The following is a 115,343-nucleotide window of genomic DNA, read 5'->3' as shown; positions in this document are numbered from 1 at the left end:
ATTCCAGTGGCCGGGCCGCCGCGGGCTTCCTGTTGCGCGCGCAGCTTTTCTTTCTTTTTGCGGAAGCGCGCCTTCATAGCCTCGTCAGCTTCTTTGCTACCGTCGTGCCAAGTGCCTAAAAGCTTATCGAGAGGGACCAGACCGTCACCGCCGTAGTTCACCTCGAAATACTTGTGGTGCAGGTAGTGGACGTAGGAATGGCTATCGAGCTTGATCTTGTCGGTGAGTTCGAAGGTCTCAAACCCAAGATGGCCATTCACCGCTCCGAAGCCGGCCCCATGCAGCGTGAAGTACGCGCAGACCGGGTTGGATGGGATCAGCAGGTGCAGCCAGGCTTCGGCATGGTAGAGGAACCCTTCCACCGGATGCATGGACAGCGACGACCACGGACTGGGGTTGATCGAGTTGTGGTGAACCGAGTGCACCCATTTGTAGAGCGGCGGCCAATGGATGGCGCGGTGCAGGAAGAAGAAATAGATCTCATGCACGGCCGGCGCGATGATGACGAGGAACGATAGGTAAAGCCAATTCGTCGTCCAGGGCAGCCAGACCGCCCAGCTATTAGCGTAGGCCCACAGCATCACGATTTCGACCACGGTCCACAGCGGTATAGTGATGAAAAACGACCGGCTGAAATTGTCGATATTCTGGCTCTGAAACCAGAAGACGTCGGACGGCGCGTCGGAGGGGAATTTTGGATTATACTTGAAGCGCGTCTCTTGCTTGCGCTGGATGTAATAGCGCAGCTCAAAGAACCCGTAGAAGAGAAAAATGCCCCCTGCGTTCAGGCCGTACAGCCAAAGGTAGTTGAGCAGCGAAAAGGTTGCCAGGCTGTCCCAGTTCGGAATGAGCAAGTTGACCCAGATGATTGCCGTGGCCATGTGGAAGGCGTTCCAAGGCCACAGAAACTCGGGAAACCAAGCCAGTACCTTCTTGGCGTTGAACGGGCGATGCCAGATCGGCACCGGCTCGGCGCGGCGGTGCGGGACCCAGTTTCCGCGTTTGTCGCGCGTTCCATACTGAACGTCATCCATCCTAATAGCCTCCTGACCGACCATCCAACCGGCCTTGGACCAGTTCGGGCTTCAATGCGGAGGCGATTCATATCGGAGGCTTGATATCGTCGGAACACAAAAATAGTATTTAGGTCGCATTCGTATCATTTAGTGTCAATCATGATGATACAGCAGCGGAGGATCAATGAGGCGGCCTACCATTCGCGACCTCGCTCAAGCCGCTGGCGTATCAGTGGCGACTGTGAACAGAATCCTCAGCGGGACGGTTTCCGTTCGCCCAAAGACCGTGCAACGAGTACAAAGCGCAGCCGAAGAAATCGGATTCTATGGGATCGGGGCGATCGACGACCGGGCCAAGAAACTGTCGCCGCATCACCGATTTGGTTTCCTGCTGCAGCAATCGACCCGTGAGCTCTACAAACTGTTCGGGAAGAAAATCATCGCAGCTTGTCGCGATCGTCGCGACGAAATTGTTGAGGCCATCGTCGAGTTTGTGGATCTCCTGACGCCGGAGACTATCTCCAGCCGACTCGTGGCGCTCGGCGACACCTGCGATGTAGTCGCGGTGATCGCACCAGATCACCCTATAATAGGACAGGCAATCCGTTCACTGAAGGAAATGGGGAAGCCCGTTGTTGCTTACATTACGGACCAATCCGCGCCGGAACGAGCGGCCTATGTGGGAACGGACAACTGGAAGCTGGGGCGTACGGCGGCATTCTTGATTGCGCAAACCACCCAAGGTCCGGGTCGCATTGCGGTTTTCATAGGAAATCACCGATATCAATGCCAAGATGTTTCAGATGCCAGCTTCCGTTCGTATTTGCGCGAACACGCTCCGCGGCTCACAGTGGAAGAAAGTCGCCCTACTCATGAGGAATCGAGCGAGGCTTACCGTATGGTGGCCGAACTCCTGAAGACGACTGATGATCTCGTAGGAATTCTGATCGTGGGCGGCGGAATAACTGGAGTGCTCCGTGCGCTGCGAGAGATCCCTGCCGAAAGGCGGGCGGGCATCAAGCTGGTTTGCCGTGACATTGGCCCCGATACGCGAAAAGGCTTGTCCGAGGGAATGATCACTGCAGCTCTTTGTCATCCACTCGAGGCGACCTCGGCCCTCCTTGTGCAGACGATGATTGACGTGATTGGACCGCAAGCACCGGTCGCGACCCTTCAGCGGTCTATACCTTTTGAAATAGTCACGCCGGAAAACATCTGACGCATTTATCTCGGCTCCAGCGGTGCTTTGCGGATCGGGCTAGTCCGGCCAAGGCTGCCGATCGCTGGTTCCGAACCTCGTCGAGACTGCATGAACAATCTAAAGGCACCATTCATCATTGGTAGGACGGTCACTGTCGCGCACCGTTGGAGGACGTCCTCGAACTATTGATTTTATTGGCTTTTTCGTGGGCCTAAATCAGAGAGTTTCCCGTATTGTCTCGCATCGTTCCGCCCCCACCGGACGCTTTGAAATTGGCCACACCAAATGCCTGCTTCGCATCATCCACGAAGAGCTGCGCGCCATCTCCGGCGCCCGAGCAATCCCGGCTGCAGCGCTTTGAACAACCAACGCTGTGGCCATCGATACAGCCCTTTGCGTGAGCCCTTCAGGAGTTGGCCAACCGCCAGCCGTCGGTGGTTCCTGGCCGACCTCAATGAATTGTACTCCTTTCGTATAGATCAGAAATCTTCCCGCATCGTTCCGTATGGTTCCGCGACCCCGGCGCCCCTATTCCGCAGGTGCCGTCTGGCTTGGTTTCCCGAAAATACGCTTTTAGGAAAGTCCTGGAGCCGGATGACCGATCTTGCGACGCAGTTCCGAACCGATCCCTCGATGACGGGCTACCGGACATGGCCCGTCAAAGGTCTGTCGCTTACCAAGGAGCATCGGGACGGCAGCGACCGGTCTTGACCGGTCGCCGAGGATGACGAGCGTCCTTGTCGGCGAAAGATCCGCCCGCCTTTTCACGCCCTTAGCCACGTGATTGGATACGACGTATCTGTATATCAATTTCGTTGCTAGGGTCCTTCATGAACGAGCAAGATCGACGTTTTACACGCGAGCGCATGACAATCCTCGGCGATGTCAAAGCGGCATCCTTTCTTCCATGGATCGAGCGTCATGCCGCCAAGCTCGGCCTCGCGCCGGCAATATTCGTTGCCGGTGCCGACCGGATCGAACTCGACGTTGCCGGTCGTGCGGAACTGGTCGATATGATGGAGATGGGGTGCTCTCTTGGACCAATCGATGTCTGGGTCGAGGCCATTCGTCGGACGCCGATAGAAAACGAATCAGGCTAGGTTTGGGACCAGGGTCTCTGCCTCTTTTTTGGGCATTGTTGCCAGTGCGAAAATATTGTGCAAACGTGATCGGACTGATCGTCATGTCTTGACCGCGAATCTGCATTTGGGAAGATGGGTCGATGTCGTTCGAAGGTTGATGCATGCTGCCCTATCCGTCCGGCTCATGGATGCCAGTTGCCCTCTCCGTGGACTTGCCAGCGGGAACCGTAATGCCGGCGCAAACCCCGGTCGGACCGATTGCCCTTTGGCGAAGCCGGTCCGGCCGCGCGGCGGCCTTCGCGGACAGATGCCCTCATCGCGGCATGCGCCTTTCCCGTGGTTTCGTGCGCGGTGAGGCCCTGTCCTGCATTTATCACGGTTGGAGCTATGCCCAGGCCGGAAACTGCTTGCGCATTCCGGCCCATCCGGGCCTGACGCCGCCGGAAACGATTGGTGTCGCAACACAGCCCGTCGAGGACAGCGGCGGAATCATATGGATTTCCGTAGGCGAACCCACCGCTCGGCCGCCGCGGTTCGACGGCCTAGCCCCTCTTCGCTCCATGATAGTAGAGGCGGGCATTGCCGCGCTGGAGGCGGCCGCCGGTACGAAGGCCGACGGAGGCCTGCTCGACTACGCGCAAAATGCCCAGACCCTACGGCTGCTGCTCACCCCCCAGGGGAAAGCGCGGACGCTGATGCATGTTCTGGTCGACGAAGGCACTGGTCCGGCCAAGCGTATCGCTGCGTCGAGGGCAGCCGAGACGCTACGGCGGACCGCCGAGGATATTCTGCGCAGTGGCGTCGCCCAATGACCCGCAACGCGATGATCGACGAATGGTATCCGGTCGGCCTTGCCGGCCGGCTTGACACGCATGAGCGCCAGACGGCGCTCATGGGCGAGCCGATCGGGGTGAGGCTCGGCGCAGACGGAAACGCGAAGGTCACGGGCAGCAACGGACGTGCCCTGCCGGTCTGCATCCGCTACGGCCATGTCTGGTCGTCGCTCGGCGACCCGCAAAAGGCGCTCTTTGCCATCCCCGAGGCTGATCAGCCCGGCCGCCGGCTCGTCGATGTCGGGGTTGTGCGCGTGCGCTGCTCGCCGCTGCGCGCGGTGGAGAACTTCCTGGACATTGCGCATTTCCCCTTCGTGCATACGGACATATTGGGGGCCGAGCCGCACACGGAAGTCCCAAACTACAAGGTCGAGATACGGGAGGACGAAGACGAGGTTTGGGCGACCCAGGTGAAGTTCTACCAGCCGCAGGCCGCCAAGTCGGCGGAAGGCGGCATAACCACCGAATACATGTATCGCGTGCCTGCGCCGACCTGCTCGATCCTCTACAAGACCTGCCCGCCGCGCCCGGATGAATGGGACGTCATCACGCTTTTCGTGCAGCCGCTTGCCGAAGACCTGTGCGACGTCTGGCCGTGGATGGCGTTGTTCGACGACGAAACATCGATGGCAGACCTGATCCATTTCCAGCAGACGATCTTCCTTCAGGACCGGTCGATTCTCGAAAACCAGATCCCGAGGCTGCTGCCGCTCGATCCGGGCATGGAGATCCCCACAAGGGCGGACCTGACATCGGTTGCCTACCGGCGCTGGCTGAAACGCCACGGCTACACCTACGGCGCGCAACTGGTGGCGCAATGAAGCTCTACGACTACGTGCTGTCCCCGAGTTGCTACAAGGCGCGCCTGATGGCGGCGCTGACCGGGGTGAAGCTTGACATCCGCCCCGTCGATTTCCATCCCGGCGCCGAGCATCGCGGTCCCGAACTCATGGCGCTCAATCCGGCGGGTTCGATCCCGATCCTGGAGGATGGCGACCTCGTCCTGACCGAATCCTCGGCCATGCTGGTCTATCTTGCCGCGAAGGCCGCACCGCAATGGCTGGGCAACGATACTGCTCTGCAGGCGGCACGCGTCCAGCAATGGCTTTCCTTCTCGCATCGGCTGACCGGCAGCCTGGGGGCGGCGCGCTTGCACGAGATGCTGCTGCGTCCGGGCGATATCGCCACCCTTCATGGGCAGGGGATAGCGGCCCTGCGGGAGCTGGAAGCCGGCCTCGTCGAACAGCATATCCGCGGCCAGCGCTTCCTCGCGTCGGACAGGCCGACGATCGCGGACGTCGCCTGCTTTCCTTATGTGGCGCTGGCGCCGGACGGCGGCGTTTCGCTCGACCCCTATCCCGCGATCCGGCTCTGGTCGCGGGCGATCCGCAGTCTCGAGGGCTTCATCGAGATGCCCGGTATCCACCGGCTGCACGAACTGAAGCCCGAGCCCGTCCTCGAAGCCGGCGAGGCGTGACTTGGCGGGCCACTTGCTGAAGAACTGCGCAGCGGTCATCGTGGACGAGGGCAACGGTCCGGACATCCGGCGCAATGTCGATCTCTTGACCGACGGCCCGGCGATACGGGCCATCGGCGAAGGCCTCGACAAGGGAGAGTTGCCCGTCGGGACCGTCACGCAGGACGCCGCCGGCTGGTTCGTCTATCCCGGCCTCGTCAACACCCATCATCACTTCTTTCAATGCTTCGTGCGCAACCGCGCCGATCTGGACTGGACGAAGTTGTCGGTCATCGAATGGCTCGACCGCATCTATCCCATTTTCTCGCGGCTGACCGAGGAATGCTTCTACCACGCTTCGGTCACGGCCATGGCCGAGCTGATAAAGCACGGTTGCACGGCCGCATTCGACCATCAGTATTGTTTTCCGCGGAAGGCCGGCAAGCGGCTGATCGACCGGCAGTTCGAAGCAGCCGAACTCCTCGGTATGCGCTTCCATGCCGGACGCGGCGGCAACACGCTACCGAAATCGAAAGGCTCGACCATTCCCGACGCCATGCTGGAGACGACGGACGAGTTCATCGCCGATTGCGCCCGGCTGATCGACGCCTATCATGATGCCGGTCCTTTCAGCATGCGCCAGGTGGCCGTCGCGCCCTGCCAGCCAGTCAACTGCTATCGCGAGACCTTCGTGGAATCGGTGGCGCTAGCGCGTGATCGCGGGGTGCGTATGCATACCCATGTCGGCGAGGGCGAAAGCCCGGTCATCGAGGACCGTCACGGCATGCGGACGGTGGATTACTGCGCGGAGATCGGCTTCTGCGGGCCGGATGCCTTCTATGCCCATTGCTGGGAGCTAACCCACGACGAGCTGCGCAAGATGGCCTCAAGCGGCACCGGCGTTTCGCATTGCCCTGAGCCGGTCTATCTCGTCGGCGCCGAAATCACCGATATCCCGGCGATGTCGGCCTTCGGCCTCAGCATAGGACTAGGTTGCGACGGTGCAGCCTCGAACGACAATTCCAACCTGATGCACTGCATCCATTCCGCCTACATGCTGCAATGTCTGTCGGCATCGACACGCGACCATCCCGTTCCGCCGCCGGCCGATTTTCTCGGTTATGCGACGACGGGGGGCGCGGCGCTGCTCGGGCGCGGCGACATCGGCAGGCTGACGCCTGGCATGGCTGCCGACCTTTTCGCCATCGATACGCGGCGCATGGACTATGTCGGCACGCGGCACGATCCGCTGAGCCTGCTTGCCAAGGTGGGCATCGGCATGCCGACCGACATGACCATGATCAACGGCCGCATCGTCTGGGCCAAGGGCGAGTTCCCGGGGCTCGACGAGGCGCAGCTGTTCGCGGAAGCCGAGGCGGCGCTCGCGACCGTGGAATTCTAGAAACCGAAAACAAGGGGAACCTACATGCTGACAAATCTTACCCGCAGAACATTGATGAAGGGCGCGGCCGCCTCCGGCCTCGTCGCAGCGGCGGGCGGCCGCGCGCTTGCTGCCGACGAACCTCTGGGCATCGTGCTCGTGGTCCCGTCGCCGGTCGGCGATGTCGGCTGGGGCCGTGCGCTCGCCGACGGGCTCGAGCCGGTGAAGGCAGCCTACGGCGATAAGGTGAAGGTCACCATCATCGAGAATATACAGGAAGGACCCGATGCCGACCGCATCATGAACAAGGTGGTCGCCGACGGGAACAAGTTCCTGATCGCCGGCTCCTTCGGCTACCAGAACGGTGCCCTGCAGATCGCGCGCCGGAACCCCGACGTCACCGTGCTGCATGCTTCCGGTTTCCAGGTAGCGCCGAACTTCTCGCCCTTCGCGGCCCAATATTTCCAGGGTACCTACCTGATGGGCATGGCGGCCGCCGCGCTGTCAAAGACCGGCAAGCTCGGCTCGGTCTCCGCCTTCGCCATTCCCGAACTGATCACCTCCATCAACGCCTTCACGCTGGGCGCGCAAGCGGTGAAACCCGATGTCGAGGTTTCGGTGGTATGGGTGAACTCCTGGTTCGATCCGGCCAAGGAGCAGGAAGCCGCCAAGGCGCTGCTGGCGCAGAAGTGCGATGTGATCTTCTCCAACGCGCAGGACACGCCCTCCGTCGTCTCGGCCTGCGAGGAGGCCGGCGTCCCTGCCTTCAACCTCAATTCGTCGATGAAGAAATATGCGCCTAAAACCTATCTAGGCTGCGTGGCGACCGATTGGTCACCCTTCTTCAAAACCTCGGTCGACGCCCACCTCGCCGGCAAGTTCAAGGGCGCCAACGCTTTCCTGGGTGTCGGCGACAAGGTTGTAGAGGTCGTCGACTGGAACCCGGGTATCCCGGCCGAGATGATGAACAGGATCAAAGAGGTTGGAGCCAAGATCGCCGGCGGCAGCTTCTCGCCCTTTGCCGGTCCGGTCGCCAAGGCCGACGGCAGCGAGGGAGTCCCCGCGGGAAAAACGATGACCGATGCCGAGATCGTCGCAATGGACTGGCACGTCAAGGGTGTCACCACGCCGCTGCCCAAGTGACCGTGACCACCCCGCTCCTGTCGCTGCGCGGCATCTCCAAGAGCTACGGCCAAATCCATGCCAATAGAGACATCGATCTGGATGTGGCTCCGTGCTCGATCCATGCGATCCTCGGGGAAAACGGAGCGGGCAAGTCGACGCTGATGAAGCTGATCTATGGCGTCGAGCAGCCGGACGCCGGAATGGCGACCTGGAAAGGGGAACCCCTGGCCCTTGCTTCCCCGGCGGATGCGAGGCGCAAGGGGATCGGCATGGTCTTCCAGCATTTCTCCTTGTTCGAGACGCTGACGGTGGTGGAGAACATCCGGCTGGTCGTGCCCAGGGGCAAATCGGATCTTGCGGATCGCATCCGCATGCTCGGCCGCGAGTTCGGACTCGAAGTCGATCCGCTCGCCCATGTGCACGCGCTCTCTGTCGGAGAGCGGCAGCGGGTGGAAATCATCCGCTGCCTGATGACCGAACCCCAACTCCTGATCCTCGATGAACCGACCTCCGTCCTGCCCCCGCAATCGGTGGACAAGCTATTCGAGACATTACGGCGGCTGCGCGACCGCGGCGTCTCCATCCTGTTCATCTCGCACAAGCTGGAGGAGATCCGCGCGGTCTGCGACCGCGCGACCATCCTGCGCGGCGGGCGCATCACCGGCCGCGTGGACCCGCGCGACCACGACGCGCACGACCTTGCCCGGATGATGATCGGCCGCGACATGCCGCAGCCCATGCCGGCGCTCGCGCATTCCGGCGGCGAAAAGCGCCTCGAAATCGTCGGCCTCGACCATCGGCCGGACGATCCCTTCGCGGTGGCGCTTTCCGACGTCAGCCTGACGGTCCGGGCCGGCGAGATCCTCGGGATCGCGGGCATATCGGGCAACGGGCAGAGTGAACTCGCAGCGTTGATTTCAGGCGAAACGGTGCTGCCGCGCGAACAGTCCGACCGTATCTATATGATGGGAAAGGATGTCGGCGCGCTCGACGCGGCCGCCCGCCGCCGACTGGGCTTCGCCTTCGTTCCCGAGGAACGGCTTGGCCGCGGCGCCGTGCCGGAAATGTCGCTTGTCCTCAACAGCCTTCTGACCGCCCATCCGTTCGGCCTGTTGAAACGCGGCCTCGTCGACACGAACCAGGTGAAGGCTTTCACCGAGGACTGCATCCGGCAATACGACGTGCGCACGCCCGGTTCGGAAGCGGAGGCCGGCTCGCTTTCGGGCGGCAATCTGCAAAAGTTCATCGTCGGCCGAGAGATCATGCTGTCCCCGCAATTGCTGTTCGTGGCGCAACCCACCTGGGGCGTCGACATCGGCGCCGCGTCCGCCATCCGCCGGCGCCTCATTGCCCTGCGCAACCAAGGCATGGGTATCCTCGTCATCTCGGAGGAACTGGAGGAACTGTTCGAACTCTGCGATTCGATCCAGGTGCTCCATCAAGGCCGGCTGAGCCCGCCGCTGGTGACGCGCGACACGAGACCCGAGGAGATCGGCCGCTACATGATCGGCGCGCATTCGACGGCCAAAAAGGTCCCTGCATGAGCGCTCTGTCCGCGCCGCTCCTTCCTGTTCTCGTTCGCCGGGAGCATGCCTCGCTTCCCGTCAAACTGATCGCCCCGCCCGTCGCGCTCGCCTTGGCGACGCTTCTCAATCTCGGGCTCTACCTCCTTATGGGCCGCGATCCGGTAGCCGTTTTCCACGCGATGCTTCTGGAGCCCTTCCTGTCCTGGGCCTCTTTCTCGGAAGTCCTGCTTAAGACCGCGCCGCTACTGCTGATCGCGCAGGGGCTCGCGATCGGCTTTCGCGCAAAGGTCTTCAACATCGGCGCCGAGGGCCAGTTCATCCTCGGCGCGATCTTCGCATCGGCCATTCCCATCTGGTTCCCAGAGGCAACGGGCCAATGGATCTGGCCCTCCATGCTTGTCATCGGTGCGCTGGGCGGCGCTCTGTGGGCGTCGCTCACCGCCTTCTGGCGCGTGAAGCTCAATGCAAACGAGATTCTCGTATCGCTCATGCTGGCGCTCGTTGCCGCGCAACTGCTCAACTACCTGCTTCTCGGCCCCTGGAAGGACCCAAACGGCTTCAACTTCCCGCAATCGGTGATGTTCCAGTCCGACGCGATGGTGCCGATCCTGATCCCCGGCACCCGCGTCAACGTCTCGCTGCTTATCGCCTGCGCGCTCTCCCTTGCGGCCTGGATCTTCATGCAGAGGAGTTTCGCCGGCTTCAAGCTGCAGGTCGGCGGCCTCGCGCCGCGCGCGGCCGGATACGCCGGCTTCAACGAAGGACGGGCGATCTGGCTTTCCCTGCTCATCGGCGGTTTCGCGGCAGGCCTCGCCGGAGCGGCCGAGGTGGCCGGGCCGCTCGGCCAGCTGCAGCGCTCCATCTCGACCGGCTACGGCTATGCCGCCATCATCGTGGCCTATCTCGGTGGCCTTCACCCGGTCGGCATCACCTTTTCCGCGTTGCTCATGGCGGCCCTCTATATCGGCGGCGATAACGCCATGGTCTCGGCAAATCTGCCGGTCGCTGCGGTCAGGGTTTTCCAGGGCAGCCTGCTGCTCGCCTATCTCGTCGCCATCGCCTTCGTCCGCTACCGGCTCGAATGGCGCCATGCCGCCCACGGAAGCACGTCATGAACGCCGTCGAGTTCATCATCGCCGGGATGTTGGCGGCGGCTACGCCGTTTCTCCTTGCGGCGCTCGGCGAACTGGTGGCCGAGCGGGCTGGCGTCCTCAATCTCGGGGTGGAGGGACTGATGGCCCTCGGCGCCGTCATCGCCTTCATTATCGTCTATCAAGGCGGCGGGCATCTCCTCGGTTTCCTCGCCGCGGGCCTCGCCAGCGCGGCTCTTTCCCTGGTCTTTGCCGTCATCGCGCTGGGATTTCGCGCAAACCAGGTTGCGGTAGGCCTTGCCATAGGCATCCTCGGCCAAGGCCTCTCGGCGCTGTTCGGCAAGAGCTATGAGAGCCTCACGGTTAAGGGGCTTCCGAAGCTTTCATTGCCCGGGCTTTCGGATATCCCGGTGATCGGCGGCTTGTTCGCCCAAGACGTTGTCGTGTGGCTTTCGCTTGCCGCGACCGTCGCCATCTGGGCGATATTCGCCTACACCAAGACCGGCCTCGTCGTCCGCGCCATCGGCGAGAACCCCAAGGCGGCCCGTGCGCTCGGCTATCCGGTGATCGCCGTGCGCTTCGCCGCGGTCGCCTTCGGCGGCGCGTTGGCAGGTTTCGCCGGTGCCTACGCATCCGTGGTCTACACTCCGCTCTGGGCCGATGGCATGATCGCAGGGCGCGGCTGGATTGCGATTGCGCTCGTCGTCTTCGGCACTTGGCTTGCCAGCCGTATCTTCCTCGGTGCGTGCCTCTTCGGCGCCGTGTCCCTCGCAAGCCTCGCGGCCCAGGCAACAGGGCTGGACGTTTCCTCGCAACTTCTATCGAGCTTGCCTTATCTCGTGACCGTAATCGTGCTCGGCATCATCTCTTCGAACCGCCGTCTGCTCAAGCTCAACGGCGTGGCTTCGCTGGGAGAACCTTTCGAACGATAGTGTCGCTTGGTACGGCCCATCAAGGATCCCGTGAAGAATGGTGGATTGCGCCCGCGCTCTGAAGCCATCCAGCGCGCCTACTCGGCCCCGCTCGTCGCCTACGGGTGGCGGCCACCGGCGCACCTTCACAGAATGTCAGCCCCGACCCATTCAGGCGTCGGCTAGAAGCGATAACGCACTCCAACAGTATTCGCGTTGGAACCCTCTCCCATGTTTCCAAACGTGCCACCGGCGCCGGATCTGTGATGGAGTTGATAGACAAGCTCGACGTTGGGAGCTTGCCTTAGTCTGAAAGAAAGCTCCGCGCCGATAAAACCAAGGAAGGATGCATCGCCATCGTAATGGATTTCGCGGGCGTGCTCGATCTCGGTGACGCCTGTAACGGCACTGACACCGGCCGTCAGCGCTGGCGCAATCGCCAGATCGCCGATGACAAGGCCCTGGTGGCGAAGCCGCATCCCGGCCCAAAGCTCTCCGGACGTATCGTCGTCCTCGCCAAACCTTATGGCAGCCCCAGTCACACCGCCAAGGACAAAACCGGCGCCAACATCGGCGAAATCACGGCCGTAAGCAGCTCCGATCATGTAATTGTTCGTATAGTCGGCCCCGAAGACGTTGATAGTATCCCCGAAGGACCCGGTCACAAAGACGCCCCCAAAAACATAGACGTCGTTCTTCGTCGGTTGACCGGCAGCGAAAGGATCTTCGGTTGCAAAATAGATTAAGGGAGAACTGTTGTCGGCGAGGGCGGAAGTGAGGGAACCGGTCAGAATCAGCGCAGCCAAAGCCGCTTGCACCCCGCGCATGCACAAGCTCCGAATCAATTCTCAGTTGATCATCATTCCTCCGGTGTTTCCCGTGAAGAAGCAAGTTCCCTGCTCCAGAAATTGGAGGGCTCTACCCCGTTGCTTGACCAAGGTTTTTTCGGGACGCTGACCTTCGGCTATATGGAGCAGCCCAACATCCCCCGCGCGCTGGCGATCTGCCGCAAGAAGGCTGGAAGTTCGACATCACGAGATCCTTCTTCCTGTCGCGGCGCTCGCTCAAGACATCGCCCAATTCCGGCATGCCGGTCTGGCAGGACAACCCGTTCACCGGGCTGGCGCGCACGGCGGCTGATGCGACTGAATATTGCAAGATTCCGACCGGACGTGTGGTCGAGATCGGAACCCAGGTGGCTGTCTAAGCTTCTGCATATATAGTAGGCGCTGGTCCGACTTGGCACCTGCCCATCCGTCAACCCAACGTGAGCCCACAGGCGCATTGGCTCGCGTCGACATCATATGGATTTGTCCAACCCATGCGAGCATACTGCCTGAACACGTTCCTTTAGCGAGGAACAAGCTGATGCGCGTCGGTACGAGAGGCGTTCCGATCGAATACTACACGCTAAGGATTGCCGAGCCGGCAGGCTCGCAATCTGGTGCTGGAGGCGACCCCAAAGCAGAACACCGCAACGAGATAGCCGACGAGACTGAAGCGCAGATCACGAACGGCCAGGCCGGCAATGATGGCCAGTTGCGCAACACCAATGTACCGTAGGATGAATGTGACGTAGGATGAATGTGAGCGAGTCCGTGAGTGCCATCGGATATCAGGCCGATACCCGATCGACTATCTGCGGGAAGGTTGGCGCGAACCTTTGGCGGCCTCCTGCATCACGATGGCAACAATTGCGCCAGAGACAAACGTCAATGCGGCAATCGATGTTATCGCCGACGAGAGCCCGAAGCGATCGGCGATGAGACCTGCTGAGAGCGCGCCGATCGCGTAGCCGAGATCGCGCCAGAACCGATAGACGCTGAGCGAGCGGGCGCGCCAGCTGGGATGCGAGGCGTCGGAAACGGCAGCGATCAGGCTTGGATAGACCATTGCCGTTCCAAGGCCGAGCAGAAGACTGCCGATGAGCCACCATTCGAACCGGCCCGTGGCGGCGGTAAGAAACAGACCGCCGGCCTGGGTCCACATCCCGGCGACGATCAGGCCCTTGCGGCCCCAGCGATCGCTCAAGGGGCCGGTGACGACTTGCAGGATTCCCCATGTTGCGGGATAGACCGCCTTCAGGATGCCGATGCGCTCGATGCCAAGTCCGAAGGACACGAAGAACAATGGGAAAATACCCCAGCTCATGCCGTCGTTGAGGTTGTTGACGAGGCCGGCCTGCGAAGCCGCGAACAGATTGCGGTTCCGGAACGAGGTCAGCGCAAACACCTCCCGGAAACTGATCGGCACGGATTGCATTGCGTGAGCGGATGTTTCCAACCGGAGGTGGTCGCGCGTGTCACGGATTAGCAGCACCGACAATACGGTGCCGACGATGGCGTAGCCGATCCCGAGATAGATGGGCACCGGGCGCAGGCCGTATCGCGAAGCGAGATAGCCCGTGAGGAATGCCGTTACGCCGACGGCGAGATAGCCGGCAAATTCATTGAGGCCGACTGCAAGGCCACGTGATTTCGGACCGACGAGATCGACCTTCATGACCACAGTCATCGACCAGGCCAGTCCCTGATTGCTGCCGAGCAGTGCATTGGCCGCAATCACCCATCCCCAGCTCGGAGCCCAGATGATCATGAAAGGAACCGGCAAGCCGACAAGCCAGCCGAGGACGAGAACGCGCTTGCGCCCCCAGCTATCGGCGAGTTGGCCGGAGACGAGATTGGCAAGCGCCTTGACCACGCCGAAGCTCACGATGAAGGAGACGACAAGTGTCGTCGACGTGATGCCGAACTCTTCCGATCCGATGAGCGGCACGACCGTTCGCTCGATCCCGACCATGCCGCCGACAAAAGCATTCACCAGCATCAGGAGAGCAAACTGCCGCCAGTTTTCCATAAGCCCAAGTCTGACAGTCGAGCCTGCTGACCGCGAAACGCCCATCGGTCAGGCCGCGGCGACCAACCCGGCATTGGTGGCTCGGTTGCGCGCCGCATCCGGCGGCGGGGGTGGTATGTCGGCGACCATCGTGGCGACGAAGGTGCCCTCGTCCTCAATGCGGAATGCTTTGTTGAAGCGCTTCTCGAAGCCAATCGTCGATGTCGGCTTGCCGCTGAGCGAGCGCCCGCAGACCGAGCCGGAATATGCGTCGGGCAGCACCTCGACGTGATCCGGCAGTTGCTTGAGACGACGCACGCTGGAAAACAGCGTCCGCGCGCCGGCCTCGGCGTCGGTTGCCAGTTCGGTTCGCCCGAGATCGCCAACCATCAGCGTGTGGCCTGTCAGCACGAACCACGGCTCGCTCGCGCGTGTCCGATCGGTGACCAGGAGCGAAATGTGCTCAGGCGTATGCCCGGGCGTGTGCATGACGGCCATCGTCACATTGCCGAGTTCGAGCACGTCACCGTCCTTGGCGCGCAGAAACGGGAACCCGGCCTCCGCGCCTTCGAAGAGCAGGTATTCCGCGCCGGACGCTGCAGCGAGCGCCCGCCCGACGGAAATGTGGTCGGCATGGATGTGCGTGTCGACCACATAGAGGATGCGCATGCCCGTCGCCTCGGCGACCCTAAGGTAAGGCGCAATGTCACCGACCGGATCGACCACCGCAGCGGCCGATTTTCCACCACATCCGAACAGGTAGGATGCGGCGACGGGATCGGAATGGAGGAATTGACGGAGGATCATGGCTTGCGCTCCCTACCTCGCCTGCGGTAATATTCAATTATTCTGCTGAATGTTTCACCGAGGAACAGTCGTGTCAAGCATTGGACCAAAACAGGCGATTTTCGCCAGCCTTGCAGAGGTGGCTCAGGCGCTCGGGCATGCGCACCGGCTGGAATTGCTGGAGCACCTCGCACAGGGTGAACGCAGCGTCGAAGGACTTGCGGCTCGGGCCAGCCTCAACTTTGCCAACGCCTCGCGCCACCTTCAAATCCTTCGACGCGCGCGACTTGTCGAAGCCGAGCGGCAGGGCAAGCATATGCTCTATCGCCTTGCAGGAGATGTTCTGGTGGTTGAATTAATGAAGGCTCTGGGGCGCGTGGGTGAGCGGAACGTCGCCGAGGTCAACCGCGTCATGACCGACTATTTCCAGGCTCGAGACGCCTTGGAGGCTGTGTCGCGTGAAGAGCTTGTCTCAAGGTTGCGTGATGGCCTTGTCACGGTTCTCGATGTCCGGTCGGAGGACGAATTCGCGCTCGGACATCTACCGGGGGCGCTCAACATCCCGTTCGCTGAACTTGAAAACCGGCTGGCGGAACTTCCCGCGAACCGGGAGGTCATTGCCTATTGCCGCGGCCCTTATTGCGTTCTCTCGTTCGAGGCTGTCGCGGCACTGCGGGCGCGAGGGTATGTCGCTCACCGGCTCGAGGACGGGTATCCCGATTGGAAGGCCGCAGGCCTTCCAATTGAGGCAGCGGCCTGAGTGGTCCCGCAGCCAAAGTTTTCGGTCGAACAACATGACGCCACCAGTTCCGCGATCACCGCTGCTTATCGCGCAAGTCTTGATGTCGCAGCATCGGGGACTTGCAAAAGCTGCATTTTGCGGCCAGCCTAGGCGGATGATGGCCCGGCTGTCGCCAAAACATCTCCTCGTCATGCTAATAGCGGTCTTCCTGACCGCCGGGTTCAGCCTGTCTGCCGCTCAGGCCAGCGTCATGTCAGCCAAGATGGCGAACGCTATGGCGATGCCCACCGGTGCCACCACAGGCACTTTGGCCGGTGCTTCCATGAACGGCGACTGCAAGGCGTGCCTCAAAGACATCGGCGACAGTGGCAACCCGATGCATTGTCCGCCGACCTGCATCGCACCGGTGCTGGCGGTGCTGCCGCAAGACCTCGCGGTGACGGCAGTTCTCCACGTGCAGCAGCCATCGACGCAAGCTGCCCCGTTGCTGCAGGGGCGAAGTTCCCTACCCGACCCATACCCTCCCCGACTCAGCGCTTGACGCCGTTTCAGCCGTGACGCGGCTGATTCCCGGCGCCTGATCGCCTGTGTTGCGCATCGTTGCGCGCGCGGGCGCATACAGCATTCCAGTTCGATGCCGAGTGGCTCGCCATCGATCGAGATCGCAAAGGGCTAGCAGGGTGAAATACGATTTCAGTCATTCGATATCGCGCCGCGGGTTTTTTGCGGCGGCGGCGGGCGCTGTCGTGTCCTGCTCGCTGCGTCCTGCACGCGCCTCGACCGAGGACGAGCGCCGGATCAAGGTCGGCCCGGGCCAGGCGCTGCTCAATGGCGCCGACGGTCCGTCTACCGCAGTCTGGACCTATAGCGGCACCACCCCCGGCCCAACATTGCGCCTGCGGCAGGGCCAGCCGGTCCGCATCACTGTCGAGAACGGACTAGACGAAGACACGACCGTTCATTGGCATGGCATCCGTTTGCCGAACGCCATGGACGGCGTGCCGGGCCTGACCCAGAGGCCGATCGGACCGGGCGAGAACTTCGTCTATGAGTTCACGCCGCCAGATGCCGGCACCTTCTGGTACCATTCGCATGCCGACAGCCTGGTACAGATCGGCCGTGGACTCGCCGGCCCGCTGATCGTTGAGGAACGGGAGCCCGTCGCCGCCGACCGCGATCTCCTCTGGCTGCTGCAGGACTGGCGGCTCACCAGTGACGGCCAGATCGCCGGCGGCTTCGGCAGCATGATGGATGCGTCGATGTCGGGCCGCGTCGGCAATGCCGTCACCATCAACGGCGCGGCGCCGGCCGACCTGAGCGTGACGGCAGGTGAGCGCGTCAGACTGCGGCTCGCCAATGCCTGCCTTGCCCGCATGGTGGCGCTGCGCTTCGAGGGTCACCGTCCGGTGATCGTCGCGGTCGACGGCCAGCCCTGCGACCCGCATGAACCGGAAGACGGCCGCCTGGTGCTGGCGCCGGCCATGCGCATCGACATTATGCTCGACATGCAGGGTGGTCCCGGCAGCAGGCACGCGGTGGTCGACGACTTCTATGACGGCCTCGTCTACACGCTGACAACGCTTGCCTATGACAAGGCGCCGCCGCTGCGCCATCATCTTCTCGATGCGCCGCGTCGCCTGCCCGCAAATCCGCTGCCGGCCCCCGATCTGGCCAAGGCCGAACGGCATGAGATCGTCCTGCAAGGCGGCATGATGGGCGGCGGCAAGCTGGCCGGCGTCGGCGGCATGATGGGCATGGCGATGCCCGGCATGAACGGCGCCGCCGCCTGGGCAATCAACAGCATGTCGATGACCGGCGATGGCGATGCCGGCATTGCGCCGCAGTTTACGCTCAAACGCGGCGTGACTTGCCACCTCACTGTGCGCAACGAAACCGCCTGGTGGCACCCCATGCACGTTCACGGCTTCAGCCTGTCGGTGCTTTCGCGCAACGGCTTGCCGGTACCGCACCGGCAATGGCAGGACACGGTGCTGCTCGCCCCCAAGGACACGATTGAATGCGCCTTCGTTGCCGACAATCCCGGTGACTGGATGCTGCACTGCCATGTCGCCGATCACCAGATGGCCGGTCTGATGACCGTGTTCCGCGTGACCTGAAAGTTTTATCCAACCAAGGAGAACTGCAATGAAACTGACCTACCGCCTTGCCGCACTGTCCCTGCTGATCGCAACGCCGCTGCCCGCCTTCGCCGCAACGATCAACGCCGTCATGTACAAGAACCCGCAATGCAGCTGCTGTGAATCCTACGCCAACTATCTTGAGCACAATGGCTTCAAGGTCGATATCAAGCCGGTCAACAATCTCTCTCAAATCAGCAGCGATGCCGGCGTGCCGGCGGACCTTGAGGGCTGCCATACACTGATGGTCGACGGCTATGTCGTCGACGGCCTTGTGCCAGTCGAAATCGTCAAGAAGCTGTTGACCGAGCGGCCAGCTATTAGCGGCATCACGCTGGCTGGCATGCCGGCAGGCGCGCCCGGCATGGGCGGCGAGAAGTCCGAGACCTGGACGATCTACGCCTTCACCAAGGACGGCAAGGCGCCGACCGTCTATGCGACCGAGTGAGCGCACCGTGATCAAGTGCAGATGGGCTATCTTCCTTGTCTGCTCGTTGCTGGCGTTTCCGCCGCCCTCCGTGGCAGCGGGGGCACCTGAGAACTTCACACTGCTCGATACGCCCGCCGCCGTGCCGGAAATCAGCTTCGAGGACGGCACCGGCAAGCCGAAAACGCTCGCCGATTTCTCCGGTAAGGTGGTTCTGCTCAACATCTGGGCGACATGGTGCGCGCCCTGCCGCAAGGAAATGCCGATGCTTGACCGGCTGCAGGCCAAGCTCGGCGGACCGGATTTCGAGGTCGTCGCGCTGTCGATGGACCGGAAGGGTCCCGACGCCGTGAAGAAATTCTTCGCCGAGACCGGCGTTACACACCTTGCGCTGAACATCGATACCTCGGCCAAAGTCATGTTCACGCTCGGCGCGGTGGGCCTGCCGATGACCGTGCTTATCAACCGCGACGGCAAGGAGATCGGCCGGCTGATCGGGCCGGCTGAATGGGATTCTCCCGACATGGTCGATTTCATCCGCAGCCGTATTGCCGCTAGCCCGAAAGGAAAAGGCTGATGCTTGCCAGAAACCGGGACGAGCCGACGGTTCGGGACGTTTCATCCGCTTGGAACGAATGGATGCGTCTGTTGTGCGGCCTGATCGTCTTCACCGCGCTGATCACCGGCTTCACGCATGGAGCGCGGGCGCATTCAATGGACGAAGTCGACGCCATGCTGCAGAACGACGAGAAATATTTCCAGCAGATAGACAGGCCAACGCCCGATTTCACGCTGCGCACCGCCGACGGTCGCATCGTGCGGCCGGCCGACCTCATCGGCAAGGTCGTCGTCCTCCATTTCATCTACACATCGTGCCCGGACGTCTGCCCGCTGCATGCCGAGAAGATCGCCGAGATCCAGAAGATGGTGAATAGCACGCCGATGAAGGATCAGGTCACCTTCGTGACGATCACCACCGACCCCACAAAGGACAAGCCCGATGCGCTCAATGCCTATGGACCGGCGCATGGGCTCGACCCTGTCAACTGGCTGTTCCTGACCACTGCCCCGGGCCAGCCGGAGGATATGACCCGCAATCTGGCGGAAGCCTTCGGTCACAAATTCAGCGTGACCAATGATGGCTACCAGATGCACGGGATCGTCACGCATGTGATCGACAAGGAGGGCCGCTGGCGGGCGAATTTCCACGGCCTGAACTTCGCGCCCGTCAATCTCGTCACCTTCGTCAACGCGCTCACCAACAATGTCGAGCGCACGCACCACGAACGGGACGAAGGCTGGCTGGCAAAATTGAAGGGCCTCTTTTGACGGAGAGGCACTGACATTCTCGACGACAAGAAAGGGAGACGCGCATGTTCACCAAGCCAAGAGATGCAGGCAGGTATTGCAGCGGCATCGCCCGCGCCCTGCTCTTTGCCGGCCTGACAGGATGGTTCCTGCTCAATCCGGGCTTTCAAGCCATACAGGCGAATGCTGCAGGCGAGATGTCCCAGGATCAGTTCGACCAGCGGATACACGACTATATCCTGGCGCATCCGGAGGTTCTCGTGCAGGCGCTGAAAAGCCTGGACCAGCGCCAGCGTGAAGCAGATGCAGCCCAGGCCAGGCAGGTGCTCAAGGCGCGCGCGGACGACATCTTCCGTGACAAGCAAAGTCCAGTCGGCGGCAACGCCGAGGGCAACGTTACCCTGGTCGAGTTCTTCGACTATAATTGCCCCTATTGCAAGCAGATGGCGCCGGTCATGGAACAGGCTGCGGCCGACGATCCGCAACTCCGGATCGTCTACAAGGAATTCCCCATCCTCGGCCCAGATTCGGTGTTCGCGGCCAAGGCGGCGCTCGCCGCCGACAAGCAGGGCAAATACACAGCGTTTCACAAGGCGCTCTATGGGTCCAAGACAAGGGTGACCGAGGCGGCCGTCGTCAAGATCGCCGCCGAGGCCGGGCTGGACGTCGAGCGCATGAAGGGCGATATGCGGCAGCCGGACATCCAGGCGCTGATCGACCGCAACATGGAACTGGCCCAGGCGCTGAGAATAACGGGAACGCCGGGATTTATCGCCGGCGACCAGATTTTTCCCGGCGCCACCGATCTTGCGACGCTGAAGAAGCTCATCGAGCAGGCAAGGAGCGGCAAATGACAAGGACCCCAAATCGACGCACGGTCATTCTCGGCGTCTTCGGCGCCGCCACGGCTGCAGGCTTTCTCGGACCGGATTTGGCAATCGCTGCCGACGATCCCGAATTGACCAAACGTTTCAAAGATCTCAGCGAGAGCGGCAACAGCACCTGCTCGGCCAAGTTTACCGAGTCGATCGCGACCATGCCCGCGATGGCGCGCATCAAGGGCTCGTGCTGCAGCCCGATGGAACTGAAACGCTATCGCGAGCAGGTAAATGGGCTTACCCAATATCGCGCCATCCCGATGATCCCCAGCGACCCGTACGACATACCGGCGGCGACCGCGCAGCAGACGCTGCCTTACTACGATCTGAAGCTCACCGGGGACGAGCAGAAGGCCTACGATTACGCGATGGCCAATTCCGAGGAGAAGGGCCCCTGCTGCTGCCCATGCTGGCGCTGGAGAGTGTATGGCGGACTGGCGAAATACCTGATCCACGAACACGGCTTTGACGGCAGGCAAATTGTGAACGTATGGGACCTGTCCGACGGCTGCGGCGGGGGAATGTAGAATTGCCGGAGTATGCATCTTTCCCCGTTCTGTAACCGGAATCACCGTTGTCTTGACGGAGGTTGCCGGCGACTTAACTTAGCTTGCACTCGCCAATCGTGGGCGGCGAACTCAGCCTTCGCGCCACAGGATGATTTCCATGATGGATGGGTCAGGGGGCATGTGGTTGATGGGCGGGATGGGCCTCATCTGGATCCTGGTGTTGGTCGCCCTCGTGCTCGCAATCGCGGCGCTCGTCAAATATCTACAACACTGACCGATTGAAGCGCCGAGGCGTTGGCCGCCGAGGCGGGCTTCGGCCGAGATCAGCAACGACATGCGGATCAGGGGCTTGCCGTTACGACCCACGTCGACGACCCTGCCACGAGTCGGCAAGGCCGGCGCTCAGTTCGCACGACCCGCCAGACTGCTACGCCTTCGAGGCCCGGGCTGCATGTCGCGTGACTTTTCGGGGCGACGCTTAAGTCTGGCGGCTGTCGCATGCCTCGGTCACGCTGATCGGACCTTGTCCGTCGTCGCGCGAACATAGTTCAGGTTCTTGGTTCCAACGGCGCCGACGTCGCTGACCTTAAATCCGCTCTCGGTCAACAACGAGGCGATCCCATTCATGTCCACGTGACCATGTCGATGAAATCTCGGCAATCTGGACTTGCGTACCGGCCTGCCGAAATCGATAAGCAACAGCCGGCCAGCGGGCTTCAAGACGCGTGCTGCCTCGCGGACGAAGGCCGATCGAACGGGCTTCGACAGATGATGCAGCATCAGCGTGCCGATCACAATGTCGAACCGTGCGTCCTTGAAGGGAAGCTTCTGCGCCGTCCCATTGACGAAAGTCAGATCGAGGCCAGACCTTTTGGCCTTGGCGCGCGCCCTCTCGATCATTTCAGCCGATGCATCGACGCCCGTGACGCTTCCATCAGAACCCACTAGCCGCTTCGCGGCAATCGCAAGGGTTCCCGTTCCGCAGGCGACATCAAGCACCGCTTCGCCGGGCCGGAGCTTCGCCAAGCGAAGCATGTGCTCGCGAAACCGCCCCTCGCGACCGAAGGTCAGAACGCGCGCAAGCCAGTCATAGCCCGCCGCCCGGTGCAGGACGATGCCGATCCCCCTGTCGCTCGCGCCGTGCGTTTTCCGCCGAGGCCTATGCGAGAAAGGAAGCCCCAGAGCAATACGATCGCGATTGCTGCTAGGGTAAGGCCGTGGAATGCCGCCACCCAGGCGCCGGCGCCGATGTAGCCCATGCCAAAATTGGCCAGTAAGAGGAAGCTGGCGACGAGCGACAGTTTGGCAAGCAGGGCCATCGCGATCACGCCCTTGCGCGAATGCCGTCCGTTGCCGGCGCGGTGACCAGATAAGTGCATGTCGGCGACCTTCCGTTGCGGCCTGTCCAATATACGATTTGAGCTTCTGGACTTGGCGTATCATACTGGACACAATGTCCAGCATGAGATTCCGGACACCAGACCTTTGAATGTCCAGAAGCAGGCGCCGAACGTGGCGATGACCATAAAAATCGACCGAACGAGCGACTCAAATACCATCGATCGCCGCGTCGCGCGGACGCGCGCGCTGCTGCAGGATGCGCTTATTGCCCTGATCCCGGAGCACGCATATGCGGCCATCACGGTCGACGACATTTGCCAGAGAGCAAATGTCGGCAGGTCGACCTTCTATACCCACTACGCAGACAAGGATGCTCTACGCAGCGCGACCATCGAGGCGCATCTGGGGTCGCTAAGCCGTGGGCGCATGTCGGCAAGTCAGGAGATTGGTGCTCGCCTGTTTGCATTTAGCCTTCCCATGTTCGAACACGCATTTGCGTTCCGGTCGCTTCACCACGCGCTGCTTGCGAGCAGCGGCGACACGATCCATGACGAATTGCGCGAGCGTATTCGGCGCGCTGTCCGAGCAGAACTTGTCGAAAAGCGGGTCGGTGGAGGTGGAGTGCCCGTCGAATTCGCCGTCCAGTTCATCGCCGGCGCATTTCTTGCGGTCCTCACCTGGTGGGTCGCCACCGACACGAACCTTTCACCGGCGCAAGCGGATGATCTGTTCCAGGGAATGGCGGGAAACGGTGTCGGCGCCTGGGATATATCAGGCTCCGATTCGTAAAACGGGATTGGCCTTGGCGGCGGCAGACGTGGCGCCTGATAGCGGCCGCCAGGAGGACTTATCGGGCTGGACTTGCCAAAGTGCCGATGGAGAAAGCTCCACTCCAGCGGCTCGCGACAGAGACGATCCGCGTGAAGGTCGGCGAGACCCTGAAAGTGCGTTTCATCGGCACCAACAACGACTTCATCCCACCCCATGCACATCCATGGCGGGCTCTTCGAGGTGGTCACCCGCGACGGAGAGACGATTTTCCCTTCGGCCCGCTTCCTTGCCGACACCGTTAATGTCGGGCCGAGCCGTCGTCGGCGCTACCCTGGCATCCATGGCATCGCCACCGCGCCGCTCGCCACCGCGATACCGAGCGCTGTCAACGCGATCCCCACCGTCGCCTCGAAGCGGTGGCCGCGCGGCAACAGCTTCTCGACGAAGACGACCAGCGTCAAAAGCAGCATCCAGGCGAGGCTCATGACACCAGCCGCGACCAGAACGGCAAACAGCGCCCAGCAGCAGCCGAGGCAGTACAGGCCGTGCCGCAGCCCCATGCGAAGGGCGCCGATCCGCCCGTCGCGCCAGTGCTCGGCAATGAAGGCCAGTGGCGAGCGGCAGTGCCCGAGGCAGATGTGCTTGGCCGCCGTGAACTGGTAGAGCCCAGCCGCTGCGAGCGTGGCGCCGAGCGCGAGCGGCGCCCAACGCGAACGCTGAGGCGGATCGAAGCTAATCGCGATATCGCTGCCGAGCTGGACCAGCGCATACACTAGAAAGCCGGCTCCAGCCCAGACGAGGATATAGCCGGCGACGAAGATCCAGGTCGGAACTGCAACGCGGCGTTCGCGCCTTGACTGTGCCGACGCGAACATGAAGATCGTCGGCGCAGCAGCAGGCAGCATCATCGCCGCCATCATCACGGTCCATACCGCGAGAAACACGGCGGCGTTGCCGATCGACCAAGGCTCGGCGGCGATGCCGCCCATCGCCATGCCGGCCATACCCTGCACGCCTTCCATCCGGCCGCGCACGGCAATGCCCATCGGCATGTTCATGCTGAGGGTTTGGTAGAGCGTGACCGCCCAGGCTGCCGCCGTCAGCAGCGCGAGGGAAGCAAGCAGGCCGAGTGGCACGCCGCCCAGCCTTGTGACAAGCGGCGGCAAGGAGAACCGGCCGATGGCGCGTGGGTCTGCCACCGCCTTAGCTCGGGCCGGTCCACTGGAACGGTATGTGCTTGCTCGAGCGGGCAGTGCCCGTCCAGTCGAGGCCGAAGCCCTTGATGCTGACCTCGACGGAACGGCCCCAGGTGGCAACCTGGCCGGGACCGACCTCGGAGCCCGGTGGGTTGATCGTCTGCACGCGCTTGCCGGGTGGGGTGGTCGGGCCCGAAAGCGCTTCCGCACGCCCGACGACGCGGCCAGGGATCTCGACCCGCCAGGTGGCGAGGTCGCCCGCCACCTCGAAGGCGATCGGCACAAACTCCATGCCGCGCAGTTCGCCAATGTTGGCGGCAAAGCCCGCCGGCCAGCCGCCGGCCTGGCCGCCGAAGATGGTCTGCAGCGCCTCGCGCTGCTTCTCGTTGGCCTTCTCATCAAGGTACATGCCCATGACGGCCTTTGCCTCGCCGGCCCAGAGATTGCCTTCGAACTCGCCGAGCGCCACCAGCGTCAGGCCGTCGAGCTTCACGTCGCCGTATTGGCCCTCACGCACGTGCCAGGCGAGCACGCCCTGGCAGTGATTGCCGGTCGGCCGCTGTGCAAATTCGCAAGGGCAAGGGATGTCGCAGCTGCAGATGTCGAACCAGTCGCCTGCGAGCCGCCATTGAGGAACTGCGTTCATGGCTCTTACTCCCGAGAACTGATGGGGCAAGATTACTCCATCGGCGCTCGCGGCGAAACGTCTTACCTAGGCGGGGTAATGGGCCGCTAAGCGGGCGGCTCACTTTGCTACGGCGCTTGAGTGGCGCGCTCCGCGCGCGGCTTTTTGGCGGTCCGTTACCCCATCTAGTCAGCGAAACAGGCGCAACGTCTGACAGCTTGTGATCTTAACCTTGCTCACCGCCTAACCCAGTGGAGTGCGGTGCACATAGAAACCGCCAGCAAGCTTTGCCGGCGCATCGACGTGGGTGTTTCGCACGGCGCACCTTTTGGGCGGCGGCCCGATGGCCACCGCCTCTGAAACCGCCCGCGGATCAAGCCTGCAGAAGCTGCCCGGTAGTGGTGACCGGCGGCATCATTCCGTCTTCGACCAGGATGTCTTTCTTCCTGGCGAACTGCACGAGAACGCCGCGCGCCGTCTCCGCGTCGATCTCGCCGACCAATGCGGCTTTACAGGCGCGGATCGCAGCCCTTTGTTCAGGGCTGTTCCCGCACCAGTCAGTGACGAACTGGTAGGCATCCACGATCGAATTCAGCTGCCTCGGGAACCCGAGTCCGACCCAGACGCGAACGGGCTTTTCGAAGGGCTGAGAAAGCATGATTTCCTCCCTCCGAAACGGTCAGGCGGCAACGCCGCCCGTCTCGCCCGACTGTGCGGCCGCCACCCAAGGCATCGCCGTTGCGACGTCCTCGAGGATCTTCACGGAGCGGGCAAAGCCGGCGAACGCATCCCGCGCGACTATTAACGGTATGAGACCGTCGTAGGCGCGGTGACACGCGCGCTTTGCCGTTTCGTAGATCACGCCTCGCCGATGCTTCGGCCATTCGTCGAGAAAATCGAAAGCATCCTCAAGACAGGCGATCTCTTGAATGAGACCTTCCGCGGCTCTCACGAACACGGGACTCTCAAATGTTCTCTCGCTCATCGAAACCTCCAATCTTTGAACGATTTCAGGTGGTTGAGGATGGTCGCCCCAGCAATCGGCAGCGACCTGCGGGAAATATGTGAAGGCCGATTTTCGACGTCAAGACCGCATGAAGCCAGTGCGCTATCAGACAAAAGTCGTCCGTTACGACGGACACGGTGAGCGCTACTCAGGCGACGGCCCGCTCGGTCCAGCCGGTGGGTTGAACGAACGTCACTCGCTTGGTCTATGGCACACGCTCACCCTCTGCGCAGAACGCGGACGAGATCGGCCTCTTCTCCTGTCCTATTTTCACGCCGCAGCCGCCCTTTTGCCGCACTGGGCAGTCCGACCCGTGGAGAAGTGGATCCGGATCAAGCCGTGCAAGACAGACAAAAGCAAGGTGTGCAGCCAGCCGGTTGTGGTCGAATTGCCGCCGCTGCCGGAGCTCGAGGCCGAGCTTTCCTGCGAACCGGCGGGCAATGGCAGCAGGAGCCAAATGGTGGGCCCGGAGGACGGCTTAAAATCGTTGATTTTGTTGAGTTTTTCGTGGGCCAAAATCAGAAGTCTTCCCGTACCTTTCCGTATGGTTCCGCCGCCCAACGCTGCTGCTAGTTTGTGGCCGGAAAACTGGTGAGGCGACACCTGCCCAAGGCGAAGCCGGCATCATCGAAAATAATGAGATGTAGGCACTGCGGAAATATCGTTGACTAAAACCCGCGCTCTGTGTGCTGGTCTTTTTTGACGAAACTACGGCTCTTGCGGATGGATGATATGAGGTCCTCGACACGGTCAAAAGGCTCGGAAAATGGCTTTCTCGCATGAGATCGAGCCTCCAGCCGATTGTCATAAATGCGCCTCAGCAAGTCGCAGGCCACTTTGGCGCGCTGCCATGTCCGACCGACAAGTGAGCAGCCTCCTAAGCTTGCCGGGGCATTGTCGACTTCATCCCACACCGTCCACGTGGCCGGACGGCTCGGGGTGACAACGGAATCTAGATTGGTCGTCTTCCATAGGTAACGAACGAGAAAGCCACACCCTATGTAAGACGACGAAGTGGTTAACGTAACGCTGACCTTTCTCGTAGTTCCTGGCTGCTTGCGGCCTATCCAGACGATCGAAGAGGGCCCGCACCCGGTTGCGAGAAGGTTGCAAGGAAGCGTGTCGAAGCCCTGGCGAAAGAAAACGCCTAATCGCTAACGCCCCAGCGGAGCCGCGGCGACCTGCCCACCACGCAAGCCTAGTGCACGCGCGCTGGAAGCGGCCGGCGCCTTCGACCTTAGGTTCATCGCCCGCGCTATGCCTTGCCGTATGCGCTCTGGCTGGTGTCGGGCGTATAGATCAGTCCAACACGCTTGCCGCCGAATTTGGCGCATTTCAGCTTCGGAATGAGATCGTCCGCCATCGCTGGCGCGTCCGGACCGGACCGATCCCGCGGGCTTCACGATGTCGAGCACTTGGCGATGGTGGCATGGCGTGCGCCGTCACGGCCATTTTCGGGTCCAGAGATTGAACGTCCGGCCCCTTTGCCATTCGCCGGATAAAACCGGCGTTCTTCGCGCCGTCCGCCTCCAGCCCGTATCCATTGGGTCAGATCAGACCGTATTGGCGAGCCTTGTTGCGCAGGAATGGCAAGCCATTGCCCATCACTTCGGCCTCGTCCTTCGCGACTGGCCGCCAGACGGAGAGGCCGTAGGAGACTTCCGGCGGCATGTTGATGAAGCTTTCCATGGCAAGTCCGCCCTTGAAGCCGATCGCCGCGAGCGTTGCGTAGATCTCGTCCCAGGGGCAGTTGCCGGTGCCCGGGGTGCCGCGATCGCTCTCTGACAAGTGAATATACTTCAGGTGATCGCGAGCGGCCAGAATACCATTGGCGGCCCCTTTCTCCTCGATGTTCATGTGGTAGGTGTCGAGATGAACAAAGATGTTGTCGGCGCCGACTTTCTCGAGCATCCAGACGGCCTGCGCGCCAGTATTTATAAGGTGGTTCTCGTAGCGATTCACCGCCTCGATTCCGAGCTCTATGCCCCGGATCTTGGCATGCTTGGCGGCGACCGTCAGCACATGCGCGATGTTGTCGTATTCCTTTTCGGTGGGGGGCAGGCCGGTGCGTTCGCCAATACCGCCGAAAATCACGCCGGAAAGCGCCAGCGCGCCCATCTCTGCAGTCTTGTCGATCGCCACTTCGAGATGTTCGATAGCGGCATCCGGCCGCACCGAGGCCCAGGCCCGCTCCGGCAGGCCAAGCGAACAAACAGCTGGAAGATTGTGCTTTTCGAGCAAGGCGCGCGTATGCGCGGCATCGACCGCCGGCGCGTTCAGTAGCGCGATCTCGATAAAGTCCATGCCGTATTTGACAGAAGCGGCGATCGCCTTCTCTGCGCCGGCCCGATCCCAGTTCATCGTCCACATCGAGGTGTGGACCCCAAAACCATGCATCTAACTCACCCTTTGTTTGTGTTCAGGAACTTTAGGCGCCCGGCAAGCCAGCGCAGGATCATCACCGTGATCATCAAAATGCCCCAGACCGCCGTCGCCAGATGCTGGTTGGCGCCCATCAGATTGAGTCCCGAGGACAGTAACTGGAGCACCACGAGCGCGACGAAGACAGGGATCACGCGACCGAAGCCGCCGAATGGATTGACCCCGCCAAGAAAGCAGGCAAGCACAGTGATCAGCAGGTAGGACTCGCCGTGTCCGACACGCACCGAATTGAAGCGGGCCAGCATGATGATGCCGGCGACCGCACACATCGCACCGGACAATGTGTAGACCAGAACCTGCACCTTGCGCGTATTGATGCCGGAGTAGCGCGTGGCCTCGATGTTGGAGCCGATCATATAGGTGTTGAAGCCCAGCTTCATGCGCGTCAGCAGGAGGTGCCAGATCAGCACACACGCGATGAATATGAGCAACGGAACCGGGATCCCAAGAATCGAACCGTAGCCGATCGGCGCCAGGAAGCTGGGAAAGCCGGACACGTCGCCGCCGTGGGTCAGGAACTCACCAAGACCGCGCAGGAAAATCATCATCGACAGCGAGACCAGGATCGGGTGAGCCTTGGTGTAGGCGATGACGAGCCCCATGATCAGTCCGCTAAGTGCTCCGACCGCAAGGGCAAGGATCGAGCCAAGGACAAAGGCACCGATGCCCGCGTCGACGCCGCCCTGGCTTTGAAGGATCCAAGCGAGCGTCAGCCCGGCGATGTTGGCCGTGAAGGTGATGGCCAGGTTCAGGCCGCCGGTCAGGATCGGGAGCAGCATGGCGAGTGTGAGCAGGCCGAGCTCCGGCAGTTGGTAGGCGACGGAGCCAAAAGTAGCCCGGGAAAGGAAGTTCGGTGCGGCAATGCCGAACACGATCATGACTACCGCAAACGCGGCAAGCGGACCTGCCAGTTCGGGGCCGAGCAAGTTGCGGACGCGTTCAATCACAACCGTCATGAAGGCATCCGCCGGCTTTTCAGGAACGGCAGCAGCCGTTCAATGCTGGTGTTCGAAAGGGTAATGGCGGCCAGGATGATGGTGCCGACGATCATCTTGAACGCGAAAGGCGACACGCCCATCAAATTAAGTCCGTTTTGGGTGATCGAGACCAACAGAACGCCAAGGATGCAGCCGAGCACGCTGCCTTTGCCGCCGCCAAGCCGTGCACCGCCAAGGACCACGGCTGCCAGGACGTCGAGTTCGCGCCCATATAGGGCGTTGGGCACCACTTCCTGCGCGTAATGCGCTTGGACGAGACCGGCGATGCCCGCCATCAGGCCAAGCCAGCCGAACGCGATAAATTGCATGGCCCCAACATTGATGCCGAAGCGGCGCGCGCCTTCCGGATTGTCGCCGAAAGCGTAGAGCTGGCGACCAGTGGTCGTGCGCGTGATCAACGCCCAGGTAGCGAATACGCAGATCGCCATAATGAGCACGGGTAGGGTGATCTCCGCCCACGTGCCATCAGCCATCTCGCGCTCGAACAGGACCACGCGGGCGGTGAGCCAGTCCGGCAGATTGTAGATTGAAACGCCGCCTGTGAAGAACATCAGCAAGCCGAAGAAAATGTTGAAGGTCGAAATCGTGGCGACGATCGAGATGATCCTGAACCTGTGGATCAGGAAAGCATTGATGCAGCCCAACGCGATGCCCAATGCGCCAGCGATGGTGAGGCCGACAATCCAATTCCCGCCGCCTATCCAGCCAAGGACGATTGCCGTCAGATATTGCAGGACGGAGGCTGCAACCGCGAAGGAGATGTCAATGCCGCCGGCAATCAGCACGACGAGCAGACCGACGGCGAAGATGATGTTGACCGAGCTTGTGTTCAGGAGGTCAAACGCATTGCCGAGGGTGAAGAACCGGTCTGTCGCAAACGACAGGAAGGCGCAGATGACCGCGATCACGGCGAGCAAAGCCAGCTCCGTTGCGTGAGAGCGGACAAACCTACGCATAGACCGCCGCTTCGATCGCCTGTAGGGACGTGACGCCGGGAACATATTCGCCGACAATGCGCCCCTGAGCCATATGCAGCACACGGTCCGCGTTGAAATAGACTTCAGGGACCTCGTCCGAGATCAGGATAATCGACAGGCCGCTGTCGGCCAGCTTGGAAACGATATCGAATATGCCGGCACGCGCGCCAACATCAACACCGACCGTCGGTCCGTCGAGGATCAGCAGTTTCGGTTCAGTCGCCAGCCATTTTGCAATGGCGACACGTTGCTGATTTCCCCCCGACAGGGTCGAGACCGCGTCTTCCTGCTTTCCGATCCTAACGCCGAGATCCCTTATCCAACTAGTGACTAGGGATCGTTTGCGATCGCTCGAAATGAAACCGCCAGAGAGAATCTTGTCCAGCGAGGCAATGACCATGTTGTCGGCAATTGCCTGGGGTTGAATGAGACCTAGCGACAGCCGATCTTCCGAAAGATAGGCGACACCGGCGGCGATCGCGTCACGGTTGGAACCGAAGCGGACCGGTTTGCCATCCAGCACAACAGAGCCGGACCTCGGCTTGCGCATGCCGAACAAGGTCAACGCCAGCTCGGTGCGCCCTGCCCCGAGTAACCCGGTGACGCCGAGCGTCTCGCCGCGGCGGACCGTCAATGACACATCCTCGAATTCGCCAGGCCGCGACAACCCCTTGACCTCGAGCGTAACCGGGCTCGTGCTCAAATCGCGATGCAGGACGGAATAGTCGAAGGTCTTGCCGGTCATCAGCTCTGTAATGCGCGATTGGGTCAGACCTTTGGTCGGAAAGACGCCAACCAAGGCGCCGTCGCGCAGCACCGTCACACGGCTGGAGATTTCGAGAACCTCCGCCAGGCGATGACTGACGAACACAACGGCAACGCCCGACGCCGACAGGTTCCGCACAATGTCCAGCAGATAGTCGGTTTCAGATTGAGTGAGCGACGCCGTCGGCTCGTCCATGAAGACGAGCTTCGCCTGGCCGACGAGGGCGCGCGCGATTGCCACGATCTGCCGCTGTGCGATGGGAAAATGGTGTAGGGCGAGATCGACATCGAGGGTAATACCAAGACGTTGCAAGGCGTTGGTCGCGACACGGCGCATTTCGGCATAGTTCACCAGCCGCGGCCAGCGGCCGATGACAGTCTGGAACGCGATGTTCTCGGCGACAGTCATCTCGGGAAACAGGGCGAGGTCCTGCCAGATGACCTGAATCCCGCCGGCCTGCGCCGCTACCGGCGACATGTGGGAGTAGCTCTGGCCGTCATAGTCGATCACGGCGCCCGCCTCGGGCTTGTAAACGCCGGTGATGACCTTGATCAGCGTGCTCTTGCCGGAGCCGTTCTCGCCGGCCAGGCAATGCACCTCGCCCGGCAGCACCTCAAAGCTTACATTCTTCAGCGCCTTCACGCCGCCGAACGTCATGTTGACGTTGCGGAGCGACAGCAACGGCCGTGATGCGACGCCATCGAGTGCCTGATCAGCCATGGAGTTGAACCCTGGATCCAATCGCGTTAACACATCCTCAGCCGGGCAGGCTCGAGGCCAGCCCGGCTGCCACAGCCTTGGGAGGCTTTACAGACCCATCGCCGCGAGGCCGTCGACAGTGTCCTTGTTGATCGGGACCAGCTGATCGACGATGATGTTATGGTTTTCGAAGTCGGGCTTGACTGTCCCTAGCCCTTCGATCGTATCGCCATCCTTGACTTCTTTGCCCTTCATGAGTTGGTCGGCCAGCGTGACGAAGACCTCACCCGCCTGCTTTGGATTCCACATGAAGCCGCCGGAGATCGCATCGCTCTTGATGAGCTTCTGGCCCTGCCCCGGCGAGAATGGGCCGAGCACGAATATCTGGCCCACCTTCCGGCGCTCTTCGATTGCACGACCAGCGCCAATCGGGCCTTGGCTGCCGAAGGCAAGGAAGCCTTTCAAGCCGGGATTGGCGGAAATCAGGTCAAGTGCAGTGCTGCGGCTCTTGTCCACATCCTCGGCGACGCCATAACGATCGCCGACCAGCTTCATGTCCGGATGGTTCTTCTTCAGATACGCGATTGCCGCATCGGCCCAGGCATTGTGCAGCGGCACTGTCAGTGAACCAACGAAGACTGCATATTCACCTTTGCCGCCCATCTTGTCCGCCAAGAGCTTCGCATGAGCCTCACCGAAGCCGGTCGCGGACGCGAGTTCGAAATCCCAGTCGGCGCCCTTCTGGCCGGGCGATTCATGCGTGATGACGATGATGCCGGCGTCCTTCGCCTTCTGCAGGACAGGTTCAAGCACCTTCGCGTCATTCGGCACGACACCTATGACCTTGACGCCCTGTGCGATCAGATCCTCGATGGCGCGAACTTGCAGTGCCGGATCGGCACTGGTCGGGCCAACCATGAATGCGTCGACGCCGAGCTTCTGGCCGCGCTCCTTGATGCCCGCCTCCATTGCGTTGAACCAGGGAATGCCGCCGATCTTGACGACGACGCCGACCTTGCCGGCCTGCTGAGCCATGGCAGCGATTGAGCCGCCAAGCACAAGGGTCGCGGCGAGCGCCGCGATCATCAACTTTTTCATCTGAACTCCTCCCATAACGTTCCCCTTGGGAACATACCTCCGCTACCGATTTGCGCTTGCACAATCGATGGTGCAAAGACTATCTTGCATCAGGGTGCGCTCGTCAAGGGAGATATTGCTCCAACCGAATATTGCTCTAAAGAGACCCTCCGGAGGCCAGATGGATCAGCAGGTCAAGAAGAAGGCGACGATCTATGATCTGTCCGTGCTATCGGGCAGTTCGCCGTCGACCGTGAGCGCAGTGCTGAATGGCACTTGGCGCAAGCGCCGCATCAAGGAAAGTACGGCGGAAACAATTCTCAGCCTCGCCGAACGCCACCAGTACACCACCAATCTGCAGGCGCGAGGCTTGCGACGGTCGCGATCTGGCCTCGTCGGCCTGATGCTGCCCATCCACGACAATCGCTACTTCTCCTCAATGGCGCAGACATTTGAGGGACATGTGCGCAGCCGCGGTCAATGCCCGGTCGTGGTCAGTGCCAGCCGCGACCCGGAAGAGGAACGCCGGACCGCGGAGACGCTGATTTCCTACTCAATCGACCAGCTCTTCATCGTCGGCGCCACCGATCCCGACGGCGTGCACGAGGTCTGCGAGGCGGCGGGACTGAGGCATGTCAACATCGACCTCCCGGGAGCAAAGGCGCATTCGGTGATCAGCGACAACTATGAGGGTGCGCGGATGCTGACGGAGGCAATCATCCGCCAGTTCGGCAATGATGACCCCCTGCGACCGGACGAGCTGTTTCTGTTTGGTGGCCGCAACGACCACGCAAGCCGCGAGCGCATCGCCGCCTTCCATGCGACCAAAAAGGCACTGTTGGGCGCCGACCCTGATGACGGAGTACAGTCCTCCGGCTATTCGCCCGACATAACATTGCGTGCCTTCGAGGCATTTTGCCAACGCCATGGCAAGTTGCCCCGCGCATTGTTCATCAATTCGTCGATCAATATGGAGGGTCTGCTGCGTTTCATGGCGGGCCGGCCGGCGGAGATGTTTAGCGAGCTTGTCGTCGGTTGCTACGACTATGACCCCTTCGCCTCTTTCCTGCCTTTCCCCGTAATCATGGTGCGGCAGAATTTTGAGGCGATGATTGCGAAGGCGTTCGAACTGATCAATGAACCTCCCACGGCCCCGCAGATTTTCCTGATTGCGCCGGAGTTGATCCAGCCCAGGTCTGCCCTGAAAGGGCCGCTGGACACGTTGAAGGATATGGCGTGAAGCGCCCCAAGAACCGGTCTTTGCACAGCTCTCTTCATCCAGGCATCAACGCCTGGCACATGTAGCGTCTTTATGGAAGTCAGCGGCGGCAGCGGAACAGTGGCGCGCAGGGAAGTTCGGCGCTCGCAGCAAACCTTTCCTCACAGTATTGCTGCTGGATCAGTTGCTCCGATCGGCTCGCGTCCTTGCTCTGGATACGCAAGCTCGCCGGACTCGTTATCTGTTGAGTAGCCTCAGGAGAAAGTTGAGAATGAAACCTGGCGTCGTCTCGGCGCCCTTCGGTTGCGCGCGGCCGGGCGGTGAAGGCTGGCGACGTACTGCTGTCGAAGCGATGATGCCAAACGCGACGGCACCATAGCCGAGGTGCTGGCCGGCGACTGGCTCGATGCCACGGATCCGCTGATCGCATTCGGGTGAATGGCAACTCGACCAAAGGGCCCACGTTTTATTGCCGCGACTTGCGGACGTCGTGCGGTGTGCAATGGAGGCGGCAACGAAAACGTGCGGGCTGAGATGCGCCCCATCGCAAGACTGAGTGCGGCCACGCCGTCGAAGCCCTTTTGGTCGAACCGGATGCGGATGTGGCAATGCCGGTGACTTTTTAGACAGCGACGGGATGTTTCCTGTTCAGTCGTTCCTGCTGCGGCGTCTGGGCGTAGAGTTCCCGGTAGCATTTGGAAAAATGCGACACCGAAACGAAGCCGCACGCGATGGCCACTTCGACTATGGGCAAGGCTGACTGGATCAGCAAATGCCGTGCGCGCTCAAGGCGGATATCCAAATAATAGCGGGCCGGGGAGCGACCCATTTCGAGATGGAACAGACGCTCGATCTGCCGTCGCGAGAGCCCGACATGGTCGGCAATATCACCAATCGATATCGGTTCGGACGGATTGGCGTCCATGAGTTCTATGATCGTCAGCACCTTGGAGTTCTGAACGCCAAGCCGTGCTCGCAGAGGAAGTCGCTGGTGATCGCTCGGGCTGCGTACTCGATCGGTCAGCACCTGCTCACATACGTGCCTGACCAGAGTGTCGTCGAAATCATCGCCGATCAGCTTCAACATCATGTCGAGAGCAGCAGTCCCGCCGGCGCATGTATAGATGTTCTGGTCGACCTCAAAAAGGTCGGCAAAAACGTTGGCGTTCGGAAACGCCTCGGCGAAGCCAGGCAGGTTTTCCCAATGGATGGCGCAGCGTTTGCCAGAGAGCAACCCGGCAGCCGCGAGCACATGCGCACCGGTGCAGAGCCCGCCGATCGCAACACCGCGATTATGTTCCTCGCGCAACCAGGCAAAGGCTTCCTTGTTTGAATAGCGCTCGATGTTGATGCCGGTGCAGACGATGACCATCGATGCCCTATCTGGGGCAGCCATCTTACGCCGCTCGTCCTCCAACGACGTGTTCACCGAGCACAACACGTTGTTCGAAGCGGGTACAGGCTGCCCGTCGATACTTGCGAGCCGCCATTTGTAGGCTTCGTAACCGAGCATCCGGTTGGCGATGCGGATAGGCTCCAGCGCCGTCGCAAAGGCGACCATGGTGAAATCCGGCACAAGGAAGAAGACGAGGGAACGCTGAACGGTGGGGCGGCCAGGCAGGTTCCTGGGGCCAAAATGACGTTGCGGCTCATGCGCATGGGCTCGCCTGCGGCCCGCGAGCACCTGGCAGCCCGGCACGCCTGACCGGCCCCTGCGCCAATTCGCGCGGCGGAGGCTGGGAAAGTTCGGCGCACGCCACAAACCCGTCCCCTCATAGTTTTGCTGCCAGATCGGATAGCTTCGATCGGCCTGCGTCGTTCTTTTCCGCCGGCGACGCGGGCTCGGCGTCCTGGCTATTGGTTAAGCAGCCACAGAACAAACGAGACACGACGCTAAGCAGAATCCGGTGCCGATCGGAGCGTAGAACGTGAAGTTCTTACGTTCGATCACCATCACCAGGCAATCTGCCCAGACCGACCCGCGACAACCAGGGCGACAAAAGGCCTCGTGCAAGTATGATCAAATCAACGACAATCGGCGTTCGCGACATGGCGCCCGAAACGGATCGGGGAATTCTCGATTGTTGTTTCAGCGCAGGAGCGAGCCGCTACCTGAACGTTTGGATGGCCTGCTATGTTCATTTTCCCGGGCGATAGCGCTCCCATTTGGGACACGCGACGTTGTGGGAGCTGAGATCAGCGAGCAAATCAAGCCTATCCAGAGGAGCGGAGCATCCCCTCCTCTCTGGCAGCGGCCTCGAAGGCCATGCGGACCTCCTGAGGCGACACCCTGCCCTCAAACCCATCTATGCAGGACTGCAGCGCCAGCTTCCATTTAGGTCCCCTCTTAGGCCATTTCATGAGTTCCTCGGCAGCACCCTCGACGTGATTGACGCCGTAGGTGACCCCGGGTCGGTCGGTCTTCACAAATACTGGAGGGTTGAACCAAATGAAGTGCCATAAGTCGGAATATAGCGCGGCTACCGCGTTGGCGGGAATTGACGGGACTTCTCGGAATGTCCATCGAGGGTGTCGGCAGTCTCAGCAGCAATCAATATGCAAGATCTGAAGGTAAGTGTCGCCCTGGCCGTCTGGCTGGTGGTCGGTTTCGTCGTGGCGATAAGGTTGATTGCTCAGCCGGAAGGTCTGCGGCAGCGGATGCTCATTCGCCCTGGGCGATATTGTTCATGTGGGGGCGCAGGCGCCATGAGGCGGAGGTTGAGGACGAACAAGCGGGCACGCTCTGAGCTTTAACAGGCGCGGCGTAGCATCCCTCCTTCCTAGGCAGCAGCCATTTAGAGGGCAAAAAGTCCGTTCGCGCCCACGCAAAGTAGTGGGCAGATATCAGCCACAAAAAATTGGCCCGATCTCGCGCAGCAGTGCAACGCGGGCGAACTGCCCCTCCTGCATCAACAGGAGGATTTCGTATCGAGCGAAATGCTCGCTAGAATTTCGTGGAGATCGGCGGTCATGTTCAGGCTCATCTCGGCAGGGAGCGGGCAACAAGCCGAAGGCGTTCATAAAGAACGGCCTCGTCGAACTCGCCGTCCGAGAAGAGTTCCATTGCGCTCACGCTCAGGCGCTCCGCCTCCATGCTACCAACGGAGATACCTGCCTCGGCGCAGACACGATCAAAGACCTGCTTTAACAAAGCCAGATCACCAGGATACGCAATGCCACTCATTGAGACAGGCCCATGGCAGCAGATACTTCGAAAATCGCCTCGGTTAGCTCTTCATCGGATGCGGCCAAATAAGGCGCAGCCCGCCTAATTTCCTTCACTGCCGCTTTGATCGAAACGGTGCCGTCATACTCGGCCCTGTTTAGAAGTGCAGCGATTGCTTGTTCTAGAACTGGACTTACCCTTTGAACACTGCTCATCCATCCCCCCAACGATACGCCCCAGCGGAATAATAATCTATTCTTGGTTGGCTTCAATTGGATGTAAGAAACGTACGGTTGGTCATCGTTGCTTTGCCCTCAGTCCGGGAATATTTCGCGCAAGAATATTGCGCATGCTCGTCTTAGAGCGTCCCGCCGCGGTGTGGCTTAGAAGGGCTCTCGTGATCTGCCCAGGGATTTGCACGTCGAGGTGCCGGCCGAAGTGCCGAAGTCAAGGTGGACGTCCCCTCACTGACCATTCAGCATGCCGGTCGCGCTGATGATCCGTCGCTCGCGGGCCAGCGCCCCAGCCATGCTGGGCGTGCCAGCTTGTCAGCCGCTCGCTATCGAGATCGAGCGCGTCCCAGGCTGAGTCGATGGAAGCGAAGCTTGCCGGCTTGATATTTGCAACGAATGAGGTTTGTTGGCGGAATAACGAATTGTTTGCGTGATTTGGCAATAAACAGCCCATCCGTTTCAACGCGCGACATTAGACAAGAGGAAAACTCGATGACCGTTTCTCCAGACCAAAGCGACCAGGCTGATCTCGTATCAATTACCGCCGACATCGTTTCCGCCTACGTGTCGAACAATCCCCTGCCGGTCGGCGAGTTGTCGAAGCTGATCGGGGATACCTATGTTGCTTTGCAAGGGATCGGCACACCTGTGGCTCCAGCCGCAGTCAAGCTGGAGCCCGCGGTGTCCATCAAGAAATCAGTGACACCGGATTTCATCATCTGCCTGGAAGACGGGAAGAAATTCAAATCCCTGAAGCGTCATATCGGGACGCACTACAATCTGAGCCCTGACCAATACCGCCAAAAATGGAACCTTCCCTCAGATTATCCGATGGTGGCGCCAAACTACGCGGCCACCCGCTCGGCCTTGGCAAAATCAATAGGGCTGGGGCGCAAGACGGCAGCACCGGCAACAACTGCGGCGGAAAAACCAAAACGAGCTGCTCGCCCCGCGACGGCTGTTAAGTCGCCGGTAAAGAAGGCGCGCAAGGCACTCGTCAAATCGTAGCGTGCTGCACGAAAAAGGAGGTCCTTGCGGTGTCGTACCTTAAAATGGCGAAGCCTACTGTTCCAGCATCGTTGAGCTTGATGGCCTGGACTTCAATGTCCGCCGCCCTGCTTCAGGGAGGCGTCGACCGGGATCAGAAAGTTTTCGCCGCCGAGCTGGAAACGGTGGCCGGAGAGTAGACGCCCGAGTAGACCCAAGTCGCCGCGCCGCACATGCAATGTCCAATCGCTCCCTTCCGGGCCATGTGTTCCGGCGCGTGCGGAAGGTGGCGGGCCAGCGGCCTAAGCCCGCTTCGTCGCGATCTTGGCAGATTTGATCTTCGGCGGCAAAGTTTCGACGAATGCCAGCGCAAGGTCGAGCCAGCCACGGAGATCCGCCTCGGTGGCCGTGCCCTCCGGCGCAACATGGACATAACCTTCCATCGAACGTCCGCCCATTTCCATCGGCCGCGCGTGCGGGCGGGCGGCAGCCGCCGCGTGCCCTTCCTTGCCGACGCGCACCAGGAGCCCGCGCTTCGAGGTGCCGATCAGCATGTTGCCGTTGAGCATAAAGCAGGTGCCGCCGAACATCTTTTGTTCGGTGACTTGGCGCGGGCCAAGGGCGGCGCGCAGACGCTCGACCATGGGGTCGGGTGCGATGCTGGTGACTGACTTTGCCATGCTCACCGCCCTCTGCGATTTGCGGGAGACAGGCAAGCACGGAAGCGGGTGGAGATTCAAGTGGAGTGGCGCGGCGTCCCCTTCCCTCAGCGGGGCGAAGTTGTTTCGCCTGACGGAAAAAGGGGGCGCTATCCCCTCTCCCCTGCAAGGAGAAAATCGGTCTCCGCGTCCTTCCTTCGCGCCGGCCTGGCCCGCGCTTCGTGCAGGATCGCCGCAGATCCGCTAGCATATCATGCGTCGCCCTTTCGGCTTCGCCTCGAGCGGGTGACCCCCTCCGATTTGTCTCCTTGCCCTCCGGGTCGCTACGTCCCGCCAATCAATCGACGGCAATTGAGAGCGACAACCGGCCGAGCTTTACAGAAAAAGGGAAGTCGGCGGCCCATCTTTTCAATGAGCATTGCCTGAACCCGCCGACCTGCGGATTGCCAGTGGCCCCGCGATTCGCAGCTTTGCCGGAACGGAAGCGTGCCGTCTAGGCGTGTATCCGTGATACCTGCGCCCTGCAGATACCCGTTGCATACCCCATTTTTTGGCCAAGTGGATTACTTCATGCCTGCGTTAAGCACCGCTGAGACGTGCGGATGCCTATGTATCGGCGCTCGCGGGCGCCGCTGGGCCCCCGAACACGATCACCCGCTAGCCGGCTCGCACCCGCTTGCTCGACGGCGGCCGCTTCGACCTCGACACCGCCGTGGAGTGTTCGCCCGGTTGCCTCCCGGCCGCAAGAATCAGCTCTTCGCCCGATTGCGCGCTGCTGCCCTGTTTGGGCAATGCAAGCTCAGTCCTGTGGTTCCGTGGCTGTCGCGCAGCACGAGACATGCTTCGCCTGCCACGAGACGCGTGTCCAGGGACACGACTACGTCTTTACCCGCTACGCGCCGTAACTCGGTTCCCGCGCAGAGAAACGCAGGGCGAACACGAGGGCGAGTTTGCGGCATCCCCGCCCCTCACCTGCGCTCGACGCGGTGAAGACCGCACCCCACAACGAAAGGATGTTCCAATGAAAAACTTGCTCGCAGGCCTCGCAATTATCGCGGCCACGTTCGGTAACGCACAAGCGCAGCCCGACAAACCCAGCATCGTTCTGGTTCACGGCGCCTTCGCTGACTCTTCGAGTTGGAACGGTGTCGTTGAGATTCTTGAAAAGGACGGCTTTTCCGTCGTAGCGGCAGCCAATCCGCTGCGAGGCGTCAGAAGCGACGGAGACTATGTCGCCGGCGTGCTTTCCTCGATAGAAAGCCTGGTCGTTCTCGTCGGCCATTCCTATGGCGGGTCGGTGATCAGCGACGCTGCCGATGGTCATGCCAATGTGAAGGCGCTGGTCTATGTCGCCGCATTTGCGCCGGAGGCGGGTGAAACCGCTGCGCAACTTGCAGGCAAGTTTCCAGGCAGCACGTTGGGTCCGACACTCGCTCCTCCTGTCGCGCTGTCGGGCGGTGGAAAGGATCTCTACATTCAGCAGGACAAGTTCCACGATCAGTTTGCCGCCGACGCTCCCGAAGCGCAAGCCAGACTGATGGCCGCAACGCAGCGGCCGATCGCGGAAGCCGCCGTCAACGAAGCCCAGGCCAAGGCTGCTTGGAAGAGCATCCAAGCTGGTTCATCTACGGCGACGCGGACAAGAACATCCCGCCGCGAGCATCTGCCTACATGGCTGAACGGGCTCACGCCCGCGAAACGATCGCGATTAAGGGTGCTTCGCATGTGGTGATGGTGTCGAATCCTGGGCCCGTAGCGCGGCTGATCGAGAATGCCGCCAGGGAGATATCGCGATGAAAGCCGTCGTCATGAACCGCACCGGGGGACCGGATGCGCTCGAAATCGTCGAGCGCCCCGAAACTGCTCCCGCGAGCGGACAAGTTCTGGTCGAGGTCGCCGCGGCGGGCGTGAACTTCATGAACATCGGCGTCCGCCAGGGCATGGCCTAGACGGAAACGCCCAATCCCAAGGTTCTGGGCGTAGAGGGTGCCGGGCGGGTGCTCGCCGTGGGCGATGGAGTCGAGCATTTCCGGCCCGGACAACGGGTTGCCTGGGTGTACGCGCCTGGAAGCTACACAGATCGGGCGATGGTACCGGCGGACGCGCTCGTGCCGATTCCGGACGGGATCGATGATCGTACGGCCGCTTCCGTGATGATGAAGGGGCTCACTGCCAGCCACTTCGCCACCGAATTCTATCCCGTCCAGCCCGGCGACGTCGCGCTGGTCCATGCGGCGGCGGAGGCGTCGGATTGCTGCTCACCCAGATCATCAAGCTGAGAGGCGGGCACGTGATCGGCCGCGTCTCGTCCGCTGACAAGATCGCCGTGGCAAGAGAGGCCGGAGCAGACCATGTGATCGTAGACACCGAGGGGCGATTCGCCAAGGAAGTCGTTCGCCTGTCCGGTGAAGGCGTCCACGTCGTCTACGACGGTTCCGGCCCGAAGACCTTTCAGGCTTCGCTCGATTCCCTGCGCCGCTCCGGCACCTTCTGCTGGTACGGCCCGGGGCTGGGCGGTCCCGGACCGTTCAACATCGTGACCCTGCCGAAAGGCATCAAGATCGGCTACGCAAGGTTCTTCGATCATATCCACACGCCGGCACTGCTTCGCGCCCGCACCGGACAACTATTCGACTGGATCGCCAGCGGCGACCTGAAGATCCGGATCGGCGGCGTCTACCCGCTCGCCGAAGCAGCATGCGCACATGCCGATATGGAAAGCCGTGGCACGACGGGAAAGCTTCTGCTCGTCCCCTGAGCCATCCGGCCTTTCTCACAATACGGTTCTCGGGAGGCGTCAATAAGCAAAGTTTCCGAGATCACTCCGCCCATTGCCGCTCCTCGATTGCCTTCTCCGTCAAGCTGCCTCCGCTGCCCTGGCGCGAGAGCGGAGCAGAGATCGTCGAAATCGCTGATCATTCTGGCACTGGGTCTGGCTTTTGAGATTGGTCTCCAGGTCCGCGATAAAGTACTGATCGATCCAGAACTGCTCCTGCGGAGTTTGGCGATCCGTGATAGTCATATATGTAAATTCCAAAAGGTCCGACAGACCGGCGGCCGCGCAACCTGTGATTTCGGCGACCTGGTGAAGTACCGGCGTTACTTGCCGGGGCGGCAATCGCATGAGACTGCGCGGGAGAGCGGGCCGGCTTGGTTCGTCGGCCATTGACGGGCTCAAGCGGCGTTAATCTTCATCTCTGCGCCGCGGACCATTTTTGTTACGGCGGCGAAGTCGAGCTTCCCTGAGCCCAGGACCGGCACTTTCGCAACGACGCGCACTTCGGCGGGCACCATCAGGTCCATGCCGCCATTAGCCTTGGCGAACATTAGGAAATCGGTGCGTGTGGCGTTAGCGGCCTCGGTGATGAGGATCAGCTTTTCACCCTTGCGTGCATCCGGCATGGTGGCGACCGCCGAAAGCGAGCCTTTCCACAATTCGCCCGCAAGCGCCTCGACTGCGGCCAGCGAGATCATTTCGCCGCCGATCTTTGCGAAGCGCTTGGCGCGGCCAAGAATGGTGATGAAGCCGACGTCGTCGATGCCGACGACGTCGCCCGTATCATGCCAGCCGTCTTCGAGCGGCTCGATCACGCCCGGGTTCTCGGCGCGCAGATAGCCTGCCATGACGTTAGGCCCGCGCACGAAAAGCCGTCCGCCATCCTCGACGCCGGGGACCGGATCCAGGCGATATTCCATACCCGGCATGATTTTGCCGACGCTGCCGGAGCGGTTGTACATCGGGGTGTTGATGGAGATCACCGGCGCGGTCTCGGTCACGCCGTAGCCTTCGAGGATGCGCAGGCCAAACTTTTCCATATACGTCGCGCGCGTCGAAGCCTTGACCGGTTCCGCGCCGGCAAAGCAGTAGCGCACTGAGCGGAAGTCGTAAGGGTGCGCGGTGCGGGCATAGCCGGCAAGGAACGTATCGGTGCCGAAGATGATCGTTGCGTTTGAGGCGTAAACAAGCTCCGGCACGATCCGGTAGTGCAACGGCGAGGGATAGAAATAGATCGGCACGCCCGAGATGAGCGGCAGCACGGTGCCCGCCGTCATGCCGAAAGAATGGAAGATCGGCAGCACATTGAAGACCTTGTCGCCCGAATGGAAGTCGATCCGCGAAGCAGCTTGCGCGGCATTGGCCAGGATGTTGCGGTGGGTGAGCACCACGCCCTTGGGCGTGCCTTCGGACCCCGAGGTGAAGAGGATCACCGCTGGGTCTTCGGGCTTGCGGGCCACCCGGGGGGTATTCTTGCGCAAAAGGCCGAGCAGCTTGTCCTTGAAGCCAATTGTGGCCCGCAGATCATCGAGCCAGACGATGTCGACCGAGCGGCCGAGCTCCTCGACCACGGCGCCGAGTTTTGCTTGTTCCACAAAGGTGCGGGAGGTCAGCACGGTGCGCACCTCGGCGGCCTGGCAAGCGGAGAGGATGTTGGCCGCACCGGCAGTGAAGTTCATCATCGCCGGAACCTTGCCCGCCGACATGACGCCGAGCAGCGTCGCACAGGCGCCGTTGGCGTTGGGCAGCATAATGCCGAGCGTCTGCTGGCCGGCATAGAGGTGCTTGAATTTCTCGCCAAGCACGGCGGCGGCTGTCAGCAGCTTGCCGTAACTCAGCGAACCGGTGACCGGGTCCTGCACGGCGAGCTGCTTCATGCCGCGTTCGTTCGCCGTCTGAATGATCTTCTCCAGCACGGTCTTGTCAATGTCCTGGGTGCGGAAGACGAGATCCGACATGACCTGGTAAAGGGCAGCGCCCGCCGCGGCGCGCCGCTTGCGGCCCTTCAGATCCAGCGGTACTTCAAGCTTGACCGGCTCCAGAATGGTCACCTTGACCTTCGGGAACAGCTGGCGATGCACATGCACCGAGGTCAGCCGCGAAAAATAGCTCTTCTCCAGCCCCTCGATGCGTACCGGCACGACCATCGAGCCGGTCTTGTCGGCCACCATGGCGGCACCGTCATAGACCTTCATGAGGCCGCCCGTCACTGTGATGCGGCCTTCCGGGAAGATGACGAGTGGATCGCCGCCTTGCACGATCTTGATAAGCGTGCGGGTCGACATCGGCTTGGCCGGATTGAGCGGCAGGGCGCGGGCAAGTTTCATAAACGGCTTCATCCACCAGGCTTGGGCGATGGTGTAGTCGATGGCAAACACCGGCTCCTCATCCGTCAGCGTCAGAGCCAGCGGACCGTCGAGGAAGCTGACATGATTGAGCGCCAGGATTGGTGCCGGGCCCGCCGCCTTGAGGTTCTCCAGCCCCTCCACCTCCAGACGATGGAAGGCTCGGAACAGGATGGAAACGAAGTCGCGGAAGGCATTTGTCGGCAGGTATCTCAGCATCAGCCAGGCGGCGACTACGTTGAGTGCGGGAGGCCGAACAGGATCCCTCCAGTGGAGACGCCGGCTGCCTGAATCGCGGCGACGACTATGCCACCTAACGTCATGAAGCCTGCATTGACGATGCTCACGGCGGCGACGACGCGAGCGCGGCGCGTTTCGGGCGCCCAGGCTTGCACTGCGGCGAAGGTCGGCACCACAAGAAAGGCGCTGGCAATAGCCATTCCCGCAAGGTCGATCGCAACATGGACCGTGTTTGGCCGGGCGAAGAATGTTGCGAGCGTTTCGGCCCTGAGCGAGGGCTGCGTGCTCCAGATGGTCCAGGCCAGGTCCAAGCCGAACAGCGCCATCAACGCCGTGCCAACCGGGGCCGGCAAGAGCACGATGCGGCCCTGCGACATCCATGCGGCTATAGCAGAGCCAATGGCGATCGAGACGGCGAACACCGCGAGATAGGCGGTGACAGCGATCTCTCCGCCACCGAGCGAATCCTTCACCAACGTAGGCAGGATCGAAAGGACGATGGCCCCGATCAGCCAGAACCACGACGTCATCAGTCCGGCGCGCCAGATCCGCTTGTCGGCACGCAGGCCGTTCAGCTGTCGCCACGTCGAGCGAAAGATGTTTTTGTCGATGACTAGGCCGGGAGCCGCAAGACCGGTCGACGGGATGTAGCGGCTGACAAGCCAACAGGCGACGGCAAGGATCATCATGATCGGCCCGAACACCGAGACGCCTATGCCATCGGCCGAGACGACGCCTCCGGCGATAGTGCCGCCGAGGATGGCGGCGAAGGTTGCCGATTCGATCCAGGCATTGGCGCGAGGCAATTCCTTGCGCTCGAGATGATCCGGCAGGATGCCGTACTTGATCGGTCCGAACAGTGCCGAGATGACGCCGAACATGAGCAACGCGATCATCAGCACCGGGATCGACGCCAGCGCGATTCCAACGACAGCGACAGCCGCAGCGGCGATCTCGGCGAATTTCAGCCGACGGGCGATTAGGGCCTTGTCGAACCGGTCGGCGATCTCGCCACCAAGGGCGGACAAGAGCAGGAAGGGAGCCATGAATACCGCTCCCGCCAGCGTGACCAGTGATGCCGCCTTGTCGGCCGCCAGGGTGAACAGAATAAGGAACACCAGCGTGTTTTTGAGGAAATTGTCGTTGAAGGCGGACAGGAACTGCGTCCAGAAGAGAGGCGCAAAGCGCCGTGACCTCATCAAATGACTGTTCGTGTCGTCGTTCGAGGCGATTTCCATTGCGGCGGCTTCCTTTGGGCAAGACCGTTGAAGATCGAGGTCGTATCGATCAGCGGTCTTGCACGGTTTGAGCTTTTGTAGTGGCAACCCGGTTACACTTCGTTACTGCGGCTCCCACCCATCAGCCACTTTGGGTTTGGATCTTCCAGCCGGTTCATGAAGCGGCTTGCCTCTCCCGCGTCTCGCATTCTTGGCGATGGTGATCGAGGTATGCACGAGCCTGGTCGCGGCCATCGGAACCCCTTGGCGACAAAGCTTGCTCCATGAAATTGATGCCGCCCTCATTATCGGAGCGGCGATAGGGAAATTGGCATGGTGAATGTCTGCAGGCGCTTGGACCCTTGGGAGGCATAGCTGTTGGATGTCATGGATATTGTCTTTTGGTTTCAGGGTGAGGTTGCGCCGGCGTTGGTCTGTTTCCAGCCCGGATACCCGCCACCCTCTCCGAGCGGATCGCAGAACGGCGCCGCCAATCTGAGCACTGCCATATCCGCCTAATTTTCCACTGCCGAACGGACGATGAAACGCGCAAGCGAGTTTCCGGATCGGAAGGCATGCGTTGGGTTGCCCACACGATGCAGAGGCGCTGCTATGTTGGCGCGACACGCTCGACGGCAGGTGCGGACGGCACAAGAATTTTCGAGAGGCCCGTGGTGACTGGAGATTGCGCTGGTCAGTATCAGGGGCGCCGGCAGCACCTGCAAGGGCAACGTCATACCGGAGAATGGAGGTTGCGCTGGGAGGCTGTTGCTTCGGCTACCAACTCAAGGTGATTGTCTGCGAGAGTTCGGCGATGTCGCCATAGATCATCGAACCTGGGACGAGAAAACATTTATCACCGAGGACTTCGAAGACTGAGCTCGACGCGGTGCAAACCGGCAGGTTCTTCGAATTGGCGTACGTGCCCAGGGTCGCGGTTTCGACCTTACGGTCCTTGGCTTCGGCACAGCCGACACTGTTCGCGAGGATTGCGATGGCAATGAGAGTCCTCTTGCTCATATTTTGCCCCTGGAGCCAGCACTTGTCGGGTAAGTCGCGCGATGCATCAAAGTAGCACCGGCCCACGATCGGCTTCATCCATCGATTGGAGGAAGCGGGCTCATCCATACTTAGCGATATCTTGAGTGAGGCGCCGAGCGGCCTAGCTGTGCGATTGGCCCACGCTGCACGGTGGCGGAACAAATCATGATCATTCTCATTGTGGTGATCATCAAGGGAGATTGAGCATGGTCGACCGGTACAACCCAAAAGTCGAGGCGTCGGCAAATGTCGAAAAGGACCCGGAAGATTGGGTCAGCGGAGATGATCCAATGACCCCCGCACAAGCGTCCTATTTGAAAACTCTGGCCGAACAGGCCGACGAGCCTGACGCCTATGCTGACGGCCTTAGCAAGGCGGAAGCTTCTAAACGCATTGATGCGCTGCGGGAGAAGTTAGGCCTGTAGCGTCCTCTCGTGGCTTTTCCTCTCCAGAGAAGGACAGCCGATCGGCTCGGATTGGGACAGTTTTGCCGGTTGTGACCCGCGCAATTAATTTTTCTGAATTCCGCGCGTTGCTGCTGGACTCGGGATCGAGACGACAAGCGGCGGATGGGAGCGGCTTCTAGCCTAGCAGCCCGGCAAGACCTCGCGCCCACCAGTCCAATTCTGCTGTCGAAACAGATCAGGACGTCCCGATGAGGGCGATGGTCACCAGAGACACAAAAAGGACAAGGGCGATTGCAGCGCCCCAGAGGAGAACTTTTTCGGTGCCGCGTTGCTCTTCCTCGCGAGATATGTCTTTCGCCATTGCATGCATCCTTTGCGAAGGTCGACGACTTAGCAACGTGCCGCGCCAAGGCTGAGTTCCGGCAACTATCTTGCCCCTTCGGCGCTGACAGTAAGTTCTCGGAATCAAGCGTCGTGTTGTCCAACCGTCGGTTGGTGGACGTATTGCAGCCGATGCTTCTAAAATCCCTGTGATCCGCGCGCACAGGGCATGCCCGACCCCGAGCCCCGCCCGGTGCTATAGCGCTTGATCGGCCCCGCCGCATCAAACTGTGCGGCGGGCTTTTTTTACTCATGCGATGGAAAGGTCTGCCTTGGCAGCAAACTTTTTCCCTTATATTTTTTGCTGCCGGATCGGATAGCTTCGATCGGCCTGCGTCGTTCTTTTCCTCCGGCGACGCGGGCTCGCCGTCCTCGCTACCGGTTGAGCAGCCACAGAACAAACGAAAGCACGATGCTGATAAGAATCCCGGTGCCGATCGGAGCATAAAACGTGAAGTTCTCACGTTGGATCACGATGTCACCGGGCAATCTGCCCAGACCGACCCGCGACAACCAGGGCCACAACAGGCCTATGGCAACTACGATCGAACCAACGACAATGAGAGTTCTGGTCATGGGGGATCCGGCCGGGAATATAGTGAGTCCCTTGGCTGGGCTCATTTTCATTGCTGTTTTGCAGTCGTTGCGCCTCAATTTCTTTTGGTTTTTTCTTGTCAATCTTCGCCGTCTCATTGTCGGCATCGACGACTGCGCGAAGCAATTCGTCCATCTTGGCGTGCAGAGCCTGAGTATCGCGGTGCTCGGCGAGCTGGATGAACAGCGTCATAGCCCAGATCGCCAGTGTGGCAACACCATGACTGTCAAAGCCATTTTGGCCTGGGCACGGCCTGCACTGCTTCAGATGTTCGGAGGCGTCCATGTCTCATCACCAATGCGTCCGAATGCCGTTCTCCTCGTTGACAGTCGCCGAGAATACACCAGTTTGATCTGAGACAGGTCGCAGGTTGGCGCCTGCAAGCACCTGAAGCCAGCGACTATTTTGATGAAAAACGGTCGAGGACAACTCCGGATGGAGGCGTGCTGTCGCAGCGACCAAATTGCAATGTCGCCGGGCCTCGCCAGAGCGTGTCCATCCTTCTCCGGCTCGCGCGTTGGAGGATGGCAGATCGCCGGCTCTATCCTGGTGGCGAGCAGCAGACGTTCGCAATGGCCGGGCGCTCACAGTTTCACCCAGCTGCTGGTGATGAATGAGGTGAGGCCTGCCGCGCCTCGTTGTGGGTCGGCTGGAGGATGTGCTCGCCAGAGCAGGCTTGACAGTTCTGCTGGAGGGGGCGGGTTTGTCCGCCTCTGTTCGCGGGTATGTGCTCGAAGGTCAGATTGTTCGAGCTCATCGATGACCGGGTCGTTGTTCGCCTGCCTGGTACATGATTTCGGGACAATCTGGGGGCAGGCGTTCAAGGCAGACGTGAGTTCTCGTGGCCGAAGATGGCGGCGGCGGCCGACATTGGCTGTTCAATCTGTTCCGATGGATGCAAATCGGTCGGGTGACGGTTGAACCAATGACGCTGGAGATCACAGTCGGACCGCCGCGCCTGGCGATTAACCAGGGACGCAGCTTCCTTGTCACCGAACCGGATGGCCAGATCGCCTGGCCCACTTATAATGGCTTATATGCGTCTGACACACGCCTGATATCCAGCTGGCAGATCTTTGCCAATGGGCAAGCATGGGACCTCCTCAATTCCGGAAACATCGCCTACTTCGCCGCCAAGATCTATCTGGTCAATCAGGGGTTCGCGACGGAAACGAACCATGTGCCAGCAGGCAGCCTGGGGCTGGTAATCGGCCGCGCCTTGGATGGGGGGCTGCATGAGGATCTTGAACTCGTAAACCACGGGCAAATGTCAGTGCGCTTCAATTTGGAAGTTGCCATGCGCAGCGACTTTGCCGATCTTTTCGAAGTCAAGGCCGACGCGATCGTCCGCCGCGGACGTATTACCACGGAATGGCTGTCCAGAGCGGCGAGCCTTCGTACCTCCTACGTGAATCGAGACTTCAAGCGAGACGTCATTGTCAAGGTCCGCCGGATGGCCTCAAAGCCCGTCTATGCCAATGGCCGGATCAGCTTCGATATCAAGCTCGAACCGGGCGCGAAATGGCATGCTTGCCTTCTCTATGACTTTGGCAATGGCGAGACAATCTATCGCGCGCCCCGAGTCTGCATTGACAAATGCCTCGAGTCGAAAACTGCAAAACGCCTCGCCGGATGGCAACGCAGCGCCTTGAAGTTCAACTGTTCCAATGGCGAATTTCACCGCTTCTACCATCAGGCGGTCGAAGACATGGCCGCGCTGCGGCTGCCGATCGAAGGAACGGACGAACTGGAATACGTGCCAGCCGCCGGACTGCCCTGGTTCATAAGCCTGTTCGGTCGCGACAGCCTGATAGTCTCTCTGCAGAATGGCTTGATCTACCCAGATTTTTCGCGCGGCGCCTTGGACGTTTTGGGGCGATTTCAGGCCACCGAACGCGACGACTACCGCGATGCGGAACCGGGAAAGATAATGCATGAGCTTCGCACCGGCGAACTCGCCCATTTCAATTTGATCCCCCATACGCCGTATTACGGCACGGCCGATGCTACGCCTCTGTATCTTATCGTGCTCCACAACACTTGGCGTTGCACCGGCGACCCGAGCCTGCTCGAACGACACATCGCAACGGCCGAGAAGTGCCTGGATTGGATTGACCAGTATGGGGACCGTGACGGCGACGGTTTCCAGGAATACGAAACCCGCTCGGCTGCGGGGTACGAGAACCAGAGCTGGAAAGACGCCGGTGACGCTTTGGTTTATCCCGATGGCACCCTGGTGAAGGGACCCAAGGCGCTGTGCGAATTGCAAGGCTATGTCTATGATGCTTGGCAGCGCATGGCTGAAATCTTCGATGCCAGAGGCGATGGCGATCGTGCCGGGCAGCTTCGCCTCAAAGCCAAGTGCTTGTTCGATCGATTCAACCAGGTCTTCTGGGACGAGGCATCCGGTTTCTATGCATTCGCGTTGGATGGCGACAAGAAGCCGGTGCTGAGCGTGGCTTCCAACCCCGGTCACTGTCTTTGGTCGGGAATTGTCCCACCCGACCGAGCCGCCAGGGTGGTGCATCGGCTGATGAGGACGGATATGTGGAGCGGTTGGGGAATACGGACACTTTCAGCCGATCACCCGGCCTACAATCCACACTCCTATCAACGCGGCTCCGTCTGGCCGCATGACAACGGGCTGATCGCGCTCGGCTTCCGGCGCTATGGCTTTTTTGCGGAAGCATGTCGCCTTTCTCGCGACGTGAGCAGCGCCGCAATCTACTTCATGCAACATCGCATGCCAGAGCTGTTCGCCGGGTTGCCGCGAACACCTACGACCTTCCCCGTGCAATATAAGGGAGCGAACGTTCCGCAGGCATGGGCGGCCGGATCCTGTTTTTCGCTTCTGCAGGCGATCATCGGCTTTCAGCCCGACGCTCCAGATGGCAAGCTGTACATCGATCCCAGGCTGCCCGACTGGATAGACGAACTCACCCTGAACGACTTGCGCCTGGGCAAAGATCGCCTCGAACTCCATTTCTGGCGCGAGGGCGCCGAGACCCGTTGGCAAGTGAGCGACGGCGATCCTTCACTGGTGGAAGCGCGAAGTTGTGCCACCGGCCCGAACTTGCGCTTGGCCTGCTTATGAGGTTTGCTCCGGCGGAACCATCTGCCTACTTTCAGGTCCTACGTGTAGAGGGCCGCGCGTCTGCTCAAGAAGAGCAACATGAACCCGGACCAGATCGCTGCCCCGCCGTTTTGCGTTGAAGGTTGCGATGGTGGTCATTCGTCGCCCAAGCCGATCCGCTCGATTTTGCAACTCCGCCGGTTGCCGTGACAAAGCTCCCTTTCCCCCGGCTTGGAAGTGCTTAGCTGTCGTCCTTATAGGACTTGGCGGCTTCATCGATCTTACGCCAATCGTTTCCGTGGCGCCGTACAAGCTCTCGCGCCTGGGCTGGCGACAAACTTTGCGTTTCGACGATGTGGTTAACTTCCGTCTCCTCGCCTTTCAGGGGACGCGAACGAGGGCTCGTTGGCCGTCTGGCCGTTGGGTTTTTTGCATCTCGTCTGGGCATGAGTGGACCTCTCCTGGAGCAGAGTAAACGGTCCGGCGCGGCGAAGGTTTCGCCACGCCAGGGCGTTGAGCAGTTTCACCGATCGCCTCATTGGCTTCCCCTTGCGGCTCTGACCGAACGTCCTGGTGTTTTCGGACCCAAATGACCTGCACCGCGTTCTTTGGGAGCAGTGTTGTGCTTCGCAATCTGATGGAAAAATCCGACGTCTCTGCTGCACCGCAGACAGCTACTGGTGCCGAAGCGCGCTTTCCGTACGATCGCGCGGCGGTTGAGCGGTTTCGACAGACATTCCCGCGCGCCAGGTGGAGTGACGAGCGCAAAAGCTGGTTCGTGCCGGGAAAGACTGCAGCGCGGCGGATCCAGCGCTGGCTTGCGCAAGAGGCGGACCTACGAGCAGCACATGATGACAGCAAGGGACGGGATGCCTTCGCCTTCGATCCCCTGTCGAGCCGGTATCTGGAAATCGCGGACGACCTGCGCATCCGCACGCCATATTCGCGGACGGTCCTCGAGGAACTGCGAGCCGTTCCATGGGCGAGCTGGGACGACGAACTGCGGGCCTGGAGGGTGCCTTTCCGTTCTTACGAGGAGTTGAGGCGCCATTGGCCAAGCATCGAAAGGGCGGCAGGCCGCGCAGAACCGGAGGAGAGGAAACGGCGACGGGAAGCGTCCAAAGACTCCGAGGAATATAAAGCCGCTAGATTGCAGTATGCCGAACGCAGGCGACGTCGCTATCCATTGCCTGCTGACGATTTACCCCGGCTTGGCCTTACGACCGTGGCGACGGAGCAATACGGCATCGTCGTCTTCACCGAGATTTCGGGTGAACTCGTCGACGCCTCGGAGTTAGCAGCGTTCTATCCGCATTTGATCGAGGCGAAGGTCGACCATGTCTGGGGCAGATGGCGTCCGGCCACGTTGGCTGAATTGATTAGAACATGGCCCGCTCGGCGTGCTGCCGGGTTAGCGGAACGGCAACGAGGCTGGTGGCAGCCAACGCTGCCCGAGCTCAGGATCGCTCGCCAAAAAGCTCGAAGCCTGGCGCGAAGAAGGGCAAAGCTTGTGTCATCGTTTTAGCCTTTCAGGCTCGGCGCTTCCAGCGTCTGTCCGGTTGCCATTGTGATTGAAATGTCCCCCGATCGGAGCCTCCCATGTGCAACGATAGCAAACAACATATGGCCTGGCTGAATATTACCGGATGATAGCGCCGCTGGCCTTGATATCCCGAGCCTGAAAACGAATTTGACTTGCGCTTAGGCGCACGACACCCTCATTGACGAGCCGGCTCCAATAACCAGCGTTGCAGGTAAAGCCCTCGAGCGGCTTTTATGACGTTGGAAGCCGGACCTAACGGTGGGCCGGTGTTCAACTTCCGCTCCGAGGGAGCCGTCACTTTGGGAACAGCAGGCGATACCTGTTTCTGGCGTCGGCGTTCCTCGAACTTGCCGGAGCCACGTGCCTGAACGCGAACCAGCCATTTTATGGCCATCGCCGGACCGAGAGGAAGTCCGTCGCTTCGCTAACACGTGGTTGGGCGGGCGCGCCAAGGTCATCGCTGAAATGTTAAAACCATTTCTGTAGAATTGACGCACACAAGGCCGATCCGAGGCCAACTGGGAGTGCATACCCCAGCTGGAATTGTGCGGAAAGATTGCGGAGGGAACAAACTCACTGTGCGCATTGACTGCGGCGGGGTGATTACTGTCGACAAGTCGGCGATCACTCGGCTGAGAAAGCATCGCCGGACTTCAACGGGTTAACGCTCCGGCGAGACAACAGCCGGTGTCGGCGCGGGGCATCCCGCTCGACGGGAACTTTCTCTGCAGCGAGCGGTTGGTCGCCGGTCAGACGCGATGGGCGCGCCGGCTCGTATCCATTATGGAGATCACATGTTCGTCCCGCCACCGATGCCCGCAAAAAGTCTGCTTCGGTGCGTCGCGACGGAACTGGACGACATGGGTGCGGTGGAGTAAGCGCCCTCCGCTGGCTTAACAACCGGTCGGTGACGGCGCCACGGCCACATCGACAAGAACCGCAACGGCAATAAAGTCGTCGCTGAAAGCCTGCAAGGTGTCTGTCACGACACAGCGTGCCGGCAAAGCTACGCCCTCGCGACAGGGATTCGTTGTAAGCTGACCAGTCGGCAACGCCGGCAGATGAGCGAGAACTTACGCTTGATATTGGTCTCGATCAGGCTCGACGTTCGGTCCTCGAAAACCGCCGACTACGAGTCGAGGTCGTAGGGCTGATGGCCCAGCTCGTTGTGATGAAGCGCCTCTGCCATACACCTGATGTCGAACGCCTGGCCGCACGCCGGGCAGACGACGAAATACTCCTCCTCCCGAAGTGGCAATGCGTCGTGGTCTTGAGGGATGACGATGTCATTGTATTCGTCGGGCATTGGGTCCTCCGGAAACCCGCCCGCTATGCTGGAACGCCTGCCAGCAGGATTTGTTTCAAAGTTATTGCGCCTAATGAAAGGCCGGATGTCCGGTTTCGGCAGCGATGCTCACCCGCAACGACGACGCAATGCCGCTCAGGATCAGCTCACGTCAAGAGCGACCGGAGGGGTCTCCAAGCAGGGAGCGACGCTAGGTATTCCGGCAATAGGATGCGAGAAGGTCTGGAACTCGAAAAAGCCGGTGGAGGTGCCGACAAGCACCACGGCGGCGGGTAGTGGGTCAGTTTGAAATTCCGGTTAGGATGGGTGACCGAAAACAATCAAAATAAGCGCCATCACACCGAAGGTGCCGATAAAGACCATAGCGCCATATGCTATTGTACGACGCGCCATCTGGAAGCGGGGTGACCAAAATTGAGCATGAAGCCTGGGATCCCGGTTTCCCGTTCACTCGCTTCAAGGAAGGTTGTGTTCATCAATTGAACCATAGAAACCTGCTCGCAGAATTATGCTTGCGAGTGAGATGAACACAGCTGCGAAGCTCAGCGCCAATACAACGACGCAGGCTGTTACTGGTATAAACAGGTGAGGATTGTCCGCCCATTCGTACTTCAATTTTCCTCGCTCCGCCTTTTCTAGTGACCGCAAACCATCGGCTTCTCTGCCTGCCATGAAGCCATTGATGTGATATGCTCACATGACGCAGAATTCTATCTGATCCTCAGCCATATCCTTGCGGTGGACGGCTTTACCAGTGCGCTGGCGAGCAACGTCGATGAAATCCTCCACATGACTACTGAAACGCCGGTCCACGCACTGGTGCTGGACTGCCGGCCGGACAACGACATGGTGCAGAGCTGTAGCCGGCTCACGCAGGATGCCCGCACCCCCCGTGGTCGCTTTGATCGCGCCCGGTGCCGAGACCCAGCATTACGCGCTCCTGAAGTCAGGAATCGACGAAAGTTTTGTCAGGCCGCTGGCGCCGGCAAAGCTACTTGCCTACCTGCATTCAAGGCTGGGGACCGGCCGGCAATCCGGATTGCGACCGCAAGACACTAGGTCGCTAACTTGCGCTGTCCGATCATCCATTTGCTAGGAGATCTGGGCGCCCAATTTCGTGGCCGCCGAATAGGGTTTTACCGAATGCGACAGAGTTCTGAAAGACATTTGGTGTCTCTGGGCTTGTTCAAGCCCAAGGAGAACCCATGGCTTTCGAGTTGCAGACAGCGCGCCCTATTCGTGCGGCACAGTACCTTCGCATGTCCACTGAACATCAACGCTATTCGCTGGAGAACCAGGCGATGGCCATTACGGAGTACGCGGCGCGGCGCGGATACACTATCGTCCAAACCTACGAAGACGCTGGGAAAAGCGGCCTGAGCATAAGAGGTCGCGACGGACTGAAGCAGTTACTGGCCGATGTCGTGACTGGCCAAAAGACTTTCTCGGCAATCCTCGTCCTTGACGTCAGCCGCTGGGGCCGCTTTCCGGATACGGACCAGTCCGCTCATTACGAGTTTCTCTGTCGTGATGCAGGCGTCGCGGTGGAATATTGCGGCGAACAATTCGAGAACGACGGCAGCATGGTGTCTGCGATCCTCAAGAATATGAAACGGGTGATGGCAAGCGAATACAGCCGCGAGCTATCCGCAAAGGTCTCCAGAGCGCACCTGCAGCAGGCTCGTCTCGGATTCAGCCAGGGCGGACCTGTGCCCTACGGCGTCAGGCGACTGTTGCTGGATAAAGATGGCGAGCCCAGATGCCTTCTCGGCCCTGGAGAACAGAAAGGGCTCGCTGGCGACCGCGTTCTCCTTGTGCCCGGCCCGCCAAACGAAATCGAGCTTGTGAGGCGCATCTTCAACATGTTTGTTGTTGAAGGGCAGAGCATGGCCGGCATATCGGTTCGTCTGAACAAGGAAGGGGTGCCCTCCACATACGGCTATGTGTGGACGACCGGGCGCGTCGCATCTCTTCTCAAAAGCGAGTTGATGATAGGCTACTATGTCTACAACCGAACGTCGCATAGTATGAGCAGCCAATCAAAGCCCAACACTCCCGATAAATGGGTCCGAATCCGGGTCATGGAGCCCATTGTAACGGTTCAAATATTCCGGAGGGCGCAACTCGCAAGGGGAAAACGCGGATACACCTATACAAAGCCCGAAATGCTCAAGAATCTGAAGCGGCTATTGAAAGAGAAGAAACGACTCAGCCTCACCGTGATCAATGCTTGTCCGTATACTGCGTCAGGACAGTGCTATGTCCGGCTTTTCGGCAGCTTGAAGGCGGTCTATGCGGCGGTCGGCTACGTACCGGATCGGCGGGGAGCTCTGCGAAAGTACTCGAACGAAGAGCTTCTAGACGGATTTCGGCGGCTGCGCGCCGCTCACGGGCACCTCACATTGTCGCTGATTAATGCGGACTCCGCTCTGCCCATATACCGTGTGTTCAAAAAGCGGTTTGGCTCGATGGCCGCGGCCTATACGCTGGCTGGCTTTCCAGGGCTGGAGTCGGAGCTAAAGCTGAGCGCGCTAGCGCGTATACGGCCCAGTGGCCCGGAAAGGCTCCGACGCGACGTCTCAAATGCTCAGGGCAAAAAAGGCGCATGACAAGAACAGACCGAAGCTGCGGCTCTTCAATGAGGAGCCCCGACTCTGTTTGTCACGGAGCTGTCCCGCCGCTCCCACCTGATCTCGTCTAGCAGGCTTCTCTGATTGGGGTCATCGAGGTCAAGCTCCTCCTGATAATCGACCGGACCATGTCGCCCCGCGGGTCACGCGCTTCTCTTCGCGGTCGACGTTAGCCCGCCGCATGATGGGGTCAGTAGAGGGAGGCGTCTCAGTTCGTTGAACGTAAGCGCGAATTTCCCTGCACCTGTTGAGTGCTCTGATGCATGAGGTGTCCACCAAAATAGGTGGACACCTTGTGATGGAAGAAGATGAGCAGAAACTGCGGGTGAGGCTTGTCGGTCCGGACGGGCGACGCCAGTCAGCGGTCCGTCCACGAACTGCTGGCGCGAGCGGCATCGAAGCACACTTTGCTGCGGTGATCACTTTTCAGGCCGGCTTCCAACGCGGCAAAGCCACGCTTATAATCGGGTATTTATATATTTATCGTCTTGGGCCATAAATTTTCCGAAAGCGTCTTCGTTGTAAACTGTTTGAGAACAATTCAAATACGCGGCTTTCTGATACCCAGTTTCGTAAGCGATCGAACCCGCGTGGACGGTGGTTGAAACGAATGAGGTGATACAAATCGCCATTGCTGCAACGGACACGCTGCCCACGCAAAATGATTTCATGGTTGTTGCCCTCTCCCAAAACGCGAAGAACTTGCCAAAAATCTTGCCCTGAAACAAGACACCCATGGAATCGCCCTCAACGCAGTTCGCACGCGGTAGCCGCGTAGCCCTGGAATCGTCCCAACAGAGCCCGCCGTGCCGAAAGGTGCGGCGGGCTTTTGTTCGCTCCTAGCGGTACGCTCTCTCGGTCTGATTTTGAGCTATGAAATGCACGCTCGGCGACGAACCGGTTGGTTGACGAGATCAGCGACAGGGCTTCGTGAACGGGCGATCTCGCGAAGGAAATTGCGCGAGGGAAGTGATCCGCGCCCTTCCGGAGCGGGATCCTGATACAATACCCCATGGCCGTCCGAATAGCGGTTGTCCTCGCGCTTCTTTCGCCTTCGCCTACGGTTTCGCAAAACTCGTGAAACACTATGGCGGCGTTCGCGACCAGCCCTCTCCGTGTGAAAACTTGCCACATCCTGATTGTCTTGATCCCAGCGCGCCTCCTCAGAAAGAAACCAAGCTTTGAGCTGGTGCGTGCGTGGAGCTGCAACATTGGAACGGCTAGGCCTGACACTGTCGAATGCACCACTCCGTCGCTTTTTCGTTTAGGGGCCGCTCATCGACTGGCAAATTAGCGAAACCAAGCGATCGAGCGCATCCTTGTGGAGCGCACCTGTAGCGCGCCACGCAAGGAAATCATCCACGCTCTGCCAGTGCACCGGATTTGACCCAGCGTTCGGCCGGCTGAATTCCACATAGAGATGCAGATCGTCAGGCACAAAGACGATTCTCCACGTTCCCTGTGCGTCGGCGGCGAGGCTGTAAGCGAGGACGGTCATGTCGGGCACTCCTTCGCCCCGAAGCCTGCCTATCCCCGCCGCGCAAATCCATCGCAAGAAGTTGGTATTGACAGCGGTTTTTTGCGTTTTGTCGGACGTGATTGACCTGCACTCCTGATCATGAGCGGAATGAGGACATTCAGTCGGGGGCATGGGTCGGGAAATGACATTTTCAGGCAGCCGCATTGATGGTAACATTGGTTGCCGCAACGCTCGCCATAGCCGAGGAAAGGAGCCGCCATAATATTCGCGCTCCTATTCGAAGGAATAGGTAAACCCTTGGCCTGAGGCGCCAACAGTGACCTTTGTCATCTTTTCACCAGCGAGCGACCGGTTCAGCACACCGCGGCTCAACTCCGGGAGGAGCGTGTTGGTCAGAATTGCGTCGATCATCCTGCCGCCCGATTCAATTTCCGTGCAGCGGGTCTTGACCAGATCCATGACACCGTCGCCGATTACCAATTCCGCGTCGTTGGTTGCACGCAGCCGGCGAGCAATCTTAGCAAATTGATGACGTGTGATCGCTTCGATCATCGAATCGGAAAGCGGAAAGTAAGGGATGGTCACCACCCGGCCGAGAAAGGCCGCTGGGAAGACCTTCAGCAACGGGCTGCGTAATGCGGTGTCCAGTTCATCGAGCCCTGCCCGTACCGCGCCATTCCTTGTGCGGTCCATGATGACTTCGGAGCCGACATTCGACGTGAGAAGGATCAGCGTGTTCTTGAAATCGATCCGTCTGCCTTCACTGTCGTCCATCATCCCTTTATCAAACACCTGGAAGAAGATTTCGTGCACGTCCGGATGCGCCTTCTCGACTTCGTCGAGAAGGATCACCGAATAGGGCTTGCGCCGCACCGCCTCGGTGAGAATTCCGCCCTTGCCGTAGCCGACATAGCCGGGGGGCGCGCCCTTCAAGGTAGAGACCGTATGCGCCTCCTGGAATTCGGACATGTTGATCGAGATCAGGTTCTGCTCTCCGCCGTAGAGCGTTTCGGCCAGTGCCAAAGCGGTTTCGGTCTTGCCGACGCCCGAGGGGCCGCAAAGCAGGAATACACCCACTGGCTTTTCCGGAGCGCCGAGACCGGCGCGGCTGGTCTGCACGCGCTTGGCGATCATCTCCATCGCATGATCCTGTCCGACAACGCGCTCGGACAGAGTGACCGCGAGCCGCAGCGCCTTCTCCGTCTGACTCGACAGCATCCGGCCCGTCGGGATGCCGGTCCAGTCCTGAACCACGGCCGCCACGGCGTTGCGGTCGACCGATGGCAGGATCAGCGGTGTTTCGCCTTGCGCCTCGGCCAGTTCGCTCATCAGTTCGCGCAGCCGAGCGAGATCGGCAGCCGGATGGGAAGGCGCAGGACCACCTGCCGCCGGAACCTTCGCCTCGGCATTGGACAGTTCGGTCTCAGGCACCTCCCCGCTCTTGGTCTCCGTGGCGGCCTCGTGCCCTTCCACGGCATCGAGCGGCACGCCGTCGCCGCGCAGCCTTGCACGCAATTCGAGTATCTCGGCCACCAGCGCCTTTTCGCGCTCCCAGCGCTGCTGCGCGGCTGCGAGCGTGCGTTCGGTCTCGGCAAGCCCAGCCTCGACCCGTGCCTGCCGCTCGGCCACTTCGATGCCGATTGCAGCCTCGCGGCCGATAATGCCGCGCTCGACCTCCAGCGCCTGGCGGCGGCGCATGATGTCCTCGACCTCGGCTGGCGTGGCGTGCTGCGATACCGCAACACGGGCGCAGGCGGTGTCGAGAAGGCTGACCGCCTTGTCCGGCAGCTGCCGCGCCGGGATGTAGCGATGTGACAGGCCGACCGCCGCGTCGATCGCCTCATCCAATATCTGAACCTTGTGGTGCTGTTCGAGGACGCCGGCCACGCCGCGCAACATGAGGATGGCCACCGATTCCGAAGGCTCGTCAATCTTTACCACCTGGAAGCGGCGGGTCAGTGCCGGGTCTTTCTCGATGTGCTGCTTGTATTCCGCCCAGGTCGTGGCCGCTATCGTGCGAAGCTCGCCGCGTGCCAGCGCCGGCTTGAGCAGATTGGCAGCGTCGCCGGTTCCGGCAGCACCACCGGCGCCGATCAGGGTGTGGGCTTCATCAATGAAGAGGATGACCGGCGATTCAGAGGATTGAACTTCGTCGATTACGGCCTTCAGCCGTTTTTCGAATTCACCCTTTACGCTAGCGCCTGCCTGCATCAATCCGACGTCGAGCATGCGCACGCTCACTCCCTGCAGTGGGGGCGGTACATCGCCTTTGGCGATGCGCAGAGCAAAACCCTCCACGACTGCAGTCTTGCCGACGCCCGCCTCGCCGGTCAGGATCGGATTGTTCTGCCGGCGTCGCATCAATATGTCGACAATCTGCCTGATCTCAGGATCGCGACCGACGACCGGGTCGATCTTTCCATCGCGCGCGCGCTGGGTCAGGTCGGTGGCGTATTTGGCCAATGCCGAATCCCCGCCCGGAGTCCGCCGCGGGGCCTCTGTCGCGGTGACCGTTGGCGCAGCGCCGGCTTCGAGTGAGCCCTCCGTGACATCGGCGAAGCGCGTCACGACGGCGTCGGCGTCGATCTTGTCGAACTCGCCGCTGATCTTCGACAGCAGGCCTTCCAGCACCGGTGTCTTCAGGCAAGCAAGCAGAACATGTGCGCTGCGGACCTCCTCCACGCCGAATTCCAGTGTTGCCAGATTCCAGGCCTCCTGGATGGCGTGGAAGATATGGTCGGAAAACTCTTCGATCGAGGTTGCGCCATAGGGCAGCTTGTCCACCGCGCGCGTCATATCGGCCGTAAGTCGGCTCGCATCCAGTCCTGCATCGGCAATCATCATTTGCACATCCGAGCGGTCGGAGAGCACCAGCTGCTCGATGAAGTGGACGAGTTCGACGTAAGGATTGCCGCGCAGCTTGGCACTGTCAGCCGCTGCCTTGAAGGCGCGCAACCCTAGAGGGTTGAGCTTGCCGACCAGTTCCTTGCGCTTGAAGCTCTGCGATGACCGGCGCTGTTCCATCGAACGTGCTCCTGCACTCTGCAAGTCGGTAACCTGCCACATAAGCAGCCGCTTGACAAAGTGCGGGATGAACAAAGGTTTCGATGCCCCGTTATGCGGGCTCCCATCATTCGTCGAAGATGCCGCATCGCGGCCGCAAACAACCACGAGCCTGACAGCCCAGGTGAGACGCATTCCCGATCCACGGCCCGGCAAACACGCCGGCGGATTCAACAATCAAGACAAGGCTGCATTAGCTTTTGTTAATTTTTTCCGTACTCGCTGAATTGTGGAAAAGCGCAACCGTGTGATAACGTAGCGGCAGGTTCGGCCTCAGGGCCGGTGACTGGGGGATCGGTGTGATCGACGTCGCACTCTGGCTTGCTCCGCTCGACGGTGAAAATCCGTCGGGAGAGGATTTGCGTAACGATCCGGCGTTTCACGAACTGGAGCGCCTGACAGAGCCTCAGGTCAAGGTTGTCCATGACGGCAACAACAAGCCGGTCTCGCAAAGCACCATTCCTGTCGACTGGCCAGCAGTAATCACCAAGGCCGAGGAATTGCGCGCGCGTGGCCGCGACCTGCGCCTGATTGTAATTGTCACACGCGCGCTGGCCAACGAGCATGGACTGGTCGGGTTGGCCCAGGGTCTGACGCTTATTGGGCGGACATTCGACCAGCATTGGGAAACCATGCACCCGGCGCTGCGGCCCAACACGTCGCCTCGCGAAGCCGCCTTGCGCCGCATCAATGCGCTGCTCGACCTTCAAAATGGTCAGGACGGGTTGTTGGCCAACCTGCGGCAAATGACTTTGTTTGCGCCACGCTCGATCGGACCGATCAGCGGACGCGATTTGGAACAAGCTGCGCTCGACGACCGCCTCATGCTACAAGAAGCAGCGTCAGGATTGAACGCGGCCGAAAAAGCAGCGCTTGTCAGTGCGCATGGACAATTGTTGAACCGTGTCCGTGCCGGGTGCGCGGCACAGGCGGATCAAGCCAACGAGGAAATGCAGTCGCTCATTACCGATGCGCGCGCGGCGGTTGCGGCACTGGGAGCCGTCGAGACAGCCCTCAACGCTCGCCTTGAAGGCAGCGGCGGGACCACCATTCCGGAATTAAAACGGTTCCTGCAGCGTTTGCTGACAACCCTCGAGCGCAACTCGGCTGCCGACGCGATGGCGAATGGCGCAGTAAAGCCGTCCGCTTCGCCGGCAGAACCGGTAATGCCTGCCCGAAACGGTCATGGAGCCGATACTATGGCAAGTGTGGCTAGCTACGCTGACTCGAGCACCGGACTTCCCGACCGGATTACTTCGCGCGACGACGTGGTGAAATGCCTGGACCTCGTCGTCGCCTTTTATGACCGGACCGAACCGTCGAGCCCGATTCCCCACCTCGCCCGCCGTGTGCGCCGGATGGTGCATATGGATTTTGTTGAACTGATGGAAGATCTCGCCCCGTCGGGACTGAAGGAGTTCCGGCTGCTTGCCGGCGTTCCCGATGCCAAGAAGACGGCTCAGAAGGATGAAAGGTAGCAAGCAATGCCAGCCGAAAGCAAAGCCAAGGTCATCGAACGAAATCGCGCGCCGCGGGTGCAGATCGCCTACGACGTGGAAACCTATGGCAGTCCAACGACAATCGAGCTGCCGTTCGTCATGGCCGTCATGGCGGACCTTTCAGGCGCTTCGCAGACCAAGGAAGCGTCGAAGTCGATACTGGACCGCTCCTTTGTCGAGACCGATGCGAACCGTTTCCCGCGTTTCATGGAGGCACTTGGACCACGCGTGAAAGCCCGCGTGAAGAATACGCTGCCCCAGGCCGAAGGCGCCGAGCGGGACGAGGAGCTGGCGCTCGACCTTACCTTCACCAAGATGGGCGACTTCGCGCCGGACAAGATTGCCGAGCAGGTCCCACAGTTGGCCGAAATCCTCAAGATGCGCCGCCAGCTCGAGGAACTTCTCGGCTTCATGGACGGGCGTGTGGATGCCGAAAAGCGCATTGCGCAACTGCTGAACAACGAACCGCTTCTTGGCAAGATCGCCAGCCAGGCGCTGGCGGACGACAAGGCAGGGGAATGACCATGGCCGAACAGCAAAAAACCGCCGCCGTCGCCGAGGCGGAAACCATCGATCTCGGAGAATTCAGCGGGCTCCTCGAGAAGGATTTCAAGGTCAAGAAGGACGACAGCGAAAAGCTACAGCAATTGGTGCGCAATCTCGCACTCGCAGCGCAGACGCGTTCCGATACAACGACGATCTCGTCGAATGCGATCAAATCGATCAAGTCGCTGATCGCCGGGATCGACAAGATGCTGTCGGAACAGGTCAATGAGATCCTGCACGCTCCGGAAGTGCGCGAAATGGAGGGCACATGGCGTGGCCTGTGGTATCTCGTGAACAATACCGAGACGGATCAGAAGCTGAAGATCCGGGTGATGAATATTTCCAAGGAGCAGCTGGCCGACACGCTTGAGGATTATGAGGGCCAGATGTGGGATCAGAGCCCGATCTTCAAGAAAGTCTACACGGACGAGTATTCGATGCTTGGCGGCGAGCCGATCGGCTGTGTGATCGGTGCCTACGAATTCTCCAACCACCCGCGCGACGTCGGTCTGCTGCGCAACATCTCGGGTATTTGCGCCTCAGCGCACACGCCCTTTATCGCAGCTGCCTCGCCGCGCCTGTTCCGCATGGACAGCTGGCAGGAATTGCCGAACCCGCAGGACCTGCAGCAGATCGTCTCAAACCCCGCCTATGCCTCCTGGCAGTCGCTGCGCGAGAGCGAGGATGCACGCTATATCGGCCTGACCATGCCTCGCGTTCTGGCGCGTTTGCCGTATGGCACCGATACCGTTCCGGTGAAGGGCTTCACCTTCGAGGAGGAGGTACACGGCGACCACAACAAATATGTCTGGATGAACGCCGCCTTTCCGATGGGCGTGAACATAAACCGCAGCCACAAGCTCTATGGCTGGGGCACGCAGATCCGCGGTGTCGAAAATGGCGGCACGGTCCTCAACTTGCCGGTGCACAGCTTCCCGACCGATGATGGCTCGATAGCGATGAAATGTCCGACGGAGGTTGCCATCGACGACCGGCGCGAGGCGGAGCTGGCCAAGCTCGGCCTGATGCCCATCCTGCATCGAAAGAACACCGATCTCGCCGCCTTTATTGGCGCCCATTCGCTGCAGGACGACGAGACAAGGGCGGGACGGCTGGTCGACCCCGATGCGCAGGCCAACGAGCGGCTGAGTGCCAACCTGCCCTACCTTTTTCCGGTCTCGCGCTTTGCCCACTACCTCAAGGCGATCGCGCGCGACAAGGTCGGTTCGTTCAAGGAGCGCTCCGACATGCAGACCTGGCTGACCGAATGGATCAACCGGTATGTGCTGGCCAACCCGGCCTTTGCCGACGACAAGGCGCGCGCCAAGCGCCCGCTCGCCGCCGCCGAGGTTCAGGTGGACAGCGTGGAAGGGCGCCCCGGCTACTACAATGCGCGCTTCTATCTGCGCCCGCATTATCAGCTGGAGGGTATCAATGCCTCGCTCCGACTGGTTTCGGAACTTCCGTCGGTGAAGACTTGATTTGCAGCAACAACATCTTGGTTTTTGAAAGCGGTGGAGAAAGACAATGCCCACAAATACGAAGATTGATGGCTTTCTAAAGGTTCCCGATATCAAGGGTCCAAGCACTCGAGATGGCCATGAGGACGAAATCGAAATCCATGGCGTCGATTACAAGATGATCGCGCCCTATGATCCAAATTCGCTCTCGCGCCGCGGTCGTGTTTCATTGGGAATGATCAAGTTCACCAAGCACTATGACAAGTCTTCGCCCTACCTGAAAAAGGCGCTGTTCGAGAACAAGGCGCTGGACGAAGTCGTGTTTTCGGCACGGCGGACCATTGATGGCGAGACCAAGGATTACCTGGTCGTCACACTCACCGACGCCTCGATCATGGAATACGACATGTCGCAGGCCGAGGATGAGGAGGACCTGATCGAGGAAGAGGTCAGCTTTGCCTACAAGAAGATAAAGTTCGTCTACGACGACAACGACGAAATCGAAATGGATGTCTATGTCGGCAAGTGAGGCCCGGCGGCCCGGCGCGGACAAGTCGCTGGGTAGCGGCAGCTCGCGAGCAAAGCGCGAAGCGGTCCAGCCCTCTCTATGGGACCGCCTCGTAAACGATCTGCCGGGTGTGACCTCCGAGATAGACGGGCTGCGCCAGGCGCTGCAGGACGAGCTTGGCGCGGAGCGGCTGGACAACCTGGTTGCGGCCAGTGCGCGGCTCATCGACGCCGACGCGGAGTTGACCGCCGACCAGAAGCGGCGTCTGCATCGTCTGGCCTTTCAGAGCCAGCACCGCGCCGAAATCGAAAGTCGCAGCGTGGTGGTGTCGGTTCGTGTGCTCAAGGAGGCTGTGCGGCGCGATGTCGAGGCTTTGTTCAACACCGAACGGTTCGAGGCCGTACCGCTGCTTTCCGATCTTGAAAGCGACCAGGCAGCGGACAACCCGCCGTCGCTCGCCGATTTTCCGGAGGTGCGTCGCAGCGTCGTCAATTACGGCGTGCCTTCCTTCTCGGGCCGTTCCTCCCGCGACTTCGATCGCGAGGCCCTGGCGCGCGAGATCCGCTCGGTGCTTGCCACCTTCGAGCCGCGGCTCAAGGACAGTGCAACAAAGGTTACGGTAACCCTTGGCGACAAAACCGTGGGCCTGAAGATCGAGATAGATGCGGTGTTGATCATGACGCCGACACCCGAACGCATGCGCCTGCGCACCACCATCAATCTCGATAACGGCTTGGCTCGGACCGAATTTAGGGAAGCCTGAGATGGATCGGGTCTTCGTAGAATATTACGAGGAGGAACTGACCCATATCCGTGCGCTGGCGGCAGAATTTGCCGACATGCATCCGGCGATGGCGCGCAACCTTTCACTCGATACGGTCCCCTGTCCGGACCCCTATGTCGAGCGGCTGCTTGACGGTGTTGCTTTCTTGGCCGCGCGGACCCGGCTCAAGGTTGATGCGGAACGCTCGCGCTTCTCGCGAGCCGTTCTTGATGTTCTCTATCCCGATCTTGTCACGCCGGCGCCGGCAACGGCCATGGTGGTGCTCAAACCTGGACAGCAGGTCCAGACAATGATTGGGGGTCATGTCGTCAAGCGCAATACGCGGCTGGTTTCCAGCCTCCAGCCTGGCCTGTCGACGCGTTGCACGTTCACCACCGCCCAGGACATCACGCTGTGGCCGATAGCCATCACCTCGGTCGGGTACTTTCAGGATCGCAGCGCCTTGGCGGCAGCCGGCATCACGCGGATCGGCGGTGTGGATGGCCAGGCGGCGCTTCGCATCACGCTCGCTCGCACTGGAAAAGGCAAGCTCGACGAACTGTCGCTCGACCGCCTTGATCTCTACTTTGCCGCGCGCACCAAGGCACCATTGCTTTTCGACGCGATTTTCGGCGCCTGCTCGGCTCTTGGTACACGAGCGGAAGGCAAGGCCAACCCGATATCACCGTTGCCGGCCCCTGAAATGGTGGGCATCAGCGATGACGAGGCGTTGATGCCTCGTACACGTCCGACGTTCGAAGGATACCGTCTTCTGCGCGAATACTTCATGATGCCGGAGCGCTTTCACTATGCTCGGATTTCGGGGTTGCAGCCCGTTGTGCGCAGATGCACAGCCGAGCTCGAGATCATCTTCATCTTCAGGCGTCCGGTGCCTGAACTTGCCGATCTGGCGGCGGCCGATTTTGAACTTTTCGCAACGCCGATCATCAATCTGTTCGAACGTGAGTGCAATGTCGTCGAGCTCGATCCACGCAAGACGCGGCAGGTGCTGCATGCCGACCGCACGCGGGCGCGCGACTTCGAAATCTATCGGGTTACCCGCGTCGAGGACGCCGAGAGCGAGGGGAGCGACGCCGCAATCCCGGAGCTCTTCAGCCTGGGACAAAACCGCGGCAGCGGTTGGGTTTACTCCACCGAACGGCGCCCGCGGCGCCCGACGGAGGAGGAGCGGCGTGACGGACTCACCCGCACTTCATACACGGGCGACGACGTTTTCCTGGCGATTTCACGCCCAGCGGAAACTCCGCCGAACCGCCCGCTGAAGCGTGTCGACATCGTGGCGCTCTGCACCAACCGCGATCTGCCGATCCTTGATGACAATCCTACCTTGACGCTGGAAGCCGGCGATCCGGTCGAAACAATCCGGCTTCTCGGCGCATTGCGCCCGCCTCGCCCAGCCATCCCTGCAGCACTGCCGGCGGGCGCGGCGGGTGAATCGCGAGCCGACAATCTCGCCTGGCGGCTTGTAGCGCAACTCGCGCTCAACTTTCTAAGCCTTGCAAAGGAAGGTCGCGGCGTCGAGCCGCTGCATGCGCTGCTTGAGCTTTACGCCGACAGGGGAGACCCGAGCCTCGCCCGCAATGTGCACTCGATTGTGCGCATCGACTCCCAGCCGGTCATCGAACGACTGCAGATCGATGGGCCGATGTGTTTCGGACGAGGCACGGAGGTGATATTGCATGTCGATCAGTCTGTCCTGGCGGGGCAAAGCACCTTGCTGCTTTCGGCCCTGCTGGCACGGCTGTTTGCCCGTCACGCCGGAATAAACGGCTTTGTGCGAACCCGCACATGGCTGCTGCAGAAGCAGGAGGATGTGCCATGGCCGATGACGCCCGGCAATCGCTACCTGATCTAGACAAGCCTGGCGTGCACCGGTCCGAAGAGCTGTCAGATGCGTTCGACTTCTTCGAGCTGTTGCGCCGACTCGAACGAAGAGGCGGGCTGTTCGGCTATTCCGGCCCGCCGGAGCGCGAACCCTCGCGGCTCGGGCAGCACGTCCGGCTCAGCTTTTCGGCCAAGGACTTGGCAGAATTTCGCGAAGCGACTGACAAAGCGCCCGCTAGGGTCACGGTCGCAAACATTGGTCTGATGGGACCTGAAGGTCCGATGCCCCTGCATTTGACGCGCTGGGTGCTCGATCGCCTGTCGCAACGCTGGTTCACCGGTGCCGATGCGCAGCAGACCAGCGACACGACCTTCATGGACTTCGTCAACATTCTTCAGAACCGCATGATCGCGCTGTATTACAGGGCGTGGGCGGATGCGCATCCGGCGGTTCAGGTCGAGCGCCCAGTCGGTGGGCGCGTTCGCGCCATGCTTGAAGCCATGGCGGGGATAGGGCTTCCCGGCACCCACAACCCCGAACTGGACGCCGTGAAGCTGCGCCAGGCCGCTTCGCTTGCCAATCAGGTAGACGGCCCCGAGCGGCTGACGCTGTTCCTGTCGGAGGCGTTCAAGGTGCCGGTCCACATCAGGGAGTTCATCGCTGCCTGGATGACCATACCAGCGGCGCTCCAGACCCGCCTTGGCAAAGCCTACGCAGCGCTCGGTCGCGGAGCAACGATCGGTCCGCGCGTCTTCAATCGTCAAAGCAGGATCGAGCTCCGTGTCGGCCCGCTGGGCTATGAGGACTTCAAGGCGTTCCTTCCGGGCGGTCAGCGCCTCAGATTGTTCAAGCAGGCCGTTAGCGACATGGTCGGCGAATCGCTCGACGTCGATGTGCGCATCGTGCTGGCGCGCGATGCCGTTCCGCCACCGCGTATTGGAACCGTGCAACTCGCCCGGACCGCGTGGCTTGCGCGGCCCGCTGAAAGGGGCGATGCTGAAGACTTGCGGCTGCGGACATTAGTCGGCTGGCGGCAGGAAGGGGCGGAGGTCGCGGCATGAGTCTGCTGCTGACGCTGGAGCAAGGGCCACGCACCCAGGCGGTACGGCAGGCCCGGCTTGACGAGGGGGAACTGGTGATCGGCCGCAGCGCGGACGCCGGCTGGAAGATCGACGATCCCGACATGTTCGTTTCACGCGCCCATTGCAGGATCACCGGTGGGCGCGACGGATATTTCGTCACCGATACGTCGAGCAGCGGTTTGTTCATAGACGACTCCGACAGCCCGCTCGGCGCCGGCAAGTCGACGCGTCTTCGCAATGGCATGCGGCTGAGACTGGGCGATTACGTCGTGTATGTCGATCTGCAGACGTCGAGCACTCAAGCAGCAGCAGCAGCGCCAGTTCCGGAGCGCTCGCGGCCGGCGTCTCGGGCGCCGGTCAGCATCGGCCGGGACGATTTCTTTTCAGCCACCGTGGAAGAAGAGCCCCACCGGCAACGTCCAGCCGAGCTGCCGAACCCGTTCGAGCAGCCGATCACGGGTGCGTTCGAGCGCGCCAATTCCAGACAGCGCAGCTCGCCTGCTTTCGATGACCCGTTCAGCCTCGATCCAATCTCAACGCCTGTTTCCAAAGGCACCGCAGAAGCGGCCGGCACGCCCAACCAGACAGACCCATTCGGCCTCGACTCGGGATCGTTCCCCAACGGCGCGACGGAGCCGGCTACGGCAAAGCTGCCGGAATTCAACGACGACTTCGGTTTTGGGCCAGCCGCGGCGCCCAGCCGGGGAAGCGATGCGGGCTCAAACGGTCAGCGCGAGCGTGACGGCCAACCAAAGCAAGCGGCCAATCCCTGGGACGTGCCCATGCGGGCGGCAGATGCCCCTCCCCCAATGCCGGCAGGCCCCAGCCCCGCCCGCCCGCCGCCTGCGAGGCAGCTCGCCGACATGGCGCTTCGCACCGCATTCCTGCGCGGCATGGGCGTCGCGGAAGCCGATTTTCCCGGGCGCGACTCCGTCGCCGAGATGGAAAAGTTCGGCCGCGAATACCGGCTTATGATGGAAGGACTGATGCAGCTGCTGCGCAAGCGTGCCGAAGAAAAGGGAAATGCTCGCGTTGCGCAGACAATGGTCGGAGCCTCTGAGGTCAATCCACTCAAGTTTCTGCCGACGGTCGACGACGCGATAGTGACGCTTATCGCCGAACGCAGCCCCGGATTTCTGGCCGGCGAAGCGGCTATCGCGGATGCGGTTCGCGACCTCGCACAACATCACGTGCGCGCCTGGCGCGGCGTGCAGGCCGCTCTGCGGCGGATGGTCGACCGTTTTGAGCCGGCAGCCATCGAAGAAGAGCTGAAATCGAGTTCCGCGATCGGCACTCTGTTGTCGGGCGGGCGCGGCGCCAAGCTGTGGGAGCTTTACCAGAAACGCCATCGTGAAATCGCCGAGAGCGCGGAAAAGAGCTTTCTCGGCGAAATCGGCGCTGATTTTCGGGATGCATATGAGGAGGAGTAACACATGATCGATCGACGCGAATTTATCGTTGCCTTGGGTGCGACCGGGCTGCTTACGGCCTGTCAAAGCGCCGGGCCGCCAAAACCGTCGGTCATCACGGTCAAGCTGACAGGGGCGGCCGGCATGAACCCTGGACCAGGCGGCGGCGATCGGCCAGTGACGGTGCTGGCCATGCGGCTGCGCAGCACCGGTAAGTTCAATTCCGCCGACTACTTTGCCTTGCAGGGGGATGCCGGCTCGGCACTGGCAGGTGATCTCATCGGATCCGACCAGATTGCCGTCGCGCCTGGAAAAACCGCGACCAAGACCATTACGGTTGAACCGGATGCGACGGCCCTGGGCTTCGTTGCACTTATCCGTGAGCCTGGCGGGCGAAACTGGCGGACGACCAAATCGGTTTCGCCCGGATCAAACTTTGCGATCAATGTCACACTCGGCAGCGGCGGCATTTCCGCCTGACGGCCAAGGCAAGGGGAGCTCGATGCAGAGAGTAGCCGGATGAGCGATGCAAACAGGGTGCTGTGGTCCGAGGGCCTTTTTCTGCGGACCCAGCATTTCCAGCAGCAGGACCGTTTCTTCGAGGCGACTGTGCGCGGCGCATTGCAGGCCGGCCAGCTGCACACGTTCGGCTTTCAGCAATTGACCCTGGATAAGGCATTGCTCGATGCCGGCCAGATCTCGATCCTGTCTGCACGAGGCATTTTCCCTGACGGTACCCCCTTCTCCATTCCGGATCTGATGGACGGGCCGCGTCCGCTGCCGGTCACCCCGGATACAGGCGCCGGCCCAGTGCTGGTCGCCCTGCCGCTCGAGCCGGCCGGCGGCGTTGGCTTCGATCCCGCGCATGCGCCACCCAGCGGTGCGCGCTATCATGGACGGATCGTTTCGGTGCGCGATGCCGTCCAGGGCGGTTCAGACCCCGAAGAAATCGAAATCGCCCGACCGCAATCGCTGTTGCTTGCACCCGGCAAATCGGTCGGCGGCTATACCGCCCTGCCGATAGCCGACATCAAGGGGGTTCGCGCCGATGGCGGCGTTTCGCTGGACGAGACATTCCTGCCACCGGCCCTGGTTACTGGTGCAGTGGCCTGGTACCGGCAATTGCTTCTGGAGGTCGTCACAGGCCTTGACCAGATCGCCGAGGCGCATGGCAAGATGGTCATGGGCGGGCCAGGGCGCAGTGTCGAAGACCTGTTGATGCTCAACCTCGCCAACGCAGCGCGTCCGCGCCTGGCCCATATGCTCGCGCAGGATGTTTTCCATCCGGCCGAACTCTATCTGGAACTGGCCGGGCTTGCCGGTTCGATGGCGACCTACGGCTCGAGCGCGCGGCGACTGGGCGAGCTGCCGGCTTACGATCACATGGCGCCCGGCCCACCGTTTTCGGCGCTGGCGGATGCATTGCGCTCACTGATCCTGAGCCTGCGCTACATCGAGCCGAAATCGCGCGCGCTGCCCGTCATGCGTCATTCGACCAATGTTTGGAAAATCCGCATCGACAATCCGAAGCTGCTGGTGGCCAGCCGGATCGTCATCCGCGTCGGTTCGGAACTGTCGGAGGACGCGCTACGCAAGATATTCGTCAACCAGGCGACCGTGGGCTCCGCGGATGAGTTCGAGGGCCTGTGGAAGTCCCGCCTGCCCGGCATCCCGCTGAAACCGCTTCATTCGCAACCGCGCGAGATTCCTTACGACGGCGATCGGCTGTGCCTTGAGCTCGACCAGAAAAGCGAGCACTGGGCATCGCTGCTCGGTGCCCCAGGCTTCGTCATTGGCGTTTCGGGTGTACTGCCGAGCGAACCGCAGGTGGACTGCTATTCGGTGAACAGGTGAAACCATGAGCCGGGATGATCCTTTCGGACTGTCGGAGGATCGCGAACGCACTCGCATCAGGCTGACCGGCACGCCGATGCCGCGGCCGATGGCGGCATCCTTGCCGGGCGGGCCGGTAAAACGCTCGCGCACCCACCCGAACGGCCTTGTCAACGCCTTCGCGCCCCTGCTCGAGTTTGCGCCGGAGCTTGAGAGCGCGCTGCCACCGGAGAATCCGGAAGTGTTACGAACCAGGCTGCTCGAAGAACTGGTTCGGGCACGCGACACGGCAATGGCGGCGGGGTCGTCGATGGAACGGGCCGATCAGGCAGCCTGGGTGGTGGCGGCCTTGCTCGACGATCTGGCACTGAACACGCCCTGGGGCGGGGCCAGCGCGTGGCCGCGTCAGCCGCTTGTGGTCATGTTGCGGGGCGATGTCGACGCCGGCACGCAGTTCTTTACACGGCTCGACGAACTGGAACGTCATCCGAACCGAGATCGCGAATTGCTCGAACTACAGTATGACTGCCTGGCACTCGGTTTTCGCGGCAAGTATCGCGTGCCCGGCCGGTCGGGCGATCGCTCGCTCAATGCCGTTCGTGTGGCCGCGGCACGTTTCCTGCGCGATGCCGACGCCGAGAATGCCCCGCTGTCACCAAACTGGAAGGGCGTCATCGCATCCGATGAGCCGCAGCGCTTCATCGTTCCGATCTGGGTGATGGCCCTGGCCGCAACGGTTATCGCCACCGCGACTTATGTCGGGCTCTCGATGGGACTCAGCAGCCAGGCGGTTGAGCTTTCAGCGCTGGTCCGCGCCTTGCCGCCGCCGACACGTGGCGACATCAGCCGCGTGTCGCCAACGGTCGATGTCCCGCCGCCGGAGACTGTGGATTTTGCACTGCTGCCCGAATTTGAGGCCGGCGCGCCGGGCAATCTCAGATCGGCTCTCAGCGGCACGGAGAGCGTTTCGCTGGCCAAGCTGGTCATCCAGGCATCCAACCCCGAACTGTTCCAGTCGTCGCGGCCAACACTGACGGAAGGATTCGAGCCGCTGATCGGCTCGATCGCCAAGGTGATCCTTGCCAATCGTGACCTGATCGGCAACATCACTGTGGTCGGACATACGGACGGGGTTCCTCTGCAAAGAACCAATCCGCTGTCGACCAACCAGCGACTGTCTGAGGCTCGCGCCCAGACCATTGCCGACATGCTGGTACAAAACGGAGTGCCGCAGGAACGCGTCCATTCCGAGGGCCGGGCAGCCACGGATCCAGTGGCCGACGACGGCACGCGCGAGGGCCGGGCCCTGAACCGGCGCGTTGAGGTGCTGGTCGAAAAGAGGCTGTGAGATGTTCATCCTGCGCTTCCTCTGGGCGGTCCTGACATCGCGCTGGCTGTGGACACTGATTGGCATCACGCTGCTTTCGTTGGTGATCTGGGTATTCGGGCCGATCGTCAGGGTCGGACCCTACGACCCTTTCGCCTCGGACAATGTGCGCATCGTCATCATCGCGCTGCTGGTCATCTTCTGGCTGATCTGGCTGATCGTTGCCCAGCGTCGGGCGATCCGTGCCAACCGGATGTTCGTCGCCGAAATCGCCGCGCCGGCGGTGGAGAAGCCACTCAGCCCCGGCGAAGAGAATGTCGCTGCCGTCGGTGCCAAGTTCGCCGAGGTCATGGCCGAGTTGAAGCGCCGCAAACTGGGCGGTCGCAAGTTCCTGCGCGAGATGCCGTGGTACGTTATCGTCGGGCCGCCGGCCACCGGCAAGACCACAGCCTTGCGGCAGTCGGGGTTGAACTTTCCGATCGACCTGACCGACGACCTGCAAGGGGTCGGCGGCACGCGCAATTGCGACTGGTTCTTTTCGGAGAGCGCGGTTCTGATCGACACTGCAGGCCGCTATGTCCAACAGGAGAGCCAACCCGACGTCGACGCGGTGGAGTGGCTGGGCTTCCTCGACCTTTTGAAGAAGCACCGGGGCCGTCGCGCGCTCAACGGTGTGATCGTCGCGCTTTCGATCGATGTGCTTTCGGAGGGCGACGACGCCATCAAGGCGCATGGCCGCAAGATCCGGCGTCGGCTGGCCGAGCTCAACGATCGCCTCGAGATCCGCCTTCCGGTCTATCTGATGCTGACCAAAGCCGACCTGATCAAGGGATTTGAGGCTTTCTTCGGCGGTTTGTCGACGGCGGCGCGCGAGCAGGTCTGGGGGACCACGTTCGCACTCGACGCGCATGTCGATGCAAGGACCATCGAGCGGGAAATCGCGACGTTAGCAACCGAGCTCGAGCGGCGGCTGGTGCCCCGGCTGGAGGATGAGGACAAGCTTGCCGCCCGCGCCGAAATCTTCAGGTTTCCCGCCCAACTCGCCAGCCTGTCCGAGCCGATCCAGGTACTGGTCGAGGCGATGTTCGGGGAAAGCCGGTATGAGGAGGCCCCCTGGCTGCGTGGCCTTTATCTGACATCGGCGACCCAGGAAGGGGCGCCGATCGACCGGCTGACCGCAGCGCTGTCTGCCTCCTTCGGCCTTCCGCCGCGCCGGGCGTTGCCCGCGCCGCGTGTCGAAAAACGCAGCTTCTTCCTGAAGAACCTGCTTACAGAAGTCATCTTCAAGGAAGCCGGCCTCGGCACGTTCGATCCGCTGGCGCAACGCCGCCGCGCCTGGATCTGGCGTGGCGCGGCTGCAGCATGTGCCGCAGCCGCCCTGCTGGTCAGCGGGCTGTTCACCTGGTCCTATTACGACAACCGCAACGCGATCGCGGCCCAGGCAAGCCAGTTCGAGGCGCTGCAGACGCCACTGACCTCGGCCGCGGCAAACCCGGCATCCGTAGAACAGCCTGCCATCGATGTCGCCCTCGGTGCCATGGATGAGGTCGCAAATGCCCGCACCCCACCGCCTGGCGCAGCACAGGATTTGCTGGGGCCATCAGCCTCGGCGGAACTGGTGCGAGCACAGACCGACACTTACGATCACGCTTTGCGCAATATTCTTGAGCCGCACATGGTGGCGCTGCTCGAGGCGACGATGTGGCGGCAGATCCGCGATCCGGACTTCATGCTTGGCGCGCTGAAGACCTATCGCATGATGACCGGCCTCTCCCAGATGGATCCGGATTTCGCCCAGAACTGGTGGGTAAACAGTCTGCCCGAATTCGCGGCCGCGGCCCCCTTCCCGACAGCTGACGCGGAAGAGCACCAGCTTGCCGCGATCCGTCGCATGGCGGTTGACGCCAGTTATATCACCCCGGACCAGGCACTGGTTGCAGAGGCATTAAAAACCGTCTGCACGATTTCCTTGCCGGCGCGTGCCTACAAGCAGTTGCTGGCCGACCCGGCGGTAGCTGCGCTCAAGGAATGGATCCCTGCAAACTTCGCCGGCCCAAACGGCGCCAAAGTCTTTGCGCGGCGTTCCGACAAGACGCTTCGGGTCGGCATTTCGGGAGCGTTCACCTATGCCGGCTTCCATGACGCCATTCTCGACCGGGTCGAGGATGTCGCCGCCCAGGCAGCACTCGACCGGGCGGTGTTCGCCGGCGGTTGCTCGGAGAATTCCGAAACCTCGGTGTCGGCGCTGTCAGAGGATATTCTGAAACTTTATTACGACGACTATATCGCGCAATGGGACAGCTTCCTGCGCGACATGAGGCTTGCGCCACTAACCGACCTAAACGTCGCCAGTGAAAACCTCAAGGATCTTTCAAGCGCCGACTCCGCGCTGAAGCGCCTGGTCACCGCGGTGGTCCAGGAGACCGAGCTTACGCGATCCGATGAAGCGCCGGCAAACGACAAAGCGGCGGCAGGTGGCTCGAAACTGCTTGGCAAGCTGGGCAAGCTTGGCAAGATCGTAAAAACCGGAGCAAAGCTTTTGCCGCGTGCGGGCTCCGCCGACGAAGTGGATCTTACCGGCAGTCTGGTGGCCGAGCATTTCAAGCCGCTCAAGGGTGCCATCGCCGAGGTCGAGGGCCAGCCGCCGGCGCTCGACGCCGCCATTGTCGCGCTCACCGCACTGTCCAACGTGCTGCAGACGGTAACGGCCAATCCCGATCCTCAGGACGCCATCAAGAAGCAGGGCGGCCTGGCAGAACTGACTGGAGCAGTTGCCAGGCAGGCGCAGATCCTGCCCGACCCAATCGACGATTGGTTGGGCGGCATTGCCGGCGATACCAGCGGCCTCACGCAGAAGGCGGTCACCTCGGAGCTCAACGCGATCTGGCGAGCCGACATCCTGCCGTTCTGCCAGGCAGCACTCAACAACCGCTATCCTTTCAGCCCTGACAGCGCCGTAGACGTCAATGTTCGCGACTTCGCCCGCCTGTTCGGACCGGCAGGGCTGATCGACAACTTCATAAACGACCACCTGATCAGCTATGTCGACACGTCGGCGCAGCCATGGAAATGGCGCGCCGATTTCGGCCTCGATCCTTCGGCACTGGCCGCGTTCGAACAGGCAAGACGGATCCGCGATGATCTCTTTCCCGGCGGTACAGGCCCGCTGATGAGCTTCACGCTCGAACCGAAGGACCTGTCGCCCAATGTTGCGCGCGTGACGCTCAACCTCGACGGCCAGAACCTCGTCTACTATAACAATGCAACGAGGCCGCAGCCGATGACATGGCCCGGCAAGGACGGCACAGGGGTCATCTCGCTTGCCTTCCAGCCGATCGATGGCTCGCCCGAAATCTTGCTCAACGAGACCGGTAGCTGGGCGTGGCTGAGAATGTTGCGCAGCGGTCGCTTCGCCGGCACCGCGCTGTCGGATGTCTACAGCCTGCGCCTGGGGACGAACGGCATGTACGCCGATTTCCAACTCAAGGCCGCCAGCGTCGAAAATCCCTATAACCTGCAGATGTTCAAGAAATTTTCATGTCCGCCGCAGATATGAGCACTGGATTTTTCGGCAAGATCCCGACGACGGGCGACTTTGTCGCGTGGAACTTGCCGCGGACCTTCATCGACCGCTGGGACCGCTGGATGTCGATGGAGTTGCTAGCGCGACCAGACGAGGGCGAACTTGACCCGCATGTCTGGCGCTTCACGGTGCCGGCTGGCATCTTCTGCGATCAGCCTTGCGCAGGCGCGTGGCGGATGAGCGAGGATCGCGTCGGGCGCAGATATCCATTCGTAGTCGCCGCCGTCGGACGCCCGCCCCGCATGGAAGACGAATGGTTCGATGCTGTGTCCGAGATCGCAGGTGACGCGGTGGCGCACTACTGGACGAGTGCCATGGTTACCGAGCGGATCAACGCGGTTCAGCCGACGCCGGCCAACCACGCGGAGCCCAAGATCGTCTTTTGGTGCGACGGCTGGAACGTGCACGAATGCCATTTCAAAGACATTCATGATCTGGCCGACAACGCCCTGCCGGTTATGCGTACCGTGCCTCTGCCGGCCGAGGAAAGCTGATTATGGCCATTACCGTCTTCGCCGAGAACATGGGCTTCTTCCACAAGGGCAGCAATGGCAAGGGGATCGCGCCGGGCGATGTCTGTCTGTCGCCGCCGTCGCCGCCGGCGGGCCCGGTTCCGGTGCCCTATGTCAATATGCTGTCCTCTTCCGACCTGTCGAAGGGTACCAAAAGCGTCAAAATCGACGGCGAGCCGACGGCGATCGAGAATTCTTCGGAGATTTCGACCAGCACCGGCAACGAGCCGGCGACCCAAGGTCTCGGTGCAGGCGTCATCACCCACAAGATCAAAGGCAAGGGCGTTTTCAAATTGTGGTCGTTCACGGTCAAGGCGGAGGGCAAGGGGGTCGATCGCCACGGCGACATGATGGCTCAGAATACGGCAAGCGATATACCCAATTGCATCGACCAGACAGCGATCAATACCTTCAAGGCGCTGCTGAGACGCAAGGGTATCACACCCGGCCCCTGTCCGAGCAAGCCTTACGACGCGAAGGTCCACAGACCAGATAAGGATCCTTCCCCGGCCCAGAAGAAGGCGGTCCGCAACAAACCATGCTGGGAATGCAAGCGGGACGACGCGCGGGTAAAGCGCGCTCACTGGCGCACGACGCGACCGAGCGGTGGGGCGATTGTACGATACGAGGATCCTGTCCATGGGAAGGATATGGCGCGCGGTAAAGGCCATATGACCCATGACCATCAGCCGCCGCTGTGCGTGGCCTGGGCGCTTGGCGGATGCAATATGAAACTTGCGGATTTCAAGAAGTATTTCGAACGGGCAAGCAGGGTCAAGCCGCACTGCGAAGCGCATTTTCGCAGTCAGGGAAGCCAGGCGGAAGCCTATGCGACAAAGCTAGGTGCGCCATGATCGCGATCGCCAAGAGCTACGACGATATCCAGCAGCGCTACATCGCCGAACTGCGCGCGCTCCTGCCCGAAATCAATGCTTGGTGGAGCGGCATCGTTGCAGTCGAAAGCTTTGATGCCATCTCACTAATCTGGCCGACTGGAATTTCCGGGCACCCGCGCTTTCTGCATATCTTTCGCACGCACTATTTCGAGGTGGAGAATCTGAACCGAAAGAACGAGCACGAATTCGTGGAGGAAGCCGAGAAGTCGCCTGAGGAAAAGTGGGGTGTCGACGACCTCGGCGACAGCCCCCGCTATGTCGGCCATATAGACTTGCTGATCGACGACATCCCCAGCAAGGCCCCCGATCTGACCGAAGTGGTCAACGGCTTCGTTTTTGTGCCGATCGGGCTTGACCAGGACGAAGAGATCACCTGATGGCGCTTATCACCTATTTTGAAACCGACCGCGGCATTCGCCGCCTGCTGCGCCAGCCCGGCTACATCGAGCCCCGGGATGCGAAAATCGCGGCGCGCAAGCTCGCCCAGAGTTCGGGGCGGCATCAGGATCTTTTCGACGGGTACTTGGAAGACATCCAAATGGCCTACGAGATCGCGGCGCCCTGGTGGGCAGACACGGTCAAAGCACAACAACAGCAAGGATTGAACCGCGACGAGGCTATCCGCAAGGCGTTCAACAAGCGCGCCGCCGGCGCTGCCGCGCATGGCCACGTGGTGTGGATTGTACGCAATTACTGGCTCGATTGCTGCGACGCCAACAAGAGCTCTGGAGAGGTCATCTATCCCGAAACCCTGCTTCTGCAATGGTTGATCGACGCTAGGAAGAAGGAATTGGTGCGCCTGATCGCCTGTATGCCGTACTGGCCGATCGGCATGGATGAGAACAGAACCTGGTGCTGACCGATGAGCTTTGCGGTCTGGTTGGAGAATCGTACCCCTTTCGCTGTAGGGTCTTACACACTGCCTGATGCGGAAGGTCAGGAGGTTTTCCTGGGCATTTTTTCGGCGAGCTTCCAAGGCGCGGAGGAAACGACAGCCCTGGAACCGGCCCAGGAACAATTGCCGGTGACGCTCAGCGATGTCTTTTTCGGCGATCCTGCTCTTTCATCGACGCGCTACGAGGCTGACATCGCTATGCGCAAGCCCGGCGTGGACGTTATCGTCAACGGCACCGCATACGCGCCGAACGGGAAGCCGGTTCGAGAAATGCAAGCCGGACTGAAGTTCGGGCCATTGCAAAAGGTACTCAGTATCGTCGGCGACCGCATGTACGATGCCGGCAGCTATAGCGCGCCACATCCATTCACACGGATGCCTATCGTCTATGAACGCGCCTACGGCGGCACCACCGCCGATCTGAAGACCCATCCTCACAATCCGCTGGGAGTGGGTTTCGCCCTTGCCCGCTCGGCTGATCCAGCAGTCAAGACGCAGGCGCCAAACATAACCTACCCGGCTGAGCCATTCATGAGTCCCTCGGACAAGCCGCGGCCGGCCGGTTTCGGGGCGCTCGGGCGCGGGTGGCAGCCGCGCCTGCCGTTGGCAGGGACCTATGATCAGGCCTGGATCGACTCCCAGTGGCCCTTGCCACCGAAGGATTGCGATCCGCGCTACAATCTCGCGGCGCCGGCGGACCAGCAACTTCCCGATCTCAACGGCGGCGATCAGGTCACTCTGATAGGACTCACTCCCGGCGGCCGGTGGAAATTCAAGCTCCCAAGCGTGGTCGCGCCCATCCGCCTGATCTTCGATGACCGCGTCGAAGACCAAGTTTTCAAAGTGGATACGATCATCATCGAGCCCGACATATTTAGGGTCACGCTGAAGGCGCGGGTGGCTATGACGACGCGGCGCAACCGGCCTGCGCTGCGCGAACTTGTCTTCGGGCACGTCACGCCGGCGCTGATTGCGGCGAAACGAAAGGGTAAGGACTATTTTGCGCTGCGCGGGACTGACGGAACCATTAGCGAACGCCCGGCGTGGCTCCCATGAATCGGCCATTGTATATCGTCGGCGGTGGCGCGGTGACGCCCGCCGGCCTGAACCGGCGGCAAACGCTCGCCGCGATCCGCGCCGGGCTCTCCGCCTATGAAGAGTACCTGCTGGCCGAGCCTATGGGTGCATCGCAGATCGTCTCGCGCATTCCCACTCACTGGTCACTGAAAACCACCGATTGGGACTGGCTGGTCAACATGGCGGCGCGCGCCATCATGGACGCGCTCGCATCGACGGCGGCGGATCCGCGAACGACCGTGCTGATCCTGGTGCTACCGGAGCAGTTCAGGAACCATGCGGCCTTCGAAGAAGAATACCCTTCTGGCTTCCTGAATGCCGTCGTGCGCTCATGCGGCGGACCATTCCATGAGGCATCGCGGGCGCTCGATGGCGGCGCCGCCGCAAGCATTGGCGTGCTTCAGAAAATGCCGGAGATACTTGCCCATCCGGGCGTCGAGCGCGTCTTGCTCGGCGGCGTCGACAGTCTGGTCAACGACAAGGATATCGCTCGGCTCGCCGAGGCGGGACGGCTGAAGGGCTCTGACAATTCTCAAGGGCTTGTTCCCGGAGAGGCGGCAGCCTTTGTTTGCTTGCAATCGAGACCAGATTCGAAGTCATCGTGTCTCGCCGCCATCCACGGCGCCGGCTTTGCTCAGGAAGCCGATAGTGTTCTGACGGAGCGATACAGCCAGGGCAAGGCGCTGCTTGGTGCGCTTCAGGGTGCCTTGAATGGGACCGACAGTGGTCCGCAAGAACCTGACATCGTCTTTGTCGTCAGCAATGGCAATGGGGAGCGCTATAGCGGGTGGGAAGCAAATATAGCAAGATCTCGCTTCTATCGTACACGGCGTGAGATCTTGCCGATTGCCTATCCGGCGATGACCGTCGGCGAGGTGGGAGCGGCCGGTGGGGCGCTGGCGCTACTTGTGGCGTCCGACAGTTTCACCGCCGGCTACGCGCCCGGTCCGGTAGCTATGTGCGAAGTTGCGTCCGAAGCCGGATTGCGCGCCACGGCGCTGGTCAGCCAGGTAAAGTCCAGCTGAATTACATCCAGGCGGGGAAGCGCTGCGTGCGCCGCCAGTCGGCCAATGGGAGGTCACGGTTGTCCAAAGAGGCTCGGATGGCCGCGAGCCGCAGCCGACGCATGGAGCGGAATGCGACGTATTTGCCCGGTCCCCGCCCATCGTCCCACCATGCACTCGCGCGTTCGGCCATTGGAAGCGGCGAGTCCTCGATCTTGGCGAATGGCTTTCCAAGCGGCGAGGTATCGACTGTGAAGACGTCGGTATCATTGAAATCGACCTCGAACAGATCGCGCCAAGCGAGGCCCGCGGCATAAGCGGATTGGGGCTCGCGCATGCGTTCGATCAGCCAGGGGACGATTGATCTGTCGCCAAGCATTCCTATGGTGGCTAGAGCCGGTAGTCGCAACGAAGGTTCGTTTAGACATTTCTGAAGCCAGGCCTTTGCGGGAGTTCCCGCCGAGGCGAGTAGCCGGATTTCGATCACCTCACCTTGGGGAACACTACGCGAGGCAAGCAATTCATCAAGAACAGGCAGGGCCATACGGTCCGCGCCGAGGAGACAAGCGGCGATCGAGGCCGCCAACCGTTCCGGCAGCTGATCGGCGGCGAGACGCTCAGCTACTGCCGGGAGCAGATCGCGGCGGCGCAACGCGCCAGCCAACCGCAATGCTCGTATACGGATCTCAGCCTGGCTATTTGCGACTAAATCGCCGAGGCTCGGGCCGGCATCGGCGCGATGGTGCCAGAGCGCCGAAAGCCCGATGCATTTTAGCATCGTTTCCCTGGAATCGACCCACTTGGCGACAAAAGGACGGAGTTTCTCGCGCGGTGTCCGGGCGATGGCGCCTGATATACCCTTGATGCCGGTTTCGCCGAGTGCGGCGGCGGCCTCGATCACTGCGGCAAGCGGCTTTTCCAGTCCCCAATGGAGCGCCAGGCACGCCATGACAAAGAGCTCTGGGGCTTCAGAATAATCGGAGAAACGCGCGTTCGCCGCCGCCCACGCAGCCTCGCCCGACGCGAACAGGCCTTCAAGATTGGCGTCCAGTCGCTGGTCGATGCGGCCGATGTCGATTTCGCCCAGTAGCGGTCCATCGATCTCGCGGCGCCGCCGTGACCAGAGGAAAGCGGCGTCCTCCGCGTGCTGGTCAACGATGGCGGGGATCGTCGCAAGGCGCTGCATCGGCTTGACCTAATTCAGGTGAACGGCCGCCCCTCGTATACGGTTCGTACCGGTCGCGTGGCTGTTGAGCTGTGTGCCGCGAATGGAGACGCGCCCGTTCTTCTCCAAAATGATGGACGCCAAGCCACATCTGAACTCAATGCGATCGCGAGCATTCAATATCACCGTCTCACCGTCGCGCAACACTTCGACGGGATGCGGATTGGGACGCGGATCAACTATCCGTCCGACCACAAGCGGCCGGGCGGGGTCACCCGCTTCGAACAGCAGCGCCACTTCCGAGCCGACAGCGGAAGCGTCGAGAGCGGCGAGGCTGCGGGCCTTGAGCGCCGTGTCGCTGGGATTGCCGACGAAAACGACGAGCGGCGAGCCATCATCGAAGCCGATCAGCAACCCAATTATCACCCCATCAACACGCTCCACAACGTCCATCGCTCGGCCCTCAATTGTTGTGAACACTGCTGCCTTTGATTTTGGTCTTGCCGTCGGCCTTCACGTCGATGTCGCCGCTGCCGTCGAGCCTTATGTCCTTGCCCTTGACGCTAATAGTGCCGTCCTTTTTGAGGATGATGCTGGCATCGCCGCATTTCAGCGTGATCTCGTCAGCCGCCTCGACGTAAAGCTTCTTGCCGAACTTCATCACGCCGTCTTCGCCGACAATGACACTGCTCGCCTTGGCGACTTTTAGCGAGTAGGCCCCGCCGACCTCGATCCCCTCGTCCGCTGCAACCTTGGCCAGCCGCGCCTTGCCGACCTGCGAGGAATGGGCGCCGCCAACAGTAAAGCTCTGGTCGGCGGCGACGTCAACCGTCTGCGCGGCGCCGATCTGCCATTTGTCTGCCGAGCCAATCGTGTGGCTCTGCGCCGCGCCTACAGTAACCGATCGTGTCGCACCGATCGTATTCGTTTGCGGTCCGCCGACGCTTCGTGTCTCGGAGGCACCGACCGTATCGACGCGCGCCGCCCCAACCGTGATCGTCTGGACAATCGCTACGGTCTGCGAATGGTTGGCGTCAATGTTTTCCGTAGAGTTCGCGCCGATGTGGATCGTCTCGTTCGATCCGACTGTCAGCGACCGATTCACCCCAACCGTCTCGGTGTCGTTCGACCCGATGTTAGTTGTCTGGTCGACGCCGACCTTGACAGTTTTGTTGTTGCCTACGTCCTCGTCGAGATTGTGCCCGACAGAGTGCTTGGCGTCGTGGTCGATGCGGTCGGACTGATCGTGCTGCACCAACTTGTTGCGGTCGTGCTTAATCAGAAGGTGATGGTCCTTCTGCGCCTGGAAGTTGACCAGTTCGGAGCCTGCCTTGTCCTCGAACATTAGTTCGTTGTAGCCGCCGCCACCTTTCGACGAGTCGGATTTCCAGCCGGATTGCGTGGCGTTGCCGGGCAGTCCATAAGGCGGCATCTGCGCGGCGTTGTAGACGCTGCCGGTTATGATCGGCAGGTCTGGATCGCCTTCGATGAAGTCGACGATGACCTCCTGGCCGATACGCGGTATCTGGATAAAACCCCAGCCGCTGCCGGCCCAGGTCTGCGAAACCCGCACGAAGCAGGAACTGTTCTGGTCCTTCTTGCCCAGCCGGTCCCAATGAAACTGGACCTTCACGCGCGCATATTTGTCGGTGAATATCTCCTCGCCGGACGGACCGACCACAGTCGCCGTCTGAGGGCCGCGCATGATCGGCCGTGTCGTGACCCGTGGCGGACGATAGGGCAATGCCGTGGGTGCCACGCCAAGGATCACCTTGAAGTTCTCGCTCTCGACATCCGCATGGGCTCTGTAGCCGGGGTCGAACAGCCTGTATTCGGCGCTCACCACCAGATACTCTTGGTTCTGGTCCTCGCGCGGAAAGCCGTCCAGCTTGAAGGTGCAGCCTGAATACAGGCCGCGCACGGTTCCAACCGCGGCGATGCGCTGGTGCACCGCCTGGATTTCCTCGCGCCGGATTGCCGCCAGGCTGTCGCCGCGGCCTACTTCGAGATGCGCGCCGGGCTGACGGTAATTTTCACCCGCAGCCAGCTTGTGACTGAACGGCTGGGCCGATTTGGCCATCAGGTCGGCGCCCGGCTTTTTGAAATCATAGTCGGTATGGACATAGGCGCCCGGCCGCACCGAACTCCCCGGGATCCATTCGGTGATATATTCAACATCGCGCCGGGAGCCCTGCCCTTCAAAGTGATAAGGCACTTTTTCATAGCCCGGCGCCGGCTTCAGCTTGCTCATCGAATCGGCAAGCACAAGCGTGTGCTTGCCCTCGCCATGCTCGAAGAAATACAGGATGCCCTCGTGCTCGAGGAGTCGCTGCACGAAATCGAGATCGGTCTCGTCATACTGCACGCAGTATTCGCGCGGCGGATAAGAGCCTTGCAGGCGCTTCTCGTATTTTGCGGTGCTGTATTTTGAAAATACTTCTTCGACGATTTCGACGACGCTCATGTTTTGGAAAATGCGGCAGTCGGTCGTAGTTCCGAGAAACCAGAGCCATGGTCTGACGACCGTTTCGTAATAGGCCAGCTGGTCCTCGATCCGGGTAAGTCTAAACTCGGACACCAGGCCGCTGAACCAACGTTTTGGATCGGATTCACCTTCGATCGAGACGGCCCCACCCAGCATCTTCAGCGGATCGATGTCGTGGTCGGTACTTACGAACCCAACCGTGTAGCCAAAACAACGGCTTATCTCATCGCGCCCGACAAGGTGCGTGAAGGTCAACAGCTCGGCGCCAATCGGCGTCTCCACAACCGTGGCACGTTCATTCGGCATTGGTCGTGCCCCTCCTGGACCCGGCCGCCAGTGGATTTCAAGGTCCTGCTATACTGTCCTGCTATACTAACGACGTCAGGTTCAGGAACTGAAAGCTCACAACAATTCTCACTGGGTTGCTGGTCCGTGTTGAGCGTACCACATGTTGTTGCGCGGGCCAAAGAGGCATGCAGAGCTGGGCGAATCAGCAAGATCCAGAGTTCGCCCGCTGCCTTGCGGCCATGTGATGCGAAATTGGATTAGCCACGTTAAAAACATGGAGTATCGTGCCGACAAGGCCGCCAGCGATCACACAGGCGATTGTGCATGTTAATCAGTCTGCAGATCAGCAATGTCGATGCCCTGCCCGCTGGCGTATCCCCCGGCTACAGATCGCGTGATCGCACCTTCAAAATCGGTCGCGAAAATTGCGACTGGATCTTACCCGACCCGGACAAGTTCATTTCCGGCCGGCATTGCCAGATTCGATACGAGGCAGGCGCGTTTTGGCTGCATGACATCTCGCGCAATGGCACTTTCATCAACGGATCGAGCCAACGCATCACCGGTCCGCACCGGCTGGCGCACGGCGACAGGCTCCTGGTCGGCCGCTACGTCATCTTTGTATCGATTGACGAGCGCGCCTCGCCGACCCATCCGCAAGGCGACGAAGGTTCGACACAGCGACACATGCCCGTCGCGGCCGATCGACTGCTTGACTCTGGAGGCGAGCCTTTCTTGAATTCGGCACAGCCATGGCCCGAGCAACAAGCACCGTCGCTGCCCGCCTCGGTCCCTTCGACGAGAGACGAGGTGCTGCGGGAAATCGCGATTGGAGCGGGTATTTCCCCGGAACTGCTGCAGTCGCGGGACCCGCATGAAGTCGCGGCCGAAATTGGCTCGGTCCTGCGGGTGGTGGTCGAGCAACTGGCCATGCTGCTGAAGGCACGTGCGGCCGCCAAAACGCTGGCCAAGAGCACGCACCGGACAATGATAAGCTCCGCCGACAACAACCCGCTTAAGTTCGTGCCGGGGATCGACGACATCCTCGAAATCATGTTTGCACGGCGCAGATCCGGCTATCTCGATGCAAGGCACAGCGTCGAAGATGCGTTCCGCGATCTCAAGACGCACGAATTTGCGACTTATGCCGCCATGCAAGCTGCGCTGTCGCGACTGCTTGACGACCTGTCGCCGGAAGCGATCGGCAAAAAGCTTCCACCGACATCGTTCACCTCCAAGAAGGCCCAAGCATGGGACGCTTTTGTCGCGACATGGCGGACCATGGAGGAAGCCCATGAAAACGGCATGCTGGATATATTCTTGGCCTATTTCGGCGAGGCGTATGCCAAAGCTGACAAGCACAAATAGACCGGCCCAATAGACTGCGCCGCTCTAGCTGACGAAGAAAAGCGCATCGGCGCACCGCATCATGTTCCAATCGACAACATCTGAGATTACGATCACATACGACCGTTCGCCAGGCGGGTAAGCCTGATTGACCTGGGGGTCTGCGGCAGATGTCATATTGCGGCGACATCGTTTCTTGTAGCAAAGACTGCTGCGGACCAAGGGCTCGCTGGCCGGCCCCTTGCTTGCCCTATCCGACCAGGAAAGATCTGGCGCCTCTCGAACGCGAGCGCGGACATTGCATCGCGGCGGCACATCGGCAATGAGCTCGAAGGACGATCCTTTCGGCCCGGTCGGCAAGACCGTCATCCGCACCAATCCAGGGCGCGGGCAGAATGCCAAACCAGCCGCAAACGAACCGATTGCCAAGCCGGTCAGGCCCTTGGACGTCAAGGAATCGACAGTTTTCGATCCTGACATAGGTCGGCATATGCCGCCGGACTGGACATCCGGAACCATTTTTTATCAGGGAGCGTCGTCCGGTGCAGCGGCCAAAGCCGGGGCAGCCGAGTCAAGGCCGATCATTCAGCAGGAGGTGCTGCTCGAAGCCGCCGACACGGTCAAATATTCGACGGCAAATCCGATCCTCGCGGCGTCAGCACCATTGCTTGTCCTGTTCGGGCATCTCAGGCTTGTGCCGGTTGAAAGACAGGCGGCGCCACTGGCCGAGCATATCGCCGAAGCGATCGAGAGGTTCGACCGGACGCTGGAGAAGTCGGGCGTTGCCGAAGAGGATGCGCGGATCGCGAAGTTCGCCCTTTGCGAAACTGCCGACGATCTTGTTGGCAACCTGCCCTGGACCGGCAAGGACACCTGGGCACAGCACAGTATGTTGTCGCGGTTTTTTCACCTCGAAGCCACGGGCGCCGGCTTTTTCGAAGCGCTAAACAAGGTGCTGGCCAATCCGGAGCCACACTTAGACCTGCTGGAGCTGATGCATGTCTGCCTGTCCCTGGGATTTGAGGGCCAGTATCGGGGCCTGGCGCGCGACGATATCAGTCTCGAACGTGTGCGGCGCGACGTCTACGAGACGCTTCGCTACTTCAGGGCCCGCGCCGGAGAGGACATCTCCCCCCGCTGGCAAAGCATGGCGGCGACGATGGTGCCGTCTTCGACCCGCCTGCCGCTCTGGGGCGTTGCCGCCGCGGCATCAGCCCTGCTGACGGCCGCGTTCTTCACGTTGCGGGCGTTCGTGACCGATGAAGGCGATGCTGCAGCCAGACAGTTGCTGGCGCTCAATCCCTCGACACCCGTGACGATCGAGCGCGCCAGTGTGGTACCCCCACTTCCCGAACCGGCGACAGTTGCCTCGCCTGCCGTAACCGAGCAGATCGACCGCATCCGCTCGGCACTGTCCACGCAAGTCGAGCGCGGCGGGATGACCATCGGCACAAAAGGCGACTTCATCGTAGTGGAGATCAACAATCAATTGTTGTTTCAGCCGGGCAAGACCGAAGTGAAGCCTGAGTCTCAGTCACTGGCCGAACAGATTGCCGCAGCCCTTGAGCACGAGCCGGGGCCAATCAGGATCGTTTGCCACACGGACAACGTGAAGCCACGGAAATCGAGCGCGTTCAAATCCAACTTTGACCTTTCGGTCGCCCGCGCGAAGGCTGTTGGGACAATGATCGCCACGAAACTTAGCGATCCCGCGCGAGTGACCGCCGATGGCAAGGGCGCAGATGAGCCAATTGCCGACAATGCGACGTCCGAGGGCCGGGCCAAGAACCGCCGTGTCGACGTGATGATCCCCAAGGAGGAAACGCTGTGAAGACCGCCGGTGGGAAACGCCAATGATGCGTTGGCTGCCGCGGATATTCAGCACGGCCGCGTTGGCCGGTTTCGCGGCAGCGATCTGGTTTGCTGGACCTTGGATCCGCTTCGCCGATATCCGGCCGCTGGGACCTGTTTGGTTGCGCGCGACAATCATCGGCACGATCGTAGCGACCGCGGCCCTCGTTTACGGAGTGCGCGTCTGGCAGGTGAGAAAGGCGCAAAAAGCGCTCGAGATCGTCATTGCTCGCGGCGACGGGGGCAATGACGATTCACCGGTGCTCGAGGCGCGCATGAATGAGGCCATCGGAACACTCAAACGCTCGAGCGGCAAGCGCAATTTCCTCTACGATATTCCATGGTACATCGTCATTGGCCCGCCGGGCGCAGGCAAGACGACGGCACTGGTCAATTCGGGTCTGAATTTTCCGCTTGCCAGTTCAGGAGACGCCCAGCCGGTGGCCGGTGTTGGCGGCACCCGCTCCTGCGATTGGTGGTTCACTGAAGGGGCTGTGCTGATCGACACGGCAGGACGTTACACCACGCAGGATTCCAGTGCTGGAAGCGACAGCAAGAGCTGGCTTGCGTTTTTGTCATTGCTCAAGAAATTCCGCACAAGGCAACCGATCAACGGGGTCATCCTGGCCATCAGCCTTGCCGACCTCATCAGCCTCGATGACCAGCAGCTAAATGCCCAAGTCGTTGAAATACGCAGTCGCCTGAGGGAGATCCACCAGACGCTTAAAATCCAGTTTCCGGTGTACCTGCTGTTCACCAAGGCCGATCTTGTTTCCGGCTTCATGGAATACTTCAGTAGTCTCGAGGAGCCGCGCAGGCGCAAGGTCTGGGGCGCGACATTCCAGACCACAGACCGCAACAAGAACATGGTCGGTGAGGCTCCGGCCGAATTCGATGCGCTGGCGAACCGCTTGGCGGACGAGATGGCTGACCGCCTGCAGGAAGAGCTTGATCCGGTCTCGCGCATATCGATCTTTGGCTTTCCGGCCCAGTTTTACGCGCTCAAGGGGCGAATTGCCAATTTCGTGACCAGCCTGTTCGATCCGGTGCGCGGCCAGGTGAACGTCAGTTTGCGTGGGATCTACTTCTCGTCGGGGACGCAGGAGGGAACGCCCATCGATCAGGTCTTGGGCGCAATCGGCCGCAGTTTCGGCAACAATTCCCGCCCCCACCTGTCCGGGACCGGCAAGAGCTTCTTTTTGCACGATCTCCTGACCGATGTCATTTTCGCTGAATCCGGATGGGTTTCCTATGACCGCGCGACCGAGAGGCGGGCAGCGGCCCTCAGATATGGCGGCTTTGGCATCATAGCCTTGATCACTGCAGCGGCCCTTGGCGCGCTCGGGATGAGCTTCATGGCCAACCGCTCGCTGATCGCCTCTACGACGCAGGCGACGAGCCAATATCGCGAGACAGCGGACGCCCTGCTCAAAAGCACGACGGTCGCGGATGTCGACCTTGAAAACGTCATCGGGCCACTCGACCAGCTGCGCAACATGCCGGCCGGTTTCGAAAGCAGTGACTTACCGATCCCGATCGACGAAACGTTCGGCCTGAGCCAGCGGGAAAGGCTTAGTTCTGCATCGACAACGGCCTATCGGCAAGCACTGGAACGAATGTTGCGGTCGCGTCTGCTTGTTCAGGCTGAGCGGACGGTCCAGGCGACGATGGCTGAGCCCGCCACGCTTTACGAACCGCTCAAGATCTACCTGATGCTCGGCGGCAAGGCACCCAAGGTCGATGACGCACTGATCATCTCTTGGATGAAGCAGGATTGGGAAAAGAACCGGTATCCAGGCGAGAGCAACCGGGAAGGACGCGCGCAGCTCGAAAAGCACCTACGCGCCATGCTCGCGTTGGACGATGCCTATGATCCAGTTTTCGAACTCTACCAGCCGCTTGTGGAAGCCGCCCAGCGCTCGCTCGGGCGCATGAGCCTTGCGGATCGCGCGTCAGCATTGATCAAGTCGGGGGTGTATGCGGCTGCGCTGGACGATTTTGCCGTCTCCCAAAAAGCTGGACCGGAAGCGCAGCTTGTGTTCGAGCGCGTCGATGGCGGCGATCTGTCGAAGCTTCGTATACCCGGTCTCTACACCCAAGCCGGATTCAACAACTTTTTTCTCGGACAGCTTTCGCGGATTGCCCAGACACTCGTCGACGACCAGTGGGTTCTGGGCGGTGGCGGCGAGCAAGGCGACATCGATCAGGCGTTGCTCAAACTCGGCCCCGAACTTCTCGATCGCTACGGCAGGGAGTTCGCAGCCGCGTGGAACAGCGTACTCGATGGATTGAAACTCAAGGCCATGCTGAACGACAAGCCGCACTATGTCGCGCTTTCCGCCGTAGCCTCACCAAGCTCGCCGATCGAACAGCTTTTTACCGCGATGGCCGAGGAAACAACCCTGGCGCGCGACTCTGTCTCCGGCGCCGACTCGGGCACTGGGATGCAGGTCGGCACCGTCCTGCGCCAGTCCCAGGACGCCGCAGACATGGCCAAGGGCCTGGCTCGCATCGGCATCCAAATTGGCTCCGCAAAATCGCAAAGCCGTGCCGGTACGGGGTCCGAGAAATTTCATAGCCAGAACCCTGGGGCAAACATCGAAGCGCAGTTCAGGTCCTTCCAGGCTCTGGTAAGCGGTCCTTTTGGACACCGACCGATCGATGCGCTGACCCAGAATTTTCGCGACATCCACCAGAGCCTGCGACTGGCAACCGAGGTCCCTTCGCAGACGGAACGCGTCAACTCCAACCTGCAGCTGCAGATAGCCACCCTTCGCGCCAATGCATCGCGTCTGCCCAAGCAACTCGGCAGAATGGTCAACGCAACTGCAGACGAATTTGAGGGCAACGCGGCTGAAATTTCGTTGACGAATCTGAATGAGATGCTCGACCAGGCCGTCACGCAGCCCTGCGAGAAGGCGGTCAACGGCCGCTACCCCTTCGCCGGCGATGGTACCGAGGATATTGCGATGGCGGACTTCGCCAAATTGTTCTCTCCGGGCGGCCTGATGGACCGGTTCTTCGCACAAAACCTTGCTTCCTTGATCGACATGAGCGGCCAGGACTGGAGCTGGAAACAGGATGCACGCTTTGGGCGCGACCTGTCGAAGTCGACGCTGAAAAACTTTCAGCTGGCTGCGGAAATCCGCGGCGCATTTTTCCCGTCGGGCGGGTCAATGCCGTCAGTCAACCTGACCTTTACCCCGTTCTCGCTGAATGGAGATGCAAATGCTGCGGTGCTCGACGTCGATGGCCAGATCGTCCAGAGCAACCAGGCGGCTAACACGCCAAGCACTGTGTCCTGGCCGACCGGTGCGGCCTCGACATCCGCCAGTCTGAGGCTGACGCCGGAAATGCCGGGCCGCGAATCCGTTATCAGCTTCGAAGGGCCGTGGTCGCTGAAGCGGTTGCTGGACAAGGCGACGATTACCAGCAAAGACGGCACTGTTGAGGCGCGCTTCGTAATCGGCGGACGCGACGTCAGCTATACGATCCAGACCGGCTCCGGACCCAGCCCCTTCTTCCTTCCCGCACTTTCTGCTTTCAGCTGTCCGAAGGCGTTTTGAGAAGGATTTGACCTCGCCGAAGGCAAGTAAGATCGCGAAACCAAGCTAGGGTGAGGATCGATATTTTGAATATACCGACGCTCCTGTTTTAACGACGGGGTCGGCAATTTGCGCTGGGTGGCACGTCGCTCGCTCGGATCCTGAAAGATGCCGGGTCCTGACAGTGGCATCTAGGTCGTCGTCTGGGGCACCGATCAAGGCGAGATCGCACGGCGTCATTCCGGCGTTACCTGACTGGCTGCCTGGTTGGTTGTGGGATAAGAGCTGGAACACTTCGGCACCGGCACGTTGTGACAGGCGGGGAGATCGCAGGATGCGCAGTTGATCAGGCGACGGAGCGCTGTCGCGCCCTCAAATCATCACTTGAGCTCTTTGTCGGGGTGACCCGCCACGAAGGTCACGCGCTCAAAGCTAGATTTCGATATTTTAATATTCGAGCCTGTGGCAAAGTGGCGCCAGCGAGCGCCTTAGAGTGCGCTGCAGAGGACGCTTCGAGAAGCGCTTGGTGGCAAGTTGAGCGATGTCGCCCTTTCCTTTGAAAGCTTCGGCGTAAGCCACAATGGCTGTGTCCGTGAGCACAATGAAGACAACTATCTGGTCGAGCCACGAACCGGCCTGTGGGTGGTGGCCGACGGTATGGGTGGGCATGAAGCCGGAGAGGTCGCTTCAGCCAGCATTGTCGACCATCTGGCCACGATCGGCATTGCCAGTTCCGCCCCGGATCTTCGTGCGCGCTTCGAGGACAGGCTGAGCCGCGCCAACGCCGAGATCCGCAGGATCTCCGAGTCCCGCGGCATAACCATCGGCTCCACCGTTGCCGCCCTGCTGGCGATGGATGGGCGATTTGCTTGCCTATGGGCGGGCGACAGCCGGGTCTATCTGATCCGCAACGGCTCCATCTCGCAGATCTCGAAGGACCACACCGAAGTTCAGGAACTTCTCGACCGTGGCATGATCAGCGCGGCCGAGGCGCTCACCTGGCCGCGCCGCAATGTCATCACGCATGCGGTAGGCGTCAGCGACGAAATCGTCATCGATTTCCAGCAAGGGGAAATCATGCCGGGAGACATCTTTGTGTTGTGCACCGATGGGCTGACGGCGCATCTGACCGACGCTGAGATCGGCGCCGCAGTTGTGACTGCAACACCTCAGGCGGCCTGTGAGGCTCTGCTGAAAACGGTGCTGGAGCGAGGCGGGACAGACAATGTCACGATTGTGCTGGTAAAATTCGCAAGCAGAAGCAACGGACACCCCCCCTACCCTGATCTGTCAAGAGCGGAGGGTTGAGGCTGATGAGCGCCGACGACAAGACGCGAATATCGCCGCAGCTGGCCAACACCGCCGTCGGCACGCAGCTCAGCGGCATCTACGAACTTGACGAGCGGATCGCATTCGGCGGCATGGGCGAGGTCTACCGCGGCCACAACATTCAGACTGGCGACCATGTCGCGATCAAGATCGTCCTGCCCGAATTTGCCCGCGACCCGACGATCTTGTCCTTGTTCCGCAAGGAAGCGTCGATCCTCAATCACCTCTCGCACGATGCGGTCGTGCGTTATCACGTCTTCACGATCGATCCAGGGATCGGTCGTCCCTACCTTGCGATGGAATTCGTCGACGGCGAGTCCCTATACGACATCATGCGACGTGGCCCTATGCCGACTGAGCAGGTGCGCAAGCTCTGCCATCGCCTCACGTCGGGTCTGAGCGCCGTGCATCAGGCAGGAGCAATACACCGCGACCTCTCTCCGGACAACATCATCTTGCCCGGAGGTCAGGTCGATCGCGCCAAGATCATCGATTTCGGAATCGCGCGATCGGCGACCGTCGGCGGGGAGACCCTGATCGGCGGAAAATTCGCGGGAAAGTACAACTACGTTTCCCCCGAACAGCTTGGGCTGTACAGCGGCGATGTCAGCGAGCAGTCCGACATCTACAGCCTGGGGTTGGTGTTGGTTGCCGCCCTGCGCGGGAAGCCGATCGACATGAGCGGATCCCAATTCGAGATCATCGAAAAGCGTCGGACCGTGCCTGACCTGTCCGACATCGATGACGATTTTCGTGACCTTGTCGAAGCCATGCTGCAGCCCGATCCGCGAGACCGCCCGGTGAGCATGGCGGAAATCGCCAGGATGACGCGTGACGAGGACGAAGGGACAACGCCGCCGACGTTCATCCCAAACCGTGACAGGCCGGGTCTGCCACGAGCGGGGCAAACCCTTGCGCCCGACCCGAAGGCCTCGTCCCCGCCATCCGATGTCTTGGGCCATGGCGGGCCTTTGGCAGGCTCGGGTGGGCAGCGCTTTGTCCCGCATGTCCGACCAGCGCTGCTGTCCGAGCCTCGGGCCTCACCGGTCGCTGCGCCGCCACGTGCCCTCGTTGGTGCTGTTCGTGGAACATCTACAAAAGGCCGAGGCATCGCCATCTCTGCCTTCGCGACATTGGCTCTCGCCTCAGTTGCCGGCCTCTATTTTAGCGGCTTTATAACGCCCACCGCACCGAGCGCTGTCAAAACCTCGCTTTCCGCGCCAGAGCCACCGCAACTTTCACCACAAGCAACAACGCCTTTCCCCGATGCATCAATTCCTGAGGCAGAGGCGTCAAAGCCGCTGGCGACGGACAATGATGCGCACGCGCCTGAGCCGCCACAGGCAGTTCCAGCCCCAAAGCCGCAAACGGAGGCTACATTAGCGCCAGTTGAAAATCAGACGGAGGCCGCCGCGGCCAGAACGCAGCCGCCGGCAGAGTCGCCCAAGATGCTCCAGCAAATGCAGGAAACGTCGAAGCCGTCGGCAAGCGCGGCGCAAGTGCCGGCCGAAACCGCAACGCCATCAATTCAGCCCGATACGCCCCCGCCGCCTGCCAAGATTGCTCCGGCTCTCCCGCTGGTCGACAAGGCTCCGGCGCCGCGCGCCGCGCAGCCAGACGCCGCACCGAGCCAAAAGCCTGAACAGCAGGCAAGCCAGCAGGCGGGGGCGAAACCGGCCGTGCCAGCTCCCGAACCGGCTGCAGGCCAGGCAGGTGCGACGAGCCCAAAGGAGCAGCAGGCCGTCCTGCCGCCGCCAAAACACCAGGCGAACCGGCCGGCGAAGACGATACCAGCAGCGCCCGTTCCCGAGCCGGCTGCACGCCAGGGGGATACGACGAGGGCAAAGGAGCAGCAGCCCGACCTGCCGGCGGCCGGAGAACCAGATCCGGCCATGGTCGCCCTGAACTTGCCCAAGCCGGAAGTTGCCCCAGTAATCGACGAGATAGCGCAACGTGTGTCGTGGGTTCGCGACTTCAGCGGCGGCGACTGTTTCTACGTCGCCGTAACCTCGATAACCGATAAGACCGCTGCGATCGAAGGATTTGGAACCGCGGTCCAGCCATTCGAGCAGATGCTGGCTGATTTCCAGGCAAAGTTCCACGTTGAGCCGGACATCAACGTGCGCCTTATTGAGCCGAGCCAGTGCGAAGTCACCAACTTTCTGCGTTTTCTGGGGCAGACTGCTGGCGAGAAGCCGCAGCTTGTTCTCGATCGAACATCGGTGCCGGACGGTACGCCGATCAGCGGTACGCTGGTGACGCGTGGCGGGCTCATTTCCAGCGTGCTGCTGATCGACCACAAAGGCATGATGTTCAACCTCGATGACCGCATGGTCGTCCACTCGGACAAGGCTACCTTCAGCATCCCGATCGGTCTCGGTGCGGCCGACAGGGCTGCAGGCAAGGCCGTGCCGCAGATCATCATGGTGATCACGGGGCCCCAGGATATCCGGGCGGCTGCATTCTCCACGCCAGTGCCAGCCTCACGGCTGCTCCCCAAAATTCTCGAGGAAATTGAGGCCGACGGATCCAAGTTCTCTGCCAGTGCCAAGTATTTCCGACTCGGCGGCTAGCATGGGCATCCGATGGAACTCCGTAGCTCGCGTTTGCCCCGCTCGTCTTCCGACCTGCTCGTAAAGCAGCGTGTTCGGCTTCGAACCTTGCTTGTCTTGAGGGGCCGGATGAGGGTTGCGGTCGTTTCGGCCGCCGCGTTGCTAGCCGTGCTCTCATGCAACGAAGCGCGCGCCGAGTTCACGGTGTGCAATCAGACGCTCGACGTCGTCAACCTCGCTGTCGGCCAGGAGGTGGACAATGCCGACCAGACCGATGGCTGGTGGACCATCGGCGCAAATCAGTGCGTGAACGTCATCCGCGAAGAACTGACGAACCGCTACATCTACCTCTACGCCACTGACGTTTTCGGCCACGCGATCCTGACCGGATCGACCGAAATGTGCATTGAGCGGCGACGTTTCTCGATACGCGGCATCGACGAATGCTGGCAGCGCGGCCATATTGCCGCGCGATTTGTCGAAGTCGATACGCTTGAACAGGTGCGGTGGACGTTTTTCCTGACCGGAAGCAGTCCGTGACGCACGCTATCGACACCAGCTTCAAGGAAAAGAAGCAAGCACGCGCTGCCCTTCGCCGGCGCACGTTTTGGCGCAAGCTTCTTGCCGGCCTCGCCACGGTTTTCCTCTGTTCGATTGCAGCCGGCTTCTATCTCACCGCGGACTACTGGTCATTTGGCGACGAAGACGAGGAGCTGCATGGGGTCGAAGGAGCCGACGATGTGCCGGCCGATGCCTCTGTTTATGTGCCTGCCATTATCGGCCTGGCGGGAGACCCGATGTGGATCACGCTCGCACCCGATTCCGGCGCCGCAACGAAAGGCCGCGTCGTTCCGCGTCCGGCCGAACTCGACCAGGCCGGGGTTTCGTCACAGATCGAGATTTTGTCCGACGTCATGCTTAGCGCCAGCGAGAAATTCATGACAACCATACCGTCGACGCAGGAGGATTTTGCGTTCTTCCAGGCACAACGAAAAACCGCCCCCGCAGCCTCCAGCGATCTGCAGAACGATCTTCAGCCAGCTCCTGGCGCCGATGAACCCGCGCCTGCTGCCGATCAACTGACCGAAGCCGATGACCCGGAGGCCGGCTGGGGTGAAACAATCGACGCAGGCGATGCAGCTCTTCCCGCGTTCCACAAGACCCAGATCGAAAACAACACCAGCGTCGCAACTGTCACGAACGAATATCAGCGGTTCGAGGCGACGGAAGATACGTTCGTGAAGATCCTCAACGACCGCAGTCTGGATAGCGTTGCGCTCGATGCACATTTCTCCGCCGACGACGCCAAGCAGGCAGGCGAGGCGCTGAAGGCCCTCTTCGGCCGGGACGGCCTTGAACCGGGCTATGTCGTGGCCATGCGTGGATACCGGCCCAACCGCGAGACGACAACGATGTCCCTCATGCAGGTGTCGATCTACGCCAAGAACGTCTTTGTCGGCACGCTGACGCGCAATGCCGCGGGCGTGTTCGTCTCCGGCGTCGACCCTTGGGTACGCGAAGATCTGTTCAACTACTCGGGCGCGCCGGCGGAAGGCGGTCACAAAGGGCAGTATCGTCTGCTCGACGCGATCTACTCGACTGCGGCACGCAACAGCGTTCCAACCGGCGTGATCGGCGAAGCGATCATGTATCTGTCGAGAGGACAGGATCTGGACGCCTTTGCAAGCGAGGACCAGCGTCTTGTGCTGATCTATTCTCAAACGCCGCGCGGCAAGGACGAAGGCGCCGGGCGCGTGCTGTATGTTGGTGTTCAGGGCACGACAAAAAGTCTCGACTGTTTCGTTTTCCAGCAGGGCGATGGCCAGTTTGCATGCGTCACAGGCGACGATCAGGTCCGCTCGCTGACGGTCACCAACGGCATGGTCACACCGGTCAACGGGGTCTTGACCTCGACCTTCGGGCCGCGCAAGCATCCAATTCTGGGCACCGTTCGCATCCATAAGGGCGTCGACTGGGCGGCGCCCGTAGGCACGCCGATCGCAGCCGCCTTCGATGGCGAAATCAGCTTCCAGGGCGATGGGGGCGGCTATGGCAATCTGGTCAAGATTTCGCACGGAAGCGGGCGCGAGACGCGCTATGCGCATATGCAGAAATTCGCAATCATGGGCGGTGTCGGCACCAAGGTGAAGGCAGGCGATATCATTGGCTATATCGGCACCACCGGACTGTCGACCGGGCCGCACCTGCATTTCGAACTCTACCAGAATGGCGCGGCGATCGACCCGCTGGGTACGGTTACTGCGGTCGCTTCGGATCTTTCCGCCGTGGAAACGCTCACTGACCGCATCGTCCATGTCGAAAGTGGCGGCAGTGCCCGTGCCAAGAACCCGAATTCTTCAGCGACCGGCGCCGGCCAGTTCATCACCAAAACCTGGATCCGGATGATGAATACATACCGCCCCGAACTTGCACGCACACTGTCGACCGCCGACCTGCTTGCCCTGCGTTACGACGCCACGATCTCGCGCGAGATGGTTCGCAATCTGGCGCGAGAGGGCGAAGCCTATCTTCGGGCGCGCGGCCACCAAATCACAGCCGGCCGGCTCTATCTGTGCCATTTCCTCGGCATGGAAGGGGCGCATCAGGTGCTGTCGGCGTCGGGTTCGGCGCAACTGAGCGCCGTGCTCGGATCAGCCGTCATTCAGGCCAATCCCTTTCTCACCGGCAAGACCGCCAGCTATGTCGTGGACTGGGCCGAAAGGAAGATGGGTCGAAAGCTCAGCCCAGCAACGACCGCGAGCCAGCAGACGACGACCACCACTGAAATCCGGCAGACATCGCCCGAGTTCGCAAAGTACAAACACGTGATCATGGCGATGCTGAGCTCCGTGCAGAACGCGCTTTGAGCCATCGCAGCCGTTCGTAAGAAAGGGTTCAAACGACTGCCCTGCTCGCGGCAAAGCCGTTGTGGCTCGAAACTGCCGCACAGTTTTCGGCGGCGTGCGCTACTCGGTCTTAATGCGCATTTCCACACGGCGATTGACAGCATCGTACGGGTTGGGGCTGCGCGGATGCGCTTCGCCCAGGCCGATCGGATTAATCCGAGCCGCCTCAATGCCGCTTGATGTCAGGAAGGACGTCACAGATTGCGCTCGTCGCTGTGAGAGCCGCTCATTGTAGTTCGCCGGACCGGAAGCGTCGGTGTAGCCTTCGACGACGAAATGGAAACTGCTAAGCCGGTTGTCCTTCAGGGCCTTGGCAAACTCCGCGAGCTCGGCGCGCGCGGTTGCGTCGAGTTCGGCCGAATCGAGTCCGAAATTGATCAGCATGTCGAGACTGGATTTGCCGGCGGGTCCCTCGTTTGGCTTACTCTTGCTCTTGCACTGCTCCTCGGTGCCGACACAAATTCCGCGCGACTTGCCAAGATCGGCCGCGCCGGCAAAAAACTTGACGATGTCTTCTGATTTCTGGACAGGGTCGGCGCAAACATGCGTTGAGAAAACCATGACCGCCAACACCAAAGGTGAACTGGCCCACCGCATAGCGGTTACTCCTGTTGAGCATCCGATATTATCAAGCGTGAACATACCAAATTCCGAAGCAATTGTCTGCGGGAAACACCGAGCCGCGCCTGTGTCGCCTTTATCACTCCGCTGCGAGTAGAGACTTGACCAGCGCCGCGCTGCGGGCTTGAGTGCTGACAGGCTCTCGATGAAAGCGTGGCGTCATGGCCAACGGGCTCCGATTCAAAACGGCACGAGATCTTTTCCTAGCTTGTCCCGCCGCTGCCCGAGACATGCGAACCCTTCCAACCGAACAGCATTCGATCGAGTTTTGCCGCGATCTCCTTGCAGGGCGCGTTCCCGAAGAGGCAATCACCTTTTGTGCCTACCTGCTGCCGGATCGGGCTGCGGTCTGGTGGGCTCATGAATGCCTTGGGCATTTGAGTGAGCTGCTCGATGAAACCGATCAACAACTGCTCGCGCTCGTCAGCAACTGGGTCAGCGAACCGGGCAGCGCCCACCATCGTGCCGCGCTGGGCCAGGCAGCGGCAGTGCCCCCTACAACCCCGGGCGCCTGGATTGCCTTGGCTGCGGGATGGCGTGATAATGGCCTTGGTGCTTGCCGATCCGTCGGCCGAACAGCAGTACCACCCGCCTCACCGCCGGGTCCTGCCGCCCATGCCGTCAATGCCGGAATTCTGGCAGGGCTGGCGCGTGTTGCACTCGCGGACCGTTTTGCCATTCTATCTGCCTTTGTCGAAATGGGTCTACAGATGGCCGAGATCGAGGCGCTGCGCCAATCAGCGGACGCATGCTAGTCTCTCATGTTCCCTGTCAGGGCTGAAGGCGAGAGGAAAAACTGGTTGGCGCGAGTGTCCAGGCGTCGCATTGGCTGAAACTGCATAGGGCCGAGGGTGGAGATCACAGATGACAGTTGATCAGATTCTCATCCGCGGATTGGCTACCGTCTTCCGTCTCTTCGTGGGGGTGCTTTCCTCGGTCTGGTGGGCGGGCATCGGGTGGATTGTGCGGGCCACCAGTCTCAGCCCTGGATGATGAGTTTCTAGCAATGTGCTGCTGCCCCTGATCGCCGCGATCTTGGTGTTCTCTGGGCGGCGTTGCGATGACGGGCACATTTGAAATCAATTCGTCAGCCAGTTCGTGCTCTCGCTTGTCAAGCGCTCCTGGCAATATGGCAAAGTGCTCCGGGATTTCTTGATCGACTTCCAATCCCAGCCGCTTGCGTACACCTGACGATTGCCTTCTAAACTGATCAATCGTCGGAAGGCTGTCCGTGCTCATAGCGAAAGCGTTCCAGCGAAGCGAAAACAACTCCTGGTAGAAATTCTGAGCGAGGTTGGTCACGTCAGCACCCGTCCTGATCGAAGTAGCGCAGAGCCTCCCTTTTTCCGGCATCAGGCATGAATGACACAAGAGCGCACCACGCTGCCTGAGCGTTCCAGACGTAGTACGTTAGACTGGTTTCTTACCGCGCAGACCGATGACCGGAGGAAACCAATCCTGTGGTCACTCTTTGTCGATCCGATCAATTTCATCAAGCAAAGATTTGTGCTCCTCCGGAAGCTCCTCTTCTAGCGGAAGATTTAGCGCCTTGCGAAGGTAGTCGCGGATGGCTTCTGACGTAATCCACCGTCTTATGAGGTCGGCGATAACCTTCTGCTTCCTTTCGTCGGCCTCAACCATGGCCGGTCCTACATGCGAATAGGTCAGAACCTCTATGCGACCCGATTTGTTCCTAGCTATTCTTTGGTGTCAAGCAGGACCATCATGTGTGGCCAGGTTGATCAGAATTTTACACAGTTCGAGATCTGTCTCGTCTGCGTGTGGGCACAGGGCACGGAGGGCCGCTACGGCCGTTCTAAGGGACACCACGATGCCGTCCGAAGCGGCTTTAACGGCTGCGGCAATAGCTTCAGGCGTAATGCCTCCTGGCGCGGTATCCAAGATGGCCGACCCCTCAGTGCCCTAAGGTCATCTTGCCCGGAACTTAGGAGAGATCAACAAACGATTTCCTGTGGAATGGGAGGTCGGAAATATTCCGTGGAAATTCTTTAAGCGGGTGATCGGATAACTGGCTCGCGCGATGACGACCTTGTGCCCCCTAGGCTCCACAAAGGCCTGTGGGCACAGCGTTGTTATGTACCCTGGCGACGTCCTCGATCAGTTCGGTTAAGGTGCGGACCCGTAAGTCGGACCTATCCCCTATGTTTCCCACATCTTTGGTCACCCTCCCCGGCGAAGACATGGAGACCGCCCCGCTCACCTTAATGTTGACGGTAAAGGTTCTTCTAGGCGCCTTCTCCAATTCTCGCTTCCTGTAGATCTGGAAACGAATAGATGGTGTCAGGGTTTGACCTGCCGGCGCGGCGCGGTGTCTATATCGACAGCCACCTCGCCTGCCACGTCAGCCTTAGCCGCCTCCAGCGACGCAATCACGACGTCGTTTAGCCAACCCTTTGCTTGCTCGCTGAAGTCCGCCATGGGGCATCCCGTTTTCCCACCTCCACGTCGCCGACGCGCTCCTCCTGCTGACGGCGGGCCTCCTTCCCGCGCTCAAGGGCTTCTTTAAACTTTGCCATCCCTGTTGCTCCGATTTGTCATCAGGCCACCCCGCCAGATCGGCTATGATCCCATTCACTAGAACGCGCACAGTGGGGTACGTTGCGTTGGTGAAGCTATTGGGTTCGCCACTGTCCTCATCTGGCACGCTCAGAAATCTGACAACGGAATGGTGATTCTTGCCGGCGGCGCGCCGTAAACGGTGTGATTAAGGGCGTTTACGAAGATTGCGATGCTGGTCATTCGCCACCTCAGGCCGATCCGTCGATTTACAAAGCGCCGCTGCCGGCAGGCTCCCCAGCTTCGAACCACAGTCGGTAGCTCTCCCGCATGGCTCGAGCACCAGCCTTCGAGGCCAACAATGGCGAGACGTTCCAGTTCCGCGAGCGGGTGTCGCGCGGCCATTTTGGGTCGCAGACGCTCGAGCGTAGCCCGCGGTTCAACATCCGCCACATAGAAATAAGCCTCCTTAGAGGCTGTTTCGAAATTCGCTCTGGCGAGTCATATGGTGGTGGTTTCGAGAACCGGAGCAGCGGACATTTGGGTCCGTGAGAACCGGAAGCGCAGATTGGTCCCATCGCCCGTTTGACCACGAATTTTCAAACCGAAGGCCCAGATCTTACTTGCAGCCGCCTTGCGCCCACTTGGCTAGCGCCACCTTGAAGCGCGTCCCGAGCGGATGTTGCAGACGCAGCACGGACACATCGTTGGCGGCGAAATTCTTCGCCTGTTCGCACAGCCGAACCTCATCCCACTCGTGGCAGCCATTGCAGTGCTTGCCCTGCCACACCGCTTTATCGAGCCCTTCCACGGGAGCAAAGAGAGGCTTGCCCATGATCAGCTCGGCGATAGTCTTGCCGTCGATCTTTGGATCTCCAAAATCGACAGGTCGGTCGAAAAAGATCGGATCGTCCGAAGCCAGTTTCGGAATTTTCTGCCGCAGGACATTAAGCGCAAGCTGTGCCTCATCGTCGCCTGGCGAATTTGCGGTGGCGTTGCGCCCATCCGAACCGTCTTCCGCATGTTGCGGAGCGGTCGCTTCGCCGACGATCAGCGGCGCGTTGAGATCGACCCTGTGCAAAACGACCTCGGTGGTCAGCGAGACATTGATCCACGGGCGCTGCTTGCCGGCCGTTGCTTTGAAGACATCGGCGGTGACCATGTTCATCGCGTCGGTGATGGAGACGTTCGAAGCCCCGATATGGGCAAGCAACGCGGACGTGAACGGCGAATGCTCGCTCGATCCGTCATAGGCAACCTGATTGGGACTGGTGGAAAAGGCGACCAGTGTACCCGCACCGCCATTCTCGATCGGGATTTCGGCAAGCCCGCTTCTCGCTCCCTTGACGCCTGCGGCCTTTGCCAAGACTTCAGCCAGGGGATTGTCGCGACAGGCGTCGAGGAAAATCAGTCTTATGCTGGTCTCGCGCGACATTTGCCGCAAAACGAACTCGACAGGCACCGCCTCGAAATCCAGCGAAGTCTCGTCTTCCAATGCTGCATCAACCGGAAGGAGATAGTTGCTGCCCGAAACCTGCAAACCATGGCCGGCGTAAAAGAAAAGCGCAATGTCGGCGCCGCGAACCTGCTTTGCGAACTGCGCAATCGTCGTCTGGGTCTGCAATTTGGTCAGATCGAAACCGGAGACGACTTCAAAGTCCAACTTCGAAAGGCGGTTGGCAACAGCCTGAGCGTCCCGGACCGGGTTGGTCAGCGCCGGCGCATGCTGGTACTGGGAGTTGCCAAGGACCAGAGCAACACGGCGTTCCGCATTGGCCGCCGTCAATGTCAATAATAGCGAGAGCGTCGCCAGCCCGATCGCGCGCGGGGCACTGCCAAAACAGGCAATCAGATGGAAGCCCCACCGGAACAAGAGGTCCTTCCTCAGTTGACGAGCTTGGTGGCGGAAAACTCGATCCGCCGGTTGAGCGCCTTGTTCTTCGGCGTATCGTTAGCCGCAACAGGCCGCTCCTCGCCATACCCGGTTGCCGTGATCTGCGTTCGTGCAATACCCGCGGCGACGATGGCATCGGCAACGGCCTGGGCTCTGCGCTCCGACAGCAGCTTGTTGGAGGCAGGCGAACCATCGGAATCGGTATAGCCAGAAACTTCTACCTTCAGGCCTGGGCACTTGCCGACCACGCCAACCACCTCCGCCAACAGCGGGCGGCTTTGGTTGTCGAGCCGCGCGCTCGCCGACCGAAAGTAGATGGCCCCAGTGCGGGAGAGCACCGCGAACCGGTTAAGGCACTCTTCTTCGCTGAAATTCGCTTTCGCGGCATCGGTGGCGACGGGCCCGACGTCGGCAGTACTTGCCGCGACTGTCTGCACGGCCGCGGGCTTACTGTCGCCAGCGTTGAACACGAAATCGAACGATACCGAAGCGGTCGGAACAATGTTGGTCACATTGGCGGCTTGCTGCAGCTTGTCGACATTCGGCAGCAGTCCGAAGTCCTCGACATGCACGGCAACAGGCGCCTCCGAAGCGACGGAGACCATGCTGTCGCTGATCATGGTTACGACGACATTGGCCTCAAGATCCTTGTCGACGCCGTGCAGGTTGAGGCGAAATGGCAGCACTGCCTTCACCCTTCGCTTGGTCGCCAGGTCTGCAAATGCGGCAGGGTCCACTTTTGCTGTCAGTTCGGCGGACGGATATTTGAATGTTTCAAAGAAAAGGAACCGCATGCGGACATTGCGAAGGTCGACACCAGTGTCGACGGAGTTAAGGTCAAAAGTGATCTTGGCCTCACCCGTCGAAGAAAGAGTGCCGGCTATGTTCCTGATCTTGTTGGTTTCGACGATCGTATTCTTCTTGACCGACTGGTAGGTGAGCACGGAGGCGGTCGGGTCGAGTGTCCAGTTCGTCTGTGCATTGGCGCTTTCCAGCCCAGGTAACAACAGCACCGATACGGCGACGATCAGGCCAAGGGTGTTTAGGGCGAAGCAGCTTCTCGAGCCCGTTTTCCACCAGTCTCCGACGATTTCGAACATTGGACCCCCCACAGGACAACAGCCTTCCGCGTTGCAACCACGAACTATGCCGTGCCACGGAGCATAGAACAATTGTCGAGGCTTGGCGAGCATCGGCGAATCGACCGCAAGGTGTAAATTCCGCTCAGGTCCCGGGCTGCGGAAGTCCGGCAAAATGGTGATGGACGAACACTGGCTACCCAGCAGTCTTGTTGGCGGATATTGGAGCTGACTGAAGAACCCGCTACAGCACCTGCCCGTCTTTGAAGGCCGGTCACGGTGGACCAGCCCAAGTGAGGAAAAAGCCCGCCTGCTCCATCCTGCTTCTGCCGCGGACGCCTACTCCCCAGCCCGTCGTCGACGCTATTCTGTCAGTCTCCATCTCCATTCCGCGCTGAAGATGGCTTCCCTTGGCAGGTCATCAAAGCACTATCCCAATGGCTGAACTGTCCCGCGAATTGGGAGCTCCAAATTTGTAACCAAATGGCGTGCTCCGCGTTCTCTTCAACGGCGTTCGACTGTTCGCTCGCGATGCAGCCGTGGGATTTCAGGATTTCTGAATGGTCAACTGGGACACGAGCCGGCATGAAGGAAGCTTCGACTGCCTGATCGTAGGTGGCGGGCCAGCGGGCCTAGCGGCTGCGACTTACCTTGGAAGATTTCGAAGGCGAGTAATTGTTGTCGACGCAGATGAAAGCCGTGCAAAGTGGATTCCCTTGACGCGCAACTGCCCAGGCTTCCCAGACGGCATCACCGGCCCTGACCTACTTGACCGCCTCGAACTGCAGGCCACTCGATACGGCGCAAGCTTGGTCCACGACAGGATCGTATCCATTCGCAGAACGAAGGCTGGGTTTTTGGCGGGCGATTCATCTCCCATTCGTGCCCGCTCGGTGCTCATTGCAACCGGCGTTGTTGACACCCTCCCGGATCTTCCTGGCGCTACCGACATGATCCAAGCTGGCGTCTTGCGATTGTGCCCTATCTGCGATGGCTATGAAGCCATCGACAAACGGGTGGCCGTCATCGGACCGGCCGAACACGCAATGGAAAAGGCCTTGTTCATGCGCACCTTCACTCAGGATCTCACTTTGCTGATTACCGATCCATCCGAGCCCTCTCGGGACAAGCTTACCAAGCTCAAGAGGGCCGGTATCGAGATCGGCGTATGCAGACCCAATGCCGTTTGCGCCACGGGTCGGGAGGCGGTCGTGAAACTCATCGACGGCGGAACGCTGTCGTTTGACACCATCTACCCTGCGATGGGCTCGACCATCCGCTCGAGGCTCGCGGTCGACCTTGGTGCATGCTGTGACAAAGCGGGCAACCTCGTCGTAGATTCGCGCCAGCGCACCGCAGTCACCGGACTTTATGCAGCCGGAGATGTGGTCAATGAGATCAATCAGCTTGCCGTAGCATTCGGCCACGCAGCGGTCGCTGCAACCGACATGCACAACTATCTTGCAAATGGCGACGGCGAACATTGGTCCCAAGCCGAACACGGCCCACGGTGACACCAAGCGCACGGCGCCCGGCGCCGACGCCGAAAACAAGGCATGAGGAACGAAGAGGCACGGCGACCGTTCGTGATCATTGAGTTTCATCATGTTATCTTTTCAAATCCTGCTACCTCGCGCGGACATTCCGGCAGACCGTTCCCCAAACAGGAATTCGACCGGCTCAAAGAAGAACTGGCCCTGCCGTTCGCCGGCGTCACAGCCTTTTTGCAGGCACCTGCCGAAGGGTTGTGGCGGTAAGGCGGCGAGTGCAGCAATGATGAAATCATCATCTTCGAGGTGATGACGGAGGAGATTGATCTGCAAGCCTGGCGAACACGCTGTGCTGACCTTGAGCGACGCTTTCGTCAGGACGAGGTGATCATCCGTTACTCATCGATGGGCGTCGTGTAAGATGCGTAGAGGTTCGGTTCCAGCGGCGGGCAGGTTCGACGCAGGTTGACCAGAGTGGCAAAGGTGCGGCGCTCGAAGTCCGTCACACGATGCATATCAGCTCGCGGCGATCAGCAACTCTTTTTAAGTTCGGGTCTGTGACGGAATCTCTGTAGCAAGGCCCGCGTCTTCGGAGGGACGAAAGACGCGGGCCTCGACCGGCTTCACCGATCCTGCAGCCATAAGGAGTGAACTTGCTGCCTGCACCGAACCTTCGGGGCGCTCGGTTGTTCCCGCTAGTCTAGTGGAATGAAAAGCCCACCGCACATGAAGCACGGCGGGACCGATCGAAGGCTGTTTCACCAAGCTGGGGCTTGGGGTCGGGCTTGCGAGGTGCGCACGGACCATTGCCTAGACTTAGGCTCATCATCTGAGGTCCATCTACCAATCGAGGTTGGAGACAAGGGACAAGGTCATCGCGGGTCGTATCGCCGTCAAACCACCCGTACGGAAAATGCTTCGGATGTGGCCGGCACGCAGGCTTATCAATCAAGTCGTACGCCCCGTTGACTCAAATTTCGCAGGAAACATTAAATCGACTTCAGCCGCGCTAAGGGTGGCGCTGATGCGGGGTTCAGGGACGTTGCGCCGTTCAAACCAGCCTTGACCCCGCCGACCTAGGTTTGTGCCAACGCGTACTTCAACGGCTCTGCACCGACGACACGTCGACCCTCGCCCTTGGATGGCGACGTCTCGCATCTCGCATTTTGAGGGGCAAAAGCACGAGGGCGAGCTCCTCGAAGCTAGGCCCGAAACGGATAGCCCGGCAGCACCACCGTGGAACGTTTCAGAGCCGCCGTGATTCCGATTTATGGCCTGCCCACGGAGATCATCGTGCCGATGGTTCGTAAACCGCGCCATGGAGCCTGTCGGAGATTTGTTCGCTTCAGAATTCGGCGACCCGCTAACGGGCGTTATTTTGAGTTTAGCATTGCCCCGAGAAGGCCTGTTCAGTCTCAATTGCATCGTGTAGCGGGACTTAAATCGCGGCATGCAACCTCCGCCTTCTCTTCGCGTTTAGCCCCGTTCAATCCTGGCGAGTGAGAAAATGCCGGCGTTCATTCCGATTACAATTTACCTGAATTGCAAGCCAATGGTGGTTGCATCAATATCCGACGCTGCGAAAGCGCTTGAACAGCCATGGCCATACGTGGCCAAACCGCGGCGGCTCGAAGCCGTCCGAATGATCAGGGAATGCTTGGCCGGTCATTGCAACCAACAAGCTGCGATCGATGCCTTCAAGGCGGCCGCAATCGAACAGGGACTTTTTACGCAAAGGCCTTCGAGCGTAGGCCTAACGAAATTAGATGCGGTTGTTAGAGACGTGGTGTGAGCTCATACCGCTCTCGGCACCTGGACTGCAGGCAGGCTTCGCCGGCATCGCTATGCCGACGCCTTCCGCGGCGTCGACGTTCCCTGGAGAATGCGGCAGCGCTCGAGGGCGGTGTTCTTCCAAATAACGCGGTCAAAGCCGGGAGACCTGCCCATAGCTCGGAAGTGCTTCCGCCAGCTCTGCGAAAAGATGCACTCCCACGGAATACGATGGGCCGCAATGATTCCGACCGGGGCACAAACAGTCCTCGAGCTGCCCCCTAGCTGCAAGTCCGGCGAGCCCGCTCGCGTCCATCCCGGTTTGCAACGGCCAGACTTCTTGCCGACTACCACAGTGCGCATACGTTAGATTAGCCACTCAAGGGATCAAGCCGGGACTGATTGGCCGCGTAAGCACTGCGCGGCGAAGAGGGTCTACGCAACGCCTCGCGGCTGGACTTTTGGGATCAGATTGGGGTGACAGCGCCGTGCCGCACATGACCGTTGGGCGAAGCCGCTAGGCTTACCGCAAAGCAGAGTTGAGTTGTCGCAGCGCGCCTCGGGCGGCCGATAGCCTGTGCTTTTCGAAGATTGCTAGCTTCTGCTGATAAGTGATCCGCACCTTGGCGTTGCACCCGTGGCATCTGAAGTGCGCAATCGTTCTTAGTGCAGAGCCTTTCCTTACCGCCGGATGCGAGCAATTCGGACAATTGAATGTGAGCGCAACATTAGACAAGTCTTTGGCTAAACCGGCAATAGACGGCTTCTTGGCCACGCCTGCATCTCCAGCATTCGAACCCTCGAACGAGCAAGGGCTCCGGCCCGGAACATTTGCAGCAAACGTACACATTCAATTGACCCCGATTTTAATCCTCGTCATGAAGTCGGCGCCATCCGTTGCGCTCGTTCTAGCGGCCCAGCGGCTTGCGGTGAGGGTAGACCGCTGGGCCTGACCAGCGAGCCTTTGGGAGTGCTCGCTTGACTGTGAGTATATGAGCTAGATCTAATGTAATGATACATGCGAATGAAGTACGTGGCGGCAATTCCGCTGTGTAGAAGCTTAAGGCGCCCCGGAATGGTCGATGCGTCTGGCACCGCACGCCAGCACCGGCCGGCTAGAGTTCATTGAGCCTTGATGCCGACCCTGATCGAGAAGCCGCCCCACGGCGATGCTTGGATTCAGGAGGTGGAGTTCGACGGCTACGGGGCCGGCGTCGACCAGAAGCTTGGAAACCGTGCTGATCGACACGTCGGCAACGCGGAACCTTTGCTAGATATTACCTGAGCATGTCCTAGACCCACATACCTGAGCAACATGATCGCCCATTGCTGTGCGTCTGTGTTCGGTGTTTTATACTTAAGGGCGAATTTCGGCAGATCTGGCATTTTATCGATGGCAAACGCCAATCCACTTGATCAGAATTCCGACGAGCATCGGCGCGAGCGCCGCCCACGTGTGCTAAAGGGCGGGACGATCATCACCGGGATCCAGAATTCCGAGATCAGCTGCACCTTGCGCAATCAGCATGAGGGGGGCGCCGAGCTGAAGGTCGCTCGGGTTCCCGATCGCTTCTTGCTCTACGTGTCGGTCGATGGAGTTGCCTATAGATCGGAAGTTCGTTGGCGTCGCAACGACCGCATCGGCGTCAAATTCACCGGCACCGAGCCCAAACCGAAACTTCACTACGGTTGACCACGGCAAGACGAACCTTTTCTGACACTCGCCATGAATTTTGCATGTCCCAAACAGCACAAGTCGCCCGGCCATTCTCTCCGAGGATAACCCGGACGGGGACGTGAACTACACAGCGCCCTTGAAGCCGCGTTCGCGGCTCTGGTGTCCTCTTGCATCGAGCAAGCCGGAACTGATGGACACTATGGAACCCCACGACCACGGGATAGCGGCCGATATTTTGACATCGGAAGTTGCCATTGCCAGGCAGCGCATTCACCGGACCGAGCTCGCGCTTCAACGCACTGAAGAAATGCTGGCCGAGAATCTCGAGCTGCGCAGCAGGATACGAACCGCGGTCGAGGCCGCAGAACGCTTGGGTAAAGGTCGATCCTCCCAGCTTTGAAGGGCGTCGCGCGGGTTGAACTGGGCCGGCGTTTCATTCGTCGTGCCCCACCGGCCACCGGCGCCACCACTCGCGCTCAAGCACGGCGCAACCTGTCGACAGACGGCGAGCACGGTTCATCGTGCGCGGCCTGGTGCTCGGCCAGGAACCGATCGTCGTCCATGCGGCCGATGGCTTCAGCGACGTGCGTCGTAGGCGAATTCAGTTTCCTCACTAATCTCCATCCAATGATAATCGCCACACCTAGGCCTACATCCGCCCCCCAAGGTTCAAGGCCTGGCCTGAGAACACCGCTTACACGGCAGGCAATCTCCCAAATTGTACAGTTTTTCGGGAATGGATCCGTTCTTTGGCGGCGATGCGGGGAAACAACAGGTTCTCGAGATACCGATCCGCGCAATATCCTGACATGAACGCGCCGACAGTCGTGCTACCGTGAGAACGCGCCCGGCTGGTGTTAAGACGCCGATCTGGCAGCCTGCCATCAAGTGAAGAAGGAGAGTTCACCATGTCCAGGATCGATCGCCGCGCCTTGCTTTTCAACGCCGGCGGCGCCGTTATCGCCTCTACGGTTGCGGCAACGGCTCTCGTCACAGAGCCGCGACGCCGGGACCGTGAACTATCCCGCGATCTGCGGGCGCTGATCAAAGCGCACAAGCAACGTACGCGGCGCTTGGCAAGGCAATGCAAATGGGCGGCAGTAAGTGCGACCACGACAGAGCCAACCGGGCTGAGGAAAGGACGCTTCTGTCTGTATGCGCCTATGCTGCGGTGAGTGAAGGTGATCGCCGGGCCAAGGCCCGATATCTTTTAAAGATCGACGCGCGCGGCGAACTCGACCTGGCAGAGCACATGCAGGCTGTTCTTCGTTCGACGATGTAGAAGGATAGAGATCGGCTTCTCGTGTGTAAGTTAGACGTCCGCAATCTGACAAGACCTGCATGTATGTTTGAGGGCATCGCGTTGAAACACCTACAGCACTAGCGGAGAACAAGCAGTGATTTTGGGGAGGTCGCTTTGAATACTGCCCAGGTCCCCTAGCGGTCAAATGTGTCTGCCACGGGGGAGCAAAGAGCGCCACGACCGGACCTTCGTGCCAACTGTGGCGAAACGGACGCCGGCGTGGCGGCGATTGGCCGGCAGGTGGCAGTTGGCAAAGCGGCTGCGTCCAGTTCAACGACCGCTGTAGGTCCGGAAGAGGTCGTTCCTAGCCAGTAAACGAATGGCGGCTCGGCCGCTACTTGCTCGTCCCATCGATGAGACGAATGGCAACGTTCCAACTGATTGACACATAGGACGCTCGACCAGGGTATAAGCCCAGCCCATGTGCCAACCGACTCGGTCTCGCCAGGATCTGCCATTCCCGACACTTCTCCAAACCGACCTTTGCGCGAGGGACGCGTCTAGCGTCCCCATCAGTTTGCGCCATCTCGCGCCTTGGCAGCTAGGCCTTAGTTTCCAGCCACTCGCCAGCACGATCCTAATGAGACCCGATCCGCCGATTTCCATTTCGGCCGCTATGCTCTGCAAAGCGCCGCCCCCGTAGGGGCGCGCTTGACGATAGTAGGACGAAGTGGCTGGCGCCGATTCAATAACCGCGCGGTTTAGCCTTCGGTTCTGGCGAGCTTTCCGACGGGTTTGCAGCCAAGTTTGCAGATCGCCGATCTTTTATCCACAGCGACTTTCTTCTTGCCAGTGAATCGTGGCGATCGCCTTCAGCGGTCGCTCGGCTATGCATCGCAGCAATGGCATAGTCGGCTCTGTTGGTTCGATAGTCCTCTTCTTTTTGCCCAGTCATGGTTTGCTCCCAGTCCGTGGCCTCTTTTGCCTCCCGGGAGATTAACTGCCGGTGCATTCCGCGAGTCAATCGATTAAACAATGCATTCTGCACTCGCCTACATCTCATCGTTTTCGGTGATGCCGGCCTAGCCGTCGGGCAGTTTGGCCGCGGGCGAAGGGGACCCTCTTGAGCCTCGCGCTAGCCGTACCATTCTCGCGTGAAATGGCTCTGGCTCGTCGATCGCTATCGATCATTTCCCTGTTATCGATTGTGATGGGTTTGGTAGCCGAGAGGCGCTAGATTCGGCGCAAGGCACGGTCGCGAAGGCGGCGTGATGGAGACTGCCCCTGCCCTGACACCGCCGGCCTGCCGCAGCCCCCAGTCGCCGGCGACCTCAGGCAAAGCCACCAACGGCGACATGATTAAGGTAGTCGCGTGCCGCGCTGGCCTTGTCTTGCTTAACCAGAGCTTCCGCCGTCCGCACGCCGAATGCCGGTATTGGCCGAGCCCGGTGATCAGGCCATCGCCTGCTCCTTGCCTCCAGCGGAGTCGGCCACCCTGCTGATGATCTCAAGCATTCACGAAGGCGACCTGGAGTCTTGGCAACACGGCTACGCTCGACCCTTTAGAGGGTTTCCCGCGCAAGACCCGCCGTTTCGGCAAGCTGACCTTTGGACATACCGAGTCCATCCGCAACCTGCGCGACAGCGATCTTCCCAGCCCATCCTATTGGACATCACCAGCGGTTCGTTCTGAACTGGAACCTTCAAGCTTGGGTCATCCTGTCTCCCTTGCCATATTCACAAACACATTTCTTGTGCACAAAATGGCATTGTGCAACGGACTACAAGCCTCGGTCGGCTGATGGGACGTCGTTGACGCCTCATCAAAATGCCCGCGTCTCGACCGAGGATGAGGCCACTGACGCCCAACTCGAATTTAAGGCGGCCGGCGGCCGGTAGGTCCACGGCTCCGGCGACTGGCCGTCCGGTCGATGCTGGCGAGATGCGCGAGATCCCGCACATGGGACACACCGCTATGGCGACGTGGCGCCACAATCTCGAGGCGCCAGCGATAGACTGCCAAGACGGTCACCCACCCCTGCCCTGGACACCCGTATTGGAAACGATAGCGGGCGCTACTGTGACGAACAGGATATAAGGCTCTCTGGCAGCAAGCTGGTTGAGGAAAGTCCCACCGTCATGAAGCCTATGAACGAAGTGCACCTGGCCATCCTACGCAGGCACATGGTCGAGATGATTGCAATCCATGCCGACCTTGCAAGCGAAGAACTCGGCAAGGCGGCGCTCGATGAACGGGTGATGGCAGCGATGCGGCGATTGCCGCGGCATCTCTTCGTGCCAGCTTCGGTTGCACCTTACGCCTACCAGGACATGCCGCTGCCGATCGGCTTCGATAAAACCGTCTCGCAGCCGTTCATCGTCGCCCTCATGACCGATCTTCTTGCTCCCCAACCGCACGAGGCGGTGCTCGAGATCGGCACCGGCCTGGGCTACCAAACCGCAATCCTCGCGGGACTCGCCGGGCAAGTTTGGAGCGTAGAAATCATCGAGGAATTCGCAAGCCGTGCGGAGGCTCTCCTGCATGACCTCGGCTTATCCAATGTCGGCATTCGTGTCGGAGACGGGTCTCGCGGCTGGCCCGAGCACGCCCCATTCGACAAAATCCTGGTCACGGCGGCGGCTGAGCAGACACCGCCGACTTTTCTGACGCAACTCAAGCCGGGGGGACGGCTGGTACTGCCTTTGGGATCTAAAGAAGCACAGTTTCTGACTGTCATCGACAAGGATGCGGCAGGGCAACTCGAGACCCGGAAACTCATTCCGGTTCGGTTCAGCCGGCTCGAGACCGCCTAGTCTAGTGATGTGCGACAACTGGCGCGCCGCGCTTTTCCGACCCTCAATCAGATGCCAGCCTTCGCGTTTCTTTCGTCCTTGGTGAACGGGAGAAACAACCCGTCGCAGATTTTCCAAACACAAGGCAGCTTGTCTTCTGGGCTCTGCGATCCTTCTTGGCCCTCAAAACTTGAGCTGATCATCCTCCCCAGCCGCCTCCCCCGCCGCCGCTCCCGCCGCTCCCGCCGCTCCCGCCGCTCCCGCCGCTCCCGGAGCCCCCGCCCGAAGGAGGAATGACCACAGGCGCAGGAACAGGCTCCTCCTCAACCGGTATGATCACTTTCTTGGCGGCCCTCCTGGGAGCAGGCTTGACGACTTTTGACGGAGCAACCCTGCGGACGACCTTTGGCGGGGGAACCCTGCGAAGAACCTTTGGCGCGGGCGTGGCGACCAGCGGCGTCGGTTCAACCGTGGGGACCAGGGAGGTGCAACCCATGAGGCCTACCATGATGCCGGATAACGCCGTTCCAAGTATTGCCTGTTTCAATACTCTGCCTGCCATTGCCTCCTCCTCAGTCAAAACAAGTCCCGACGTGGATTGGCTTCTTCCCAAGCCCGTCTGGCCGCGTTAACCAGTTGCGTGTCCAGTGAACCCGACCCGGGAAAATTCGATTTCAGTTCCTGGCGCAGCTGCTTCAAGGCCGCTGTCTTTGGCTTCGGACCGAACTTTGCCAGCGCTCTTTGGGCGTCCGGCAGTTCCTTGCGCACATCGAGCGCAGCCGCAAACGCAAGGAAGCGCACGACAAGACCCTGATCGGCCTTTTCGCCTTTTTGCATTTCGAGAGCCGCGCGATCGTAAGCTGCGAACGGGTCACCCCGAGCGATCCCTATTTCGAACAATCGCTGCGCTTCCGCGAGGCTCCGTTCCACACCGACACCGTCCCGATACATGCGTGCGAGGCTGCCGGGCGCATAGGGCTGGCCGAGATCGATTGCCTGCTGAAACAGCGCCAGCGCCGTCTTCGGATCCTTCTCAACGCCTTGCC

The 115,343-nt window shown here is 60.7% G+C and carries 100 protein-coding genes and 7 pseudogenes (2 of these 107 cut by a window edge); 66 read left to right on the top strand and 41 right to left on the bottom strand.

Features of this window, described 5'->3' with window-relative positions; all coding sequences use genetic code 11:
* A protein-coding gene (locus NKJ35_RS15840; protein WP_352648281.1) for a sterol desaturase family protein crosses the window boundary here: on the bottom strand, nucleotides 1-1,034 show its 5' portion. The gene continues 13 nt to the left of window position 1, outside the view; 1,034 of the gene's 1,047 nt are visible here — the first part of the coding sequence; it begins with the start codon at nucleotides 1,032-1,034; its stop codon lies beyond the left edge, outside the window.
* Nucleotides 1,035-1,200: 166 nt separating this feature from the next.
* On the opposite strand from NKJ35_RS15840, the gene NKJ35_RS15835 reads away from it, so the two are divergent.
* The 10 genes from NKJ35_RS15835 (at nucleotide 1,201) to NKJ35_RS15790 (ending at nucleotide 11,643) form a co-directional block, all read left to right on the top strand.
* Nucleotides 1,201-2,235 carry a LacI family DNA-binding transcriptional regulator gene (locus NKJ35_RS15835; protein WP_352648280.1) on the top strand — a complete coding sequence of 345 codons (1,035 nt, stop codon included), beginning with the start codon at nucleotides 1,201-1,203 and terminating at the stop codon, nucleotides 2,233-2,235.
* An 812-nt stretch (nucleotides 2,236-3,047) separates the two neighbouring features.
* Nucleotides 3,048-3,317 (top strand): acylphosphatase, encoded by a 270-nt coding sequence (locus tag NKJ35_RS15830; protein WP_352648277.1) that lies wholly within the window; start codon nucleotides 3,048-3,050, stop codon nucleotides 3,315-3,317.
* A 143-nt stretch (nucleotides 3,318-3,460) separates the two neighbouring features.
* The gene (locus tag NKJ35_RS15825) at nucleotides 3,461-4,111 is read left to right on the top strand and encodes a Rieske 2Fe-2S domain-containing protein (protein WP_352648275.1); all 651 of its coding nucleotides are present in this window, start codon (nucleotides 3,461-3,463) and stop codon (nucleotides 4,109-4,111) included.
* Nucleotides 4,108-4,953, top strand: a complete 846-nt coding sequence (locus NKJ35_RS15820; protein ID WP_352479347.1) for an aromatic ring-hydroxylating dioxygenase subunit alpha — start codon at nucleotides 4,108-4,110, stop codon at nucleotides 4,951-4,953. The genes NKJ35_RS15825 and NKJ35_RS15820 overlap by 4 nt, the downstream gene beginning before the upstream one ends.
* A complete protein-coding gene (locus NKJ35_RS15815) occupies nucleotides 4,950-5,609 on the top strand; it encodes a glutathione S-transferase family protein (RefSeq protein ID WP_254819361.1) in 660 nt (219 codons plus the stop codon). Before NKJ35_RS15820 ends, NKJ35_RS15815 begins: the two co-directional genes overlap by 4 nt.
* 1 nt (nucleotide 5,610) lies before the next feature.
* Nucleotides 5,611-6,990, top strand: coding sequence for an amidohydrolase (locus tag NKJ35_RS15810; protein ID WP_352648273.1), 1,380 nt, complete (start codon nucleotides 5,611-5,613; stop codon nucleotides 6,988-6,990).
* A gap of 27 nt (nucleotides 6,991-7,017) precedes the next feature.
* Nucleotides 7,018-8,112, top strand: a complete 1,095-nt coding sequence (locus tag NKJ35_RS15805; protein WP_352648343.1) for a BMP family ABC transporter substrate-binding protein — start codon at nucleotides 7,018-7,020, stop codon at nucleotides 8,110-8,112.
* Between the two features lie 2 nt (nucleotides 8,113-8,114).
* Nucleotides 8,115-9,638, top strand: coding sequence for an ABC transporter ATP-binding protein (locus NKJ35_RS15800; RefSeq protein ID WP_352648341.1), 1,524 nt, complete (start codon nucleotides 8,115-8,117; stop codon nucleotides 9,636-9,638).
* Entirely contained in the window at nucleotides 9,635-10,735 is a 1,101-nt protein-coding gene (locus NKJ35_RS15795; RefSeq protein WP_352479350.1) for an ABC transporter permease, read from the top strand. The genes NKJ35_RS15800 and NKJ35_RS15795 overlap by 4 nt, the downstream gene beginning before the upstream one ends.
* On the top strand, nucleotides 10,732-11,643 hold the full coding sequence (locus NKJ35_RS15790) for an ABC transporter permease (RefSeq protein ID WP_352479351.1): 912 nt from the start codon (nucleotides 10,732-10,734) through the stop codon (nucleotides 11,641-11,643). The genes NKJ35_RS15795 and NKJ35_RS15790 overlap by 4 nt, the downstream gene beginning before the upstream one ends.
* A gap of 161 nt (nucleotides 11,644-11,804) precedes the next feature.
* Here the strand turns inward: NKJ35_RS15790 and NKJ35_RS15785 are convergent, their stop codons facing one another.
* Nucleotides 11,805-12,449 carry a hypothetical protein gene (locus NKJ35_RS15785; protein WP_352648270.1) on the bottom strand — a complete coding sequence of 215 codons (645 nt, stop codon included), beginning with the start codon at nucleotides 12,447-12,449 and terminating at the stop codon, nucleotides 11,805-11,807.
* A gap of 123 nt (nucleotides 12,450-12,572) precedes the next feature.
* Here NKJ35_RS15785 and NKJ35_RS15780 point away from each other — a divergent pair.
* A pseudogene (locus NKJ35_RS15780) lies at nucleotides 12,573-12,829 on the top strand (KUP/HAK/KT family potassium transporter); the annotation flags it as partial.
* Between the two features lie 161 nt (nucleotides 12,830-12,990).
* Nucleotides 12,991-13,185, top strand: coding sequence for a hypothetical protein (locus NKJ35_RS15775; protein WP_254819356.1), 195 nt, complete (start codon nucleotides 12,991-12,993; stop codon nucleotides 13,183-13,185).
* A gap of 72 nt (nucleotides 13,186-13,257) precedes the next feature.
* Here NKJ35_RS15775 and NKJ35_RS15770 read toward each other — a convergent pair whose 3' ends face one another.
* Both NKJ35_RS15770 and NKJ35_RS15765 read right to left on the bottom strand, forming a co-directional pair.
* Nucleotides 13,258-14,478 carry an MFS transporter gene (locus tag NKJ35_RS15770; RefSeq protein ID WP_352648267.1) on the bottom strand — a complete coding sequence of 407 codons (1,221 nt, stop codon included), beginning with the start codon at nucleotides 14,476-14,478 and terminating at the stop codon, nucleotides 13,258-13,260.
* Nucleotides 14,479-14,526: 48 nt separating this feature from the next.
* Nucleotides 14,527-15,264, bottom strand: a complete 738-nt coding sequence (locus NKJ35_RS15765; protein ID WP_352648265.1) for an MBL fold metallo-hydrolase — start codon at nucleotides 15,262-15,264, stop codon at nucleotides 14,527-14,529.
* Nucleotides 15,265-15,334: 70 nt separating this feature from the next.
* Here NKJ35_RS15765 and NKJ35_RS15760 point away from each other — a divergent pair, with 70 nt between their 5' ends.
* The 8 genes from NKJ35_RS15760 (at nucleotide 15,335) to NKJ35_RS15725 (ending at nucleotide 21,263) form a co-directional block, all read left to right on the top strand.
* On the top strand, nucleotides 15,335-16,003 hold the full coding sequence (locus NKJ35_RS15760) for an ArsR/SmtB family transcription factor (protein WP_352648338.1): 669 nt from the start codon (nucleotides 15,335-15,337) through the stop codon (nucleotides 16,001-16,003).
* Between the two features lie 136 nt (nucleotides 16,004-16,139).
* Entirely contained in the window at nucleotides 16,140-16,526 is a 387-nt protein-coding gene (locus tag NKJ35_RS15755; RefSeq protein ID WP_352648263.1) for a hypothetical protein, read from the top strand.
* Between the two features lie 139 nt (nucleotides 16,527-16,665).
* On the top strand, nucleotides 16,666-18,102 hold the full coding sequence (locus NKJ35_RS15750) for a multicopper oxidase family protein (protein ID WP_352648261.1): 1,437 nt from the start codon (nucleotides 16,666-16,668) through the stop codon (nucleotides 18,100-18,102).
* A gap of 28 nt (nucleotides 18,103-18,130) precedes the next feature.
* Nucleotides 18,131-18,571, top strand: a complete 441-nt coding sequence (locus NKJ35_RS15745) for a DUF411 domain-containing protein (RefSeq protein ID WP_352509011.1) — start codon at nucleotides 18,131-18,133, stop codon at nucleotides 18,569-18,571.
* Between the two features lie 7 nt (nucleotides 18,572-18,578).
* Nucleotides 18,579-19,127: a TlpA family protein disulfide reductase gene (locus tag NKJ35_RS15740; protein WP_352648259.1), complete on the top strand. Its 549-nt coding sequence runs from the start codon at nucleotides 18,579-18,581 to the stop codon at nucleotides 19,125-19,127.
* Nucleotides 19,127-19,879, top strand: coding sequence for an SCO family protein (locus NKJ35_RS15735; protein WP_502904641.1), 753 nt, complete (start codon nucleotides 19,127-19,129; stop codon nucleotides 19,877-19,879). Before NKJ35_RS15740 ends, NKJ35_RS15735 begins: the two co-directional genes overlap by 1 nt.
* 44 nt (nucleotides 19,880-19,923) lie before the next feature.
* Nucleotides 19,924-20,712, top strand: a complete 789-nt coding sequence (locus NKJ35_RS15730) for a DsbA family protein (RefSeq protein WP_352648257.1) — start codon at nucleotides 19,924-19,926, stop codon at nucleotides 20,710-20,712.
* Complete coding sequence (locus NKJ35_RS15725; protein WP_352648255.1) at nucleotides 20,709-21,263, top strand: hypothetical protein; 555 nt, start codon at nucleotides 20,709-20,711, stop codon at nucleotides 21,261-21,263. The genes NKJ35_RS15730 and NKJ35_RS15725 overlap by 4 nt, the downstream gene beginning before the upstream one ends.
* 489 nt (nucleotides 21,264-21,752) lie before the next feature.
* Here the strand turns inward: NKJ35_RS15725 and NKJ35_RS15720 are convergent, their stop codons facing one another.
* Nucleotides 21,753-22,709: a class I SAM-dependent methyltransferase gene (locus tag NKJ35_RS15720; protein WP_352648252.1), complete on the bottom strand. Its 957-nt coding sequence runs from the start codon at nucleotides 22,707-22,709 to the stop codon at nucleotides 21,753-21,755.
* A gap of 21 nt (nucleotides 22,710-22,730) precedes the next feature.
* On the opposite strand from NKJ35_RS15720, the gene NKJ35_RS15715 reads away from it, so the two are divergent.
* Nucleotides 22,731-23,375 carry a TetR/AcrR family transcriptional regulator gene (locus tag NKJ35_RS15715; protein ID WP_352648250.1) on the top strand — a complete coding sequence of 215 codons (645 nt, stop codon included), beginning with the start codon at nucleotides 22,731-22,733 and terminating at the stop codon, nucleotides 23,373-23,375.
* Between the two features lie 116 nt (nucleotides 23,376-23,491).
* Nucleotides 23,492-23,678 (top strand): annotated as a pseudogene (locus NKJ35_RS15710) (multicopper oxidase domain-containing protein); the annotation flags it as partial.
* A gap of 5 nt (nucleotides 23,679-23,683) precedes the next feature.
* Here NKJ35_RS15710 and NKJ35_RS15705 read toward each other — a convergent pair.
* The 4 genes from NKJ35_RS15705 to NKJ35_RS15690 all read right to left on the bottom strand — a co-directional run bounded on the left by NKJ35_RS15705 (nucleotide 23,684) and on the right by NKJ35_RS15690 (nucleotide 26,163).
* The gene (locus NKJ35_RS15705; RefSeq protein ID WP_352648247.1) at nucleotides 23,684-24,556 is read right to left on the bottom strand and encodes a DUF2182 domain-containing protein; all 873 of its coding nucleotides are present in this window, start codon (nucleotides 24,554-24,556) and stop codon (nucleotides 23,684-23,686) included.
* Nucleotides 24,557-24,560: 4 nt separating this feature from the next.
* Entirely contained in the window at nucleotides 24,561-25,199 is a 639-nt protein-coding gene (locus NKJ35_RS15700) for a DUF1326 domain-containing protein (protein ID WP_352648244.1), read from the bottom strand.
* Nucleotides 25,200-25,551: 352 nt separating this feature from the next.
* On the bottom strand, nucleotides 25,552-25,836 hold the full coding sequence (locus tag NKJ35_RS15695) for a DUF982 domain-containing protein (RefSeq protein ID WP_352648242.1): 285 nt from the start codon (nucleotides 25,834-25,836) through the stop codon (nucleotides 25,552-25,554).
* Between the two features lie 21 nt (nucleotides 25,837-25,857).
* The gene (locus NKJ35_RS15690; RefSeq protein ID WP_352648240.1) at nucleotides 25,858-26,163 is read right to left on the bottom strand and encodes a DUF982 domain-containing protein; all 306 of its coding nucleotides are present in this window, start codon (nucleotides 26,161-26,163) and stop codon (nucleotides 25,858-25,860) included.
* 79 nt (nucleotides 26,164-26,242) lie between these two features.
* Here NKJ35_RS15690 and NKJ35_RS15685 point away from each other — a divergent pair, with 79 nt between their 5' ends.
* Nucleotides 26,243-26,779 (top strand): hypothetical protein, encoded by a 537-nt coding sequence (locus NKJ35_RS15685; protein WP_352648237.1) that lies wholly within the window; start codon nucleotides 26,243-26,245, stop codon nucleotides 26,777-26,779.
* Between the two features lie 953 nt (nucleotides 26,780-27,732).
* On the opposite strand, the gene NKJ35_RS15680 is transcribed toward NKJ35_RS15685, so the two are convergent.
* The 5 genes from NKJ35_RS15680 to NKJ35_RS15660 form a co-directional block, all read right to left on the bottom strand.
* Nucleotides 27,733-28,581, bottom strand: a complete 849-nt coding sequence (locus tag NKJ35_RS15680; protein ID WP_352479376.1) for a sugar phosphate isomerase/epimerase family protein — start codon at nucleotides 28,579-28,581, stop codon at nucleotides 27,733-27,735.
* A gap of 5 nt (nucleotides 28,582-28,586) precedes the next feature.
* Entirely contained in the window at nucleotides 28,587-29,582 is a 996-nt protein-coding gene (locus NKJ35_RS15675; protein ID WP_352648235.1) for an ABC transporter permease, read from the bottom strand.
* Entirely contained in the window at nucleotides 29,579-30,580 is a 1,002-nt protein-coding gene (locus tag NKJ35_RS15670) for an ABC transporter permease (RefSeq protein ID WP_352648233.1), read from the bottom strand. The genes NKJ35_RS15675 and NKJ35_RS15670 overlap by 4 nt, the downstream gene beginning before the upstream one ends.
* Nucleotides 30,573-32,087, bottom strand: coding sequence for a sugar ABC transporter ATP-binding protein (locus tag NKJ35_RS15665; RefSeq protein WP_352648230.1), 1,515 nt, complete (start codon nucleotides 32,085-32,087; stop codon nucleotides 30,573-30,575). The genes NKJ35_RS15670 and NKJ35_RS15665 overlap by 8 nt, the downstream gene beginning before the upstream one ends.
* Nucleotides 32,088-32,174: 87 nt before the next feature.
* Nucleotides 32,175-33,164, bottom strand: coding sequence for an autoinducer 2 ABC transporter substrate-binding protein (locus NKJ35_RS15660; RefSeq protein ID WP_352479380.1), 990 nt, complete (start codon nucleotides 33,162-33,164; stop codon nucleotides 32,175-32,177).
* Between the two features lie 160 nt (nucleotides 33,165-33,324).
* Between NKJ35_RS15660 and NKJ35_RS15655 the strand changes: the two genes are divergently transcribed.
* Nucleotides 33,325-34,383, top strand: a complete 1,059-nt coding sequence (locus NKJ35_RS15655; RefSeq protein WP_352479381.1) for a LacI family DNA-binding transcriptional regulator — start codon at nucleotides 33,325-33,327, stop codon at nucleotides 34,381-34,383.
* A 601-nt stretch (nucleotides 34,384-34,984) separates the two neighbouring features.
* Here NKJ35_RS15655 and NKJ35_RS15650 read toward each other — a convergent pair.
* From NKJ35_RS15650 to NKJ35_RS15630, 5 genes are all read right to left on the bottom strand, one after another.
* Nucleotides 34,985-35,923 carry a GlxA family transcriptional regulator gene (locus NKJ35_RS15650; RefSeq protein ID WP_352648225.1) on the bottom strand — a complete coding sequence of 313 codons (939 nt, stop codon included), beginning with the start codon at nucleotides 35,921-35,923 and terminating at the stop codon, nucleotides 34,985-34,987.
* A gap of 376 nt (nucleotides 35,924-36,299) precedes the next feature.
* Nucleotides 36,300-36,413 (bottom strand): DUF2905 family protein, encoded by a 114-nt coding sequence (locus NKJ35_RS15645; protein WP_352648223.1) that lies wholly within the window; start codon nucleotides 36,411-36,413, stop codon nucleotides 36,300-36,302.
* Nucleotides 36,414-36,576: 163 nt separating this feature from the next.
* A complete protein-coding gene (locus tag NKJ35_RS15640; protein ID WP_352648220.1) occupies nucleotides 36,577-36,789 on the bottom strand; it encodes a DUF982 domain-containing protein in 213 nt (70 codons plus the stop codon).
* 553 nt (nucleotides 36,790-37,342) lie between these two features.
* Nucleotides 37,343-37,546 carry a hypothetical protein gene (locus tag NKJ35_RS15635; protein ID WP_352479385.1) on the bottom strand — a complete coding sequence of 68 codons (204 nt, stop codon included), beginning with the start codon at nucleotides 37,544-37,546 and terminating at the stop codon, nucleotides 37,343-37,345.
* A complete protein-coding gene (locus NKJ35_RS15630) occupies nucleotides 37,543-37,743 on the bottom strand; it encodes a hypothetical protein (RefSeq protein WP_352480157.1) in 201 nt (66 codons plus the stop codon). The genes NKJ35_RS15635 and NKJ35_RS15630 overlap by 4 nt, the downstream gene beginning before the upstream one ends.
* 510 nt (nucleotides 37,744-38,253) lie before the next feature.
* On the opposite strand from NKJ35_RS15630, the gene NKJ35_RS15625 reads away from it, so the two are divergent.
* A complete protein-coding gene (locus NKJ35_RS15625; protein WP_352648216.1) occupies nucleotides 38,254-38,769 on the top strand; it encodes a Ros/MucR family transcriptional regulator in 516 nt (171 codons plus the stop codon).
* Nucleotides 38,770-39,050: 281 nt separating this feature from the next.
* Here NKJ35_RS15625 and NKJ35_RS15620 read toward each other — a convergent pair whose 3' ends face one another.
* Nucleotides 39,051-39,428, bottom strand: coding sequence for a TfoX/Sxy family protein (locus tag NKJ35_RS15620; RefSeq protein ID WP_352648213.1), 378 nt, complete (start codon nucleotides 39,426-39,428; stop codon nucleotides 39,051-39,053).
* A gap of 803 nt (nucleotides 39,429-40,231) precedes the next feature.
* Here NKJ35_RS15620 and NKJ35_RS15615 point away from each other — a divergent pair.
* From NKJ35_RS15615 to NKJ35_RS15605, 3 pseudogenes are all read left to right on the top strand, one after another.
* Nucleotides 40,232-40,312: pseudogene (locus NKJ35_RS15615) on the top strand (cytochrome P460 family protein); the annotation flags it as partial.
* A gap of 116 nt (nucleotides 40,313-40,428) precedes the next feature.
* Nucleotides 40,429-41,204: pseudogene (locus NKJ35_RS15610) on the top strand (alpha/beta fold hydrolase).
* Nucleotides 41,201-42,165 (top strand): annotated as a pseudogene (locus tag NKJ35_RS15605) (quinone oxidoreductase family protein). The pseudogenes NKJ35_RS15610 and NKJ35_RS15605 overlap by 4 nt, the downstream one beginning before the upstream one ends.
* A 416-nt stretch (nucleotides 42,166-42,581) precedes the next feature.
* Here NKJ35_RS15605 and NKJ35_RS15600 read toward each other — a convergent pair.
* Together NKJ35_RS15600 and NKJ35_RS15595 are read right to left on the bottom strand one after the other, a co-directional pair.
* Nucleotides 42,582-45,967: pseudogene (locus NKJ35_RS15600) on the bottom strand (acyl-[ACP]--phospholipid O-acyltransferase).
* Between the two features lie 795 nt (nucleotides 45,968-46,762).
* A complete protein-coding gene (locus tag NKJ35_RS15595; protein ID WP_352479397.1) occupies nucleotides 46,763-47,005 on the bottom strand; it encodes a hypothetical protein in 243 nt (80 codons plus the stop codon).
* Nucleotides 47,006-47,232: 227 nt separating this feature from the next.
* On the opposite strand from NKJ35_RS15595, the gene NKJ35_RS15590 reads away from it, so the two are divergent.
* The gene (locus NKJ35_RS15590; protein WP_352648210.1) at nucleotides 47,233-47,451 is read left to right on the top strand and encodes a DUF3072 domain-containing protein; all 219 of its coding nucleotides are present in this window, start codon (nucleotides 47,233-47,235) and stop codon (nucleotides 47,449-47,451) included.
* Between the two features lie 217 nt (nucleotides 47,452-47,668).
* On the opposite strand, the gene NKJ35_RS15585 is transcribed toward NKJ35_RS15590, so the two are convergent.
* From NKJ35_RS15585 to NKJ35_RS15575, 3 genes are all read right to left on the bottom strand, one after another.
* Nucleotides 47,669-47,794 carry a hypothetical protein gene (locus tag NKJ35_RS15585; protein ID WP_352648208.1) on the bottom strand — a complete coding sequence of 42 codons (126 nt, stop codon included), beginning with the start codon at nucleotides 47,792-47,794 and terminating at the stop codon, nucleotides 47,669-47,671.
* Between the two features lie 395 nt (nucleotides 47,795-48,189).
* A complete protein-coding gene (locus NKJ35_RS15580) occupies nucleotides 48,190-48,390 on the bottom strand; it encodes a DUF2905 domain-containing protein (protein WP_352648206.1) in 201 nt (66 codons plus the stop codon).
* Nucleotides 48,293-48,694, bottom strand: coding sequence for a low affinity iron permease family protein (locus tag NKJ35_RS15575; RefSeq protein ID WP_352648204.1), 402 nt, complete (start codon nucleotides 48,692-48,694; stop codon nucleotides 48,293-48,295). Before NKJ35_RS15575 ends, NKJ35_RS15580 begins: the two co-directional genes overlap by 98 nt.
* Before the next feature lie 556 nt (nucleotides 48,695-49,250).
* On the opposite strand from NKJ35_RS15575, the gene NKJ35_RS15570 reads away from it, so the two are divergent.
* Nucleotides 49,251-51,503: an amylo-alpha-1,6-glucosidase gene (locus NKJ35_RS15570; protein WP_352648202.1), complete on the top strand. Its 2,253-nt coding sequence runs from the start codon at nucleotides 49,251-49,253 to the stop codon at nucleotides 51,501-51,503.
* A 616-nt stretch (nucleotides 51,504-52,119) separates the two neighbouring features.
* Nucleotides 52,120-53,007, top strand: a complete 888-nt coding sequence (locus NKJ35_RS15565) for a hypothetical protein (RefSeq protein WP_352648334.1) — start codon at nucleotides 52,120-52,122, stop codon at nucleotides 53,005-53,007.
* A gap of 1,147 nt (nucleotides 53,008-54,154) precedes the next feature.
* On the opposite strand, the gene NKJ35_RS15560 is transcribed toward NKJ35_RS15565, so the two are convergent.
* The gene (locus NKJ35_RS15560; RefSeq protein ID WP_352479403.1) at nucleotides 54,155-54,331 is read right to left on the bottom strand and encodes a hypothetical protein; all 177 of its coding nucleotides are present in this window, start codon (nucleotides 54,329-54,331) and stop codon (nucleotides 54,155-54,157) included.
* 1,205 nt (nucleotides 54,332-55,536) lie between these two features.
* Between NKJ35_RS15560 and NKJ35_RS15555 the strand changes: the two genes are divergently transcribed.
* Nucleotides 55,537-56,940 (top strand): recombinase family protein, encoded by a 1,404-nt coding sequence (locus NKJ35_RS15555; protein ID WP_352648200.1) that lies wholly within the window; start codon nucleotides 55,537-55,539, stop codon nucleotides 56,938-56,940.
* A gap of 479 nt (nucleotides 56,941-57,419) precedes the next feature.
* Here NKJ35_RS15555 and NKJ35_RS15550 read toward each other — a convergent pair whose 3' ends face one another.
* From NKJ35_RS15550 to tssH, 3 genes are all read right to left on the bottom strand, one after another.
* A complete protein-coding gene (locus NKJ35_RS15550) occupies nucleotides 57,420-57,698 on the bottom strand; it encodes a hypothetical protein (protein ID WP_352648198.1) in 279 nt (92 codons plus the stop codon).
* A gap of 527 nt (nucleotides 57,699-58,225) precedes the next feature.
* Nucleotides 58,226-58,459, bottom strand: coding sequence for a hypothetical protein (locus NKJ35_RS15545; RefSeq protein ID WP_352648195.1), 234 nt, complete (start codon nucleotides 58,457-58,459; stop codon nucleotides 58,226-58,228).
* A gap of 255 nt (nucleotides 58,460-58,714) precedes the next feature.
* Entirely contained in the window at nucleotides 58,715-61,465 is a 2,751-nt protein-coding gene (gene tssH, locus NKJ35_RS15540; RefSeq protein WP_352648193.1) for a type VI secretion system ATPase TssH, read from the bottom strand.
* A 338-nt stretch (nucleotides 61,466-61,803) separates the two neighbouring features.
* Between tssH and tssA the strand changes: the two genes are divergently transcribed.
* Genes tssA through NKJ35_RS15450 form a run of 18 tightly spaced genes read left to right on the top strand, consistent with a single transcriptional unit; the run spans nucleotide 61,804 to nucleotide 81,765 of the window.
* Nucleotides 61,804-62,982, top strand: a complete 1,179-nt coding sequence (tssA, locus tag NKJ35_RS15535; RefSeq protein ID WP_352648191.1) for a type VI secretion system protein TssA — start codon at nucleotides 61,804-61,806, stop codon at nucleotides 62,980-62,982.
* A gap of 6 nt (nucleotides 62,983-62,988) precedes the next feature.
* The gene (gene tssB, locus NKJ35_RS15530) at nucleotides 62,989-63,525 is read left to right on the top strand and encodes a type VI secretion system contractile sheath small subunit (RefSeq protein WP_352508039.1); all 537 of its coding nucleotides are present in this window, start codon (nucleotides 62,989-62,991) and stop codon (nucleotides 63,523-63,525) included.
* A gap of 2 nt (nucleotides 63,526-63,527) precedes the next feature.
* The gene (gene tssC, locus NKJ35_RS15525; RefSeq protein WP_352648189.1) at nucleotides 63,528-65,030 is read left to right on the top strand and encodes a type VI secretion system contractile sheath large subunit; all 1,503 of its coding nucleotides are present in this window, start codon (nucleotides 63,528-63,530) and stop codon (nucleotides 65,028-65,030) included.
* A gap of 46 nt (nucleotides 65,031-65,076) precedes the next feature.
* Nucleotides 65,077-65,538, top strand: coding sequence for an Hcp family type VI secretion system effector (locus tag NKJ35_RS15520; protein ID WP_023678576.1), 462 nt, complete (start codon nucleotides 65,077-65,079; stop codon nucleotides 65,536-65,538).
* Nucleotides 65,525-66,280, top strand: coding sequence for a type VI secretion system baseplate subunit TssE (gene tssE / locus NKJ35_RS15515; protein WP_352648332.1), 756 nt, complete (start codon nucleotides 65,525-65,527; stop codon nucleotides 66,278-66,280). Before NKJ35_RS15520 ends, tssE begins: the two co-directional genes overlap by 14 nt.
* A gap of 1 nt (nucleotide 66,281) precedes the next feature.
* Nucleotides 66,282-68,156, top strand: a complete 1,875-nt coding sequence (gene tssF, locus NKJ35_RS15510; RefSeq protein ID WP_352648186.1) for a type VI secretion system baseplate subunit TssF — start codon at nucleotides 66,282-66,284, stop codon at nucleotides 68,154-68,156.
* Nucleotides 68,120-69,187, top strand: coding sequence for a type VI secretion system baseplate subunit TssG (gene tssG, locus NKJ35_RS15505; protein WP_352648184.1), 1,068 nt, complete (start codon nucleotides 68,120-68,122; stop codon nucleotides 69,185-69,187). The genes tssF and tssG overlap by 37 nt, the downstream gene beginning before the upstream one ends.
* Nucleotides 69,184-70,638 carry a type VI secretion system-associated FHA domain protein TagH gene (gene tagH / locus NKJ35_RS15500; protein ID WP_352648182.1) on the top strand — a complete coding sequence of 485 codons (1,455 nt, stop codon included), beginning with the start codon at nucleotides 69,184-69,186 and terminating at the stop codon, nucleotides 70,636-70,638. The genes tssG and tagH (NKJ35_RS15500) overlap by 4 nt, the downstream gene beginning before the upstream one ends.
* 3 nt (nucleotides 70,639-70,641) lie before the next feature.
* Nucleotides 70,642-71,097 carry a type VI secretion system lipoprotein TssJ gene (gene tssJ, locus NKJ35_RS15495; RefSeq protein WP_352648180.1) on the top strand — a complete coding sequence of 152 codons (456 nt, stop codon included), beginning with the start codon at nucleotides 70,642-70,644 and terminating at the stop codon, nucleotides 71,095-71,097.
* 39 nt (nucleotides 71,098-71,136) lie between these two features.
* Nucleotides 71,137-72,471, top strand: a complete 1,335-nt coding sequence (gene tssK / locus NKJ35_RS15490; protein WP_352648178.1) for a type VI secretion system baseplate subunit TssK — start codon at nucleotides 71,137-71,139, stop codon at nucleotides 72,469-72,471.
* A 4-nt stretch (nucleotides 72,472-72,475) separates the two neighbouring features.
* Nucleotides 72,476-73,798: a type IVB secretion system protein IcmH/DotU gene (icmH, locus tag NKJ35_RS15485; RefSeq protein WP_352648175.1), complete on the top strand. Its 1,323-nt coding sequence runs from the start codon at nucleotides 72,476-72,478 to the stop codon at nucleotides 73,796-73,798.
* 1 nt (nucleotide 73,799) lies between these two features.
* Nucleotides 73,800-77,333 carry a type VI secretion system membrane subunit TssM gene (gene tssM / locus NKJ35_RS15480; RefSeq protein WP_352648173.1) on the top strand — a complete coding sequence of 1,178 codons (3,534 nt, stop codon included), beginning with the start codon at nucleotides 73,800-73,802 and terminating at the stop codon, nucleotides 77,331-77,333.
* Nucleotides 77,315-77,854 (top strand): type VI secretion system-associated protein TagF, encoded by a 540-nt coding sequence (gene tagF, locus NKJ35_RS15475; protein ID WP_352479421.1) that lies wholly within the window; start codon nucleotides 77,315-77,317, stop codon nucleotides 77,852-77,854. The genes tssM (NKJ35_RS15480) and tagF overlap by 19 nt, the downstream gene beginning before the upstream one ends.
* Nucleotides 77,855-77,856: 2 nt before the next feature.
* The gene (locus NKJ35_RS15470) at nucleotides 77,857-78,726 is read left to right on the top strand and encodes a DUF4150 domain-containing protein (protein ID WP_352479422.1); all 870 of its coding nucleotides are present in this window, start codon (nucleotides 77,857-77,859) and stop codon (nucleotides 78,724-78,726) included.
* Nucleotides 78,723-79,145, top strand: a complete 423-nt coding sequence (locus tag NKJ35_RS15465; RefSeq protein ID WP_352479423.1) for a hypothetical protein — start codon at nucleotides 78,723-78,725, stop codon at nucleotides 79,143-79,145. The genes NKJ35_RS15470 and NKJ35_RS15465 overlap by 4 nt, the downstream gene beginning before the upstream one ends.
* Nucleotides 79,145-79,627, top strand: coding sequence for a hypothetical protein (locus NKJ35_RS15460; protein ID WP_352479424.1), 483 nt, complete (start codon nucleotides 79,145-79,147; stop codon nucleotides 79,625-79,627). The genes NKJ35_RS15465 and NKJ35_RS15460 overlap by 1 nt, the downstream gene beginning before the upstream one ends.
* A 3-nt stretch (nucleotides 79,628-79,630) precedes the next feature.
* Complete coding sequence (locus tag NKJ35_RS15455) at nucleotides 79,631-80,719, top strand: DUF2169 family type VI secretion system accessory protein (RefSeq protein ID WP_352479425.1); 1,089 nt, start codon at nucleotides 79,631-79,633, stop codon at nucleotides 80,717-80,719.
* Entirely contained in the window at nucleotides 80,716-81,765 is a 1,050-nt protein-coding gene (locus NKJ35_RS15450) for a hypothetical protein (protein ID WP_352648170.1), read from the top strand. The genes NKJ35_RS15455 and NKJ35_RS15450 overlap by 4 nt, the downstream gene beginning before the upstream one ends.
* 1 nt (nucleotide 81,766) lies before the next feature.
* Here NKJ35_RS15450 and NKJ35_RS15445 read toward each other — a convergent pair whose 3' ends face one another.
* Genes NKJ35_RS15445 through NKJ35_RS15435 form a run of 3 tightly spaced genes read right to left on the bottom strand, consistent with a single transcriptional unit; the run spans nucleotide 81,767 to nucleotide 85,700 of the window.
* On the bottom strand, nucleotides 81,767-82,930 hold the full coding sequence (locus tag NKJ35_RS15445) for a hypothetical protein (protein WP_352648168.1): 1,164 nt from the start codon (nucleotides 82,928-82,930) through the stop codon (nucleotides 81,767-81,769).
* A gap of 9 nt (nucleotides 82,931-82,939) precedes the next feature.
* The gene (locus NKJ35_RS15440; protein WP_352479429.1) at nucleotides 82,940-83,362 is read right to left on the bottom strand and encodes a DUF6484 domain-containing protein; all 423 of its coding nucleotides are present in this window, start codon (nucleotides 83,360-83,362) and stop codon (nucleotides 82,940-82,942) included.
* A gap of 10 nt (nucleotides 83,363-83,372) precedes the next feature.
* Complete coding sequence (locus NKJ35_RS15435) at nucleotides 83,373-85,700, bottom strand: type VI secretion system Vgr family protein (RefSeq protein WP_352648165.1); 2,328 nt, start codon at nucleotides 85,698-85,700, stop codon at nucleotides 83,373-83,375.
* Nucleotides 85,701-86,006: 306 nt separating this feature from the next.
* Between NKJ35_RS15435 and tagH (NKJ35_RS15430) the strand changes: the two genes are divergently transcribed.
* The 7 genes from tagH (NKJ35_RS15430) (at nucleotide 86,007) to NKJ35_RS15400 (ending at nucleotide 99,173) form a co-directional block, all read left to right on the top strand.
* On the top strand, nucleotides 86,007-87,050 hold the full coding sequence (gene tagH, locus NKJ35_RS15430) for a type VI secretion system-associated FHA domain protein TagH (RefSeq protein WP_352648163.1): 1,044 nt from the start codon (nucleotides 86,007-86,009) through the stop codon (nucleotides 87,048-87,050).
* A 421-nt stretch (nucleotides 87,051-87,471) separates the two neighbouring features.
* Nucleotides 87,472-88,860: a type VI secretion system protein TssL, long form gene (gene tssL / locus NKJ35_RS15425; RefSeq protein WP_352648161.1), complete on the top strand. Its 1,389-nt coding sequence runs from the start codon at nucleotides 87,472-87,474 to the stop codon at nucleotides 88,858-88,860.
* Nucleotides 88,861-88,882: 22 nt separating this feature from the next.
* Complete coding sequence (tssM, locus tag NKJ35_RS15420) at nucleotides 88,883-92,446, top strand: type VI secretion system membrane subunit TssM (protein ID WP_352648158.1); 3,564 nt, start codon at nucleotides 88,883-88,885, stop codon at nucleotides 92,444-92,446.
* 513 nt (nucleotides 92,447-92,959) lie between these two features.
* Complete coding sequence (locus tag NKJ35_RS15415) at nucleotides 92,960-93,733, top strand: PP2C family protein-serine/threonine phosphatase (protein WP_352479434.1); 774 nt, start codon at nucleotides 92,960-92,962, stop codon at nucleotides 93,731-93,733.
* 5 nt (nucleotides 93,734-93,738) lie between these two features.
* On the top strand, nucleotides 93,739-96,327 hold the full coding sequence (locus tag NKJ35_RS15410) for a serine/threonine-protein kinase (protein ID WP_352648156.1): 2,589 nt from the start codon (nucleotides 93,739-93,741) through the stop codon (nucleotides 96,325-96,327).
* A 108-nt stretch (nucleotides 96,328-96,435) separates the two neighbouring features.
* Nucleotides 96,436-96,846: a DUF1036 domain-containing protein gene (locus tag NKJ35_RS15405; RefSeq protein WP_352648153.1), complete on the top strand. Its 411-nt coding sequence runs from the start codon at nucleotides 96,436-96,438 to the stop codon at nucleotides 96,844-96,846.
* Nucleotides 96,843-99,173 carry a M23 family metallopeptidase gene (locus NKJ35_RS15400; RefSeq protein WP_352648151.1) on the top strand — a complete coding sequence of 777 codons (2,331 nt, stop codon included), beginning with the start codon at nucleotides 96,843-96,845 and terminating at the stop codon, nucleotides 99,171-99,173. Before NKJ35_RS15405 ends, NKJ35_RS15400 begins: the two co-directional genes overlap by 4 nt.
* A 99-nt stretch (nucleotides 99,174-99,272) precedes the next feature.
* On the opposite strand, the gene NKJ35_RS15395 is transcribed toward NKJ35_RS15400, so the two are convergent.
* A complete protein-coding gene (locus NKJ35_RS15395; protein WP_352479445.1) occupies nucleotides 99,273-99,809 on the bottom strand; it encodes an OmpA family protein in 537 nt (178 codons plus the stop codon).
* 254 nt (nucleotides 99,810-100,063) lie between these two features.
* Here NKJ35_RS15395 and NKJ35_RS15390 point away from each other — a divergent pair, with 254 nt between their 5' ends.
* Entirely contained in the window at nucleotides 100,064-100,588 is a 525-nt protein-coding gene (locus tag NKJ35_RS15390) for a DUF6931 family protein (RefSeq protein ID WP_352648148.1), read from the top strand.
* Nucleotides 100,589-100,691: 103 nt separating this feature from the next.
* Here NKJ35_RS15390 and NKJ35_RS15385 read toward each other — a convergent pair whose 3' ends face one another.
* The 5 genes from NKJ35_RS15385 to NKJ35_RS15365 form a co-directional block, all read right to left on the bottom strand.
* Entirely contained in the window at nucleotides 100,692-101,135 is a 444-nt protein-coding gene (locus NKJ35_RS15385; RefSeq protein ID WP_352648147.1) for a hypothetical protein, read from the bottom strand.
* Between the two features lie 162 nt (nucleotides 101,136-101,297).
* On the bottom strand, nucleotides 101,298-101,474 hold the full coding sequence (locus NKJ35_RS15380; protein WP_352648144.1) for a hypothetical protein: 177 nt from the start codon (nucleotides 101,472-101,474) through the stop codon (nucleotides 101,298-101,300).
* Nucleotides 101,475-102,134: 660 nt separating this feature from the next.
* Nucleotides 102,135-102,272, bottom strand: a complete 138-nt coding sequence (locus NKJ35_RS15375) for a hypothetical protein (RefSeq protein ID WP_352648142.1) — start codon at nucleotides 102,270-102,272, stop codon at nucleotides 102,135-102,137.
* 697 nt (nucleotides 102,273-102,969) lie between these two features.
* A complete protein-coding gene (locus NKJ35_RS15370; protein WP_352648139.1) occupies nucleotides 102,970-104,223 on the bottom strand; it encodes a caspase family protein in 1,254 nt (417 codons plus the stop codon).
* A gap of 11 nt (nucleotides 104,224-104,234) precedes the next feature.
* Nucleotides 104,235-105,344, bottom strand: coding sequence for an OmpA family protein (locus tag NKJ35_RS15365; protein WP_352648136.1), 1,110 nt, complete (start codon nucleotides 105,342-105,344; stop codon nucleotides 104,235-104,237).
* Nucleotides 105,345-105,883: 539 nt separating this feature from the next.
* Here NKJ35_RS15365 and NKJ35_RS15360 point away from each other — a divergent pair.
* The 7 genes from NKJ35_RS15360 to NKJ35_RS15330 all read left to right on the top strand — a co-directional run bounded on the left by NKJ35_RS15360 (nucleotide 105,884) and on the right by NKJ35_RS15330 (nucleotide 111,543).
* The gene (locus NKJ35_RS15360; protein ID WP_352648134.1) at nucleotides 105,884-106,837 is read left to right on the top strand and encodes an NAD(P)/FAD-dependent oxidoreductase; all 954 of its coding nucleotides are present in this window, start codon (nucleotides 105,884-105,886) and stop codon (nucleotides 106,835-106,837) included.
* Between the two features lie 42 nt (nucleotides 106,838-106,879).
* On the top strand, nucleotides 106,880-107,080 hold the full coding sequence (locus tag NKJ35_RS15355; RefSeq protein ID WP_352648132.1) for a hypothetical protein: 201 nt from the start codon (nucleotides 106,880-106,882) through the stop codon (nucleotides 107,078-107,080).
* A gap of 1,240 nt (nucleotides 107,081-108,320) precedes the next feature.
* Nucleotides 108,321-108,605 (top strand): DUF982 domain-containing protein, encoded by a 285-nt coding sequence (locus tag NKJ35_RS15350; protein ID WP_352648130.1) that lies wholly within the window; start codon nucleotides 108,321-108,323, stop codon nucleotides 108,603-108,605.
* 1,113 nt (nucleotides 108,606-109,718) lie between these two features.
* The gene (locus NKJ35_RS15345; RefSeq protein WP_352479186.1) at nucleotides 109,719-109,868 is read left to right on the top strand and encodes a hypothetical protein; all 150 of its coding nucleotides are present in this window, start codon (nucleotides 109,719-109,721) and stop codon (nucleotides 109,866-109,868) included.
* Nucleotides 109,869-109,976: 108 nt separating this feature from the next.
* A complete protein-coding gene (locus tag NKJ35_RS15340; protein WP_352648128.1) occupies nucleotides 109,977-110,276 on the top strand; it encodes a PilZ domain-containing protein in 300 nt (99 codons plus the stop codon).
* Between the two features lie 103 nt (nucleotides 110,277-110,379).
* Nucleotides 110,380-110,661, top strand: coding sequence for a hypothetical protein (locus tag NKJ35_RS15335; RefSeq protein WP_352648126.1), 282 nt, complete (start codon nucleotides 110,380-110,382; stop codon nucleotides 110,659-110,661).
* 690 nt (nucleotides 110,662-111,351) lie between these two features.
* The gene (locus NKJ35_RS15330; protein ID WP_352648123.1) at nucleotides 111,352-111,543 is read left to right on the top strand and encodes a hypothetical protein; all 192 of its coding nucleotides are present in this window, start codon (nucleotides 111,352-111,354) and stop codon (nucleotides 111,541-111,543) included.
* A gap of 706 nt (nucleotides 111,544-112,249) precedes the next feature.
* On the opposite strand, the gene NKJ35_RS15325 is transcribed toward NKJ35_RS15330, so the two are convergent.
* Both NKJ35_RS15325 and NKJ35_RS15320 read right to left on the bottom strand, forming a co-directional pair.
* Complete coding sequence (locus NKJ35_RS15325) at nucleotides 112,250-112,552, bottom strand: hypothetical protein (RefSeq protein WP_352648121.1); 303 nt, start codon at nucleotides 112,550-112,552, stop codon at nucleotides 112,250-112,252.
* A gap of 283 nt (nucleotides 112,553-112,835) precedes the next feature.
* Nucleotides 112,836-113,178 (bottom strand): annotated as a pseudogene (locus NKJ35_RS15320) (XRE family transcriptional regulator).
* Between the two features lie 465 nt (nucleotides 113,179-113,643).
* On the opposite strand from NKJ35_RS15320, the gene NKJ35_RS15315 reads away from it, so the two are divergent.
* The gene (locus NKJ35_RS15315) at nucleotides 113,644-114,318 is read left to right on the top strand and encodes a protein-L-isoaspartate(D-aspartate) O-methyltransferase (protein ID WP_352648119.1); all 675 of its coding nucleotides are present in this window, start codon (nucleotides 113,644-113,646) and stop codon (nucleotides 114,316-114,318) included.
* 555 nt (nucleotides 114,319-114,873) lie between these two features.
* Here the strand turns inward: NKJ35_RS15315 and NKJ35_RS15310 are convergent.
* Nucleotides 114,874-115,343, bottom strand: the 3' portion of a protein-coding gene (locus NKJ35_RS15310) for a caspase family protein (protein WP_352648116.1). 2,080 nt of this gene lie beyond the right edge of the window; only the last 470 of its 2,550 coding nucleotides appear in the window; its start codon lies off the right edge, out of view; its stop codon occupies nucleotides 114,874-114,876.

The sequence above is a fragment of the Mesorhizobium sp. M0136 genome (assembly GCF_040322515.1).
GTDB lineage: Bacteria > Pseudomonadota > Alphaproteobacteria > Rhizobiales > Rhizobiaceae > Mesorhizobium.
This window is presented reverse-complemented; position numbering and strand designations above follow the sequence as displayed.

Coding starts and splice junctions, on each gene's coding strand:
- NKJ35_RS15620 (WP_352648213.1), bottom strand. CDS start 39,428: ATGGCAAAGTCAGTCACCAGCATCGCACCCGACCCCATGGTCGAGCGT.
- NKJ35_RS15830 (WP_352648277.1), top strand. CDS start 3,048: ATGAACGAGCAAGATCGACGTTTTACACGCGAGCGCATGACAATCCTC.
- NKJ35_RS15785 (WP_352648270.1), bottom strand. CDS start 12,449: ATGCGCGGGGTGCAAGCGGCTTTGGCTGCGCTGATTCTGACCGGTTCC.
- tagF (WP_352479421.1), top strand. CDS start 77,315: ATGTCCGCCGCAGATATGAGCACTGGATTTTTCGGCAAGATCCCGACG.
- NKJ35_RS15645 (WP_352648223.1), bottom strand. CDS start 36,413: ATGTCGCGAACGCCGATTGTCGTTGATTTGATCATACTTGCACGAGGC.
- NKJ35_RS15450 (WP_352648170.1), top strand. CDS start 80,716: ATGAATCGGCCATTGTATATCGTCGGCGGTGGCGCGGTGACGCCCGCC.
- NKJ35_RS15665 (WP_352648230.1), bottom strand. CDS start 32,087: ATGGCTGATCAGGCACTCGATGGCGTCGCATCACGGCCGTTGCTGTCG.
- NKJ35_RS15555 (WP_352648200.1), top strand. CDS start 55,537: ATGGCTTTCGAGTTGCAGACAGCGCGCCCTATTCGTGCGGCACAGTAC.
- NKJ35_RS15365 (WP_352648136.1), bottom strand. CDS start 105,344: ATGTTCGAAATCGTCGGAGACTGGTGGAAAACGGGCTCGAGAAGCTGC.
- NKJ35_RS15545 (WP_352648195.1), bottom strand. CDS start 58,459: ATGACCGTCCTCGCTTACAGCCTCGCCGCCGACGCACAGGGAACGTGG.
- NKJ35_RS15395 (WP_352479445.1), bottom strand. CDS start 99,809: ATGCGGTGGGCCAGTTCACCTTTGGTGTTGGCGGTCATGGTTTTCTCA.
- NKJ35_RS15445 (WP_352648168.1), bottom strand. CDS start 82,930: ATGCAGCGCCTTGCGACGATCCCCGCCATCGTTGACCAGCACGCGGAG.
- NKJ35_RS15675 (WP_352648235.1), bottom strand. CDS start 29,582: ATGACGGTTGTGATTGAACGCGTCCGCAACTTGCTCGGCCCCGAACTG.
- NKJ35_RS15440 (WP_352479429.1), bottom strand. CDS start 83,362: ATGGACGTTGTGGAGCGTGTTGATGGGGTGATAATTGGGTTGCTGATC.
- NKJ35_RS15435 (WP_352648165.1), bottom strand. CDS start 85,700: ATGCCGAATGAACGTGCCACGGTTGTGGAGACGCCGATTGGCGCCGAG.
- NKJ35_RS15455 (WP_352479425.1), top strand. CDS start 79,631: ATGAGCTTTGCGGTCTGGTTGGAGAATCGTACCCCTTTCGCTGTAGGG.
- tssK (WP_352648178.1), top strand. CDS start 71,137: ATGAGCGATGCAAACAGGGTGCTGTGGTCCGAGGGCCTTTTTCTGCGG.
- NKJ35_RS15410 (WP_352648156.1), top strand. CDS start 93,739: ATGAGCGCCGACGACAAGACGCGAATATCGCCGCAGCTGGCCAACACC.
- tssH (WP_352648193.1), bottom strand. CDS start 61,465: ATGGAACAGCGCCGGTCATCGCAGAGCTTCAAGCGCAAGGAACTGGTC.
- NKJ35_RS15315 (WP_352648119.1), top strand. CDS start 113,644: ATGAAGCCTATGAACGAAGTGCACCTGGCCATCCTACGCAGGCACATG.
- NKJ35_RS15355 (WP_352648132.1), top strand. CDS start 106,880: ATGAGGAACGAAGAGGCACGGCGACCGTTCGTGATCATTGAGTTTCAT.
- NKJ35_RS15755 (WP_352648263.1), top strand. CDS start 16,140: ATGATGGCCCGGCTGTCGCCAAAACATCTCCTCGTCATGCTAATAGCG.
- NKJ35_RS15595 (WP_352479397.1), bottom strand. CDS start 47,005: ATGAGCAAGAGGACTCTCATTGCCATCGCAATCCTCGCGAACAGTGTC.
- NKJ35_RS15585 (WP_352648208.1), bottom strand. CDS start 47,794: ATGGCGAAAGACATATCTCGCGAGGAAGAGCAACGCGGCACCGAAAAA.
- tagH (WP_352648163.1), top strand. CDS start 86,007: ATGTTAATCAGTCTGCAGATCAGCAATGTCGATGCCCTGCCCGCTGGC.
- NKJ35_RS15720 (WP_352648252.1), bottom strand. CDS start 22,709: ATGCTGGACATTGTGTCCAGTATGATACGCCAAGTCCAGAAGCTCAAA.
- NKJ35_RS15725 (WP_352648255.1), top strand. CDS start 20,709: ATGACAAGGACCCCAAATCGACGCACGGTCATTCTCGGCGTCTTCGGC.
- NKJ35_RS15460 (WP_352479424.1), top strand. CDS start 79,145: ATGGCGCTTATCACCTATTTTGAAACCGACCGCGGCATTCGCCGCCTG.
- NKJ35_RS15380 (WP_352648144.1), bottom strand. CDS start 101,474: ATGGTTGAGGCCGACGAAAGGAAGCAGAAGGTTATCGCCGACCTCATA.
- NKJ35_RS15765 (WP_352648265.1), bottom strand. CDS start 15,264: ATGATCCTCCGTCAATTCCTCCATTCCGATCCCGTCGCCGCATCCTAC.
- NKJ35_RS15730 (WP_352648257.1), top strand. CDS start 19,924: ATGTTCACCAAGCCAAGAGATGCAGGCAGGTATTGCAGCGGCATCGCC.
- NKJ35_RS15700 (WP_352648244.1), bottom strand. CDS start 25,199: ATGAACGCAGTTCCTCAATGGCGGCTCGCAGGCGACTGGTTCGACATC.
- tssJ (WP_352648180.1), top strand. CDS start 70,642: ATGATCGATCGACGCGAATTTATCGTTGCCTTGGGTGCGACCGGGCTG.
- tssF (WP_352648186.1), top strand. CDS start 66,282: ATGGATCGGGTCTTCGTAGAATATTACGAGGAGGAACTGACCCATATC.
- tssE (WP_352648332.1), top strand. CDS start 65,525: ATGTCGGCAAGTGAGGCCCGGCGGCCCGGCGCGGACAAGTCGCTGGGT.
- NKJ35_RS15660 (WP_352479380.1), bottom strand. CDS start 33,164: ATGAAAAAGTTGATGATCGCGGCGCTCGCCGCGACCCTTGTGCTTGGC.
- NKJ35_RS15695 (WP_352648242.1), bottom strand. CDS start 25,836: ATGCTTTCTCAGCCCTTCGAAAAGCCCGTTCGCGTCTGGGTCGGACTC.
- NKJ35_RS15635 (WP_352479385.1), bottom strand. CDS start 37,546: ATGAGTGGCATTGCGTATCCTGGTGATCTGGCTTTGTTAAAGCAGGTC.
- NKJ35_RS15815 (WP_254819361.1), top strand. CDS start 4,950: ATGAAGCTCTACGACTACGTGCTGTCCCCGAGTTGCTACAAGGCGCGC.
- NKJ35_RS15465 (WP_352479423.1), top strand. CDS start 78,723: ATGATCGCGATCGCCAAGAGCTACGACGATATCCAGCAGCGCTACATC.
- tssM (WP_352648173.1), top strand. CDS start 73,800: ATGTTCATCCTGCGCTTCCTCTGGGCGGTCCTGACATCGCGCTGGCTG.
- tssB (WP_352508039.1), top strand. CDS start 62,989: ATGCCAGCCGAAAGCAAAGCCAAGGTCATCGAACGAAATCGCGCGCCG.
- NKJ35_RS15655 (WP_352479381.1), top strand. CDS start 33,325: ATGGATCAGCAGGTCAAGAAGAAGGCGACGATCTATGATCTGTCCGTG.
- NKJ35_RS15690 (WP_352648240.1), bottom strand. CDS start 26,163: ATGAGCGAGAGAACATTTGAGAGTCCCGTGTTCGTGAGAGCCGCGGAA.
- NKJ35_RS15790 (WP_352479351.1), top strand. CDS start 10,732: ATGAACGCCGTCGAGTTCATCATCGCCGGGATGTTGGCGGCGGCTACG.
- NKJ35_RS15520 (WP_023678576.1), top strand. CDS start 65,077: ATGCCCACAAATACGAAGATTGATGGCTTTCTAAAGGTTCCCGATATC.
- NKJ35_RS15770 (WP_352648267.1), bottom strand. CDS start 14,478: ATGGAAAACTGGCGGCAGTTTGCTCTCCTGATGCTGGTGAATGCTTTT.
- tagH (WP_352648182.1), top strand. CDS start 69,184: ATGAGTCTGCTGCTGACGCTGGAGCAAGGGCCACGCACCCAGGCGGTA.
- tssC (WP_352648189.1), top strand. CDS start 63,528: ATGGCCGAACAGCAAAAAACCGCCGCCGTCGCCGAGGCGGAAACCATC.
- NKJ35_RS15825 (WP_352648275.1), top strand. CDS start 3,461: ATGCTGCCCTATCCGTCCGGCTCATGGATGCCAGTTGCCCTCTCCGTG.
- NKJ35_RS15330 (WP_352648123.1), top strand. CDS start 111,352: ATGGGCGGCAGTAAGTGCGACCACGACAGAGCCAACCGGGCTGAGGAA.
- NKJ35_RS15580 (WP_352648206.1), bottom strand. CDS start 48,390: ATGACCAGAACTCTCATTGTCGTTGGTTCGATCGTAGTTGCCATAGGC.
- NKJ35_RS15340 (WP_352648128.1), top strand. CDS start 109,977: ATGGCAAACGCCAATCCACTTGATCAGAATTCCGACGAGCATCGGCGC.
- NKJ35_RS15735 (WP_502904641.1), top strand. CDS start 19,127: ATGCTTGCCAGAAACCGGGACGAGCCGACGGTTCGGGACGTTTCATCC.
- NKJ35_RS15670 (WP_352648233.1), bottom strand. CDS start 30,580: ATGCGTAGGTTTGTCCGCTCTCACGCAACGGAGCTGGCTTTGCTCGCC.
- NKJ35_RS15405 (WP_352648153.1), top strand. CDS start 96,436: ATGAGGGTTGCGGTCGTTTCGGCCGCCGCGTTGCTAGCCGTGCTCTCA.
- icmH (WP_352648175.1), top strand. CDS start 72,476: ATGAGCCGGGATGATCCTTTCGGACTGTCGGAGGATCGCGAACGCACT.
- NKJ35_RS15745 (WP_352509011.1), top strand. CDS start 18,131: ATGAAACTGACCTACCGCCTTGCCGCACTGTCCCTGCTGATCGCAACG.
- NKJ35_RS15560 (WP_352479403.1), bottom strand. CDS start 54,331: ATGCCCGACGAATACAATGACATCGTCATCCCTCAAGACCACGACGCA.
- NKJ35_RS15795 (WP_352479350.1), top strand. CDS start 9,635: ATGAGCGCTCTGTCCGCGCCGCTCCTTCCTGTTCTCGTTCGCCGGGAG.
- NKJ35_RS15470 (WP_352479422.1), top strand. CDS start 77,857: ATGGCCATTACCGTCTTCGCCGAGAACATGGGCTTCTTCCACAAGGGC.
- NKJ35_RS15350 (WP_352648130.1), top strand. CDS start 108,321: ATGCCGGCGTTCATTCCGATTACAATTTACCTGAATTGCAAGCCAATG.
- NKJ35_RS15590 (WP_352648210.1), top strand. CDS start 47,233: ATGGTCGACCGGTACAACCCAAAAGTCGAGGCGTCGGCAAATGTCGAA.
- NKJ35_RS15835 (WP_352648280.1), top strand. CDS start 1,201: ATGAGGCGGCCTACCATTCGCGACCTCGCTCAAGCCGCTGGCGTATCA.
- NKJ35_RS15820 (WP_352479347.1), top strand. CDS start 4,108: ATGACCCGCAACGCGATGATCGACGAATGGTATCCGGTCGGCCTTGCC.
- NKJ35_RS15625 (WP_352648216.1), top strand. CDS start 38,254: ATGACCGTTTCTCCAGACCAAAGCGACCAGGCTGATCTCGTATCAATT.
- NKJ35_RS15680 (WP_352479376.1), bottom strand. CDS start 28,581: ATGCATGGTTTTGGGGTCCACACCTCGATGTGGACGATGAACTGGGAT.
- NKJ35_RS15360 (WP_352648134.1), top strand. CDS start 105,884: ATGGTCAACTGGGACACGAGCCGGCATGAAGGAAGCTTCGACTGCCTG.
- NKJ35_RS15550 (WP_352648198.1), bottom strand. CDS start 57,698: ATGGGTGTCTTGTTTCAGGGCAAGATTTTTGGCAAGTTCTTCGCGTTT.
- NKJ35_RS15630 (WP_352480157.1), bottom strand. CDS start 37,743: ATGAGCAGTGTTCAAAGGGTAAGTCCAGTTCTAGAACAAGCAATCGCT.
- NKJ35_RS15575 (WP_352648204.1), bottom strand. CDS start 48,694: ATGGACGCCTCCGAACATCTGAAGCAGTGCAGGCCGTGCCCAGGCCAA.
- tssG (WP_352648184.1), top strand. CDS start 68,120: ATGGCCGATGACGCCCGGCAATCGCTACCTGATCTAGACAAGCCTGGC.
- NKJ35_RS15650 (WP_352648225.1), bottom strand. CDS start 35,923: ATGGTCGCCTTTGCGACGGCGCTGGAGCCTATCCGCATCGCCAACCGG.
- NKJ35_RS15565 (WP_352648334.1), top strand. CDS start 52,120: ATGGAAAAATCCGACGTCTCTGCTGCACCGCAGACAGCTACTGGTGCC.
- tssM (WP_352648158.1), top strand. CDS start 88,883: ATGATGCGTTGGCTGCCGCGGATATTCAGCACGGCCGCGTTGGCCGGT.
- NKJ35_RS15775 (WP_254819356.1), top strand. CDS start 12,991: ATGCGCGTCGGTACGAGAGGCGTTCCGATCGAATACTACACGCTAAGG.
- NKJ35_RS15375 (WP_352648142.1), bottom strand. CDS start 102,272: ATGGCGGACTTCAGCGAGCAAGCAAAGGGTTGGCTAAACGACGTCGTG.
- NKJ35_RS15345 (WP_352479186.1), top strand. CDS start 109,719: ATGCCGACCCTGATCGAGAAGCCGCCCCACGGCGATGCTTGGATTCAG.
- NKJ35_RS15390 (WP_352648148.1), top strand. CDS start 100,064: ATGCGAACCCTTCCAACCGAACAGCATTCGATCGAGTTTTGCCGCGAT.